Origin of the sequence: Thermus albus (genome assembly GCF_022760855.1) — a bacterium.
In the GTDB taxonomy this organism is placed as follows: Bacteria; Deinococcota; Deinococci; order Deinococcales; family Thermaceae; genus Thermus; species Thermus albus.
Map to the genome: position 1 here is coordinate 105,782 of NZ_JAKTNR010000003.1, position 111,121 is coordinate 216,902.

The 111,121-nt window shown below is 63.8% G+C and carries 104 protein-coding genes, 4 tRNA genes and 6 pseudogenes (1 of these 114 only partly in view); 61 read left to right on the forward strand and 53 right to left on the reverse strand.

Going from position 1 to position 111,121, the window contains the following annotated elements:
• Positions 1-93: 93 nt before the first annotated feature.
• From aroC to L0D18_RS04385, 9 genes are all read right to left on the reverse strand, one after another.
• Positions 94-1,245 (reverse strand): chorismate synthase, encoded by a 1,152-nt coding sequence (gene aroC, locus L0D18_RS04345; RefSeq protein ID WP_243027605.1) that lies wholly within the window; start codon positions 1,243-1,245, stop codon positions 94-96.
• 141 nt (positions 1,246-1,386) lie between these two features.
• Complete coding sequence (locus L0D18_RS04350) at positions 1,387-3,636, reverse strand: secretin N-terminal domain-containing protein (RefSeq protein ID WP_243027606.1); 2,250 nt, start codon at positions 3,634-3,636, stop codon at positions 1,387-1,389.
• 23 nt (positions 3,637-3,659) lie between these two features.
• Positions 3,660-4,613, reverse strand: a complete 954-nt coding sequence (locus tag L0D18_RS04355) for a competence protein (protein ID WP_243027607.1) — start codon at positions 4,611-4,613, stop codon at positions 3,660-3,662.
• Positions 4,610-5,233: a type IV pilus inner membrane component PilO gene (locus tag L0D18_RS04360; RefSeq protein WP_243027814.1), complete on the reverse strand. Its 624-nt coding sequence runs from the start codon at positions 5,231-5,233 to the stop codon at positions 4,610-4,612. The genes L0D18_RS04355 and L0D18_RS04360 overlap by 4 nt, the downstream gene beginning before the upstream one ends.
• Positions 5,223-5,846, reverse strand: a complete 624-nt coding sequence (locus L0D18_RS04365) for a flagellar protein FliT (protein WP_243027608.1) — start codon at positions 5,844-5,846, stop codon at positions 5,223-5,225. The genes L0D18_RS04360 and L0D18_RS04365 overlap by 11 nt, the downstream gene beginning before the upstream one ends.
• A complete protein-coding gene (pilM, locus tag L0D18_RS04370) occupies positions 5,839-6,972 on the reverse strand; it encodes a type IV pilus assembly protein PilM (protein ID WP_243027609.1) in 1,134 nt (377 codons plus the stop codon). The genes L0D18_RS04365 and pilM overlap by 8 nt, the downstream gene beginning before the upstream one ends.
• Before the next feature lie 178 nt (positions 6,973-7,150).
• Positions 7,151-8,155 carry a homoisocitrate dehydrogenase gene (locus L0D18_RS04375; protein WP_243027610.1) on the reverse strand — a complete coding sequence of 335 codons (1,005 nt, stop codon included), beginning with the start codon at positions 8,153-8,155 and terminating at the stop codon, positions 7,151-7,153.
• An 81-nt stretch (positions 8,156-8,236) separates the two neighbouring features.
• Complete coding sequence (locus L0D18_RS04380; protein ID WP_243027611.1) at positions 8,237-8,731, reverse strand: DUF5317 domain-containing protein; 495 nt, start codon at positions 8,729-8,731, stop codon at positions 8,237-8,239.
• 50 nt (positions 8,732-8,781) lie between these two features.
• Positions 8,782-10,197: an HD-GYP domain-containing protein gene (locus L0D18_RS04385; protein ID WP_243027613.1), complete on the reverse strand. Its 1,416-nt coding sequence runs from the start codon at positions 10,195-10,197 to the stop codon at positions 8,782-8,784.
• Between the two features lie 711 nt (positions 10,198-10,908).
• Here L0D18_RS04385 and L0D18_RS04390 point away from each other — a divergent pair.
• Entirely contained in the window at positions 10,909-11,289 is a 381-nt protein-coding gene (locus tag L0D18_RS04390; protein ID WP_243027615.1) for a VOC family protein, read from the forward strand.
• Between the two features lie 124 nt (positions 11,290-11,413).
• On the opposite strand, the gene L0D18_RS04395 is transcribed toward L0D18_RS04390, so the two are convergent.
• Positions 11,414-11,489: transfer RNA gene (locus tag L0D18_RS04395), tRNA-Phe, on the reverse strand.
• Between the two features lies 1 nt (position 11,490).
• A tRNA-Asp gene (locus L0D18_RS04400) sits at positions 11,491-11,567 on the reverse strand.
• A 65-nt stretch (positions 11,568-11,632) separates the two neighbouring features.
• Here L0D18_RS04400 and L0D18_RS04405 point away from each other — a divergent pair.
• Positions 11,633-11,998: an SRA domain-containing endonuclease gene (locus L0D18_RS04405; protein ID WP_243027616.1), complete on the forward strand. Its 366-nt coding sequence runs from the start codon at positions 11,633-11,635 to the stop codon at positions 11,996-11,998.
• Here the strand turns inward: L0D18_RS04405 and L0D18_RS04410 are convergent.
• Together L0D18_RS04410 and L0D18_RS04415 are read right to left on the reverse strand one after the other, a co-directional pair.
• A complete protein-coding gene (locus L0D18_RS04410; RefSeq protein WP_243027617.1) occupies positions 11,961-12,719 on the reverse strand; it encodes a type III pantothenate kinase in 759 nt (252 codons plus the stop codon). The genes L0D18_RS04405 and L0D18_RS04410 overlap by 38 nt on opposite strands.
• Positions 12,720-12,723: 4 nt before the next feature.
• Positions 12,724-13,152, reverse strand: coding sequence for an OsmC family protein (locus L0D18_RS04415; RefSeq protein ID WP_243027618.1), 429 nt, complete (start codon positions 13,150-13,152; stop codon positions 12,724-12,726).
• 48 nt (positions 13,153-13,200) lie between these two features.
• Here L0D18_RS04415 and L0D18_RS04420 point away from each other — a divergent pair, with 48 nt between their 5' ends.
• Entirely contained in the window at positions 13,201-14,298 is a 1,098-nt protein-coding gene (locus L0D18_RS04420) for an N-acetylmuramoyl-L-alanine amidase (RefSeq protein WP_243027619.1), read from the forward strand.
• Positions 14,299-14,317: 19 nt separating this feature from the next.
• Here L0D18_RS04420 and L0D18_RS04425 read toward each other — a convergent pair whose 3' ends face one another.
• On the reverse strand, positions 14,318-15,367 hold the full coding sequence (locus L0D18_RS04425; RefSeq protein WP_243027620.1) for a hypothetical protein: 1,050 nt from the start codon (positions 15,365-15,367) through the stop codon (positions 14,318-14,320).
• A 15-nt stretch (positions 15,368-15,382) separates the two neighbouring features.
• Complete coding sequence (locus L0D18_RS04430) at positions 15,383-16,156, reverse strand: serine/threonine-protein kinase (protein WP_243027621.1); 774 nt, start codon at positions 16,154-16,156, stop codon at positions 15,383-15,385.
• A gap of 48 nt (positions 16,157-16,204) precedes the next feature.
• On the opposite strand from L0D18_RS04430, the gene L0D18_RS04435 reads away from it, so the two are divergent.
• A complete protein-coding gene (locus tag L0D18_RS04435) occupies positions 16,205-16,960 on the forward strand; it encodes a patatin-like phospholipase family protein (protein WP_243027622.1) in 756 nt (251 codons plus the stop codon).
• Positions 16,957-17,763: a signal peptidase I gene (gene lepB / locus L0D18_RS04440; protein WP_243027623.1), complete on the forward strand. Its 807-nt coding sequence runs from the start codon at positions 16,957-16,959 to the stop codon at positions 17,761-17,763. Before L0D18_RS04435 ends, lepB begins: the two co-directional genes overlap by 4 nt.
• Here lepB and L0D18_RS04445 read toward each other — a convergent pair.
• The 3 genes from L0D18_RS04445 to L0D18_RS04455 are packed head-to-tail and all read right to left on the reverse strand — an operon-like array spanning position 17,748 to position 20,401.
• Positions 17,748-18,317 carry a LutC/YkgG family protein gene (locus tag L0D18_RS04445; RefSeq protein WP_243027624.1) on the reverse strand — a complete coding sequence of 190 codons (570 nt, stop codon included), beginning with the start codon at positions 18,315-18,317 and terminating at the stop codon, positions 17,748-17,750. The two genes, lepB and L0D18_RS04445, sit on opposite strands and share 16 nt — an antisense overlap.
• Positions 18,307-19,701: a LutB/LldF family L-lactate oxidation iron-sulfur protein gene (locus L0D18_RS04450; RefSeq protein ID WP_243027625.1), complete on the reverse strand. Its 1,395-nt coding sequence runs from the start codon at positions 19,699-19,701 to the stop codon at positions 18,307-18,309. Before L0D18_RS04450 ends, L0D18_RS04445 begins: the two co-directional genes overlap by 11 nt.
• Complete coding sequence (locus L0D18_RS04455; RefSeq protein ID WP_243027626.1) at positions 19,691-20,401, reverse strand: (Fe-S)-binding protein; 711 nt, start codon at positions 20,399-20,401, stop codon at positions 19,691-19,693. Before L0D18_RS04455 ends, L0D18_RS04450 begins: the two co-directional genes overlap by 11 nt.
• A 140-nt stretch (positions 20,402-20,541) precedes the next feature.
• On the opposite strand from L0D18_RS04455, the pseudogene L0D18_RS04460 reads away from it, so the two are divergent.
• From L0D18_RS04460 to L0D18_RS04475, 4 genes and pseudogenes are all read left to right on the forward strand, one after another.
• Positions 20,542-21,611: pseudogene (locus tag L0D18_RS04460) on the forward strand (integrase core domain-containing protein); the annotation flags it as partial.
• Complete coding sequence (locus L0D18_RS04465) at positions 21,588-22,409, forward strand: C1 family peptidase (RefSeq protein ID WP_148228655.1); 822 nt, start codon at positions 21,588-21,590, stop codon at positions 22,407-22,409. The pseudogene L0D18_RS04460 and the gene L0D18_RS04465, both read left to right, overlap by 24 nt.
• A gap of 90 nt (positions 22,410-22,499) precedes the next feature.
• Positions 22,500-23,762 carry an MFS transporter gene (locus tag L0D18_RS04470; protein ID WP_028493939.1) on the forward strand — a complete coding sequence of 421 codons (1,263 nt, stop codon included), beginning with the start codon at positions 22,500-22,502 and terminating at the stop codon, positions 23,760-23,762.
• Between the two features lie 75 nt (positions 23,763-23,837).
• Positions 23,838-25,430, forward strand: coding sequence for an outer membrane protein assembly factor BamB family protein (locus tag L0D18_RS04475; RefSeq protein ID WP_038032562.1), 1,593 nt, complete (start codon positions 23,838-23,840; stop codon positions 25,428-25,430).
• Positions 25,431-25,730: 300 nt separating this feature from the next.
• Here L0D18_RS04475 and L0D18_RS04480 read toward each other — a convergent pair whose 3' ends face one another.
• On the reverse strand, positions 25,731-25,943 hold the full coding sequence (locus tag L0D18_RS04480) for a helix-turn-helix domain-containing protein (protein ID WP_015717267.1): 213 nt from the start codon (positions 25,941-25,943) through the stop codon (positions 25,731-25,733).
• Between L0D18_RS04480 and L0D18_RS04485 the strand changes: the two genes are divergently transcribed.
• From L0D18_RS04485 to L0D18_RS04510, 6 genes and pseudogenes are all read left to right on the forward strand, one after another.
• Positions 25,926-26,147 (forward strand): hypothetical protein, encoded by a 222-nt coding sequence (locus L0D18_RS04485; RefSeq protein ID WP_015717266.1) that lies wholly within the window; start codon positions 25,926-25,928, stop codon positions 26,145-26,147. The genes L0D18_RS04480 and L0D18_RS04485 overlap by 18 nt on opposite strands.
• A pseudogene (locus L0D18_RS04490) lies at positions 26,135-26,705 on the forward strand (transposase); the annotation flags it as partial. The gene L0D18_RS04485 and the pseudogene L0D18_RS04490, both read left to right, overlap by 13 nt.
• Positions 26,706-26,851: 146 nt before the next feature.
• Positions 26,852-27,148 (forward strand): annotated as a pseudogene (locus L0D18_RS11880) (helix-turn-helix domain-containing protein); the annotation flags it as partial.
• 103 nt (positions 27,149-27,251) lie between these two features.
• Positions 27,252-28,187: a hypothetical protein gene (locus L0D18_RS04500; RefSeq protein WP_015717263.1), complete on the forward strand. Its 936-nt coding sequence runs from the start codon at positions 27,252-27,254 to the stop codon at positions 28,185-28,187.
• Positions 28,183-28,966, forward strand: a pseudogene (locus L0D18_RS04505) (integrase core domain-containing protein); the annotation flags it as partial. The gene L0D18_RS04500 and the pseudogene L0D18_RS04505, both read left to right, overlap by 5 nt.
• A complete protein-coding gene (locus L0D18_RS04510; RefSeq protein WP_243027628.1) occupies positions 28,963-33,441 on the forward strand; it encodes a glutamate synthase-related protein in 4,479 nt (1,492 codons plus the stop codon). The pseudogene L0D18_RS04505 and the gene L0D18_RS04510, both read left to right, overlap by 4 nt.
• A 78-nt stretch (positions 33,442-33,519) precedes the next feature.
• On the opposite strand, the gene L0D18_RS04515 is transcribed toward L0D18_RS04510, so the two are convergent.
• Genes L0D18_RS04515 through L0D18_RS04530 form a run of 3 tightly spaced genes read right to left on the reverse strand, consistent with a single transcriptional unit; the run spans position 33,520 to position 36,598 of the window.
• Positions 33,520-34,137 (reverse strand): response regulator, encoded by a 618-nt coding sequence (locus L0D18_RS04515; RefSeq protein WP_243027629.1) that lies wholly within the window; start codon positions 34,135-34,137, stop codon positions 33,520-33,522.
• Positions 34,134-35,768, reverse strand: a complete 1,635-nt coding sequence (locus tag L0D18_RS11885; protein WP_279232179.1) for a sensor histidine kinase — start codon at positions 35,766-35,768, stop codon at positions 34,134-34,136. The genes L0D18_RS04515 and L0D18_RS11885 overlap by 4 nt, the downstream gene beginning before the upstream one ends.
• Positions 35,769-35,770: 2 nt before the next feature.
• Positions 35,771-36,598, reverse strand: coding sequence for a PhnD/SsuA/transferrin family substrate-binding protein (locus L0D18_RS04530; protein WP_243027630.1), 828 nt, complete (start codon positions 36,596-36,598; stop codon positions 35,771-35,773).
• A 143-nt stretch (positions 36,599-36,741) separates the two neighbouring features.
• Between L0D18_RS04530 and L0D18_RS04535 the strand changes: the two genes are divergently transcribed.
• The 4 genes from L0D18_RS04535 (at position 36,742) to L0D18_RS04550 (ending at position 42,910) form a co-directional block, all read left to right on the forward strand.
• Complete coding sequence (locus L0D18_RS04535; protein ID WP_243027631.1) at positions 36,742-37,617, forward strand: 4Fe-4S dicluster domain-containing protein; 876 nt, start codon at positions 36,742-36,744, stop codon at positions 37,615-37,617.
• A 21-nt stretch (positions 37,618-37,638) separates the two neighbouring features.
• Positions 37,639-38,874: an NrfD/PsrC family molybdoenzyme membrane anchor subunit gene (nrfD, locus tag L0D18_RS04540; protein ID WP_243027632.1), complete on the forward strand. Its 1,236-nt coding sequence runs from the start codon at positions 37,639-37,641 to the stop codon at positions 38,872-38,874.
• Positions 38,874-42,260, forward strand: a complete 3,387-nt coding sequence (locus L0D18_RS04545; protein WP_243027633.1) for a molybdopterin-dependent oxidoreductase — start codon at positions 38,874-38,876, stop codon at positions 42,258-42,260. Before nrfD ends, L0D18_RS04545 begins: the two co-directional genes overlap by 1 nt.
• Positions 42,261-42,346: 86 nt before the next feature.
• Positions 42,347-42,910, forward strand: coding sequence for a protoglobin domain-containing protein (locus L0D18_RS04550; RefSeq protein WP_243027634.1), 564 nt, complete (start codon positions 42,347-42,349; stop codon positions 42,908-42,910).
• Here the strand turns inward: L0D18_RS04550 and L0D18_RS04555 are convergent.
• Positions 42,885-45,509 carry a replicative DNA helicase gene (locus tag L0D18_RS04555; protein ID WP_479725461.1) on the reverse strand — a complete coding sequence of 875 codons (2,625 nt, stop codon included), beginning with the start codon at positions 45,507-45,509 and terminating at the stop codon, positions 42,885-42,887. The genes L0D18_RS04550 and L0D18_RS04555 overlap by 26 nt on opposite strands.
• Before the next feature lie 134 nt (positions 45,510-45,643).
• On the opposite strand from L0D18_RS04555, the gene L0D18_RS04560 reads away from it, so the two are divergent.
• Complete coding sequence (locus L0D18_RS04560; RefSeq protein ID WP_243027635.1) at positions 45,644-47,254, forward strand: transglycosylase SLT domain-containing protein; 1,611 nt, start codon at positions 45,644-45,646, stop codon at positions 47,252-47,254.
• On the opposite strand, the gene L0D18_RS04565 is transcribed toward L0D18_RS04560, so the two are convergent.
• The 18 genes from L0D18_RS04565 to dnaK all read right to left on the reverse strand — a co-directional run bounded on the left by L0D18_RS04565 (position 47,244) and on the right by dnaK (position 62,894).
• Positions 47,244-48,407 (reverse strand): cation:proton antiporter, encoded by a 1,164-nt coding sequence (locus L0D18_RS04565; protein ID WP_243027636.1) that lies wholly within the window; start codon positions 48,405-48,407, stop codon positions 47,244-47,246. The two genes, L0D18_RS04560 and L0D18_RS04565, sit on opposite strands and share 11 nt — an antisense overlap.
• Entirely contained in the window at positions 48,407-48,859 is a 453-nt protein-coding gene (locus L0D18_RS04570) for a CBS domain-containing protein (protein WP_243027637.1), read from the reverse strand. The genes L0D18_RS04565 and L0D18_RS04570 overlap by 1 nt, the downstream gene beginning before the upstream one ends.
• A 22-nt stretch (positions 48,860-48,881) precedes the next feature.
• Positions 48,882-49,502, reverse strand: a complete 621-nt coding sequence (locus L0D18_RS04575) for a rhomboid family intramembrane serine protease (RefSeq protein WP_243027638.1) — start codon at positions 49,500-49,502, stop codon at positions 48,882-48,884.
• Between the two features lies 1 nt (position 49,503).
• Positions 49,504-50,337, reverse strand: coding sequence for an SDH family Clp fold serine proteinase (locus L0D18_RS04580; RefSeq protein WP_243027639.1), 834 nt, complete (start codon positions 50,335-50,337; stop codon positions 49,504-49,506).
• Between the two features lie 14 nt (positions 50,338-50,351).
• Entirely contained in the window at positions 50,352-51,485 is a 1,134-nt protein-coding gene (locus L0D18_RS04585; protein ID WP_243027641.1) for a cation:proton antiporter, read from the reverse strand.
• Positions 51,485-51,961, reverse strand: a complete 477-nt coding sequence (locus tag L0D18_RS04590; protein ID WP_243027643.1) for a cation:proton antiporter regulatory subunit — start codon at positions 51,959-51,961, stop codon at positions 51,485-51,487. Before L0D18_RS04590 ends, L0D18_RS04585 begins: the two co-directional genes overlap by 1 nt.
• Positions 51,958-52,377 carry a phosphate-starvation-inducible PsiE family protein gene (locus L0D18_RS04595; protein WP_243027644.1) on the reverse strand — a complete coding sequence of 140 codons (420 nt, stop codon included), beginning with the start codon at positions 52,375-52,377 and terminating at the stop codon, positions 51,958-51,960. The genes L0D18_RS04590 and L0D18_RS04595 overlap by 4 nt, the downstream gene beginning before the upstream one ends.
• Before the next feature lie 76 nt (positions 52,378-52,453).
• Complete coding sequence (locus L0D18_RS04600; RefSeq protein WP_243027646.1) at positions 52,454-52,900, reverse strand: DUF1931 family protein; 447 nt, start codon at positions 52,898-52,900, stop codon at positions 52,454-52,456.
• A 103-nt stretch (positions 52,901-53,003) separates the two neighbouring features.
• Positions 53,004-53,417 (reverse strand): Hsp20/alpha crystallin family protein, encoded by a 414-nt coding sequence (locus L0D18_RS04605; protein WP_243027648.1) that lies wholly within the window; start codon positions 53,415-53,417, stop codon positions 53,004-53,006.
• Positions 53,418-53,473: 56 nt separating this feature from the next.
• Positions 53,474-54,160, reverse strand: coding sequence for a metallophosphoesterase family protein (locus tag L0D18_RS04610; RefSeq protein WP_243027650.1), 687 nt, complete (start codon positions 54,158-54,160; stop codon positions 53,474-53,476).
• Positions 54,161-54,170: 10 nt separating this feature from the next.
• On the reverse strand, positions 54,171-54,587 hold the full coding sequence (locus tag L0D18_RS04615) for an Hsp20/alpha crystallin family protein (protein ID WP_243027651.1): 417 nt from the start codon (positions 54,585-54,587) through the stop codon (positions 54,171-54,173).
• Positions 54,588-54,602: 15 nt separating this feature from the next.
• Positions 54,603-55,787: a VLRF1 family aeRF1-type release factor gene (locus L0D18_RS04620; RefSeq protein WP_243027653.1), complete on the reverse strand. Its 1,185-nt coding sequence runs from the start codon at positions 55,785-55,787 to the stop codon at positions 54,603-54,605.
• Positions 55,784-56,173, reverse strand: a complete 390-nt coding sequence (locus L0D18_RS04625; RefSeq protein WP_243027654.1) for a ferritin-like domain-containing protein — start codon at positions 56,171-56,173, stop codon at positions 55,784-55,786. The genes L0D18_RS04620 and L0D18_RS04625 overlap by 4 nt, the downstream gene beginning before the upstream one ends.
• A gap of 14 nt (positions 56,174-56,187) precedes the next feature.
• Positions 56,188-58,773 carry an ATP-dependent chaperone ClpB gene (clpB, locus tag L0D18_RS04630; RefSeq protein ID WP_243027655.1) on the reverse strand — a complete coding sequence of 862 codons (2,586 nt, stop codon included), beginning with the start codon at positions 58,771-58,773 and terminating at the stop codon, positions 56,188-56,190.
• Positions 58,774-59,354: 581 nt separating this feature from the next.
• Positions 59,355-59,591, reverse strand: a complete 237-nt coding sequence (locus tag L0D18_RS04635) for a chaperone modulator CbpM (RefSeq protein WP_243027656.1) — start codon at positions 59,589-59,591, stop codon at positions 59,355-59,357.
• On the reverse strand, positions 59,578-60,414 hold the full coding sequence (locus L0D18_RS04640) for a DnaJ C-terminal domain-containing protein (protein WP_243027657.1): 837 nt from the start codon (positions 60,412-60,414) through the stop codon (positions 59,578-59,580). The genes L0D18_RS04635 and L0D18_RS04640 overlap by 14 nt, the downstream gene beginning before the upstream one ends.
• Before the next feature lie 3 nt (positions 60,415-60,417).
• On the reverse strand, positions 60,418-60,972 hold the full coding sequence (gene gprE / locus L0D18_RS04645; RefSeq protein WP_243027658.1) for a nucleotide exchange factor GrpE: 555 nt from the start codon (positions 60,970-60,972) through the stop codon (positions 60,418-60,420).
• A gap of 62 nt (positions 60,973-61,034) precedes the next feature.
• Entirely contained in the window at positions 61,035-62,894 is a 1,860-nt protein-coding gene (gene dnaK, locus L0D18_RS04650) for a molecular chaperone DnaK (protein ID WP_243027659.1), read from the reverse strand.
• A gap of 125 nt (positions 62,895-63,019) precedes the next feature.
• On the opposite strand from dnaK, the gene ftsH reads away from it, so the two are divergent.
• Positions 63,020-64,918 carry an ATP-dependent zinc metalloprotease FtsH gene (ftsH, locus tag L0D18_RS04655; RefSeq protein ID WP_243027660.1) on the forward strand — a complete coding sequence of 633 codons (1,899 nt, stop codon included), beginning with the start codon at positions 63,020-63,022 and terminating at the stop codon, positions 64,916-64,918.
• Between the two features lie 152 nt (positions 64,919-65,070).
• Here the strand turns inward: ftsH and L0D18_RS04660 are convergent, their stop codons facing one another.
• The 4 genes from L0D18_RS04660 to L0D18_RS04675 form a co-directional block, all read right to left on the reverse strand.
• Entirely contained in the window at positions 65,071-65,364 is a 294-nt protein-coding gene (locus tag L0D18_RS04660; protein ID WP_114312806.1) for an HU family DNA-binding protein, read from the reverse strand.
• 122 nt (positions 65,365-65,486) lie between these two features.
• Entirely contained in the window at positions 65,487-66,122 is a 636-nt protein-coding gene (locus L0D18_RS04665) for a lysophospholipid acyltransferase family protein (protein WP_243027661.1), read from the reverse strand.
• Between the two features lie 10 nt (positions 66,123-66,132).
• Positions 66,133-66,810 carry an endonuclease V gene (locus L0D18_RS04670; protein ID WP_243027662.1) on the reverse strand — a complete coding sequence of 226 codons (678 nt, stop codon included), beginning with the start codon at positions 66,808-66,810 and terminating at the stop codon, positions 66,133-66,135.
• A gap of 15 nt (positions 66,811-66,825) precedes the next feature.
• The gene (locus tag L0D18_RS04675; protein WP_243027663.1) at positions 66,826-67,698 is read right to left on the reverse strand and encodes an SIS domain-containing protein; all 873 of its coding nucleotides are present in this window, start codon (positions 67,696-67,698) and stop codon (positions 66,826-66,828) included.
• 7 nt (positions 67,699-67,705) lie between these two features.
• Between L0D18_RS04675 and L0D18_RS04680 the strand changes: the two genes are divergently transcribed.
• The gene (locus L0D18_RS04680; protein ID WP_279232180.1) at positions 67,706-68,479 is read left to right on the forward strand and encodes a class I mannose-6-phosphate isomerase; all 774 of its coding nucleotides are present in this window, start codon (positions 67,706-67,708) and stop codon (positions 68,477-68,479) included.
• Here L0D18_RS04680 and L0D18_RS04685 read toward each other — a convergent pair.
• Positions 68,460-71,078, reverse strand: a complete 2,619-nt coding sequence (locus L0D18_RS04685) for a BTAD domain-containing putative transcriptional regulator (RefSeq protein WP_243027666.1) — start codon at positions 71,076-71,078, stop codon at positions 68,460-68,462. The two genes, L0D18_RS04680 and L0D18_RS04685, sit on opposite strands and share 20 nt — an antisense overlap.
• Before the next feature lie 67 nt (positions 71,079-71,145).
• On the opposite strand from L0D18_RS04685, the gene aroA reads away from it, so the two are divergent.
• The 6 genes from aroA to L0D18_RS04715 all read left to right on the forward strand — a co-directional run bounded on the left by aroA (position 71,146) and on the right by L0D18_RS04715 (position 76,028).
• Positions 71,146-72,435, forward strand: coding sequence for a 3-phosphoshikimate 1-carboxyvinyltransferase (gene aroA, locus L0D18_RS04690; RefSeq protein ID WP_243027667.1), 1,290 nt, complete (start codon positions 71,146-71,148; stop codon positions 72,433-72,435).
• Entirely contained in the window at positions 72,420-73,058 is a 639-nt protein-coding gene (cmk, locus tag L0D18_RS04695; RefSeq protein WP_243027668.1) for a (d)CMP kinase, read from the forward strand. The genes aroA and cmk overlap by 16 nt, the downstream gene beginning before the upstream one ends.
• Before the next feature lie 2 nt (positions 73,059-73,060).
• Positions 73,061-73,834, forward strand: a complete 774-nt coding sequence (locus L0D18_RS04700) for a CDP-alcohol phosphatidyltransferase family protein (protein WP_243027669.1) — start codon at positions 73,061-73,063, stop codon at positions 73,832-73,834.
• Positions 73,798-74,208: an NUDIX domain-containing protein gene (locus tag L0D18_RS04705; RefSeq protein WP_243027671.1), complete on the forward strand. Its 411-nt coding sequence runs from the start codon at positions 73,798-73,800 to the stop codon at positions 74,206-74,208. The genes L0D18_RS04700 and L0D18_RS04705 overlap by 37 nt, the downstream gene beginning before the upstream one ends.
• The gene (tmpR, locus tag L0D18_RS04710) at positions 74,205-74,909 is read left to right on the forward strand and encodes a bifunctional dihydropteridine reductase/dihydrofolate reductase TmpR (protein ID WP_243027673.1); all 705 of its coding nucleotides are present in this window, start codon (positions 74,205-74,207) and stop codon (positions 74,907-74,909) included. Before L0D18_RS04705 ends, tmpR begins: the two co-directional genes overlap by 4 nt.
• A gap of 141 nt (positions 74,910-75,050) precedes the next feature.
• Positions 75,051-76,028 (forward strand): DHH family phosphoesterase, encoded by a 978-nt coding sequence (locus L0D18_RS04715; RefSeq protein WP_243027675.1) that lies wholly within the window; start codon positions 75,051-75,053, stop codon positions 76,026-76,028.
• Here L0D18_RS04715 and L0D18_RS04720 read toward each other — a convergent pair.
• The 3 genes from L0D18_RS04720 to L0D18_RS04730 all read right to left on the reverse strand — a co-directional run bounded on the left by L0D18_RS04720 (position 76,025) and on the right by L0D18_RS04730 (position 79,384).
• On the reverse strand, positions 76,025-76,564 hold the full coding sequence (locus L0D18_RS04720; protein WP_243027676.1) for a Uma2 family endonuclease: 540 nt from the start codon (positions 76,562-76,564) through the stop codon (positions 76,025-76,027). The two genes, L0D18_RS04715 and L0D18_RS04720, sit on opposite strands and share 4 nt — an antisense overlap.
• A gap of 21 nt (positions 76,565-76,585) precedes the next feature.
• Positions 76,586-77,806, reverse strand: a complete 1,221-nt coding sequence (locus L0D18_RS04725; protein ID WP_243027678.1) for a 2,3-bisphosphoglycerate-independent phosphoglycerate mutase — start codon at positions 77,804-77,806, stop codon at positions 76,586-76,588.
• A gap of 63 nt (positions 77,807-77,869) precedes the next feature.
• Positions 77,870-79,384, reverse strand: a complete 1,515-nt coding sequence (locus L0D18_RS04730) for a S8 family peptidase (RefSeq protein WP_243027680.1) — start codon at positions 79,382-79,384, stop codon at positions 77,870-77,872.
• Positions 79,385-79,453: 69 nt separating this feature from the next.
• On the opposite strand from L0D18_RS04730, the gene proS reads away from it, so the two are divergent.
• The 7 genes and pseudogenes from proS (at position 79,454) to L0D18_RS04765 (ending at position 86,977) form a co-directional block, all read left to right on the forward strand.
• Positions 79,454-80,887: a proline--tRNA ligase gene (gene proS / locus L0D18_RS04735; protein WP_243027681.1), complete on the forward strand. Its 1,434-nt coding sequence runs from the start codon at positions 79,454-79,456 to the stop codon at positions 80,885-80,887.
• 9 nt (positions 80,888-80,896) lie between these two features.
• The gene (nth, locus tag L0D18_RS04740; protein ID WP_243027682.1) at positions 80,897-81,553 is read left to right on the forward strand and encodes an endonuclease III; all 657 of its coding nucleotides are present in this window, start codon (positions 80,897-80,899) and stop codon (positions 81,551-81,553) included.
• Positions 81,554-81,598: 45 nt separating this feature from the next.
• Positions 81,599-82,276 (forward strand): annotated as a pseudogene (locus L0D18_RS04745) (MFS transporter); the annotation flags it as partial.
• 87 nt (positions 82,277-82,363) lie between these two features.
• On the forward strand, positions 82,364-83,602 hold the full coding sequence (locus L0D18_RS04750; protein ID WP_243027684.1) for an RNA-guided endonuclease InsQ/TnpB family protein: 1,239 nt from the start codon (positions 82,364-82,366) through the stop codon (positions 83,600-83,602).
• 14 nt (positions 83,603-83,616) lie between these two features.
• A pseudogene (locus L0D18_RS04755) lies at positions 83,617-84,093 on the forward strand (MFS transporter); the annotation flags it as partial.
• 29 nt (positions 84,094-84,122) lie between these two features.
• The gene (locus L0D18_RS04760) at positions 84,123-85,337 is read left to right on the forward strand and encodes a molybdopterin molybdotransferase MoeA (RefSeq protein WP_243027686.1); all 1,215 of its coding nucleotides are present in this window, start codon (positions 84,123-84,125) and stop codon (positions 85,335-85,337) included.
• A gap of 77 nt (positions 85,338-85,414) precedes the next feature.
• Entirely contained in the window at positions 85,415-86,977 is a 1,563-nt protein-coding gene (locus tag L0D18_RS04765; RefSeq protein WP_243027688.1) for a DEAD/DEAH box helicase, read from the forward strand.
• A 47-nt stretch (positions 86,978-87,024) separates the two neighbouring features.
• Here L0D18_RS04765 and L0D18_RS04770 read toward each other — a convergent pair.
• A tRNA-Arg gene (locus L0D18_RS04770) sits at positions 87,025-87,101 on the reverse strand.
• 399 nt (positions 87,102-87,500) lie between these two features.
• Here L0D18_RS04770 and tkt point away from each other — a divergent pair.
• The 9 genes from tkt to L0D18_RS04810 are packed head-to-tail and all read left to right on the forward strand — an operon-like array spanning position 87,501 to position 92,975.
• Entirely contained in the window at positions 87,501-89,456 is a 1,956-nt protein-coding gene (gene tkt, locus L0D18_RS04775) for a transketolase (RefSeq protein ID WP_243027690.1), read from the forward strand.
• Positions 89,453-90,208: a 2-phosphosulfolactate phosphatase gene (locus tag L0D18_RS04780; protein WP_243027692.1), complete on the forward strand. Its 756-nt coding sequence runs from the start codon at positions 89,453-89,455 to the stop codon at positions 90,206-90,208. Before tkt ends, L0D18_RS04780 begins: the two co-directional genes overlap by 4 nt.
• Complete coding sequence (locus L0D18_RS04785) at positions 90,150-90,959, forward strand: class II fructose-bisphosphate aldolase (protein ID WP_243027694.1); 810 nt, start codon at positions 90,150-90,152, stop codon at positions 90,957-90,959. Before L0D18_RS04780 ends, L0D18_RS04785 begins: the two co-directional genes overlap by 59 nt.
• Positions 90,944-91,207 (forward strand): HAD hydrolase-like protein, encoded by a 264-nt coding sequence (locus L0D18_RS11960; protein WP_341474585.1) that lies wholly within the window; start codon positions 90,944-90,946, stop codon positions 91,205-91,207. Before L0D18_RS04785 ends, L0D18_RS11960 begins: the two co-directional genes overlap by 16 nt.
• Positions 91,090-91,698 (forward strand): HAD-IA family hydrolase, encoded by a 609-nt coding sequence (locus L0D18_RS11890; RefSeq protein WP_279232182.1) that lies wholly within the window; start codon positions 91,090-91,092, stop codon positions 91,696-91,698. Before L0D18_RS11960 ends, L0D18_RS11890 begins: the two co-directional genes overlap by 118 nt.
• Positions 91,683-91,991, forward strand: coding sequence for a Dabb family protein (locus L0D18_RS04795; protein WP_279232183.1), 309 nt, complete (start codon positions 91,683-91,685; stop codon positions 91,989-91,991). Before L0D18_RS11890 ends, L0D18_RS04795 begins: the two co-directional genes overlap by 16 nt.
• A complete protein-coding gene (locus tag L0D18_RS04800; protein WP_243027696.1) occupies positions 91,979-92,251 on the forward strand; it encodes an annexin VII in 273 nt (90 codons plus the stop codon). Before L0D18_RS04795 ends, L0D18_RS04800 begins: the two co-directional genes overlap by 13 nt.
• Positions 92,252-92,260: 9 nt before the next feature.
• Positions 92,261-92,530, forward strand: a complete 270-nt coding sequence (locus L0D18_RS04805) for a hypothetical protein (RefSeq protein ID WP_243027697.1) — start codon at positions 92,261-92,263, stop codon at positions 92,528-92,530.
• Positions 92,531-92,534: 4 nt separating this feature from the next.
• Positions 92,535-92,975 (forward strand): phosphate-starvation-inducible PsiE family protein, encoded by a 441-nt coding sequence (locus tag L0D18_RS04810; protein WP_243027698.1) that lies wholly within the window; start codon positions 92,535-92,537, stop codon positions 92,973-92,975.
• On the opposite strand, the gene L0D18_RS04815 is transcribed toward L0D18_RS04810, so the two are convergent.
• Positions 92,953-93,858 carry a LysR family transcriptional regulator gene (locus L0D18_RS04815; RefSeq protein WP_243027699.1) on the reverse strand — a complete coding sequence of 302 codons (906 nt, stop codon included), beginning with the start codon at positions 93,856-93,858 and terminating at the stop codon, positions 92,953-92,955. The genes L0D18_RS04810 and L0D18_RS04815 overlap by 23 nt on opposite strands.
• Before the next feature lie 151 nt (positions 93,859-94,009).
• On the opposite strand from L0D18_RS04815, the gene glpX reads away from it, so the two are divergent.
• The 7 genes from glpX (at position 94,010) to fba (ending at position 100,372) form a co-directional block, all read left to right on the forward strand.
• Positions 94,010-94,984 (forward strand): class II fructose-bisphosphatase, encoded by a 975-nt coding sequence (gene glpX, locus L0D18_RS04820; protein WP_243027701.1) that lies wholly within the window; start codon positions 94,010-94,012, stop codon positions 94,982-94,984.
• Between the two features lie 9 nt (positions 94,985-94,993).
• Positions 94,994-96,433: a ribulose-bisphosphate carboxylase large subunit gene (locus L0D18_RS04825; protein WP_243027703.1), complete on the forward strand. Its 1,440-nt coding sequence runs from the start codon at positions 94,994-94,996 to the stop codon at positions 96,431-96,433.
• An 18-nt stretch (positions 96,434-96,451) separates the two neighbouring features.
• The gene (locus L0D18_RS04830) at positions 96,452-96,877 is read left to right on the forward strand and encodes a ribulose bisphosphate carboxylase small subunit (protein WP_243027705.1); all 426 of its coding nucleotides are present in this window, start codon (positions 96,452-96,454) and stop codon (positions 96,875-96,877) included.
• Positions 96,878-96,941: 64 nt separating this feature from the next.
• Positions 96,942-97,835 (forward strand): CbbX protein, encoded by an 894-nt coding sequence (cbbX, locus tag L0D18_RS04835; protein WP_243027707.1) that lies wholly within the window; start codon positions 96,942-96,944, stop codon positions 97,833-97,835.
• A 7-nt stretch (positions 97,836-97,842) separates the two neighbouring features.
• Entirely contained in the window at positions 97,843-98,790 is a 948-nt protein-coding gene (locus L0D18_RS04840) for a phosphoribulokinase (protein ID WP_243027708.1), read from the forward strand.
• 9 nt (positions 98,791-98,799) lie between these two features.
• Positions 98,800-99,468: a ribulose-phosphate 3-epimerase gene (rpe, locus tag L0D18_RS04845; protein WP_243027709.1), complete on the forward strand. Its 669-nt coding sequence runs from the start codon at positions 98,800-98,802 to the stop codon at positions 99,466-99,468.
• On the forward strand, positions 99,449-100,372 hold the full coding sequence (gene fba, locus L0D18_RS04850) for a class II fructose-1,6-bisphosphate aldolase (protein WP_243027710.1): 924 nt from the start codon (positions 99,449-99,451) through the stop codon (positions 100,370-100,372). The genes rpe and fba overlap by 20 nt, the downstream gene beginning before the upstream one ends.
• Positions 100,373-100,458: 86 nt before the next feature.
• Here fba and L0D18_RS04855 read toward each other — a convergent pair.
• Positions 100,459-100,535, reverse strand: a tRNA-Pro gene (locus tag L0D18_RS04855).
• Between the two features lie 56 nt (positions 100,536-100,591).
• On the opposite strand from L0D18_RS04855, the gene L0D18_RS04860 reads away from it, so the two are divergent.
• The 10 genes from L0D18_RS04860 (at position 100,592) to L0D18_RS04900 (ending at position 109,539) form a co-directional block, all read left to right on the forward strand.
• Positions 100,592-100,909, forward strand: a complete 318-nt coding sequence (locus L0D18_RS04860) for a cupin domain-containing protein (RefSeq protein WP_243027711.1) — start codon at positions 100,592-100,594, stop codon at positions 100,907-100,909.
• Between the two features lie 42 nt (positions 100,910-100,951).
• Complete coding sequence (locus L0D18_RS04865) at positions 100,952-103,114, forward strand: ATP-binding protein (RefSeq protein ID WP_243027712.1); 2,163 nt, start codon at positions 100,952-100,954, stop codon at positions 103,112-103,114.
• A gap of 11 nt (positions 103,115-103,125) precedes the next feature.
• A complete protein-coding gene (locus L0D18_RS04870; protein ID WP_243027713.1) occupies positions 103,126-103,491 on the forward strand; it encodes a response regulator transcription factor in 366 nt (121 codons plus the stop codon).
• Between the two features lie 267 nt (positions 103,492-103,758).
• Entirely contained in the window at positions 103,759-104,190 is a 432-nt protein-coding gene (locus tag L0D18_RS04875; RefSeq protein WP_243027714.1) for a HEAT repeat domain-containing protein, read from the forward strand.
• A gap of 27 nt (positions 104,191-104,217) precedes the next feature.
• Entirely contained in the window at positions 104,218-104,343 is a 126-nt protein-coding gene (locus L0D18_RS11895; protein WP_279232184.1) for a hypothetical protein, read from the forward strand.
• On the forward strand, positions 104,340-105,743 hold the full coding sequence (locus tag L0D18_RS04880; RefSeq protein WP_243027715.1) for a glycosyltransferase family 2 protein: 1,404 nt from the start codon (positions 104,340-104,342) through the stop codon (positions 105,741-105,743). Before L0D18_RS11895 ends, L0D18_RS04880 begins: the two co-directional genes overlap by 4 nt.
• A 19-nt stretch (positions 105,744-105,762) precedes the next feature.
• Positions 105,763-106,617 carry an NAD(P)H-dependent flavin oxidoreductase gene (locus L0D18_RS04885; RefSeq protein WP_243027717.1) on the forward strand — a complete coding sequence of 285 codons (855 nt, stop codon included), beginning with the start codon at positions 105,763-105,765 and terminating at the stop codon, positions 106,615-106,617.
• Between the two features lie 41 nt (positions 106,618-106,658).
• Positions 106,659-108,371 (forward strand): FAD-dependent oxidoreductase, encoded by a 1,713-nt coding sequence (locus tag L0D18_RS04890; RefSeq protein ID WP_243027719.1) that lies wholly within the window; start codon positions 106,659-106,661, stop codon positions 108,369-108,371.
• A gap of 9 nt (positions 108,372-108,380) precedes the next feature.
• Positions 108,381-108,875, forward strand: a complete 495-nt coding sequence (locus L0D18_RS04895) for a hypothetical protein (RefSeq protein ID WP_243027721.1) — start codon at positions 108,381-108,383, stop codon at positions 108,873-108,875.
• Between the two features lie 25 nt (positions 108,876-108,900).
• Entirely contained in the window at positions 108,901-109,539 is a 639-nt protein-coding gene (locus L0D18_RS04900; protein WP_243027722.1) for a TetR/AcrR family transcriptional regulator, read from the forward strand.
• On the opposite strand, the gene uvrA is transcribed toward L0D18_RS04900, so the two are convergent.
• On the reverse strand, positions 109,536-111,121 hold the 3' portion of the coding sequence (gene uvrA, locus L0D18_RS04905; RefSeq protein WP_243027723.1) for an excinuclease ABC subunit UvrA. 1,273 nt of this gene lie beyond the right edge of the window; only the last 1,586 of its 2,859 coding nucleotides appear in the window; the start codon falls outside the window, past its right edge — the gene reads right to left on this strand; its stop codon occupies positions 109,536-109,538. The two genes, L0D18_RS04900 and uvrA, sit on opposite strands and share 4 nt — an antisense overlap.

Sequence of the window (111,121 nt, forward strand, 5' to 3'; positions counted from 1 at the left end):
TCTCGCCAGGCCGTCCTCCCGGGTCCACCCGGGACTGAGTGGGTAGGGCCATTTGCCAGCTCCCCCCCAGGTTAGGGCCACGGTGGGACGGTATCAGTAGGCCAGGACCCGGGCCTTGTACCGCTCCACCCTTTCCTGGATTTCCTCCAGGGTATCCCCACCAAACTTTTCCAGGTAGGCCTGGGCCAGCACGATGGCGGAAAGGGCACAGAGGATTACGCTGGCCGCGGGCACCGCGGTGACATCGGAGCGCTCCCTGGCGGCATCCGCGGGCTGGTGGGTCACCACATCCACGGTGGGCAGGGGTTTCATCAGGGTGGCAATGGGCTTGAGGGCGGCCCGGAGGATGAGTTCTTCCCCCGTGGTCATGCCCCCCTCGAGGCCCCCCGCCCGGTTGGTCCGGCGGTAAAACCCCCGCTCCGGGCTCCAGTAGATGGCATCGTGCACCTCGGAGCCGCGTTTCATGGCGTTTTGGAAGGCGGGGCCGATCTCCACCCCCTTTACCGCGGGGATGGAAAGGGCCATCTGGGCCAGGCGGCCATCCAGCTTGCGGTCCCAGTGCACATGGCTCCCTAGGCCCGGCACCAGGCCGCGGAAGCGGGCCTCAATCACCCCGCCTAAGGTGTCCCCTTCCGCCTTGGCCTCATCTATGAGCCTTATCACCTGGGCTTCCGCCTCAAGGTCGGTCATGCGCAAGGGGCTTTCCTCAATGCGGGGAAGGAGCTCCCAGGAGAAGGGAACTTGGCTCCAGACCCCAGCCATCCCCGGTACATAGCCCACCCCTTCCACCCCTAGGAGGCTTAAGAGCTTTAGGGCCACCGCTCCTACCGCCACCCGCATGGCGGTCTCCCGGGCGCTGGCCCTCTCCAGCACGTCCCTTAGGTCCTTGTGGCCGTACTTGATGCCTCCGGACAGGTCGGCGTGGCCCGGGCGAGGGGCGGTGAGGGCCTTTTTACGGGGCTCGTTTCCCGGGGCGGGGTCCATGATCTCCACCCAGTTGCGGTGGTCGGTGTTCCGGATAGCCAAGGCCACGGGGGCTCCCGTGGTCCGCCCGGCCCGGATACCGGCCCGGAACTCCACCCGGTCGGTCTCTATGACCATGCGCCTGCCCCGGCCATACCCCTTCTGCCTTTTCTCCAGCCAGGGGTTGATGTCCTCCTCGGTAAGGGGAATACCGGCGGGTAGGCCCTCAATGATGGCCAGAAGCTCGGGGCCATGGGACTCGCCTGCGGTGAGAAACCTCATGGGCCCATTGTAGGGTAGATTCCCCCAGGTTTACCGCAGGAAGGTAGGGAGGGCCAGAATGGCCGCCAAAAGGGCCACGCACCAACAAAGCCAGGGAAGCCTAGACCCTTTGGGCCCTGCCTCCCTGGCCATCTAAAGAGGCTAGCGGCTTGCGGTTTCCTTGACGATATCGGCGGTGATGACCACTAGAAGCTCTCGGTCCGTGGTTTCCTGGCTCCTTTGCTTGAAGAGCTCCCCGATCAAGGGGATGTCCATGAGGAGGGGGACTCCCTGTTGCACTTGGTTGTTCTCCTGGGAGGTAAGGCCTCCCAGGACCACCGTCTGCCCGTCCCGCACCCGTAAGGTGGTGGTCACCACCTGCTTGGTGAAGCGGTCCACATCCCCGTCCACGGGGTTGCGCTGGACGTTTCCGGAAACCTCCGCCTTGATGTTGAGGAGGATCTGCCCGTCGGCGGTGATCTGGGGGGTGACCTCCACGATGATGCCGATGTCAAAGGGCACCCGCTCCACCCGATTATCCACCACCCGGCGGATGAGGAAGGTTTCCCCAGACTGTAGGCGGGCGGTCTGGTTGTTGAGCACGGTTTGGTTCACGTCCCTTAGGGCCCGGGAAAGGCCTTGGCGCTGGAGGGCCTCGAGGGTGGCGAGGATGTTGAGGGCGGCCAGGCTCCGGGTGCTATCAAAGATGAGGGATAGCCCTGTGTCCAGGATGCTGGCCGCCACGTTGCCCCCAGCTATGGTGTTCCACTTCAGGCCCAGGTTGCGGGTGAAGTTGGACTGCACCTCCTGGATGCGCACCCTTAGGCTCACCTGGGGCACCGCCTGGTCCAGTTTGGGGATAAGGCCTTCCACCAGGGCCAGGTCCTCCTGGGTCCCGGTGACGATCAGGGTGTTGGTGCGCTCGTCCGCCACCACCGTGGCCTGGCGTCCTGGGGTTTGGGGTTGCCCTGGACCCTGGCCTTGGGCCTTTTGGGCCTGCAAGGCCTCCTGGAGCACCTTGGCCAGCTCCGAGGCCTTGGCGTTGGAGAGCTGGTAGGAGCGTTGGAAGACGGGCGGACCCTGCTCCGGGGCCCGGTCGATCTGGGCCAGGAGGGTTTCCACCTCGGCCAGTTGCTTCTCCGTGCCCCGCACGGAAAGAACAGGTTGCCCGGGCACCGTCTGCACCACGATGCCCGGCACCTCCCGGGCCAGGAAGGGGGCCACCTTCTCGGCGTCAGCGAAGCGCAAGGGGTAAAGCCGGCGCACCGTGGCCTCTTGGGTGGGCGGGGCCACCTGGGGGGGCACGTCCGCGGCCTTGAGGATCTCGGCGAAGAGGGCCTGGTCGGTTTCGGTGGCTTCCAGGAGGAGGGCTTTGGGGTTATTGGGGATGGCTTCCAGGCGGGCTCCTTTAAGCTCCTTTTCCAAGAGGGGCCTCAGTCTTTCCTGGGCTTCTTGGAAGGTAAGGTTTTGCAGGGCGTAGACGCGGCGCACCACCGGAGTGGGCTTGGGCACGTCGGCGGTCTTAAGGAGCTCGGCGAGGCGGGCATGGTCCTCTTCCGTGGCGGTGATAAGGGCTCGCTTGGGGTCGGTGGGGACGGGGGCAATCTGGGCGCTAGGTACCTGGGTTTGCAAAAAGGGGAGAAGCTCAGGGAAGGCGGCGTGGGTGAGGGTGTAGGTCCGCTCCACCCGGGGCTTGGGAAGGGTGAGGGGGGGCAGGGGGCGGAAGTCAATCCCCGCCCGCTGGAGGATATCGGAGAAGCGGGCGTGTTGCTCGGGGGTGGCCAGGACCGAGAGGAGAGCCCTGAGCTTCCCCCCTTCCTCCACCACGATCCAGTTCACGCTAAGCCCCGAGGCTTCCCGGGAGAGGAAGGGGAGGAGGTCGTTTTGCACCCAGTCCTTGGCCCCTTGTATGTTGACCAGGGTACGGGCCTGCCCCTGGGCATCGGTTTCCGTGCGCCGGTAGGCGATCTCGGGGATGGCCACCAGGTAGGGCTTCCGCTCCATGGCCCCGGTGCGGCTGGGGGCGTCCACCAAGGCGGTGATCACCTGGGTGGGGGCCACCACCACCACATCCGGGGGCAGGAGGAGGTAATCCAGGTTGAACTGGGTGCCGTAGGTGGCGAAGAGGAGGTCCCAGACCTCCCGGAAGGGCTTGCCCTGGAAGTCCAGCTTGATGTTGGGCAAGGGGGGCTGGGCCTTGGCCGGGTCCCCGCTGGCATCGTAAGCCCGGTAGATAAGGGGCTGGAGGCCTACGCTTCGGGCCAGGGCTTCCAGGACCACATCCAAGGGCAGGGTGAACCCGGTTCGCACCTGGCTTTCGGAAACCTTTAGGTCCACCCTGGCGTCAAAACGGGGTTCCTGGGGCAGGCTTCCCGCCAGGGCATCCGGGCCCAAGGCTAAAAGGGCAGGCATCAATACGGTTATCAGGGCTTTCCTCACTGGCCACCTCCCGCTTGCGTATTTTCTAAAGCGATTTCCAAACTCTCGTCCTTCAGGGCCAACACCAGGCGGTCGCTTTCTATGCGCCGGATCACCGCTTCACTGTTGGGGAGAGGGCTGCCCACGGGTAACACCAGGTACCCCTCCTTGCTTTCCAGGATGGCCACGCTCACCGGGCCTAGAAGCGTGCCTGCCAGCTTGAGTCCCCTTTCCTCCACCAGGGTTCGCAAAGGGGTTTTGGCAGGGGTGGGGACAGGTTCGCCCTTCCCTTCCTCTGATGGTGCTTGGGTGGGCAAGGGGGTTTCCACAAGCCCAGCCGGTGGGGTGAGGATGGGAGGGGCTTCCAACTCAGCCTTGGGTGTTTCCGCCCGGAAGGCTGGCGCCAGCACCTTGGGAGCAGGCAGGGCCCCTTGGCTCCCGGGAAGGGGTCGGGGTGGCGTTTGGGCCACGGTGGGGGCGGGCAAGGGGGTTCCGGGGCTCACCCGTACAGGGGCTCCCGTGGGCACGGGCTGGGGTCTGGGGGCTGGGGTAGGGGTGGGCAGGGGAGCAGGGGGTGGGGCCTCCGCCACCAAGGGCACGAAGGGATTGGGGAGGGGAGCTTCCTTTTGGGGTTGCGGCACCGGCACCGGGGCTCGGGCCTTTGCGGCTTCCGTGGCCTGGGGTCTTTCCGCCTGGGCCTTAGGGGGTGTGGGTCCTGGAGAGGGCGGGGTTGCCGTGGCTTGAGGCTCCGCCTGGAGGGGAGGGATGGGAGGTGCCTCTATGGTCTTGGGGGTGGCCTGGGGTGCAGGGACAGGGATGGGCTCGGCCACCGCGGGCACCTGGGCGGGCAAGTAGAGGCCCACGTACCAGATCGCCACGGCGCTCACCAAGAGGAGGCCCGCCAAAAGGATCTTGGTGGACTGGGGTAGGTTCCGCCAGGCCTCGACCAGGCGTGGGAGAAGGGATTTCACCGACCACCTCCTTGTCCTCCTGGCGGCGATGGAGCTCCTTGCGTCTGGGTAGCGCCTTCAGGCTGGCCGAGGTCCTTGGCCAGCACGTAGAGGGTTAGGGTCAAGCTGGTGGAGAGAAGGGGGTTTACGTCCTGACCCTGGACGCTGAGGTTAACCCCGGAAAGAGAGCTAAAGCGGGAAAGCTCCTCCAGGCGCTTCAGGTAGGCATAGGTCTCGGGGAAAGGCGCCTCGAGGGAGAGGGCCAGGTTCACCGCCCGCACCTCGGGTACCGGGGCCGAGGTGGGGGAGCGGGTGAAGGAACGTACCGTGACCCCGCTTCGCAGGGCCTCGGTCAGGATCTCGTTCAAGACCTGGGCCAGGCGTTCTTCTCGGGGAAGGGCCCTGAGGAAGGCCTGGCGCTCCGCTTGCAATTCTGCGATGGCCGCCCGGAGTTCAGGCAGGGCCCGCTGGGCCTGGCGCCCCCTATTCCGCTCGGGGATGAGCCTCTCAATCTCTTGGCGCACGGTTTCCGTTTCCTGGCGCATGGGGACGATGAGGAGGAAGTACCAGAGAAGGGCCACCACCAGGGTGAGGGCGATGGCGATCAGGGCCCATTCCCGCTGTCCCAGCCTAGCGAGCACTTTCCTCACCCCCCACCAAGCCCACCCGGGCGCTGAAGGTGTAAAGCCCCCGGTTCTGGTCCAAGGAAGCCCCTTGGAACTCTATGCCAAAGCGGGGGGAGGTTTCAAAAGCCCGCACGAAGCTCACTAGGGCGTTTTGGTTTAGCGCCTCCCCCTGTACGGTGAACTCCACCCGCACCCGCTTGCCGTCAAAGGTGCCTGCCTGGGCCATCCGGGTGGCCTCCTCCTCGGGAATGGCCCGGGTGCCCACGGAGCGCAGGGCCACGGGAAGCCGCCCCCCTTCTTGGGGAATCTGGCGGATGAAGGTGGCCAGATAATCCGACCAAGGGACAAAGCTCTTCTTCAGGCCTTCCCGGATGGCCAGGAGGGCCTCGAGGGCCTTCCTTTCCTGCTCCAGGCGGTTTTGCTCGGCGATGAAGGGTTTCAGGGCTTCCACCTCGGCCCTTAGGGCGTCCCGCTCCGCCTTGGTTTGGGTAAGCTCCGTATACGCTCCGTAGTGGAGGATTCCCAGTACCGAAAGCACCACCAGGGCAAAGGTGGCTGCCGCTAGGCGCCACCAGCCTGGTTCCACGCGCCGGCGCAGGTTTTTGGGGAGGAGGTTAAGCCTAATCAAGGGGCATCACCCCCCTTAGGGCCAGGCCCACGGGCACCATGAACTCTGCGCCCAACTCCCTTAGCTTTTCCAGGTCAAAGCGCTTGGGATCCACCTGGATACCCTGCCAGGGGTCGGGGACAGTGAAGTTGACCCCCAGGGTATCCGTGAGGAGGGTGGCGAGACCCCGAAGCCGGCTCCCCCCGCCATAGAGGTACCCCACCTCTGGTTGCATATCCCCCAGTTGCACCCGGAAGAACTCTAGGCTCCTGCGGATCTCCTGGGTGAGCTCCACCAGCCCGGGGCGGATGGCGTCGTAGATCTTGGCGGGGCTGTACCGCTCCCTTTCGGCGTCAAAGTCCAAAAGAAGCTCCTCGTCCTCGGTGGGGATGGTGGCCAAGCCGTAGGTGCGCTTCACCTCCTCGGCGGTGAGGAAGTCCAGGCCGAAGCTCTTGCCGATGGCCTCGGTGAAGTCCTTACCGGAAAGGGTGAGGATCCTTACCGCCAAGGGGCGATCGCCTTTGAGAAGGACCAGGCTGGTGCTATCGGCCCCGATCTCCACGGCCACGGAAACCCCTTCCGGGTCGCTGGTGAGCTGGGCCTCCAGGGGATAGAGCCCGGCAAAGGGCTTTACGTCCAGGACAATGGGGGTCAGGCCGGCTCCCCGCAAGGCCTCCAGCAGGGAAGCCACCGCTTCCTGCCGGGCGGCCCCCACCATCACCTCCACCTGCTCCCCCTCGGCTGCCTCGGCCAGGGGGTCCAAGGGAGCAAAATCCAGCACCACCTCGTCTATGGGGAAGGGGATGTAGCGCTCCGCCTCCCAGCGCACGGCCTCCTCCATCTCCTTTAGGGGCATCTTGGGTACTTGCAGGGTGCGGAGGATGACGCTGGGGTTGGGCACGGCGGTGACCACATAGCGCTTGCGCACCTTGGCTTCTGCTAGGAGTTCTTTGAGTTCCTGGGCCAGGGCCTGGGGCTCGGTCACCACCCCTTCCACCAGGACCCCGGGGGTGAGGGGCCGGCTAGCGACGGCCCGCAGGGTAGGAGGATTTCCGGAAAGCTCCACCAGTTTTAGGCTCGCGGCGCCGATTTCTAGGCCTAGCGCCTCCACGCGGGGTTGGAATAGCCTGCGAAAACCTGAGAGCACCTTACCTCCTTAACCCTCGGCGACATAAGGGATATCAGCCTGCAACCATTATACGTGGTCTTGGCGGAAATGGGAGAGGGTATTCTTGCCGCCATTCCTCCCCCTATCCTAAAGGCATCTGCTTTAAGAGCACCCTACATCCCCTCGAGGGCCTCGAGGGGACAAGGGGTAAAGGCCTTTATAGGGCTTTAAGGGTGTCCACCACCGCCTTGGTAAAGGCCTCTGTGGTAGCAGTCCCTCCCAAGTCGGGGGTGCGGGGGCCCTTTTCCAGGGTTAGGTCCACCGCCTTCTCCACCCTTTTGGCGGCCTCCTTTTCCCCCAGGTACTCCAGCATCATGGCGGCGGAAAGGATGGCGGCGGTGGGATTGGCGATGCCTTGGCCGGCGATGTCGGGGGCGGAGCCATGCACCGGCTCAAAAAGGGCGGTGGTATCCCCGATGTTGGCGGAAGGGGCCAGGCCCAGCCCCCCCACCAGGCCCGCCGTAAGGTCGGAAAGGATATCCCCCAGGAGGTTGGTGGTGACGATCACGTCAAAGCGCTCGGGGCGCATGACCAGCTGCATGGCGCAGTTGTCCACGATAATGTCCTGCACGTTCACCAGGGGATAGTCCTTGGCCACCTCCCGCACCGTATCCAGGAAAAGCCCCTGGGTTACCGGGAGCACGTTGGCCTTGTGGGCGATGTGGAGGGTCTTCCTGGGCCGGCCTTCCGCCAGCTTCAAGGCCACCCGCCCGATGCGCTCACTGGCTTTCCTGGAGATCACCGCATCGGCAATGGCCACATCCAAGTAGCGCCGTTCCTGCTCCACGTAAAGGCCTTCGGTGTTCTCCCTCACGATGATGAGGTCCACCCCATCCCGGCTTCCCGGTATGGGCCGGCTTTTGGCGGGACGCACGTTGGCGTAAAGGTCCAGCCTGCGCCTGAGGTAGCGGATGGCCCCAAAGAAACCCGGCACCTTGCGGGTCGGGCTGGTGGCGGCGCCGAAGAGGGTGGCCTGGCAGGAAAGGATTTTTTCCACGGTTTCCTCGGGGACAGAAACCCCTCTTCGCTCAAAGGTCTCCCAGCCCGCCTCGGCCTCCACAAACTCTATGGGTAAGCCGGTGGCTTCCAGAACCTTCCTGGTCGCGGGCACCACCTCGTGGCCGATGCCGTCCCCTTCTATCAAGCAGATGCGGTACGCCATGTTGCCTCCGGACTTGGGAGCAAGCCCCCTTGGGAATATACACTACACCACTCTTGCCCATGGGGACGATGGCTTTCTGCTCTAGGCCCGTAGGGCAAGGAGGATGAGGACCCCAAGGAGCAGGGCCAAAACCCGTAAGGCTGCCTGGCGCCTGGGAAGCCGTCTCCCACTGGCCCTTAAGGCTCCTTCCACCACCACCCCGGCTATGCCCGCCAGGACGAAGAGGTCTCCTAAACTGGCCGCCTTGCGCAAAGGGGGAAGGGCGATAACATCCCCCAGGAAGGGGAGGCGGGTGGACTCGTCCAGGAGGGTATGGACGGCGTCGCCCCTGGTTTTTAGAAGGTCCTCCCAGCCCTCAATGCCCGCCTTTTTTAAGGCATCTAGGCTGACCGGCATGTGGCCTCCGTTGGCAAAGATAACCAGCGTATTCAAGGCTAGACCCAGGAGGACCAGGTAGAGGCTTTTCAGGTGCCGGTTCTGGTAAAGCCCATAGCCCACCAGTGCGAGGACCAGCGTCTTGGCCAAGGGGCCCGCCCACTCGGGCCGGAATAAACCGCGGTAGGTACCATAGGCCAAGCCCCCCTCCGCCAGGGCGGCCAGAAGGAAGGCCCAAGGGGTTCTAAGCTCTATTCCCCCGAGGTCCTTGGGTCTGGCTCCGAGGGCGAGGGCGAGGCCGATTCCGAATAGAGTTGCGGCAAGGTAGAGCGTGATAGGGGTCCCTCCTTTGCTTGCAGATAAGCTTCGCGGTCGCGCCACAAGGGGTTCGCGTGCCAAAGCTGGGTGAAGAGCTTGACCAGCTTGGGATCAAACTGGATGCCGGAAAGGTCCTGGATTTCCTTTAGGGCCTCCTCCGAGGGCTTGGCCTTGCGGTAGGGGCGGCCTGCGGTCATGGCCTCGTAGGCGTCGGCCAGGCCCACGATGCGGGCCTCCTCGGGGATCTCGTGCCCGGCAAGCCCCTTGGGGTAGCCGCGGCCGTCCCAGCGCTCGTGGTGGTGGAGGATTACGTTATAGACCAAAGGGCCGAAGGCCACCTTTTCTGCGGGCTTAAGGAGCTCCACCCCCTTGGTGGTGTGGCTTTGCACAATCTCGTACTCCCGGGGGGTGAGCTTATCCGGCTTCAGGAGGAGGGCTTCCGGAACGCCGATCTTGCCGATGTCGTGGAGCCGGGCGGCCCGGTAGATCTCTTGGGCCTTGGCCTCGTCCTGGTACAAAGCCCGCGCCATGTCAGAAGCAATGTCGGCCACGCGCTCGGAGTGCAGGCGGGTTTCCTTTTCCTTGGCCTCCAGGGCGTGCATGAGGACTTCTAGGGTGGCATCAAAGGCCTGCTCCAGCCGCACCTTCTCGTCCCAGTAGAAGCGGCTATAGTAAAGGGGTATCAGGAAAAAAAGAACCGTCCAGCCCCCCCAGCCGCCCAGAAGCGGGGTTTCGTAGGCCCGGGCTAGGAGGAGGGCCAGGGGGGAGAGGAGGAAATAGCTGACCGTAAGCCAACCGAAGTTTTTTCTCCATACCTCCCTTAAGGGGGTGCCGCTGGCCAGGTGGATAACCAAGGAGACCAAAGCGGTGTTAATCAAGAAGAAGGTGGTCGCCGCCAGGGCTATGCCCACCCCCGCGCTCAGGTCCAGGGTTCCCAGAAAGAGGCGGTTAGCCTGGAAAAACTGCCAGACCAGGGCCGCGGCCAGGGTGGCGAGGGCGTCTTGGGAGCGGTTGAAGAGCTGCTTGTACCAGGTATTGCCGCTATATTGGAATAGAAATACCCAAAGGGGGGCAAGCCAGGGGGGGGCGAGGACCACCAGGGCCAGGGCGAAGAGGAAAAGGTGGCTCATGCTGGCGTTTAGGGGCAGGCGGATCTCCACCCGCACGCTCCAGAAGACCAAAGCCGCCCAGAAGAGGAGGTCAAACCAGCTTAGGCCGGCTGGGGGAAGGCGGAAGCCGTAGCTTAGGGCCAGGTACCCTTCCAGGACCACGAAGCTGGCGAAGACCGCAAGGATATAGGCCAGCACCCGGGGTGGGGGCAGGTCCAGGCGGCGGAGCTTTTGCAGCATACTGGCCTAAGGATAGCACAAGGCCCCCACCCGGGGGCCAAAGAAAAAACGGCCAGCTTGTGGCCGTTTTTACTGCCAGTGCGCAGAAGCCCCTGCCGCCAGTCCCAAAGCCACCAGGGAGCCGAGAAGCGCCAGAACCTTAGCGATCAGCTTCTTCATCCTCATCCCTCCTTTTCGAAGCTTCCGGGGGGTTGGCCCCGTTTGCTTGTTTTTCACTTTAGAGGGGTTGGTCAATACTGTCAAGAGGGAAAGAATAGGTATGGAAAGGGAAAAAATAGCTATTGCCTCAACATTTTCTGGATGTATTCAGATTTTTACTACCCAGCTTAGCACATCCCTGGCCAGCTGGGTAGTACCCTGTTGGGTGAGGGGGAACCTTCCGGGTTTGGGGGGAATACAAGGCCTCAAAAAAACAAGGCGACTGCGGGGCCTAGGCCCTCACAGTCCACCAATGCACCAGCTTGAACACACCCCGCAAATTTCACCGGCAATACCCTAAAATAAAGGTTCTCTGCGCCGAAAAATGCTCTATCCGAATACCCACCCGGAATCTAAAGGGGTTTCCCGCAGGTTCCCACCTCCTTGGCCTTCAGTATAGCAGGCACAGCTAGGGGGAGGATGGGAGGAAGCGGAAGTTCTTGCCGCAAGGAAGCCTTAGGGGGTATTTGGGAAGGTGTCATGCTGGGGTGCTCCTTTTGCTACCATAAGCAAATGCGCATCCTGGCCATAGATCACGTACAGATCGCCATGCCTCCGGGTGGCGAAGAACGTGCACGGGCCTTTTACCGTGGGGTGCTGGGGCTTAGCGAAGTCCCAAAGCCAGCCAACCTCGCTCACCGGGGTGGGGTGTGGTTTGAGGAGGGTCCGGTGAGGATCCATCTGGGGGTGGAGGAGGAATTTCGTCCCGCCAGGAAGGCCCATGTGGCCTTGGTCACCGACGATCTAGCGGCGGTGGTGGCCCGCTGCCAACAAGCCGGGTACCCCGTCTTCAGCGACCAGCCCCCCTTGGAAGGCTATCGCCGGGTTCACATCCTGGATCCTTTTGGGAACCGCTTGGAGATCATGGAGATTGTGGCGGAGCCCGGTTCGTGACCTCCTCCCACCCCTAAAGGGTTGGGCTTTCCCGGCGGGTGCTCGTAAAGGGACCGTTGCCGCTCCGGGTAGGCCTCCAAAAGATTCCCGCCCTTAGCTAGGGCGGGAGCCTTTGCCACCTGAGTGGTGCCGAGGGGCGGAATCGAACCGCCGACACTGCGATTTTCAGTCGCATGCTCTACCAACTGAGCTACCTCGGCCTGGCGGCCCCGACGGGACTCGAACCCGCGATCTCCCACGTGACAGGCGGGTGTGTTAACCAACTACACCACGGGGCCTTGGGTTGTTGCCGGGTCGGGGGCGTCCGACCGGGCACTTAGGATGATAGCCGGGGGAAAGGGCGGTGTCAAGCTTAAGCTGGAGCGAGGTCTTCGCCTGCCACCGGACCCGGAAGGGAATAGGAAAGCGGAGCCTCCTGGTGGACCGGGGGGAGTCGGGGTACCGGAATGTGTTCTTGCCCGATGGCCGCATCCTCTACCAGGGCGAGGGTAAGCGGGGAAACCAGGAGCCCATGGGGGGAAACCTGCGGCTACTTCTGGCCCAGCAGGAGGGTACCCCCTTCAGGATTTTCCTCCGGGAGCGGCCCGGTCTTTGGCGGGACCTGGGGTGCTACCGGGTGGAGGGGCACCGGTATGCCCTCCTGCCTGAGGAAGGCCGGTGGGTGTACTGGTTCACCCTAGCGCCTTGTGAATGCGAAGAAGGCCTTTAAGGGTTAAGTCCTCATCCACCACGTCAAAGGAGGGGCAGAGGTCCTTAAGGGTTTCCGCAAAGCCGCCGGTGGCGATCACCAAGGCCTCCCCGGCTTCCATCTTGAAGCGGCGCACCATCCCCTCCACCAAAGCGGCGTAGCCATAGACCAAGCCCGAGCGCAGGGCATCCAAGGTGTTCTTGCCCACCACCCGGGCGGGGGGGACCAGGTCAATGCGGGGGAGCTTGGCGGTGCGGGCGGCCAGGGCGTCGGCGGCGGTCTGGGGGCCGATGGTGATGGCCCCGCCAAGGTAGCGATTTGGGGCTTCCACCAGGTCAAAGGTGGTGGCGGTGCCGAAGTCCACCACGATGTAGCGCCCCGTGGGGCTTTCGTAGCCCAAGGCTCCCACAGCGTTCACCAGGCGGTCGGTGCCGGCTTCCTTGGGGTTGTCTATGCACACCTCCAGCCCCGTGGCCTCGGCGTCCACCACCTGGGCCTTGATGCCGAAAAGCTTCTCTATGGCCTCCTTCATCTCCCGCTCCACCGGGGGCACCACGCTGGAGAGGAGGGCGGCCTTGGGGGGAGGGAGGTTTTCCAGGGCGAAGAGGTTTTGCAGCACCACCCGGTACTCGCTTTCCATGCGCATCCGGTCCGTATGGATGCGGAAGTGGGCGATGAGGTCCTCCCCGGAGAAGACCCCCAAGACGGTGGAGGTGTTGCCGATGTCAATGGCTAAGAGCATGGGGCTAAGCTTGGCCTTCCTGTCCCTCTTCCCAGGGTTCCAGCACCACCTTGACGGTGATTTCCGCATTGAGATTGGCGGAAACGGAGCAGTATTTGGTGTGGGAGAGGTGAGCGGCGCGCTCGAGGGCCTCCAAGGTGACGTTGGGTCCGGAAGCGATGTGGGTGATGGTGATGTGGGTGTAGCGCTTGGGATGGGTTTCCGCCCGGATGCCCTCCACCTCCACCCGGTAGCGGGCCAGGGGTTGCTTTTTCTTCCGCATGATGTCCACCACGTCGTAGGCGGTGCAGGCCCCTAGGGCCATGAGGAGGAGCTCCATGGGGCGGGGGCCGGCGGCGGGCTGGTCCCCGTCGATCATCACCTTATCCCCTTGTTCGTTGATGCCCAGGAAGCGGTGGCCTACCAGATGGTGGATCACAACCCTCTTGGTCATGAGCCGGATTTTACCAGGCTTTCATCTATCCCGCTAGAATGGGCGTAGATGCGGGTATTCCTCCTGGTTTTCGCCTTGGTATGGAACCTGGCCTTGGCCTTTCCCCGGGTGGGGGTGCATGAGGGCTTTACCCGGTTGGTCTTTGACCTACCCAAGGGGGATGTACAGTACAGTCTTTCCCAAGAAAACGGTCAGCTTGTGTTGACCCTAAGGGGGGTGAAGGCAGCCTCCTTGGACCAGGTGGTGAACTCGGCCGAGGTGGTCTCCGTCCAGACCATTCCGGAAGGGGAGGGGGTGCGGGTAGTGGTACGCCTAAAGGGGCCGGTGGAGGCCAAGGTGGCGCGCTATGCCGATCCCGAGCGGTTGGTCCTAGACTTAACGCTCAAGAAAGAGGCCGCTTCCCCAGCCAAGCCCGCTTCGGACCCCCCCCGCAACCGACCCCCCAGGCCTCCCAAGCCCGTGGTCTTGTTGGACCCGGGCCACGGGGGGGTGGACCCGGGGATGAACGGGTATGTGGTGGAGAAGGAGGTGGTTTTGGATGTGGCTCTCCGCCTAAAGCGCCTTTTAGAAAAGGAAGGCGTAGAGGTACGCCTCACCCGGGACCGGGACATGCACCTTTCCCCCGACAAGCGGGAGGACCTCTCCCGGCGGGCTTCCATGGCCGATAGTTCCCAGGTGAACCTTTTCGTCTCCATTCACGTGAACGCCAGCCCCACCCGCACCGCCCAGGGGGTGGAGGCCTTTTACTTTGGCCAGGCCCAGGACTCCCGCATCCTGGCCCAGGTGATCCGGGAAAACGGTGGGGGGGAGCTGGGGCGGCGCCTGACCCAGGAGGCCCGCACCGTGGCGGAGAGGATACTTTCCGACATCGTGGCCCAGGCCAACCAGCGCTACAGCCAGCGCCTGGCGGAGACCTTGGGGCGGCACCTTTCCCAGGCCACAGGGAGCCCTTACCGCGGGGCCTTCCCGGGCGATTTCTTCGTGCTTCGCTATGCCAAGGTACCCGCGGTCTTGGTGGAGATCGGGTTCGGGGACCACCCCGTGGAGGGGCGGAGGCTCGCCGACCCGGCTTACCGGGAAAAGGTGGCCCAGGGGCTTCTTACGGGTATCCTTACCTTCTTGGCCAACGGGGCCTATGCCAAGTGAGGGTTCATCTGACCAGGGATTAGGGGCAGGGCTGGGCCTTTAGTTCGGCCACTCCTTTCCAAGAGAGGGGTTTCCAGGAAAGGGGAAGGGGAAGCGCTTGGGACTTGAGGGGCTGCCAGGGGAGTTTGAGCGCCTCGAGGCGGTAGGCCAGGGCCTCCCCCTCGGATCCCTCCAGGTTCAGGAAAAGCCCCTCCCCCTGGAAGAGGGAACGGTAAGAATACCCGTAGGCAAAAGGGGGGTCCAGGGCGCGCAAAGAGGCCATGGGACCCCCGCCGTACCGAAGGCCTGGGTCCCTTCTGGAGGGGCTGCCTTGCGAGCCGAGCCAAAGGCCTTGTAGAACCCCCTCCACCTCCGCTTCCCCTACCAGGAAGGACCCCCGCCAGGCCCGAAGGTAGTCAAAGCCGGGCCGGCGGAAAAGCTGGGCCTCACCCCGCAGCAACCCCACCCAGTCCAGAAGAAGCCCTTCCGAGTCCCCTGCCACCTCTAACCGCCCCACCGCCCCCTTTTCCCCCAGGAAACGGAGGTAGTCGTTTCCCGGCCAGCCGCTTTGGTAGCCATAGGCCCACCCTCCGGGGCGGGCCAGCGGAAGGCCCAGGAGGAAGCCGTCAAATCCTCCTTTCCCTTCCACCCGCCCCACCAGGAAAAGGACGCCATGCCGGTACAGGCCCCCGTAGGCGTACCCCTGGCCGGGGAGGGGAAGGCGCCAGGCCCGTTCCTCGGCTAGGTCCAAGACCAGGGCTTCCCAGCCCTTCGGGCCCAGGTGCCCTCCCCAGGCGAAACGGCCATCCGTGCCCCAAAGGATTCCCTGGCCTCCCGCCTTGGCCCAAAGGGGCTTTCCCTTTTGGTCCAGCCCCACCTGAAGGAGGGCTTTGCCCACATGGCCCACGGCCAAATAGCCATCCGGGGTACGGGCGAGGCCGTAAAGGGCGGAGTTCTCCTCTTTCGCCAAGACATGGGCGCCGCTTTGCGCCACCACCAGGGCCCGGTGGCCCCCTTCCACCAAAAGCCTTCCCGTCGCCACCTCTCCCAGGCCCGCAAAGAGGGCGGAGCCCAGGAGGGTGGAAAGCATTAGGCAAGCGGCCATTTAAAAGGGAAAGTTCTCCAAAGCTTCCGTCGCTGAGGAGAAGCGCTCCTTGGGGGACTTGGCCAGGAGGCGTTCCAAGTAGGCCTGCTCCGGGAAGGTGAGCCCAGGTATGGGGGGCACGGGTTCCTGGAGGTGGCCGAGGAGGACCTCCTCCGGTCCCCCCACGAAGGGGTGCTCTCCGGAGAGGATCCAGTACAAGATGACCCCTGCAGCGTAGACGTCGGCCTCGAGGCCAGGGCTTTGCCCCAGGACCTGTTCGGGGGCCAGGTAGGGAAGGGTACCGACCCTCAGGGGCTTCTTAAAGGCCTCGAGGGCCGGCCCCGAGAGGTCAAAGTCCACCAACCTGGCCTCGTCCGTTCCCGCCACAATGATGTTTTCCGGCTTCACGTCGCGGTGCACCAGGCCCTTGCCGTGCATGTGGGCCAGGGCCATGAGGAGCTGGCGGAAGACGAAAAGGGCCCGATTTCTGCCGGGCCTACGGAGCATCCAGCGCCCCATCACCTCCCCGGGGGCGTAGGCCAAGAGGAGGGCAGGGCCTTCCTCCAGGTCCAGGCTCTCCAGGACCGGGTTGAGGTTAGGGTGGGAAAGCCTTTGGCCCACCCAAAACTCCCGGTTGCGCCTGGCCTCGGCTCCCCGGGGGAAGACCTTGAGGGCGTAGGGGGTGCCATAGCGGTCAAAGGCCAGGTAGACGGTGGCCAAGGCCCCTCGGCCCAAGGGGCGCACCACCCGGTATCGGTTCAAAAGGACCTTCCCCGCCAGGCTCACCGCCTCCACTATATCCAGCCCTCACGTCTTTCACCCAGAAGCCGTTAGGATTTGGGCGTGCGCGGCTTGGCGCTATCCGGTGGGGGGGCCAGGGGGCTTGCCCATATCGGGGCCCTCGAGGTCTTCCTGGAGGCGGGCTTGGAGTTTCAGGTGGTGGCCGGGAGCAGCATGGGGGCCATCGTGGGGGCGCTCTACGCCGCAGGCAAGACCCCGGCGGAGATGCTGGCCATCGCCCACAAGACTCCCTGGCTGGGGCTTTTGGGCTTCTCCCCCAGGGAGGGGATTTTTTCCCGCAAGAAGCTCAAGGATTTCTTGGCGGAGCACCTGCCCGGGCGTTTTGAGGAGCTTAAAAGGCCCCTGGCGGTCACCGCGGTGGACGTGGTCTCGGGGCGGCTTCTCTTCCTCACCCAAGGGGACCTGCCCAGCGCGGTTTTGGCCTCCGCGGCCTACCCGGGGCTTCTGGCCCCGGTGGAGCGGGAGGGGCAGCTTCTTTTTGACGGCGGGGTCCTGGACAACCTTCCCGTGGATGCCGCCCGCTTCCTGGGGGCCAGGGAGGTCTATGCCCTGGACGTGACCCCCGAGCGCCGGGTGGAGGAGGCCCCCAAGGGGCTTCTAGCCCTGGCCCGGCGGGCGGTGGACCTGATGCAGCTTCACCTTACCTCGGTGCGCCTCACCCTCTATGCCCCGGAGGTGTACGTGAGGCCCAGCCTGCCCGGGGTGGGCATTGAGGACTTCCGCCTTTTGGAGGAGATCGTGGAGGCGGGGCGCAAAGCAGCCAAGGAGGTCGTAGCCAGTAAAGTAGGAGGGGTATGAAGGCGTTTTGGGACTATCTGTTTCGGGAGTGGTTCCGCCAGGTGGGGGAAGCCCTTCTGGTGGCGTTTTTGGTCACCACCTTTGTCTTCACCACCGTGGGGGTAGTGGGGCAGAGCATGTTTCCCACCCTGCAAAACGGGGAGCGGGTATTGGTTCCCAAGTGGGAGACCTGGCTGGTGCGCTTTGGCCTGATGGAGTGGAAAAGGGGAGAGATCGCCATTCTGAAACCTCCCGAGGGTACTCCCAACGCCACCGCCCGCTTTCCCATCCTGGGCTTTAGCTTCAGGGCCTTCTTCATCAAGCGCATCGTGGCGGTGCCGGGGGATGAGGTCTATGTGGAGCGGGGGGTGGTGTACATCAACGGCAAACCCCTGGACGAAAGGCACATCACCGACCGCATCGCCCCCTGGCCCGACTCCTTCCCGGGAGTGTGCTACAAGGACGGGCGCATGACCCGCCTCCTCACCCAGCAGGGCGATTTTTCCGTGGAGCTTCTGCCCGCCTACCTACGGCCCCTTAAGGAGATGCTCCTGCCCCCCTCGGAGGAGGTCTTGGCCCGGAGCCGCCTCACCGAGGCCTGCGAGGTGGGGCGCATTCGGCTCAAGAAGGGGTATTACCTGGTCATGGGGGATAACCGCACCTTGGGGGGTTCGGAGGATTCCCGCACCTTCGGCCCGGTGCCCGTGGAGGCCATCGCTGGCAGGGCCAGCTACGTGTGGTGGCCCATCTTCGTGCGGGATGAGGGAGGGCTTCGCCTGAACCTTAGGAGGCTTTCCCCGCCTCCCGCCTACCAACTGCCCTGAAGCACGGCCACCACCAGTCTCCCAGGGCCATGCACCCCCTTCACCATCACCTGGCCAATGTCGGCGCTTTTGGAAGGGCCGGAGTGGAGGCCTAGGGCGCTGGGAAGGGCTTTCAGGTCCAGGAGGGCCTCGAGGAGGCTAGGGTAGATCCGCCCTTCCTCCACCAGGACCAGGTGGACCGGGGGGAGAAGCTGGGCCTTCCGGCCGTCCTCGGAGGAGAGGGCCACGGTGCCCGTTTCCGCCACGGCAAAAAGGGCCCAAGATACGCCTAGGGGGGCCTCTTCGGGGGGAAGCTGGGGCAGGAGCCGGAAGGAGGCGGGAACCCCCCTTCCGTAGGTGGCTCCGGGATGTCCTTGGGAGAGCTCCCAAATGAGCTCCCTTGCCCTTTCTTCCTCCAGGAGGTGCCCTTCAGCCCCGTTTTCCGCCAGGCGCTTTAGGAAGAGGTCCAGGGGGTTTGCCGAGGGAGGGGAGTGGGGATGTTCGGGAAGAAGGGCCTTGGGCCGTTCCTTGAGGGTGTGCCCGATGCGGCTTAGGATGCGGGTTCTAGCGTCCATCCTCCTCCTCCAGTTCCTTCCAAAGCTCATGAAAAGGCCGAGGGCTTGGCTTGAGGGGGCCCCGCCCTTCCGTCCAGGCGCGGAGCAGGGGAAGGAGGTGCTGGGGCAGGGGGAGGCCCCTTAGGGCCTTGGAGAAGAGACGGTAAAGGGCTGGATTTTCCATCACCATCTGGAAGACCCTCATGGCCCCCTTCTCCCACGTGGGGGCGAGGCCCCTTTCCACCGCCCTATGGCGCCAGGTGAGGAGGAGCTTGGGGATGGGGATCTTCACCGGGCAGGCCTCGTAGCAGGCCCCGCAGAGGGTGGAGGCGTAGGGGAGGGGGTAGGCCTCCTCGAGGCCCAAAAGCCCGGGGTCCAAAACCGCCCCGATGGGCCCCGAGTACACGTAGCCGTAGGGGTGCCCCCCGGTTTGGCGAAAGACGGGGCAGGCGTTGAGACAGGCCCCGCAACGGAGACACCGCAACACCTCCCAGGCCTCGGGGTCGTGGAGAAGGGCGGTGCGGCCGTGGTCCACCAGGACCACGTGCACCTCCTCTGGGCCCTCCTCCCCCTCTTTCGCCGGGCCCTGGATGAGGGAAACATAGGTGGAAAGCCGCTGCCCCGTGGCCGCCCGGGCGGTGAGGGGCAGGAAGAGGGCAAGGTCGGCAAGCCGGGGAAGGAGCTTTTCTATGCCCACAAAGGCCACGTGCACCTTGGGAAGGCTGGTGGAAAGGCGGATATTCCCCTCGTTTTCCATGAGGACCAGGGTGCCGGTTTCCGCCACCAGGAAGTTGGCCCCGCTGATGCCCAGCTCGGCGGTGAGGAAGGCATCCCGCAAGACCTTCCTGGCCACGGCGGCCAGGGCCTCAGGAGGAGCGTCCAGGGGGGTGCCGAAGCGCTGGTGGAAGAGCCTTTGGATGTCGGAAAGGGCCAGGTGGATGGCCGGGCCCACGATGTGGCTGGGGGGTTCGCCGAGAAGCTGGATCAGATACTCCCCCAGGTCGGTTTCAAAGACCTCCACCCCCAGGGATTCCAAAAGGGGGTTTACCCCAAGCTCCTCGGTGAGCATGCTCTTGGCCTTCACCGCCCGCTTCACCCCGTGCCGGACCGCCACTTCCCTCAGGATGCGGTGGGCGTCCAGGGGGTCTTCCGCCCAGTGCACCTGGACCCCGTTTTCCCTTAGGCGCTTTTCCGCCAGCTCCAGGTAGTGGTCCAGATGGGTGAGGAGGTGGTCTTTCACCCTCTTGGCCCTTTCCCTAAGGGCCTCGGCGTCTATTTCCCCGTAGGCCTTCTTGCGGCCTTCCTCAAAGTGCAGGGTGGCCCCGGTGACCGCTTCCCGCACCCCGGGTTTTTCCCTTAAGAGCCTGGCTGCCTCCTTGGGGTAGAGCTTGGCCTTAGCCTGCATACGCCTCCCATAAGAGGGTGGCCAGGGGAACCACCCGCAGGTTTTTTCCCTGTTTGCCCATTCGTCCGGAAAGGTGGAGGAGGCAGCCTGCGTCCGTGGAGGTGAGGACGTCGGCCTGGGGTAAGGTGGAAAGCTTGCGGTCGGCCATGGCCAGGGAGACCTCGGGGAGCTTCACCGAGAATAGCCCCCCAAAGCCGCAGCACTCTTCCGCCGCCTCCCAGGGCAGGACCTCGGCCCCGGCGTTCTGCAAAAGGCGAAGGGGTTCCTCCCTAACCCCAAGCTCCCTGAGGGCATGGCAACCGTGGTGGTAGGCCACCTTTTTGCCCTGGAGGCCGTTTCCAAGCTTCTCTACCCCCAACACCCGCACCAGGAACTGGGAGAGCTCGTAGACCTTCTCCGAAAGCCCCAGGGCTTCCCCGTCCCCGGGAAGGAGTTCTGGGTAGTGGTTTTTCACCATGCTGGCGCAGCTTCCCGAGGGCAGGACCACGTACGGATATTCTTGGAAAATATCTATGGTTCTTTGGGCCAGGGCCCGGGCCTCGTTCCAATGGCCGGCGTTGAAGGCGGGCTGGCCGCAACAGGTTTGCCCCTTGGGAAAATCCACCTCCACCCCCAGGGCCCGAAGAAGGCGTACCGCCGCTACCCCGGCTTCCGCATAGAACTGGTCCGCCAGACAGGTGATGAAAAGGGCTACCCGCATCCCTACCCATCCTACCGGTTTTCCTAGGGAGGGTGCGGACGAGGCGTGTGTGGCCTTGGGTTCTGAACCCGGACAAACACATGTGAGACTCTGGGCTGGGATAAAAAGAGGGGGACCGACTCCGGAAGGAGGCCCCCCGAGTGCAGCTTACCACGGTTGGCAAAGCGATCTGGCGAGGAGCGAGGAAGGCCCAGGAGCTGGAGATGGCGGGGGCCGGCGACCCCCTGGTCCAGGAACGGCTGCGCAAGCTCAAGCAGGTGGAGGCGTTCAGGAAGCACGGGGTGAGCTGGCCCGAGATCCAGGCCCTGGTGGGGATCAGCCGGGCCACCTATCACCGCTGGCGGAGCAGGCTCAAGGACGAAGGACTTAAAGGCCTTCTTCCGAAACCCAAACGCCCCAAACGCCTACGGCGGAAGGTGCACTGGACCTCCGAACTCCTCATCGCCACCGAGGACTTGCGGAGACAAAACCCCACCTGGGGCCGCTGGCCCATCTGGTGGAGCTTGAGGAAGGGAGGTTTTGAGGTCAGCGAGCGCACCGTGGGCCGCATCCTCGCCCATCTGGAAGCCAGGGGGCGGGTGGAAAGGGTGGCCGCCTTCCTGGCCCGGGCGAGGCGGGGCAAGGGGAGGCCAAGACCCCAGAGGCCCTACGCCCAGAGGAAGCCCCGGGGATACGAGGCCAGGGCGCCCGGGGACCTGGTGCAGTTGGACACCCTCACCGTGACCCTAGGGCCCGGGGAGGTGGTCAAGCACTTCTCGGCCCTGGACCTGGTCACGCGCTTCTCCCTGGCCCAGGTGCACACCAGGGCCACGGCCAACCTGGCGGCGGGATTCCTCTCCGCCCTCGTGACCAAGGCCCCCTTCCCCATCCGGGCCGTCCAGGTGGACGGGGGGAGCGAGTTCATGGCCGAGTTTGAGGAAGCCTGCCGGAGCCTGGGAATCCGGCTCTTTGTGCTGCCCCCACGGAGCCCGAAGCTCAACGGGCACGTGGAGCGGATGCAGCGCACCTTCCGCGACGAGTTTTATACCCTGCCCTTGCCAAGGGGGCTTGTGCGCCTGCAGGCCGAGCTGGACGCTTATCTGGCGTACTACAACCACCGCAGGCCCCACATGGCCCTGGGGGGGCTGGCGCCCCTGGAGTTCTTGGCTAAAATGCAAGCGGAGTCGGTCCCCCAGTCTCAGATGTATTGACCGATTACAAACTCTTGACACGACCTCAGACCAGGATATATAATGATAGAAAGGAGCGTGAAAAAACCATGAGCGCACCGACCAGGGATATTGGAATTGTTGTTAGTAAGGTTGGCGAGCTGGCGGTGACGGGGCTCCCATGCTTCATGTACCATGACCCCTATCACGAGCGCTTTGTCAACTATATCCGCTTACTGGTGGCCCAGAACCTGCCTGTTCTGGTCCGTCTGCATCCGGGGTGGAACTACCCTATGGAGGAGGACATCCTCCGGAAGGAAGTCGACCGCACTGGGCACGCGGTGCTGGTGGTGGGCTATGACGACGCCGCCGAGGAATTCATCCTTCTCGACCCGTGGGATCAAAGCCACTGGGGGGGAAGCAGGGGCGGAGAGTGGCGTATCGGCTACCGTGAACTTGGCCTCCTTGCCGTGGACTGCACTAGAGACGCTGTGATTACCGGTGTCTTGCCGAATGTGGAAATCCAGTTCGACGGCGTGGATGCACTCCAATGCAACGTCACGTATTCTTGTCCCGAGCCTCTCTTCCGGACCTTTATTGCAGAGGAGGCATTCCTGACGCTGACCGTGCCAAAAGGCTTGCAGCTGGACACGGACGGGGACCAGATAAGCCTTGGCCAGCTGCAGCCGGGGGAAACACGCTCCGTGGTTATTCCCGTGATCTTGGAAGACCCTGTAAACGGCGAGATTACGGCAGAGATTGATCTTGTCATCCGCTCCCTCTGGTTGCGAGACTGGAAGGAGACCATCCGGGTCGTCTCCCGTCATCGTATCACTGCTATTGAGCGGGCCATGGTCTAGCCAGGTAGCGCATAGCCTTACCGTATCCCCTATTCCGTCATCTCACGGAGGCCATGCTTCCTCAAACACTAGCCTCTGCGGGGGCGTTTTATGCATAAAGCCATCGCCACCTTGAAGGCCTTGAAGGCTAGGTTAGGGCTAGTACTTCTCACCCGAGAACTCCCATTCTCGTACTTTTTCATCAGCAGGACCCTGTCCCGCATTGGCGAGAATGTATTCTCCATCGCCGTCCCGTGGCTGGTGTTTCAGCTGACGGGCAGCACCCTACAACTCGGACTGGCCTTTGCCCTCCAGGTTGTCCCTTCACTGCTGCTAGCTCCCTTTGCTGGCGTTTACGTGGACGCCGCTTCCAGAAAAAGAGCGATGCTCGTTTCGGAGGGTTGCCGGGCACTGCTCGGTCTGGCTGTGACTGGGCTGTCCCTCCTGGGTAGCCTCCAGGTGTGGCACCTGTATCTCGCGGTGGTGGCCCATGCGGTCACCGCCAGTTTTCTTACCGTGGCAGCCGGGGCTGCTATTCCGGCCCTCGTGGACCAGGTTGACTTAACGCGCGCCAACGCGCTCATCAGGTTGAGCCGCAACCTGTGCGACATCTTGGGCAAGGTCATGGCCGGCCTACTCTTGGCCTGGCTGGGCCCGGCGTACACGTTCCTGGCGAATGCCGCCTTGACTTTCGCGTCCGCGGCTCTGTTGTTGCCGCTCCGGGGCATAGACGGGGGATCCCCAGTGGTGCGGGGCTGGCGGCCAAGGGTACTACAGGACTTTGTGAGTGGAGTGGGTATCCTGCGCCGCCACAGCGCGGCTGTGCTTGCCATGGCGGATCTGGTGGTGATCAACGTCGGTATTCCGGTCCTGGCAATAGCCCTTCCCGTCATTTCTGAAGAGGTCCTGCGCCAGGGTGCCGCTGGCTATGGGCTCCTCACCGGAGCGATGGCGCTCGGGGCCATCGTTGCCACCCTGATAGCCGCTCTGCTGGTCGGACGCATGGACGAGGGCCGATTGTCTGGGCTTGCCACGGTCCTGTTCGGCCTCCTGGTTGTTTCCCTGGGCTTCGTGAGGGCACTGGAGTGGGGGCTGCTGGCGATGACGCTTATCGGTCTGACGGCCGAATTGGTTTCGGTCTACACCTCCAGCATTCTGCAGCGGACCCTTCCTTCGGATGTCCTGGGCCGGGCCTTTGCTGCCCAGTTTACGGCCCTACGGATCGTCCCCGCGGTCGTGTTCCTGAGTGCCGGTTCTGTTCTCCAAACGTTCGGCGTGCAAACGTTCTTGATCGTGGGGGGTTCTATAACTGTTCTCATCGCGGCGCTCTTGCTCCAGCTCAGGGTGCGGGGTGCGCGAGAGAAAAACCGATGAGGTGGGGTTCCAATAGGGCCATCCGGGTTGGGGAGAGACTGCGAGGAGAAGCTACAAAGAGGAGGTGATACAAAGATGAAGCTGCGGTGGATCCAGTACATCCAAGGAGTCCCACGGTATCCTGTTCTGGCTGGCGACAAAGTCATGATCGTGGCATATAACCGGACGGTACACCAGTACGAGGTGATGGCCTGCCGCTCCCACGACGGGGAGCTCAGGTGGAAGTTAGCTCTCCCTGCCGGCGGCTACGGACGTCCAGCAACGGACGGATCGAGGCTTTACATGCTCTGGGGCCAGTCCGGGTTGGCTGCCCTAAACGTCGAGAACGGAGACCTGCAGTGGGCATGGAAAACACCGTGGCGGATCAGGAGCGGCCCGGTTCTTTTTAAAGACATGGTCTACCTATGTGCTGGAGACTCTATCATCGCCGTCAACAAAGAAGATGGGCGGGAAACACGAAGGTTCCAGGTGGGGCGAACATTTCTGTTCGGCAACCCCTGCGTCTCCCTTATTGACTCCCATCCTTTGTTGTTTGTCTTGGGTGCGGAACCGTCAAACAATTACCTGTACTGCGTCTCCCTAGACGACACGGGAGCACCCGTCAGTCTTGAGTGGAAACGGCCAATTGGTAAGACCGGAGTTGTGTCGTCGGAAACGGCCGGACCTGCCGTGGGCGCCGACCGTATCGTGATCGGATCGCTCGACGGCACAGTTACCTGCTTCGCATGCGCCACGGGGCAGGTATTGTGGACAGATCACGTGGGGGAGGTCACGATTCGCAGCGCTGCCTTTACGGATGGGGAACGTGTCTACGTCACCACACTCGGGGGCTCCATTCTCGCTTACAGCCTGCACACGGGGGCCCGGTTGTGGGAGCGGCAATTGTACGCGGAGGGGATCTGGGCCCCTCCAGCCCTGGCGGCTGGACTTCTGATCGTCCTGGGTGGTGGTGTCCTCGAGGCCATCGACCCGTCCAACGGGTCGTCCGTGGCACAAGTTGCGGTGGGTCATGGCCCCTACTCCGCCCCCGTTCCCTCCGGAACTCATGTATTCGTGGGCGGTGGGGATCCCCCGTTCACGGGCTATCTCTTCGCGGTGGACCTGGCGGTGGCCGATCCCACCAGCATGGCGGACCAAAACCTCGCCGATCTTGAAATCCAAGCTAACGATTGGGAAATTCAGATTTCCTTCCGGGTTCCACCTTTGGTTACAGACCTCTGGCTCGATGGACGGCCCCTGGGGGCGGATGCGGTGATTCGTCCTGTTCGTCGGGCAGATCGGGCTTACTTTCGCATTGCGCTCGCCCCCGGCAAGCGCATCGGAAAGTACGCCCTCCCTGTGGCACTGTGGCGCCAGGATAAGCTCATCTGGAACACGATTCTCGTCGATCTCGGAATGAACCGTGGGCCTACATTGGGGTTACCTCAGCAAGCGCGGGTCTCACATCTCATCTTTGAGCCCCAGGCCGAGCCAACTGCCAGCGGTGCTGCCGCGTTGTCGATGCTGCTTGGGCATTTTGGGCTGAAGGTGTCCCAGCAGCACGTCAAGGAGATGGCGGACTATCTGGTGGAAACGTGGCAGGTGGACCCACACCACAAGTGGTCTGGCGTGGCAATGCGAATTTCCCACGCAGGCGCCCGCGATGTGCGAGCTAAGAAGCCGTCGTAAAGGTCAACGGGAAAACTCGCCTCGATTTTACATGGCCCCTAGGATCCGCTTTTACCTCCCCCGCCCTCAGCCAGGCCCTTAGCCCCTGCAGTAAGCCCATCACCCGGGTGTCCACCAGAAGGCTCAGGCCCAGGGCGTGCAGGTAGATAGGGAGGCGGTAGATGGGGTAGAGAGAGACTTCCTTCCCCAGCGCCTCCGCCACCCAGCGTTGCAGCTTGAGCCCCGTCCACAAGCCGCCTTCAGGCGGGAGGCCTTGGCGGTAGATGAGGGCCTGCAGAACCCTCTCCCGTTCTTCTGGGGTCAGCTTTGGCGGTTGTCGTGCCTCCTATCCGGGAGGGCCTCGAGGCCCTCCCGGTTGTAGCGGGCCACGGTGGCGCAAACCCAGCGGGAGGTATGGAGGGCGATGGCGGCCACCTCCTGGGCGGTGAGGCCCTGCTTGGCGTGGTACGCCGCCAGAGCCTTCTTGATCCGTTGCTGGAGCTGGGGGAGGGTCAGGTGATCAACGACGGTCATGGGGGTAAAAAGGGTATCACCTACCACGCCACCCAGGCCTGGGCCCAGGATCTCTTTCCCGAGCCCCCGCCTTCCCACCAGTCCCTGGTCTGGTTTGCCCACCGCTACCTGGACGAGGCCATGCTGGAGGCCCTACTGCAAAAGCTCCGGGCGAGACCTGAGGAAAGGCTTTCCCGGGAGGATGAGGCGGGCCCTTTCGCCTAAGGGACACCACGGGGCTTCCCTACCGAAGCAAGGACCGCCTCCCCCGGTGGCGCAGGGGACAGGAGGCGCGGCGGGTGCGAGGGCATGGGAGGCTCTGGGCCCTTGCCCGATGGTGGAGGGGGCTAAGGCTTCTGGTTCTGGAGGGGGTTTGGGTGGGGCCAGGGTATGCCTCGGACCCCCGGCTTGGGCCGAGGGTTGCGGCGGTTTGGTCGGGAGGGTGGGGTGCTTTTGGGGGACGCGGGATTTGACGGGGAGGAGGTTTGGCGGGTGGTGAAGGGGCTTGGGGTGCGGCCCCTGATCCGGTTGCGGGAGAAGGGGGAGGTCCGGGATGCAGTGCGGCGTTGGGCGGCTTTCCACTGGGAGGATGCGCTGTATCGGTTTCGTGGAGTGGTGGAGGGGGTGTTTGGGGGGATGAAGAGCCGGTGGGCCGGGGGCTACTTGATGGAGCGCAAGCCCTCTTCGGCGATGAAGCGGATCTTCCTGGAGGCCATCGCCTATGACCTCCGGATCCTCCTTACCCTCACCCCTGTTCCCAAGGGGTTCAAGCCAATTTACTAGGCAAGCCCAGGGGGCCTGAGCCCGGACAGAAACATGTGAGACTCAACATGTGAGACTCTAGAGACCCGGGATGGGATAAAAAGGAGGGGGACCGACTCCGAAAGGAGGTCCCCCAAGCGCAGCTTGCCACAGTTAGCAAAGAGGTCATAAGAGGGGCCAAGCTCGCCTTCCAGCTCGCCGAGGCTCAAGCCGGCGACCCCAAAGTCAAGGAACGCCTGCGCAAGCTCAAGCAGGTGGAGACCCTACGCCGCCACGGGGTGGACTGGGAAGAGGTCCAGGACCTGGTGGGCCTCAGCCGGGCCACCTACCACCGTTGGAAGAGGAGGCTCAAGGAAGAGGGGCTCAAGGGTTTGGTCCCCAGGTCCAGGCGCCCCAAACGCTTGCGGCGGAAGCGACACTGGACTCCTGAGCTTCTCCTGAAGGTGGAGGCTTTGAGGAAGGAGGGCTTTGGGGTGACTCAAAACTTGCACTTATCCATCCCTCTCAACCCTATGCAACCGGGGCACTTGAAAAGGGCTGCGGGTTTCCCGTCTGATGACGGGTGCCATGCCCACAGCCCAGTACCTACTCTCGGCCATCCTAGCCCTTCTGCCAAGCCCCCACCTCCAGGAGTCCCTCGAAGCCCTCCTCCTCCTGCTCTTGCAGGGCCACGGCAAAGCCAGACCCCAGCACAGCCAGACCAAGTCCCCCGCAAGGTGTTTCCCTCACGGGAAAGCAGCCGCCCTCTCCCGCTTCTTCAACCGGTATGCCTGGCCCACCCGCACCCTCATCCGCCTCGCCCGAAGGGAGGCGGAAAGGGCCCTGGACCGCGCCAGGCCCAGACGGGGTCCCAAGCCCAGGCTCCTGGTGGTCCTGGACCTGGTCACCCTGGAGAAGCGGGGCCTCCTCAGGGCCCTGCCTCTCTCCTTCTTCCACGGCAAGTGGGGCCTCCACCTGGGGGTGGTCTACCTGGTCCACGGCGAGCTCCGCATCCCCTGGAGCTACCGCGTATGGCGGGGCAAGGGGGAAAAGAGCCTCTCCCTCCTGGCCCTCAGGCTCTTAGCCTCCCTGCCCCCTTGGATGCGGAAGGCCTTCCGGGTGCGGGTGGTGGCCGATACCGCATTCGGCACCATCCGGTTTTTGCGGGGGGTCAGGGAGCTGGGATTGGAGGCGGTGGTAGGGATGCGGCGGTTTAGCATCGAGCACTTCTTCAAGGCCATGAAAAGCGAGTTCTCCCTGGGTCAGTTTGGGCAGCGGACAGCTTTGGGGGTGCACCGTTTTCTGGTGCTTTCCCCCCTGGCCTACCTGCTGGCCCACTGGGTAAAGCTGGCCTCTGAGGAGAAAGGGTGTACCTGGTGGGAGGCGGCGAGACGGCTCTTTCCTGAGCCGGTGGCCCTGATCCTTTCGCGCGAGCTCTCGCTCCTGGGGCTCTGGCCTCCACCTCCAGGGAAAGGGGTAGAAGATGCGTGTTTATGCGGGATATGCGGGAGGTGCAAGTTTTGAGGTGAGCGAGCGCACGGTGGGGCGCATCCTGGCCTACCTGGAGAGGCTAGGGAGGGTGGCGAGCGTGGCTGCCTTTTCGGCGCGGGCCCGGCGGGGGAAGGCAAGGAGGAAACCCCGGCGTCCCTACGCCCAAAGGAAGCCCAAGGGCTACGAGGCCCAAGCGCCGGGCGACCTCATCCAGGTGGACACCTTCACCGTCACCCTAGGACCCGGGGAGATGATCCGGCACTTCTCGGCCGTGGACCTTGCCACCCGCTTTGCGCTGGCGGAGGTGCACACCCGGGCTACGGCCGACCTTGCGGCCGGCTTCCTGGCCTACCTGATTGCGCAAGCGCCCTTTCCCATCCGGCCATCCAGGTGGACGGGGGGGCTGAGTTCATGGCCGGGTTTGAAAAGGCCTGCGAGGGGTTGGGCATCCGGCTCTTCGTGCTGCCTCCCAGGAGCCCCAAGCTCAACGGTCACGTGGAGCGCATACAACGGACCTTCAGGGACGAGTTCTACACCCGGTCGTTGCCGTCTGGGATTCCTGAGCTCCAGAGGGAGCTTAACGCTTACCTGGACTACTACAATCGGCGGAGGCCGCACCGGGCTCTAGGGGGTTTGGCCCCTTTGGAATACCTGGCTAAGATGCGGAGGGAGTCGGTCCCCCAGGAGTCTCAGATGTGTTGGCCGACTACAGGTTCTTGACCCTATCCCCCCGGGGGTGTATAATCCCAAGAACGACGTGCATACCTTTGCCTACACCAAACCCCAAGTGTAAAGAAGGAGCCCCAAGATGACCTGGAAGGAAGCCTACCCGGATATCCCCCTAGGCCAGGATGCCTGCGGCATCATCGCCATGGCGGAAAAAAGCGGCAAGCCCTCCCACCGCATCGTGCGGAGGACCCTGGAAAGCCTATACCGCATGGCCCACCGGGCGGGGGCCATCCGGGGAGAAGGGGATGGGACAGGTATCCAAACCGACATTCCCCGGGAGCTATGGGCCCGCTTCCTAGAAGGGGCGGGACTGGAGCCGGAGCTGGCCTTCAATCCCCGCTTCTTCGTGGGGCATTTCTTCCTGCCTAAAGATGCGGCCGAGCGCCTAGAAGAGTTTTACGAGCTGGTGCGGCGGGAGGGGCAGCGGCTTGGGGTGCGGCCGGTCCTCTTCCGCCGGGGGGAGGTGGTGAGCGAGGTTCTGGGGCCGGTGGGGCGGCGCACGGAGCCCATCTTCCTCCAGGTGGCAGGGCTTAGCCCCGATGGGGACGGCCCCTTGTGGGAGCTGGGCCTGCGGCTCGAGGCCAGTTTCCCCGTCCACGTGGTCTCCCTTTCCACCTATAGCGTGGTCTACAAGGTGCGGGGGGCGGCGGAGCTTTTGAAGCGCTACTACCCCGAGCTTTCCCGCCCCGAGTTCAAGAGCACCGTGGCCTTGGGCCATAACCGCTATTCCACCAACACCCTCTCCACCTTTGAGCAGGTCCAGCCCTTTGGCCTTCTGGGCCACAACGGGGAGATCAACACCATTGAGCGCCTGAGGCGGGAGCTGGACCACCTGGGCATCCCCCGCACCGGGGGCTCGGACTCCCAGGACCTCAACCGCATGCTGGAGGGGCTCATCTACCGCTACGGCCTCTCCTTGCCCGAGGCCATGGACCTGGTCTTTCCTCCCGTGCTGGGGGAGGTGAAGGGCCTGGCCCCGGAGCTTCAGGACCTTTACCTGGCCCTAAGGCAACGCTTCGGCCCCTTGGCCCAAGGGCCTGCCGCCATCGTGAGCCGCCACCGGGACGAGGCGGTCTTTGCCACGGATGCCATGGGTCTAAGGCCCCTTTGGCAGTTTGAAACCCCCTACGAGATCGTTTTCTCCTCGGAAAGGGGGGTTTTCAACGCCGAGGAGTTCGTGACCGAGCCCAAGCCCCTGGCCCCTGGGGAGAAGGTGTATCTGCGCCTCACCCCGGAAGGCCCTAAGGTCCTTCCCTTTGACCGGCACCAGCGCCTGGTGCTGGAGCGCATCGCCGCCCGCACCCCGGTGGCGGGGTACCGGATCCATCTGGCTGGCCCCATCCGCCAGTCTCCCCCTCCTGTGGCCGGGGGAAGCGAACCCCAGGTGGAGGAGAAGCCCGCCCCGCCCCCCTTGGGCCTGGAGCGGGCCTTTGGCTGGGACCGGTGGGATGCCGCTTACCTCGAGGCCCTGGCCAAAACCGGCAACGAGCCCATCGGCTCTCTGGGTTACGATGGCCCCTTGGCCGCCCTAAATCCGGAAAAGCCCAACCTCTCCGAGTTCTTCAAGGAAACCGTGGCCGTGGTGACCAACCCGGCCATTGACCGGGAGCGGGAGATCGAGCACTTCTCCACCCGCACCCTCCTGGGCCGGCGCCCCTTGCCCGACGGCCGGGGTGGGGGCAGGGTAGAGGAGCTTCTTTTGCCCATCGTCTTGGAGGAGGACCAGGGCCTGGCGGAAAGCTTCGGCACCCTGACCTTGGAGGAGGTAAAGGCCCGTTTCCAGACCGCCACCTTGGTGCCCCAGTTCACCGTGGAGGAGGGGCTTTTGGCGGGGCTAAGGCGCCTGGAGGAGGAGGCCATCCGGGCGGTGGAGGAGGGGGCTGAGGTCCTCATCCTCTCCGACCGGGAGGCCTTCCAAGGGGGGGTATGGATCGACATCGCCCTGGCCCTGGCGGCGGTGAACCGGGCCCTTTTGCGGCGGGATGCCGAGGGGGTGGCCTTAAGGCGGCGCACCTCCCTCCTGGTGCACTCCGGGGGGGTGAGGAACCTGCACGACGTGGCCTTCCTCCTGGGCCTGGGGGCGGAGGCGGTGGCCCCTTGGCTCATGGAGGAAAAGGCCCGCTCCCTGGAGGGGAGGAAGGGGGTGGCAGGGGTCCTCGAGGCCCTGCGCAAGGGCCTGGAAAAGGTCATCTCCACCATGGGCATCCATGAGCTAAGGGGCTACGGGAAGATCTTCAGCGCCATCGGGCTTAAACCGGAACTGGCTGACTACTTCGGCACCCGGAACTTCCTGGGTTCGGAAACCGGGGGGTATGGCTTTTTGGAGCTGGAGCGCACCCTCTTGGAGCGGGAGGGGTTCTTGCGGGCGGAAAAGGTCCTTCCCGCCAAGGACTTCCGCTTCAACCCCCGGATCTACAAGGCGGCCCAGGAGGTGGCCAGCGGCCAGGCTCCCTACAGCCACTTCCAGGAAAAGGTCCGCTCTCTGGAAAGGGAAAGCCCGGTGGCGGCCAGGCAGCTTCTGGAGGTGCGCTTCCCCGAAAGGAGCGAGGTTTCCCCGGAGGAGGTGGACCTCTCCGTGGGGGGGCACTCCTTGCCCTTCCTCATCAGCGCCATGAGCTTTGGCTCCCAAGGGGAGGCTTCTTTCCGCGCCTACGTGGAGGCGGCCAAGCGCCTCAACATGCTCTGCATCAACGGGGAAGGGGGGGAGATCCCCGACATGCTGGGCAAGTACACCCACTGGCGGGGGCAGCAGGTGGCCTCGGGCCGGTTTGGCGTCCACGCCTACATGCTGAACTCCGCCAGCGTCATTGAGATCAAGATCGGTCAGGGGGCCAAGCCGGGAGAGGGGGGGCACCTGCCGGGGAAGAAGGTCTCCCCCAAGGTGGCCGCGGCCCGCAACGCCGTGCCCGGGGTGGACCTTATCAGCCCCTCCAACAACCACGACCTCTATTCCATCGAGGACCTGGCCCAGCTGATTGAGGAGCTCAAGACGGTGAACCCCAAGGCCCTGGTCTCGGTGAAGGTGCCCGTCATCCCCGGTATTGGCACCATCGCCGTGGGGATCGCCAAGGCGGGGGCGGATGTCATCACCCTCTCGGGGTTTGAGGGGGGAACGGGGGCCGCCAGGCTCCACGCCCTCAAGTATGCGGGGCTTCCCGTGGAGATCGGGGTGCGCCGGGCCCACCGGGCCTTGGTGCGGGCTGGGCTTCGCGACCGGGTGGAGATCTGGGCGGATGGCGGCCTGAAGACCGCCTATGACGTGCTCCGTATGGTCCTTCTTGGGGCGGACCGGGTGGGCATGGCCACCATGGCCATGGTGGCCATCGGGTGCACCATCTGCCGGGGGTGCCAGCTGGACACCTGCCACGTGGGCATCACCACCCAGATTGAGACGGTGGAGGAGGCCCTGGCCCATGGCCTGAAGCGCTTTGTGCCCCAGGACCTGGACCGGGCGGTGGAGGGGCTCACCCGTTTCTTTGAGGCCAAGGGGGAGGCCCTAAGGGAGCTGGTGGCCGCCTTGGGGGCCCGTTCCTTGAGGGAGCTTAGGGGGAGGGTGGACCTCCTTTACCAGCGGGACCACCTGGGGGAGCTGGACCTCTCTTATTTCTTCCTGCCGGTGGAGGAGCCCGAATGGCTCAAGGACACCTCGGCCCATGTGCTGCGAAAGCCCTTGAACCAGCTCACCCGCACCATCACCGAGGTGGTGATGGAGGCTTACGGCCAGGGGGCCCGCAGGCTGGTGTTCCAGGAGGGACCGGTGAACTCCACCGACCGCGCCTTGGGGGCCCACCTGGCGGGGGAGATGGCCAGAAGGCGCCTTTATGGCAAGGGTTTTGATGCCGAGGTGGAGCTCCGCTTTGATGCGGGGAGCGTTGCCGGGAATGGCCTGGCGGCCTTTAACCTCGAGGGCCTCAAGGTGGTGGTGGAGGGCGGGGCCCAAGACGGGGTGGCCAAGAGCGCCTTTGGGGGCACCGTGGCCATCCTCAAGGGGCGGAACCCCTACGGGGCCTATGTGGACGGCTCCGTGGGCAAGAGCTTCGCCTACGGGGCCATCGGGGGCCTCCTCATCGTGGAGGGGGTGGCGGACAGCCGCTTCTGCATCCGGCTTTCCGGGGCGGATGTGGTCCTGGGTGGGGAGCCGGAAAGGCCCTTGCGGGATGACCTGGGCAACCTGGCCGCCCGGGCCCAGGCCAAGGGGTTTGCCTTTGAGTACATGACCCGGGGGCGGGCCTTGGTCCTGGGGGACCCGGGGCCTTGGATCTGCTCGGGCATGACCGGGGGGCGGGTCTACCTGCGCCACTGGCCGGAGATGGGCCTCACGGAGGAGGCCATGAAGCGCCGTCTGGCCAAGGGGGCCAAGGTGGCGGTGAAGCCTTTGGACCTAAGGGGCGTGGAGGACGTGAAGGAGCTCCTTTCCGCTTACATTCGGATCCTCAAGGAGGCCAAGCGGGAGGAGAAGGCCAGGCGCTTGGAGAGGCTCCTCGAGGACCCCGCCCAGCACTTCCGCATGGTGGAGCCTGTGGCGCAACAGGTGGAGCAAGGGGTGAGCACGGAGTAGTCCCGTTTCTCCCTAAGGGTAGGCCGGTAGAAGGGCTTTACCGGACCCCACCTTGGCGAAAGCCGGGGTGGGGTGGAATCACACCAGCTTTTCCTCCACCGCCCAGCGCACCAGCTCCGCCCGGCTTTTCAGGCCCAGCTTCTCCGCCGCCCGCTCCCGATAGGTGGCCACGGTCTTTTCCGAGATACCCATGGCCTCGGCGATTTCCCTGTAGGAGAGGCCTTGGGCTAGATAGCGGACCACCATGAGTTCCCTTTCCGTGAGGACCTCTGGGCCGGGTTTACGGCCGGTCTGGGCCTGGATCATGCGGTAGAGGAGGTCTTGCGGCAGGTAATGCTCCCCCCGGGCCACCGCCAGCACGGCATCCTCCAGCTCCCGCTCGATGGCGTCCTTGGGCAGGTACCCCGAGCCCCCGGCTTGGAGGAAGCGCTCCGCATACTCCGGCTCTGCATACATGGACAGGGCCAGGAGCCGGGCTTCCGGGTAGAGGGCCTTGAGCTTTTCCGCCACCTGGATGCCGTCCATGTCGGGCAAGGCGATGTCTAGGACCACCACCTGGGGCTTGGCCTGGGGGATCTTGGCTAGGGCTTCCTGGCCGGTTTCCGCCTCCCCTACGATCTCCACCTTGTTCTGCAGGAGGTAGCGCACCCCTGCCCGGACCACAGGGTGGTCGTCCACCAAAAACACCCGGATCATGCCTTTACCTCCTTGAGGGGAATACGGGCATAAAGGGTGGTTCCGAAGCCGGGAAGGCTTTCCATCTGGAACCGACCTCCCAGGAGTTCTATCCTCTCCCGCATGCCAAGGATTCCGAGACCGGGCTGGGCCTGAGGAGGGAAACCCTGGCCGTCATCCTCCACCACCAGGCTGATCTCGTCCCCTTCCTGTTGCAAGACCACGGACACCTGCCTTGCCTGGGCGTGACGGGCCACGTTGGTAAGGGCCTCCTGCACCACCCGGTACAGGGCGGTTTCGTGGGTTTCCGGAAGGCGGCCCTTTAGGCGGCAAAGGAGATTCGCCCGGATTCCGGTTCTTTCCTGGAACTCCTCGGCCATACGCTTTAAGGCGGCCTCGAGGCCCAAGGTATCCAAGGCGGAAGGGCGCAGGGAACGGGAGAGGTGGCGCACGTCCTGGATGGCGGTTCGCACCAGCTCCTGGAGAGCCGGCACCGCCTCCAGCCGTCCTTCCTTTACCGCCTTGAGGCCCAGGTCTATGCCGGTGAGGATCTGGCCGATCTGGTCGTGGAGGTCGCGGGCGATGCGGGCCCTTTCCGCCTCCTGGGCTTGGATGAGGGCCTTGAGGAGCTGGGACCGCTCCTGGGCCCTTTCCTTTAGGGCCTGGGTGTACCGGGCCCGGTGAAGGCCGGCTTCTATGGGGGCCTTGATGGCTTCCAGGAAGGCCGGGGGAGCCTCGGTGTCAAGGAGGATTTGGGCCCCGGTGAGCTCCAGCATGTAGGGTTCCGGTCCATTTTGGGACAAAGGGCACGTTTGACCCTCTGGATAGGGACAGAGAACCTTGCCCACCAAGGTGTCTCCCAGCCGCGCTTCTCCACAGCGAAAGAAGCCGCTTTGAGCCAGGGCTTCCAGAGCGTTTTGCAACACCCCTTCCGGGGTTTCCGCCCGGTTCACCGCTTCCGCCACCTGGTTAAGGGTGGACAGTTCCTGTTCTCGTTGCCGCACCCCTTCCCGGTAGGCCACCAGGGCCTTGTGCAGGACCCTAAGCTCCCCGCCAGGGTTGGGAAGGGGGGCCTCCTTTCCTTCTTGCCAGGCCTGCACGCCATGGACCAAGGCCTCGAGGGGCTTGAGGAACTGGTCCGCGGCCCGGCTTACCAGGAAAAAGGCCAGGGCCGCTACCCCCAGGGCCATCCAGGCTCCCAGGAGCAAAAGGTGGGTTAGCTTCTGCCAAAGGGGGGTTTCGGGGAAGGCCAGGGCCAGAAGGCCCACGCCGCCATCCCCGATGGGGCTGCGGTAGAGCCTGTAGGTTTCCCCCTGGAAGCGGAAGCGACCCTCTAGGGTCTTGAGGTTTAGGGGAAACCCCCCGGGGAAGGAGTGCACCAACACCTCCCCCTTGGGGTCCAGGATGAAGCCCAGCACCCCTTCCCCCTTCAGGGCTTCCAGCTGGCGAAAGGCGGCGTAAAGGTCGTTCAAAAGGAGATCCTCCTCCAGCTGTTGGGCCAGGTAATGGGTCTGGGCACGGCCTTGGGCCTCGAGGCTAGCTTCCAGGCCGGTTTTCACCAGGTACAAGGCGGTTCCTCCTAGCCCCGCTCCCAAGAAGAGCATGCCCAGGGCAAAGGTGGCCAAAAGTCGCGTGCGGAGGCTTCCCTTCATGCCTAAAACCCCTCCAGGAAGCTCCGATAAACCCCACTGTTGGCGGGGACGAAGCCCGCTATGCCCGCCTCTGGAAGTTGCCCGGCTTCTTGTAGGCGTTGCAGAAGAACCCGTTGAACCTCTGGGGCTAACCCCTTTCGCACCACCACGGGCGGGGGTGGGTCCTCAGGGCCCTCCCAGATGACCCGGATCCTTGCCTTTAGCTCCGGGTTCTTTCGCTCCAGGGCATCCAGCACCATCCCGTCCACCGCTGCCGCCTCTACCAGGCCCCGGATCACCGCCTCCACCGCCCGATCATGGGCATAGGTGAAGAGGACCTTGCCGAGGTAGGCCTCTGGGCGGTAGCCTAACTTTTTAAGGGCCTGGATGGGGCGGATGTAGCCCGTATTGGAAAGGGGATCCACAAAGGCCATGGTGGCCCCCGCCAGGTCCATGAGGCTAGCCCGTTGGGAGTCCGCCCTGACGATGATCACGCTCCGGTACCGGGTCCAGGGCGCGGGAACCGAGCTGGCAATCACCTCCCCGTAGCCCTCCGCCACCGCCTTGGCTGCAGCAAAGGTGCAGAGGAAAGCCATGTCAGCCTGGCCCTTTTGCAAAAGCTCCAGCACTTCCTTGTACCCCCGCCTTCCCAGGACCCTGGCCTCAGGCCAAAGGGTCTGGGCCAGGGTCCAGTAGGGGTAGCTCCTTTTGGGGGAGAGGATTCCCGCCATGGCGATGTTAAGCGGGGCTTCCTCCTCGAGGCGCACCTGGGGAAGGGGAACCAAGGGTCCGGCTTCCGGGGGGCGGGCACACCCTAACAGGAGCAGCACCAGGGGCCATACCCGGGCCATGCCTTTAGTATGCCTGGGTTTTCCCAGGACAAAGGTCCTAGAGCTTGTAGGTTTTTTCCCGAGGACACCCGTCCAGCTGGGCTGTCGGAGAAACGCTGATGAAGGCCCTTTCCTCCTTTTCTAAGCTGCCTTTGGAGGTGGGTATGAGCGAGTTGGAAAGCCGCAGGGCCTTTTTGGAAAAGGTAGCCTCCACGGTCTTTGCCGGCATGGTGCTGGGAGGCCAGCCGGTGAAGGCCGGGGCCGAGCCGGTAAAGGTGGAACTTCCCCCAAGACCCCCGGATGGGCCCATCCTACCCGAGTTGGAGTACGAGGACGTCTTGGTACGCATGCAGCGGGACCTGGAGCGGGCCCTGAACAAGGGCACTACCCCCAAGTGGGTGATGGTGATCGATACCCGCAAGTGCGTGGGCTGCCACGCTTGCACGGTCTCCTGTGCGGTGGAGAACAAGCTACCCCCTGGCGTGGTCTACCGTCCGGTGATTGAGGAACAGATCGGGAAATATCCCGAGGTGAGCTGGCGGTTCCTGCCCCGGCCCTGCATGCAGTGCGATAACCCTCCCTGCGTGCCGGTATGCCCGGTGGGGGCCACCTGGAAGCGGGCTGATGGCATCGTGGAGATTGACTACGACGCCTGCATCGGTTGCCGCTACTGCTTGGTGTCCTGTCCCTATCAGGCCCGCACCTTTGACTTCGGGGAAAACTGGACGCAGGATACCCCCGGCCAAGGGCATATGCCCTACGAGGAACTCCCCACCTTTGAGTGGGGGGAGGTGCGCGTGCGCAAGGAGGGGGTAATCCCCCAAAGCCCCGTGGGCAATGCCCGGAAGTGCAGCTTCTGCCTGCACCGCATAGAGCATGGGCTTTTGCCCCAGTGCGTTACCACCTGCATTGGCCGGGCCACCTTCTTTGGGGACGGTTCCGATCCGGAAAGCCTGGTTTTCCAGCTCATTCATCAGCCTAATGTCATGCGGCTTAAGGAGGAGTTGGGCACCGAGCCCAGGGTTTACTACCTGGTGTAAAGGGCGTAAAGGAGGATAAGGATGCGCGCTTGGGGTTGGATCCTATACGGGGTTCTGGCGGCCATAGGCCTTGCGGGGTTTATCCTGCGTTTCGTCACGGGTCACCATTTGGCGGGCTACGGCAGCTATGTGCCCTGGGGTTTATGGGTGGCTGCCTACATCTACTTTATTGGCCTTTCGGCGGGGGCCTTTTTGCTTTCCGCCTTGGTCTATGTCTTTGGGGTGCGCAAGCTGGAGCCCATCGCCCCCCTGGCCCTGGTGGTGGCCTTGGCCAGCCTGCTCATGGCCCTCATCACCATCTGGTTTGACCTGGGGCACATGGAGCGCTTTTACTACGTCTACCTGAGGCCCAACTTCCGCTCCATGATGGCCTGGATGGTGTGGCTGTATACCGCCTATGGCCTGCTCCTTCTTTTGGAGCTCTACTTTGCCTTAAGGCGCTATCTGCCCCACTATACGGATCGGGGAGGCGTTACCGGGTTTCTGGCCCGCCTTCTCACGGGAGGTCGGGAAACGCCCTTTACCGAAGAGGAAGTTCATAGGGATGAACGGGTTCTGAGAGTGTTGGGAACTATTGGCGTACCCTTGGCGATTGCCTTCCACGGGGGGGTGGGTGCTCTCTTTGGTACGGTGGTGGCCCAGGACCTCTGGCATAGCCCCATCTACCCCATCCTCTTCCTCACGGGGGCCCTCCTCTCGGGTGGGGCCCTAATGACTGCGGCGTACGTCTTCTTCTGGCCCCGGAAGGACGAACGTTGGCGGGAGATAAGCCTTCTTCTGGGCCGGGTGGTGTTAGGGCTCATCCTCTTTGACCTCCTCCTGGAGTGGGCGGAGTACTCCATCCCCATGTGGTATGGGGTGGGCCCTGAGTTCCGGGCCCTTTGGAACACCCTCTTTGGGCCTTTCTGGTACGTGTACTGGGTGTTCCATATCCTCCTGGGGGTGGTGGTTCCCGTCCTTCTGCTACTGGCTCTTGGACTCCGGGGCCGGATTGGCGCCATCGGCCTTGCCAGCCTCCTGGTGGCGGTTACCTTCTTGGCCATCCGCCTCAACCTGGTTATCCCCAGCCTGGTCCATCCGAAGTTGGAGGGCTTGGTGCATGCCTACCACGACCATCGCCTTACCTTTACCTACCTCCCCACGTGGTTTGAGTGGAGCGTGGTGGTCTTTTCCGTGGTCTTAGGCTTTACGGTGACCTACATCTTGGTGCGCGTTTTGCCCGTGATTGAGGGCAAGCTTCTTAAGGAGGTGGCGTGATGCTTTCCCGGCGCGAACTCTTGAAGCTGGGCGTGCTTTCCGGAAGCGGGGTTCTTCTGGGCGAGAAGGCCACGGAGCTTCTTTCCCAGGCCGAGGCAGCGGCCCAGAGGGCTCCCGGTTTCTACCCCTTGAACGATCCCGAGAACCAGATCTACTCCGTCTGTTTGCAGTGCAACACCGGTTGCCCCATTAAGGTCAAGCTCTACGAGGGGGTGGCGGCCAAGATTGACGGAAGCCCTTATGCTCCCTGGACCCTCTACCCCCACCTTCCCCTGGAGACGTCTTTGGAAAGGGCGGCCAAGGTGGATGGGGGGATTTGCCCCAAAGGGCAGACGGGCTTGCAGACCGTGTACGATCCCTACCGCATCCGCAAGGTCTTGAAGCGGGCTGGCCCCAGGGGTAGCGGCAAGTGGAAGGAGATCCCCTTTGCGCAGGCGGTGAAGGAGATCGCCGAGGGGGGGAAGCTCTTCGCCGAGATTGGGGACGAGCGGGACTACCCGGGCCTGAAGGACATCTGGGCCCTTAAGGACCCGGAGGTGATGAAGGCCATGAAGGCCCGGGTGGAGGAGATTTGGCAGGAGAAGGATCGGGATAAGAAAAAAGCTTTGGTGGAGCGCTTTAAGGAGGAGTTTAAGGACCACCTGCACACGCTCATTGACCCCGACCACCCCGACCTCGGGCCCAAGAACAACCAGGCGGTCTTTGCCTATGGCCGCCTTAAGGCCGGGCGCAGCGAGTTCTTCAAGTGGTTCTTCCAAAACAGCCTAGGCTCAGCGAACTTCCACGGGCATACCACGGTTTGCCAGGGCTCCCTCTACTTCACGGGTAAGGCCATGAGTTACCAGCTGGCCTACGACGAGAAGAAGGGGGCCTACACCTGGACAGGGGGGGAGAAGTTCTACTGGCAGGCGGATCTCACGGGAGCGGAGTTTGTGATCTTCGTGGGAGCCAATATCTTTGAGGGGAACTATGGTCCACCCCTGAGGGTAAAGGAGGTGACTCAGGGAGCGGCCACGGGGAAGCTAAGGTATGTGGTGCTGGACCCTCGAGCCCAGAAGGGGGTGGCCCACGCCGTCAAGTGGATTCCCACCAAAGCGGGCTACGACGCCGCCGTGGCCTTTGGCATGATGCGTTGGATGTTTGAGAAGGGGCGGTTTGATGCCCGCTTCCTCTCTGCGGCCAACAAGGGAGCGGCCAAGGCCCTCGGCGAGCCCAGCTGGACCAACGCCACCTGGCTGGTGGAGATAGACGAGAAAGGTTTCCCCACCAAGCTCCTGCGCATGAGCCACCTGGGGATGGCCCCGGAGGTCCGCATCTTGGACGGCAAGGAGGTGGTTTTTGACCACCCCATGGTCCTGGTGCAGGGCAAACCCACCCCGGTAGACCCGCAGAGCGAGGACCAGCCCGTCTTCGGGGACCTCTTCGTGGACACCACCCTTAAGGGCATCCGGGTGAAAAGCGCCCTCCAGCTTATCCGGGAGGAGGCCTTCAGCCGAAGCCTAGAGGAGTGGGCAAAGTTGGCGGGCGTCACGCCGGAGGACATCGTCTGGCTAGCCTACGAGTTCACCAGCCATGGCAAGAAGGCGGTGGTGGACATCCACCGTGGGGTCAGCCAACACACCAACGGCTTCTACAACACTTTTGCCTGGAATGTCTTGAACGCCTTGATCGGCAACTACGACCACCATGGGGGGCTTGTGCGCGCCAGTACCTACGACATCGTGGGTAAGAAGGCGGAGGGGCCCTTCTACATGGAGAAGCTCCACCCCAAGAAGCTGGAGCCCTTTGGCATCAGCCTGATCCGCCACGAGGTGGAATACGAGAAAACCACCCTTTTTGAGGGATATCCTGCTAAGCGGCCCTGGTTCCCCCATAGCTCCGACGTCTACCAGGAGATCCTGCCCTCCGCTGCCCAGGGGTACCCCTACCCGGTGAAGATTCTCTTCCACTACATGGGTTCCCCCGCTTACGCCCTACCCGCTGGCCATACCCAGATCCAGGCCATGCTGGATCCGGAAAAGATCCCCCTGATCGTGGCCTTTGACATCGTGGTGGGGGATACTTACCTGTATGCCGATTACATCATCCCTGATCTCACCTACCTGGAGCGCTGGGAGTTCCACGGTAGCCACCCCAACGTGGTGTGGAAGGTGCAGACCATCCGCCAGCCCGCGATACCCCCCATTCCCGAGGAGGTGGAGGTTTTTGGGGAGAAGATGCCCATCTCCGCAGAGGCCTTCTTCCTGGCCCTGGCGGAGTACTTGGGTATGCCGGGGTTTGGGGAAAAGGGGTTCAAAAACGGCATGCCCTTCCGCAGGCCTGAGGACTTCTACCTAAAACTGGTGGCCAACCTAGCCTTCGGGGAGAAGGCCGATGGCTCGGAGGCGGTGCCCGAGGCCGATGACCGGGAGCTGGAGATCTTCCAGAAGGCCCGCCGCCACCTGCCCCCTTCGGTGTTTGACCTGGAGAAGTGGAAGGCGGCCATCGGGGATGAGGGCCTCTTCCGGCGGGCCGTGTACGTCCTGAACCGTGGCGGGCGTTTCCAACGGTTTGAGAAGGCCTTCAGACCTGACGGTACCGTGGCCAACCCCTATGGCAGGCAGATCAACCTGTACCTGGAAAAACACGCCAAGACCAAAAACAGCATGACCGGAAAGCCTTACTGGCCTCTACCCCGTCTGTTCCCTCCCTACACGGATGCCTTGGGCCAGCCCATCCAGGATGGCGAGGATTTTGACCTCAACCTGATCACCCATCGCTGGGTCACCATGACCAAGAGCCGTACCATTTCCAACTACTGGCTGCTCAACATCACCCCCGAGAACTACATCGCCATCCATCCCGAGGACGCCAGGCGGTTGGGCTTTAAGGATAGGGAGCTGGTCAAGGTGGTTTCCGCCAGCAACCCCGAAGGGGTTTGGGACTTGGGGCCCTTGGGCAAGAAGCCCATGGTGGGCAAGCTGAAGGTCATGGAGGGCATCCGCCCCGGGCACATCGCCTTCGCCTTGGGGTTCGGCCACTGGGCCTACGGGGCCAGCGACCTGGAGATCAACGGCCAGGTGATCAAGGCCGATCCCCGTAGGGCCACGGGCATCCACGCCAACGCCGCCATGCGGGTGGACCCGGTGCTGAAGGATGTGGGGCTTTCGGACCTGACCGGGGGAAGCGCCGTCTTCTACGATTCCAAGGTGCGTCTGGTGCGCCCCACCCTCGAGGAGGCCGGGACCTATGGGGAGGGGGTGCGGAAGGCGGCCCTGGGTGGGCCGGAGGGGGTGAGCGCTGAGGAGATTAGGGAAAAGGCTCTGAAGGCGGCCCGCGGGGAGCTGGACCCCGAGGCCCTGCGGCGGGAGGTGGCCCTTAGGCTAGGGCTGGACCCCAGGGCCTAAGGAACGGAGGAAAAGCCCCAGGGGACCCCCCTCCCCTGGGGCTTTTACCCTAGACACGGCGAGGCCGGGCCAAGTACATTTGTCCCGTGGACCCCGGGGCCCTTCTGGACCTCCTCAAGCGCCGCACCGGTTTTACCGAGGCGCATGCGGCCATGCTCCAAGAGTTGGGAGCCTTGATGATTCCTTTGGCCCCCGAGGTGGCCTTGGCCTTCTACGACTACTTGGGGCAGGATAGCGAGCTTAGGGAGATCCTCCACGCGGTACCGGGAAGGGTGGAGCGGCTTTACGGCACCTTCGCCCGCTGGTATGGGGAGCTTTTTGCCGGTGTCTACGACCAGACCTATGCGGAGGGGAGGAGGCGCATCGGCTTGGTGCATGCCAGGCTGGGGATAGGCCCCCGGGCCATGGTCCCCGCCATGGGCATCGTGCAGGAGATTTCCTTAGAACACCTGCGCTCCGCCCTACGGGGCCCGGAGGTTTACGGGGCCGTGGAGGCCTTTGAGAAGATCCTTGCCATAGAGGTTGCCCTTATTGAGGAGAGCTACCTCGAGGCCCTCTCCTTGGGTTTGGCCTTGGGCCACCGGGACCTCAAGGAGGCCCTAGCCCAAGGGGCGGCCACCCTCCTCAAGGCTCCCGGGCCAGGTCGTTGAAGCGCACGTGGGCGGCGTGGAACTGGAGCTCCACGGTGCCGGTGGGGCCGTTGCGTTGCTTGCCCACGATGATCTCGGCGATGCCCGCCTTTTCCGAATGGGGGTTATAGTACTCGTCCCGGTAGATGAACATGACCAGGTCCGCGTCCTGCTCAATAGAGTTGTGGACGATGATGTTGTTGGCAACGAAGTTGTGTGGACCGGGGACAGTGAGGTCAAATACCTCCTCCACCCCATCCGGCTGGATGGAGGCCACCTTGTCCCAGTAAACATCGCTGGTAGCCAGCTGGCTTAAGGTCTCCCATTTCAGAGCATGGGCCATTCGCAGGGCCCGGTCCCGGCTTAGGTTTTGTCTAAAGAGCGTGCTGCCTGCGTAGGCCACGCCCACGGCGCGGTAGAGTTCCCTCTGGGAAAGCCCTGATACCTGTAACACGGGCCGAATGGCAGGCAACCATACCTCTACAGGGATCACATCCCGGTTAGGATTGCTGTTGTGACTTTGAAGGTAAACCTCCACTTCCTTTACAGCTTTAGCCTGACGGGCACCCACGGCGCCCACCTGATTGAGGAAAGTACTTAGGTCGTGGTGTCCAGTGAGGATGACGTGGAACTGGTCGCGGCCCCTTCCCTTTTGCGAAACGCGCCGAATGCGGGAGTTAATGCCCAGGTGAAGCAAAAGGGTCTGAACGTCCAAAGCCAGCGCTTCGCTACTGGTGGCATAGTAAACCCTTGGGTAAGGTTTTTCCCCTTTCAAGATGTGAATGCACCCATCCGTAGACCAAAGATGACGGAGGAAGCGGGCGATGGCAGAGGGAGGGTGATGGAATACCGGTTCCGGCACCCGCTTTTCGTGAGCCCTTAGTCCCCAGATCCCGAGCTCCTCCAACCACTCCGCTATGGGATTGCGGATACCCTTCCCAAGGCGCCGGCTTGCGCTCAGGTAGACTTGGAACCACCCCCGTTCAGCCTTGATCCGGGGATTGACCGCATCTCCAAACACGGTCCTAGCCAGTTGAACTACCCCGTGGGCAAGGTCTGGGTCTCGCGTTGTGTATTGGTGGGTGTGACGGGGTAGGGTACAACCATCCCCGATGAGGTGCCCGAGAAGGGCGAGCTCCTCGTCCCTAAGGGTGTGTTGGGTAACTATATCCAACCCGCGAGGCAAGGCTACCCAGTCCCCAGGCCGAAGCTCATCCAGGCGCTTCCATCCCGTTGGGGTTAGGAACTTGTGGTTGGCGGTGGCGCGGATGCGGCGTCCCAGTTGTGTGGTCAGGGCGTAGACGGGTTTTACCCCTGTGGCAAAGGCCCGGCTCACCGTGGCCGCTTCTAGCTTCAAGGTAGCTTCGTTGAGGGCCAGAACTTGAAATCCGGACTTGCCTACCAGGTCGCGGATGGGTTTCCTTGAGCCATCGGCCAGCTGGACTAAGGTGTCTCCCGCCAAGCAGCCCGACTCCCTTAAGTCCGAAAGCATAGGACGCTTGTTGGGCCTGGCCTCCACCGCCCGGGAAAGCTGGCTTAGGGCAATCACGGGCACGTTGAGTTCACGAGCTAGGGCCTTAAGCCCACGGGAGATGGCGGCGATCTCCTGCTGGCGGTTTTCCCCTTGTCTGCCGGCCCCGGGGCCAGACATGAGTTGGAGATAATCTATGATCAATAGGCCCACGTCGTGCTGGCTCCTAAGCCTTCTTGCCCGGGCCCTAAGCTCCATCAGGGTGAGGTCCGGGGTGTCGTCAATGTAGATGGGGGCCTCGGAAAGCCTTCCCGCCACGTCCACCAGGCGGGAGAAGTCGCGGTCTGTGAGCTGGCCCAGGCGCACCCGGTTCATATCAATCCGGGCCTCCGAGCACATGAGGCGTAAGGTGAGCTGGGAGGCGGGCATCTCTAAGGAGTAGATCCCCACCCCCACCCCCTCTTTTAGGGCGGCGTTTTGGGCGATGGTGAGGGCGAAGGCGGTCTTTCCCATGGCGGGGCGGGCGGCGATGATGTTTAAGGAGCCCGGGGCCAGGGTGCCGATGAGCTGGTCCAGCTCCTTGAAGCCGGTGCGCACCCCGGCCACCTCTCCCTTGTTTTGAAAGAGGGACTCTATGTGCTCAAAGGTTTCGTGGACTAACTCCCGTATGGCCCGGGCCTCGGTATCCGTCTGGGTGAGGGCCACCTCGAGGATCCTTTTCCCTGCGGTGTCCAGTATCTCATCCAGGCTTCCCGCCTCCTCATAGGCCAGGCGCATGGCCTCCCCCGCTGCTTGGATGAGCTTTCTTAGGGTCCACTTCTCCGCCACGATGCGGGCGTAGTGCTCCGCATAGGCGGCGGTGGGGGTGGCCTCGGAAAGCTGCACCAGGTAGCTCAACCCCCCAACCCCTTCCAGCTCCCCCCGACGGGAAAGCTCCTCCGCCAGGGTCACCAGGTCCACGGGGCTCCCTTTGGACCTCAGGGTTTGCATGGCCGCATAGATCTTGCGGTGGGCCTCGGCATAAAAGGCCTCGGGGGAGGGGAGGAGGCCTTCCAGTTCGTCCAGGACGTCCGAATCCAGGAGAATGGCCCCCAGGACGCTCTGTTCCGCCTCGAGGCTGTGGGGGGGAATACGTCCTTCCATAGCCATAGGCCCTACCAGGCTACGCCGAGGCCTGGGGTTTGGCTAGGGGGCTCTACCGCCAAGGAAAGCATTGGCCTTCTTAGGGGTTAGATGAGGCCTAGGCCCCAGGCTTTTCCTGGGGTTTCTGCTAGGGTTGGGGTGTGCGCGGGTTTCTACTTCTCTGCCTAACCCTGGCTTCCTGCCATGCCCAAGGCCTTCCCGAGCCCTTTGCCACCTTGGAAGGAGGAAAGGTAGAGGAGGTGCGCCAGGTGGCCTTGGGGGGCCAGGGGTATGCCCGGATGCTGGCAGGCTGGCTCCTTGTGGACCGGGAGGAGGTGCCCTTGGCGGAGCGGGCGGAGTATGCTTGGCGCTACGCCCTCTTCCTGGAAGGGGTAAGGGCCTTTGAACCGGGCGGGGAGGCCAAGGAGGCTTGGCGCAAGGCGGCGCGCCTCTTGCAACAGGCCCAAGACCCCCGGGCCTTCTCCGCCTGGGAGAAGCTTCTGCCGGAAAGAGAGGCTGTGGAAGCCCTCCTCTCCCTGGGTGAAGGGGAAAGGCTTTGGTTGGCCCTATTCCGGGGTAGGGCCTATGAGGCGCTGCTCAGGGTTCTTCCCGAAGGCGTGCGCCCGGACCTCCACGCCCAGGCGCTTTTCCGCTTGGGGCGCTTCCAGGAGGCTTTGCCCCACTACCAGGCCTGGGCCCTGGAAGACCCGAGGGGATACCTGGGCCTGGGCTACGCCCTTTGGCGGCTTGGGCGAAGGGAGGAGGCCTTGGAAGTCCTGGCCCGTTACCCCCACCCGGAAAGCCGCTACGCCCAGGGGCGGATCCTGGAGGAGATGGGGAGGGTCCTCGAGGCGGTACAGGCCTACCGGCAAAGCACCCCAGAAGGCCTTTGGCGGGCTGCGGGGCTGCTAGAGCGGCAAGGCCTTAAGGGGGAGGCCCTTCCCCTTTACCTCACCTTGGCCGGTGGGAGCAGCCCTTACGCCGATGACGCCGCCCTAAGGGCCTACCTCCTGGCGGGGAAGTTGGGTTTTGTGGGGGTGCAAAAGGAGGCCTGGACCCTCCTTTCCGGGGGGCTTGGCCTCCTGGTGGGTAAGGTGCCCGAGCCCCCGCCTCCCGCTCCTGTCCTATCCTCCTCTCCCGAAACCCCTTTGGCGGAGGCACTCCTGGCAGGCGGCAAAGGGGAGTGGGCCCGGGGGGTGGTGCGCTACGCCCTTTGGCAAAGGCCTAAGGACTGGCCAGCCCTGGTGCCCCTCCTTTACCGCCTGGGAGCTTACCGGGAGGGCATCCGGGCCGCCTGGCCCACCGCCTTGGCCTATCCCCGTCCCTACCGGGAGTGGGTGGAAGGGTATGCCCGAAAGGAAAGCCTTGACCCCAATCTGCTGTACGCCCTTCTCCACGTGGAAAGCCGCTTTGACCCCCTGGCGGTAAGCCCCACGGGGGCCTTGGGCCTGGGCCAGTTCCTAAGGAGCACCTGGGCGGATGTGGCCCGCATGTTGGGTGAAGCTCCCGCCGATCCTTTTGATCCCGAGGCCAGCATCCGTTACGCCGCCTGCCACCTGCGCTGGCTCCTGGAGCGCTGCGCCGCCTACAGGGGTCTGGAGCAAGTGGCCTGCGCGGTCACCGCCTATAACGGCGGCATCGGCTATACCCTAAGGGGCCTCGCCCGGGAAGGGAACCTCTATGCCTTTCTCCGCTTCCAAGATAGGGATGAGCCCCGGGAGTACCTGGCCCAGGTGCTTTCCGCCTATGCCGCCTACCGGGCTATTCCTTAGCCTGGCGCAGGCCCCTTTCGGTCCAGGCGATGAGGGGCTTAAGGGCAAAGGGGGCGAAGAGGGTGGTGAAGACCACCATGAAAAGCACAATGGCATACTCCTCCTCGTTGACCGCTCCCGCGGCAAGCCCCAGGGCGGCCACGATCAACCCCACCTCCCCCCGGGGGGCCATGCCCACCCCCACGGTGAGGGCCGAGCGCACCCCTTGGGTCAGGGCCCCCAGGAAACCGCCCAACACTTTGCCCAGGATGGCGATGACTGTCACCACGCTCCCCGCCACCAGGGTGGCGGGGGAGATGAGGGCGGAAAGCTCCAACCGTACCCCCACCATGGCGAAAAAGATGGGGGCTAGGAAGCTTTCAATAGCGAAAATAGGCTCTTCCAGCCGGTACTTTTCCCGCACCTCGGAAAGGAGCATCCCTCCCAGGAAGGCGCCTACGATGGAGGCCAGGCCGATGGAAGCGGCCAAGGCCGCCATGCCGATTCCCAAGGCCAGGGCGAAGCCCATGGGGCTGCCTACAGGAAGCCTCTCCAAGGGTAGGCGGGCAAAGAGGGGTGAAAGGGCCACGGCCAGGCCCACGAAGGCCACGGAGAGCAGGATGAGCTGCAGGATGGCACCGGTTTCCACTTGCCCGGTTTTGGCCACCCCGTTCACCACCGCCAACACGATCAGGCCCAACACGTCGTCAATGACGGCGGCTCCCAGGATTACCCGGGCGTAGGGGCGGGAGAGCACTCCAAGCTCCTGCAGCACCCTGGCGGTGATCCCCACGCTGGTGGCCACCAAGGCGGTGCCCAAGAACAAGGAAGGCAGGGTGGCAAAGCCGATCTGCAGGCCAAAGAGGTAACCCCCCAGAAAGGGGAAGGCCACCCCCAAGACGGCCACCAAGAAGGCCTCCTTGCCCACGGCGAGGATATCCTTAAGCCGGGTTTCCAAACCCACCATGAAGAGGAGGAAGATGGCCCCGAGCTCAGCGATGAACTCCAGTATCTCGCCCTCGTGCACCAGGCCCAAGAGGGCCGGGCCCACCAGGACGCCGGCCAGTACCTCCCCGATGACCACGGGCTGGTTAAGGCGCTTAAATAGAAAGGCCAGCAACTGGGCTGCCACTATGAGATAGAAGACCTCTAGGATGTGCCCGGCTCCGTGCATCACTGCCTCCTAAGGATGAGCTTGAGGAAGTCGCTACGAGTTAGGATGCCTACCACGCGGTTTTCCTGGTCCGTCACCGGTAGATGGCGGATGTCGCTTTTCAAGAGGGCCTCCAGGGCCTTTCCCACGGGGTCTTCGGGGTGGATGCGGGGCAGTTCGGTGCGCATGACCGCCTTAACCGGGGTTTGCTGGTAACGTTGGTAGATGCTTTCTAGAAAGTCGCCAGCTACCCACTCGCCGAAAAGCTGCAGGGCTTCCACATCGGAAAAGGGTATGTTCTCGGGGTGGGGCAGGAGTTCCTCCACTTGGAGTAGCCCCAGTAGGCATCCCTCCTGGTCCACCACAGGCAGGCTACCATAGCGCTTCTCCAGGATACGCCGAGCAGCCTCCTCCAGAGTGGCATCTGGGCCGATGGTGTCGGGGTGTGGGGTCATGAGATCGGCTACTTTCATGGGCCCAAGTTTACCAGCGCCGCTACTTTGGGGCAAAGCGCCGGGCCATGAGGGCGCCGAAGAGAAACCCCCCCAGGTGGGCCCACCAGGCCACCCCGGGAAGGCCCAAAAGCCCCTGGAGGAGCTGGAGGAAGGCCCAGTACCCGATGTAGAACCCTGCCGGGAAGGTGACGAAGAGGGGAAGGATGAAGAGGATCACGGAGACCACATAGGCCCGAGGGAAGAGGATGTAGTAGGCGCCCAAGACCGCGGAGACCGCCCCGCTGGCCCCGATCATGGGGATGGTGGAGGTGAGGGAGAAAAGCCCCTGGGCCAAGGCGGCGGCCACTCCCCCCAGGAGATAGAAGAGAAGAAAGCGGCCGTGTCCCATGCGGTCTTCCACGTTGTCCCCAAATACCCAAAGGAACCACATATTGGAGAGGATATGAAGAAAGCTCCCGTGGAGGAACATGCTGGTAACAAGGCGGTAGCCCTCCCCCAGGGGGTCTTGGAAGAAGAGGGCGGGGATGAAACCGTAGGCTTGGGCGGACCATTCCAGGCCCACGGAAAGCTGCCAAAGAAAGGCCAAGGCGTTGAGGAAAACCAGGCCCTTGACCACGTGGGCGGGCCGGCGGGCGCGGTTGATGTCGTAGAGGGGAACCACCCTAGGGCCTCCTGGGCTCTTGGTGGCGGTAGGGGATGGGGACGTACTGGACGCTGGGCTTTCCCCCTTGGGCCTGGGGGTAGAGGTCCATGAGCTCGTAGACCTCGAGGGGCATCTCCGTGCTCACGGGAAGGCCCATCTCCCGGGCCTGGGCCACGTCAATGGGGTAGTCGTGGGTCCAGGTGCCCTGGGAGAGCAAGGTGGCTACCTCCTCGGCTTTCTCCTCGGGCATGCGCTTCAGGAGAAGGTTTTTCACGGTGGCCTTCACCTGTCTTAGGGCCTTTTCCGCCACATCCGCTAGGATCAGGGTCTGATCGTCTATCTCCTGGATGGGCTTTTTCTCCAAGACCTTAAGGATGCTGGCCGCTGGGTACTGGCCCAGCTGGGGATCCACGGGGCCCAAGACGGCGTTTTCGTCCATGACGATCTCATCGGCGGCCAAGGCGATGAGGGTCCCCCCCGACATGGCATAGTGGGGCACGAAAACCGTTACCTTGGCGGGGTGGCGCAGGAGGGCCTCGGCGATCTGCTCCGCCGCCAGGACCAATCCCCCCGGGGTGTGGAGGATGAGGTCTATGGGCACGCCCTTGTCCGTGAGGCGGATGGCCCTTAGCACTTGCTCCGAATCGTCAATGTTGATAAAGCGTGTTACGGGAATTCCCAGAAAGTTCACCGCCTCCTGCCGGTGGATCAGGGTGATGACCCGGCTTTTCCGTCTCCTTTCCAGCTCGGCTATCTTTCTGGCTCGGGCCCCCAGGAGCATCTGCTGGTGGAGGTAAGGGGTGAGGACGGATAGAATGAAAAAAAGCCAAAAAAGCTGGAAAAAGATCTCCATGGGCCCAGTATAGGCTAAGCCGACCGGGGGAAGCGGCCCGGTCGGCGGGGTTCCCCCATGAGGGCTCTTGCAAGCTCGGGGGCAAAGCGGATTAGGAGGGCTCCTAAGGGGATGGATACCAGCACCAAAAGCACCGCCACCTGCGCCACCAGGGGGTAACCTTGCGCCTGGGCCAGGGCACCCAGGACCAGGTTGAACTCGCCGCGGGGGACCAGGTAGAAGGCGCTATAAAGCCGGCGCTTGCGGGAAAGCCCGGCCCGGCTTCCCCCCAGGTAGTTGAGGGGGAGCTTAAGGAGAAGCCCCAGAAGGGCTAAGGCCGCCACCGCCGGGGTCAGGCCCTGGAACAGGTCCCGGGCACTTGCCCCCACCACCAGGAAGAAAAGGGCCACCCCCAGATCCCGCACCGGACCGAAAAGCCGTTCAAACCGTTCGCGAAGACCCAGGGAGGCCGCGAGGCTTCCCGCTAAAAAGGCGCCAAGCCCCACAGAGGCCCCTGCCACTTGGAAGAGGAGGGCGGTTCCGGTGGTAAAGGCAGCGCCCAGGAGAAGGACCAGTTCATCGGATAGGCCCTCCATGAACCTGACCAATAGGGGGCCAAGGAAGCGGGCCAGGCCCAGGTATAGACCCGCCAGCAGGAGGCTTAAGAGGAAACCTTGCAGGCCTTGGCCTCCTAGGAGGGCCAAGAGGACCAGGACCACCAGGTCCTCGAGGACGGATACCCCGAGGACCACCTCGCTTTCGGGGTTGGCGGCCCGGCGCAGGTCGATGATGAGCTTGACGATCACAGCGCTGGAGCTCACGTAGATGGTCCCCGCCAAAAGGGCGGCGCCGCGGAGGTCCAGCCCGAAAAAGAGTCCCAGAAGAAAGCCTAAAGGCAGGGCTAACGCATCGTAGATACCCGCTTGAACGGCTTTGCCCGATAGCCCCCTAAGCCGGTCCGGGCCGAACTCCAACCCCACGGAGAAGAGGAGGAGGAGAAGCCCTAAGGAGGGGAGGGGCTCTAGGTCTTGCACCGGCAGGGCCTTGCCCATGAGAAGCCCGGTGAGAAGGTAGATGGGCAAGGGGGGAAAGCCAAAGCGGTGGACCAAGGCCGCTCCGAAGGCTAAAAGCCCTGCGGCCAAGGCAAAGGCCTCCACGGAGGGGTGCATTAGAGGGTCCTTTTCAGGGATTCTACCGCCTCGCGGCTTCCCGCCACCACCAAGGTGTCCCCCACCTCTAGGATCACTTCGGGCGGAGGGTTGGGGATCAAGGGAGCACCAGGCCGGTCCACGGCCAAAAGATGGGCTCCCGGGGGTAGGGCGAGCTCACCCACCTTCCTGCCTGCCAGCTTGGAGCCCGGCAGAACCTTGACCCACTCGATGACCTTCTGCCCCAGCTTGCTTTGGGTATCCCCCACGGCCTCGGGGTGGAAGAGTACCCCGGCCAAAATGGCCCCCAACTCCCGGGCTTCCTCGTCGGTCAAATCCAGGGCCATGGCGGGCTCGTCCCCACCCTCACCAGCTTCAAAATACTGTAGCTCCCGTTTTCCCGAATGATGGACCACGATGACCAGGCGGTCGCCGCTTTGCACCGTGATGGTGAACTTCCGTCCCACCCCGGGAAGCACCGCTTCTTCCACCCTCATGCCCGCCTCCTAGGGGAAAACTGCACCGCCAGGGTGCGCCCGGCCACCAGGGCCAAGATGCCCAGGGTCCAGAAGAAGAGGTCCAATCCCGAGAGCTTTTCGGCAAAGAGGAGAAGCAAAAGCTCCCGCAAGGCCAGGGCCACGCCGATTTCCAGCAGGACCTCGAGGCGTACCCTTTCCAGCTCAAAGTACTCCACAAACACCCGAACCAGTTCCAGGACTATGACCAGGCTCAGGACGTTGGTCACCAGCTCCTTAAGGCCTAGGCGTACCGTGGGCTCGCTGAGGGTGAGGCCTAGTTCCAGGAAGGTGCGCCCTACCCCCACGAAAAGACCGATGAGCAGGGCTACCACCACCAGGTTGAAGACCAGGCGGGTGGCCCGGCGGTAGAGGGAAAGGAAGAGGTCCTGGCCCATCTTCTATGTCGTCTCCTAAGCTCCGCTAAGGCGCCATACTTTTTCCCGGCCCCCACGGTTGCATGCCCGGATGGCGCTAGAGAAGAAGGTTAAAAATTCCCTCAGCCCGTTCGTGATGTTCCGTCTGAGGGTTCTTCATCTTGGGATCCAGCTCTTTCAAGACCCGGGCGTAGGCCACCACCAGGGCTCCGGCTATCTCGGGAAGCAGGTTCCGTACATCCTCGGAGATTCCCAGATCCAAAGGGGGAAGGGTAGCCAAGGTGTCCAGCACGGGTTTGAGCTCCAAGGTGGTGTCCATGGCTCGGAACTCCTGGAGGGTTTCCTGGAGCCCCTTGGTGATGGGTACATCCGGCTCAAAGATGATGTCCCGGCCGTTGTACTTGGCGTGGCGCTCGGCCACCACCAGCAGGTCGTAGATCTTGTTCCGGAGAAAGTCCGAAAGGCGTTTAAGGTCGTTCTTGTCCACGTCCAAGCCCGCAGCCAGGCGGAAAAGCTTCTCAAACTCGGCCACTTTCATCAGCATGGTCGTTCACCTCCAATGATGGCCAACTGGGGTCTGAACCCCGACCACGAAACCTCAGGCCTAGGCCTGGGGGTTAGCCCAGGACTCGCCAGGGTAACCCCCCTTAACCTTCCACCACAGGAATCCGCACCGGCGGTTCGGCCTCCCGCTTCTCCCGGGGGATTTTCACCTCCAGCACCCCCTTTTGCAGGCGGGCCTCGAGGCCCTCCTTCTTGGCATCCTTGGGAAGAAGGTAAGCCCGGTAGATGCGACCATAGACGATTTCCGAGAGGTGCTTGGTGCGCTTCTCCTCCTTTTTCTCCCCTTCTATGACCAGCTGGTCCCCCTCGAGGCGCACCTCCAGGTTCTCCGGGCCCAGGCCCGGGACCTCCACCCGCAAAAGGTAATGGCCCTCGTGCTCGGAAAGCTCCGAGAGGGGCTCCAGGGTTTCCCCTTCTTCCTTGAAGACCTTTTCCAGGGCTTCTTCAAAGGCTTTCCGCACCCGGTTACGGCCAAAGGGCCAAAGTTTCTCCAACATACTCCCCTCCTTTAGCAGGCAAGGCGGGGCCCCGCCCCCGGGCGGGGCCCTCCTGCCTAGCGGACGTTCCCCGTCTCCAGCTTCCTGGCCCTCAGGTCCAGGAGGCTGTACTCACCCTCGGAGAGATCCCCCGGTACCACCACCCAACTGGCCCCCAGCATTTCGTGCTTCTGCCCCTTGCCGGCGGTGATCACCAGGAGGGGGTTATGGGTCTTGATGAGGTGGGCCACCTCGTGGGACCCACCTTCCCCTAGGCCCTTGTGGTAGGGGTTGGTGTAGAAGAGGAGGATCTTGGGGTAGTCTTTAAGGTCCCAAAGGGCCTTCAGGTGGTACTCGGCCACCCAGGCGGGGTAGCGGAGGGTTTCCTTTTCCTCGGGTTCCCCGTCGTCGGTGATCTCCCCGCCCATCCCCGCCACCAGGTAAGGACCCTTAAAGAAGGTGAAGGTCTCGTGGACATTGCGCATCTCAGGCCGCACCAGCTCAATGTTGGCCGCCTCCCTCAGGTACTCCCAGATGGGGGCATCCTGCGGCCCGGGGATGTAGACGGTGGGGAGATGGGCCTCGGCGAGGATGCGGAAGAAGGCGGCGTAGTCGCGGCTTTTGGCCGTCTTGGGCATGAGGTTCCCCACGAGGGCCAGGGCGTCGGCCCCGGTGTCGGGGGCCAGCTTCACCAGCTTTTCCAGGGCCTCGAGGTCGCCCATGGGGTTAGAAGTGGCCAGGATGTACCGCGTGGTCCGCCGCATAGCTCACCTCCTATTCCACCTGCACCTGGATCTTCTTGGGCTTGCTTTCCTCGGCCTTAGGAACCAACAGGTGGAGCACCCCGTGGCGGAACTTGGCCTGCACCCGGGAGAGGTCAAAGGTGCTGGGCACGTTGAAGCTCCGAGCAAAGGTGCCGTAGGGGCCTTCTAGGCGGTGGTAGGCCACGTTATCCCGCTTCTCAAAGGGGCGCTCCGCCTTCACGGAAAGAACCCCTTCTTCGGCCACCACCTCCACCTTTTCCGGCTCCACCCCGGGCAGGTAGACCAGAAGGTGCAAGCCGGTTTCGTCTTCCAGGATGTCCACCGGGGGGGCATAGACCCTGGGCCCCTGCTGGGGGGTCGTGCCGAAGGCCCTTGCCAAGCGCTCCTGCAACTCCTCCAACTCCCTGAATGGATCGAACCGTACCATCCTCCTCACCTCCTTTCACCACCTCAGGAGCGCGGCCATGCCGCCACGCTCCAGAAGCTGCTTTTCTGCCTCGCCCCGGACGAACTCCAGCTTGGCGGCGTAGCCCGTGGCCAGCTCCGACAGGACCACGGCCAGGGGTTTGGCCTCGGGGTTTTGGCAGTGGGCCAGGGCCCGGGCCTCTTCGGGGAAGAAGATCCCGTCGCAGGCGTACACGGTTTGGTCCAGGTGCCAGGGAAGCACCCAAAGCTCAACCCGACCTTCCTGAACCCTTTCCAGGACTTCCAGGCCGAAGGCCACCTTGGGATAGGCTTCCTCCAGCTTCTTGAGTAGCTCTACCTCGCCCTTGCGCTCCATCTCCTCCAGGACAGGTTCCAGCCGCTTGAGCACCTGGCCGGGGCTGACCCCGGGATGGGGCAGGGAGGGAAGAAGGGCCACCACCTTTTCCTTAAGGCGTTTGGGCAGGTAGCCCAGGAAAAGCTGGGTGTGCTCCTCGGGGCCCATGAGGATAAGGCGGGTGAACCCGCGTTCCTCCGTAAGTTTCTCCAGCTCGTGGCTTAGGGTCTTATAAAAACGTTCTTCCCAAGCGGCCAGGCGCTTGGCGAAGAGGTCCTGGCCTGCCCCGCCCCGGGAGATGCCCGCCAGGTTGAAGCGGCGCCCCGGGGCATCCAGGGAGAGCCGCCGCCAGGCCTCGGTGTCCAAGGCCAAGAAGGCGTCGCTCACCTCCTGGACTTCACCCAGGAAGATTTCAAAAACCCGCCAGCGCTCCTGGTCCAAATAGACCACCCCGTAGCGCTCGTACTCGTCCAGGGCGTAGATAAGGGGGAGGAGGAAGGGCTCGCCGTAGTGGGCCAGAGCCCCGTCCGTAAAAAAGCGGCTTTCCTTTTCCCCTAGGAAGGTGGTTTTGAGGCTGGAGACCAGGGGCAGTTCCACCTGCAGCAACAGGGTTTCAAAGACCTTCTCGCTGGCGAAGAAGACGGCGGTTTTTGCCTCTAGAACTTGGTTTTTCAGCACCTCCAGGATCCTTTCCTGCAGGTCCTGGGGCACCTTGAGGGCCTTCATGGCGTCCTTGGCCCTCAGGGCGTAGGCCCGGTTGGCGTTTTCGGGCTTGGCGGGGTTGAGGTCCAGGTAGAGGGAAAGGACGGTTCCCTCCTCTAGGGCTAGGCCTTCCTTGATGCGCCGGATCTCTTCCTTGCCGATCATAGGCCACCTCCTAAAAGGGCCACCGCCTTGCGGATGGCTTCTTGGTTAAGCTTCTCCTCCTGGCCTAGGCGGGTGAAGAGGGCCTCGAGGTCCGGATCGGGGAAGGTGCTTTCCAGGTAGTAGGCCCGGTCAAACCCTTCCTCGGAGAGGAGGCGAAGTAGCGCCTCCCAGCCTTCCTCCTCCACCTTGGGGGTAGGGGGGAGGGAGGCCTGAAGGCGGCGCAAGATTTCGGCGACGGCCTCGGCATGGGCCCGCTCCCGCTTGGCCACTTCCTCCAAAAGGGCCCGGATGTGGGGGTAAGGGACCCTCTCCGCAGCCCTTTCCGCCCGAAGGGCATCCAGGAGTTCGTCCTGGTAGGCCTGTTTTAGGACTTCCACCCTATCCATAATCCCCTCCTTCCTTAGGCCTGCACCGGGGCCTCCGTGCGGAAGACCAGGCCCGTGGGGCCTGCGTCCACCACCACGGAATCCCCCTCCTTGATCTCTCCGGCCAGGATCTTCACCGCCAAGGGCGTTTCCAGCTCCCGCCCCATCACCCGCCTCAAGGGCCTGGCCCCGAAGACGGGGTCGTAGCCCCGCTCGGCCAGGTAGTCCTTGGCGGCCTCGGTGAGGGTTAAGGTGATGCGCTTTTCCGCAAGGCGAGCCCTTAGGCCTTGCAGCTGGATTTCCACGATCTCCCGGATCTGTTCCCGGGTGAGGGGCCTAAAGACCACGATCTCGTCCAAGCGGTTCAGGAACTCGGGGCGGAAGTGCCTTTGCAGGATGGCAAAGACCTCCTCCCGGATCCTCTCGTAGGGTTTGCCTTGCTGGATACCCTCGAGGATCAAGGGGCTTCCCAGGTTGGAGGTGAGGATGATGACGGTGTTGCGGAAGTCCACGGTGCGGCCGTGGGAGTCGGTGAGGCGGCCATCGTCCAGGATCTGGAGAAGGATGTTGAAAACGTCGGGGTGGGCCTTTTCTATCTCGTCAAAGAGGATGACCGTGTAGGGGCGGCGCCTTACCGCCTCGGTGAGCTGGCCCCCTTCCTCGTAGCCCACATAGCCCGGAGGGGCCCCAATGAGGCGGCTTACGGTGTGCTTCTCCATGTACTCGGTCATGTCAATGCGCACCATGGCCTCCTCGGTGTCAAAGAGGGTGGCGGCCAGGGTCTTGGCCAGCTCCGTCTTGCCCACCCCCGTGGGACCCAGGAAGAGGAAGCTCCCGATGGGCCGGTTGGGGTCCTTGAGGCCGGCCCGGGCCCGCCTTATGGCATCGGCCACGGCCCTTATGGCCTCGTCCTGCCCCACCACCCGCTTGTGGAGCTCGTCTTCCAGCCTTAAGAGCTTCTCCCTTTCCCCTTCCAGAAGCTTGGAAACGGGGATGCCGGTCCAACGGGAGACGATCTCGGCGATATCCTCCTCGGTGACCTCCAGGCGCACGAAGCGGGCCTCCTTGAGCCCTTCGGAAAGGGCCTCCACCTCGGCCTCGAGGCGGGGAAGCTCCCCGTAGCGGAGCTCCGCCGCCCGGTTCAGGTCGTACTGGCGCTCGGCCAGCTCAATCTGGCGGCGTACCTCGTCCAGGCGTTGCTGGGCCTCGTGGAGCTTCTTCAGGATCTCCCTTTCCCGTTCCCACTCCGCTTTCAGCTTCTGGATTTCCTGGCTGAGATTGGCGATCTCTTCTTCTACCTTCCTTAGCCTTTCCTGGGAGTCTGGGTCCTTTTCCTTCTTCAGGGCTTCCCGCTCGATTTCCAGCTGGAGCCTTCTCCGCTCCAGGGCGTCTATCTCCTCGGGTGCGCTTTCCAGGGCCATGCGCAGGCGGGCTGCCGCCTCGTCCACCAGGTCAATGGCCTTGTCGGGAAGGCGCCTTTCCGTGATGTAACGGTGGGAGAGGACGGCCGCCGCCACCAAGGCGGGGTCGGAGATGCGCACCCCATGGTGCACCTCGTACTTCTCCTTGATGCCCCGGAGGATGGAGATGGTGTCCTCCACGCTGGGCTCGTCCACGTAAACGGGCTGGAAGCGCCTTTCCAGGGCGGGGTCCTTCTCAATCTCCCGGTACTCGTCCAAGGTGGTGGCCCCGATGAGCCTAAGCTCCCCCCGGGCCAGGGCAGGCTTCAGCATGTTGCCAGCGTCTACGGCGCCCTCCACCTTGCCCGCCCCCACCACGGTGTGGAGCTCGTCAATGAAGAGGATGATCTCCCCCTGGGACTGCACCACCTCCTGGATCACCGCCTTCAGGCGTTCCTCAAACTCGCCCCGGTACTTGGCCCCGGCCAGAAGGGAGCCCATCTGCAAGGAGATGATGCGCTTGCCCTTTAGGCCCTCCGGTACATCCCCCTTGACGATGCGCTGGGCCAGGCCCTCCACGATGGCGGTCTTGCCCACCCCGGGCTCGCCGATGAGCACCGGGTTGTTCTTAGTGCGCCTTAGGAGGATCTGAATGGTGCGCCGGATCTCCTCGTCCCGGCCGATCACCGGGTCCAGCTTGCCCTCGGCCGCCAGTTTGGTGAGGTCAATGCCGTATTGTTCCAGGGCGTTGTAGGTGCTTTCCGCGTGTTCCGTCTGCACGGTTTTACCTCCTCTTAGCTCTTGCAAGGCCTTTTTGAGGGCGTTTTCCTCGGGAAGGGCGTTCTGGAAGGGGGGCTCGGGCCTCGAGGCCTCCGCCAGGGCCAGCACCAAGGTGTCCAGGGCCACGAACCGGTCCTTGAGCTCCCCCATGAGGGCCTCGGCCCGGTCCAGGGCCCGGGCGAGCCTTTGGGAAAGGTACTGGCCCACCTCCGCCCCCTCCACCTTGGGCAAGCGGCCCATCTCCCGCTCAGCCCCCTCTTTGAGGGCCTGGGGGTTACCCCCTGCCCTCTCCAGAAGCCGCCAGGCCAGGCCCGTGGGGTCCTTTAGGAGTACGGCCCAGAGGTGGGGCAGGTCAATGGCCTGGTGCCGCATTTCCCGGGCCAGGACCTGGGCCTGGGCCAGGGCTTCACGGGCGGCTTGGGTCCAGCGCTCCAGGTTCATACCCCTTGCCTCCTACTGGCTTAATCATATCGCTTGATATGAATGGTGTCAATAGACTTGAACAGGCCATGCGCCAACTCTTGCCGCTTACGCCGGAGAAGGTTCGCCAAAAGGAGGGGAGGAAACGCCCTTTGCCCTTGATTATACAGGGAAGGATTGGGCGGGATGTCCCAGCTTGGGTGGGTCCTTTCCCGGGGCGTTTGGGACGGTGGAGGCCGCTGGGATGGGCTTAGAGGAAAGGGGGGTGTGGGGGGCTATACTCCCCTGGTTTTCAAACCGGGGATACATGGACCCCCACGTGCCCCGCAGGGGCACATGGCCTGGTGCGTGGCACATGTGTAGTACACTTTTCTTGGGGACAGCGTTCCCCGTGGACCTTGAAACTTGGAGTAGGGGGTTCCATCGGGTAGTCCGATGGGTAAAACTCCAAACGAACACCCGTGGCAGAGCCCGAAGCACTGCGCTCGCCTGCCGATACGGAGTCAAGGTTTTTCTGGGCTCGGACGGAGCCTTCGGGAGTGGGCGCTGTGCAAAGAGTCCCATGATGCCCGAGAAGCCCTGTTCTTCAGAACAGGGAGTCGTCACGAGCGCTCTAAAATCTCCACCACCAAGGCCGCCCCCACCAGGTTGGCCCCCAGGTCGCGGCGGATGCGTTCGGCTTTGAGCATGCGCAGAAGATCCTCCTCCCGAAAGTACCAGCCGCTTTCCAGCTCCAAAGGCTCCACGAAACCGATCTCCACGTAGGCCCGCACCACCCCCAAGGAAAGGCCGTAGTCCGCCAGGGCTTCCATGGATATATAGGGGCTACGCGCCAGCATACCGCACCTCCTTTAGCTTCCGCCAAAGGGCCTCCTCCTCGGGGGAGAGGTGCTCGGGGATCACCACCCGCACCTCCAGGTAAAGGTCCCCGCGGCCGTGGGGGCCGGGGAAGCCTTTGCCCTTAAGCCGCAGTTTCTTCCCCGCCTGGGTCCTCGGGGGAATGGTGACCTCCACCGGCCCTTCCAGGGTGGGGGCCCGCACCTTGCCCCCCACCACGGCGATGGGGGCAGGGACGTCTAGGGTGGCGTAGAGGTCCTGGCCCTCGAGGCGGAAAACGGGATGGGGCAGAAGCCGCACCCTGAGGAGGAGGTCCCCCGGGGGCTCCCCCGGGCCCCCTAGGCCAGCCAGGCGGATGGTGCTCCCTTCCTGCACCCCTGGGGGGATCCTCACGGAAACCCGCCTGCCCCCCACCTCCACCACCTTCTCGCCGCCACGGAAGGCCTCCTCGAGGCTAAGGGGAAGCTCGGCCCTGAGGTCGCGGCCTCTTCTTGGCCTCCTCCGCCCCATGCCTCCAAAGAGCCCGCCACCAAAGAGCTCCTGGAAAAAGTCAGAGAAGTCCTCCACGTCAAACCCGGAGAAGTCGTACCCACCCGGGGGTGGCGGTGGGGGAGGGGTGGCGGTGCCGTAGGTGTCGTAGACCTTGCGCTTTTCCGGGTCGGAAAGGACGGCGTAGGCCTCGTTGATCTCCTTGAAGCGCTCCTCGGCCTCGGGGCTTTTGTTCACGTCAGGATGGTACTGGCGGGCCAGGCGCTTGTAGGCCCGTTTGATCTCCTCCTGCGTGGCGTTTCTCGGTACCCCCAGGATGGCGTAGTAGTCCTTCATGACCTACTCCAGGCCCTCTTCTTCCGGGCTTTTTTCCTCACCCACGGCCACCCGGGCCGGCCGCACCAAGGTTTCTCCCAAGCGGAAGCCCCGCTGGAAGACCTTGGCCACCTTTCCGGGTTCTCCGGGAAGGAGGCCGATGGCCTCGTGGTAACGGGGGTCGAAGGTTTGCCCCTCCCCGGGCACCTCCTCAATGCCAAGCCCCGCCAGGATGCGGAAGAAACCTTCCCGCACCGCCTTCACCCCCTGGAGGATGCTCTCCGGGTTGGCCTCGGCGAACTCTAGGGCCCGTTCCAGGTCGTCCAGGACGGGAAGGAGGGCGCGGACCGCCCGGAGGGTCCCCTCCCGTTCCCGGAGCCTAAGCTCCTCCTCCATGCGCTTGCGGTAGTTGTCAAAGTCGGCCAGGAGGCGCACGTACCGGTCCTTTAGGGCTCGGAGTTCCTCCTCTACGGCCAGGAGGCGTTGTTCCAGGGCCAAGGCCTCCTGGCCTACCGCCTGGAGGTCTTTCTCCACCTGGGCGGCCTCCTCTTGTTGGATTTTCTCGCGTTCCTTGTCCATGCTTCCTCCGAAAGGGGGGAAGGAGAGGCCCCTGCCCTGGCAGGGGCCAGGGCAGGAGGGCTTTAGTCAGCAGGCTTGTAGTCGGCGTCAATCACGTCGTCAGGGCCGCGGCTGGATCCCCCGGTGGCCCCGGCGGTGGCGGCCTTCTCGTAGGCCTCTACCGCCTTCAAAAGTTCCTCCGTGGCGGCTTTCAGCTCGGGATCGGAGGCGTCCTTTTCCGAGAGCTCCTTGGCCCGGGCGATGGCCGCCTCGAGGCGGGCCTTGGCCTCCGGGGTGCTCGACTTCTCCTGGAGGATTCTTTCCGCCTGGATGCGGGTGGAATCCAGGGTGTTCTTGAGCTCGGCGTGCTCCCGCCGGCGCCGGTCCTCCTCCGCGTGCCGCTTGGCCTCCTCAATCATCCGCTCTATCTCCTCCTCGGACAGGGTGGTGGTGTTCTGGATGGTGATGGAGGCCTCCTTCCCCGTGGACTTCTCCTTGGCGGTCACGTGGAGGATGCCGTTGGCGTCTATGTCAAAGCAGACCTCAATCTGGGGCACCCCCGCGGGCATGGGGGGGATGCCCTCCAAGCGGAAGCGGCCCAGGCTCTTGTTGTCCGCGGCCATGGGCCGCTCGCCCTGGAGGACGTGGATCTCCACCGCGGTCTGGTTGTGCTCGGCGGTGGTGAAGATCTCGCACTTGCGGGTGGGGATGGTGGTGTTCCGGGGAATCAGGACCGTCATGACCCCGCCCTTGGTCTCCACCCCCAAGGAGAGGGGGGTGACGTCCAGGAGGACCACGTCCCGCACCTCCCCCATAAGGACCCCCGCTTGGATGGCGGCCCCCATGGCCACCACCTCGTCGGGGTTGACGGAGCGGTTGGGTTCCTTGCCCAATAGCTCCTTCACCACCCTCTGCACCGCCGGCACCCGGGTGGCCCCGCCCACCAGGATCACCTCGTCGATCTGGGCAGGGGTCAGGCCCGCATCCTTAAGGGCCTGCTCCACGGGGCCCCTAAGGCGCTTCAGAAGGGGCTCAATGAGCTCCTCAAACTTGGCCCGGGTAAGCTTCTTCTCCAGGTGCAGGGGGGTTTTGCTGGCGGGGTCTAGGGCGATGAAGGGGAGGCTGATGGTGGTCTCCAGGGTGCTGGAAAGCTCAATCTTAGCCTTCTCCGCCGCCTCTATCAGGCGCTGGAGGGCCTGGCGGTCCGCCTTGAGGTCCACCCCGTACTCGCGCTTGAACTCCTCGGTCAGCCAGTTCACGATGGCGTGGTCCATGTCGCTGCCGCCCAGGTGGGTGTCCCCGGAGGTGGACTTCACCTCAAAGACCCCCTCGCCGATCTCCAGCACCGTCACGTCAAAGGTCCCGCCCCCCAGGTCAAAGACCAGGACGGTTTCGTTGCCCTTCTTGTCCAGGCCGTAGGCCAAGGCGGCGGCGGTGGGCTCGTTGATGATGCGGAGCACCTCGAGGCCCGCAATGCGCCCGGCGTTGGCCGTGGCCTCCCGCTGGGCGTTGTTGAAGTAGGCGGGCACGGTGATCACCGCCTTGGTGATGCGCTCTCCCAGCTTCTTGGAGGCGTCCTCCACCAGTTTGCGGAGGACCATGGCGCTGATCTCCTCGGGGGTGTAGAGCTTGCCCTTAATCTCCACCCGCACCCCGCCATCGGGCCCGGGGACCACCTTGTAGGGCACCCGCTTGGCCTCCTCCTGGACCTCTTCAAAGCGGCGTCCAATAAAGCGCTTGATCTCAAAGATGGTGCCCTCGGGGTTTAGCACCGCCTGGCGCTTGGCCATGCGGCCCACCAGGGTCTCCCCGTCCCGGAAGGCCACCACGCTGGGGGTGGTCCTTTCGCCCTCGGCGTTTTCCAACACCACCGGCTTGCCGCCCTCCATGACGGCGATCACGCTGTTGGTGGTACCCAGGTCAATGCCCACTGCCTTGGCCATAGCTACACCTCGCACCTTAAGCATAGAGCATTCCACTTTGACGTGTCAAGAGAGTTGAGTGTAGCTATATCATGGTGCGCTGGACTACCCGGATTCCCCGTTTGCCGTGTACCCTAAGAGAAGACATGTCCCGGCTTCCTTTGAACTTTTTGGTTTTCATCCTGGGCCTGCTCCTTTTGGCCTGGGCCTTTAGCCTGGCGGGCACGGCGGGGAACCCGGCAAGCGGGGTCAACTACACCACCTTCCTCGAGGACCTGCAGGCGGGCAGGGTGAAGGAGGTGGTGGTGCGGGCTGGGGAGACCCGCATCCAAGGCACCTTAACCGACGGTTCCACCTTCACCACCTACGCCGCTAGCCCTCCCGATAACCAGACCCTCGAGGCCTGGACCAAAAGGGGCGTGAGCGTGCGGGTGGAGCCTCCACAGGGGCAAAGTCCTCTGGGTTTCCTCTGGCCGCTTCTTTTGGTGGGGCTTCTCATCGGGGCGCTTTTCTACTTCTCCCGTGCGGGGCGTTCCGGGCCCTCGGACTCCGCCTTCAGCTTCACCAAGAGCCGGGCCAAGGTGCTCACCGAGGCCCCCAAGGTCACCTTCAAGGACGTAGCCGGAGCCGAGGAGGCCAAGGAGGAGCTGAAGGAGATCGTGGAGTTCCTGAAGAACCCCGCCCGCTTTCACGAGATGGGGGCCAGGATTCCCAAAGGAGTCCTCCTGGTGGGCCCCCCGGGGGTGGGGAAGACCCACATCGCCCGGGCGGTGGCGGGAGAGGCCAAGGTACCCTTCATCACCGCCAGTGGCTCCGACTTCGTGGAGATGTTCGTGGGGGTGGGGGCGGCGAGGGTCCGGGACCTCTTTGAAACCGCCAAGCGCCATGCCCCCTGCATCATCTTCATTGACGAGATCGATGCCGTGGGCCGCAGGCGGGGTGCGGGGGTGGGAGGCGGCAACGACGAGCGGGAACAGACCTTAAACCAGCTTCTGGTGGAGATGGACGGCTTTGAAAAGGACTCCACCATCATCGTCATGGCCGCCACCAACCGCCCCGACGTTCTGGACCCGGCCCTCCTGCGCCCGGGCCGCTTTGACCGCCAGGTGGCCATAGATGCCCCGGACGTAAGAGGCCGGGAGCAGATCCTGCGCATCCACGCCCGGGGCAAGCCCTTGGCGGAGGATGTGGACCTGGCCCTTTTGGCCAAGCGCACCCCAGGCTTTGTAGGGGCGGACTTGGAAAACCTCCTGAACGAGGCGGCCCTCCTGGCGGCCCGGGAAGGCCGGAAGAAGATCACCATGAAGGACCTCGAGGAGGCCGCCGACCGGGTGATGATGGGCCCGGCCAAGAAGAGCCTGGTCCTTACCCCTCGGGACCGGAGGATCACCGCCTACCACGAGGCAGGGCATGCCCTGGCCGCTCACTTCTTGGAGCACGCGGATGGGGTGCACAAGGTGACCATCGTGCCCCGGGGCCGGGCTTTGGGCTTCATGATGCCCAGGCGGGAGGACATGCTCCACTGGAGCCGAAACCGCCTCCTGGACCAGATCGCCGTGGCCTTGGCTGGGCGGGCGGCGGAGGAGCTCATCTTTGAGGACGTGACCACGGGGGCGGAAAACGACTTCCGCCAGGCCACGGAGCTGGCCCGGCGCATGATCACCGAGTGGGGCATGCATCCCGAGTTTGGTCCCGTGGCCTATGCCCATCGTGAGGACACCTATCTGGGCGGTTACGACGTGCGCCAGTACTCGGAGGAGACCGCCAGGCGCATAGACGAGGCGGTGCGCCGCCTCATTGAGGAGCAATACGGGCGGGTGAAAAACCTCCTGCAGGAGAAACGGGAAATCCTGGAGCGGGTGGCGGAAACCCTCCTGGAGCGGGAGACCCTTACCGCTGAGGAGTTCCAAAGGGTGGTGGAGGGTCTGCCCCTGGAGCCAGACGGGGAGGACCAAGGGGAGACGCCCCAAGAGCGCCCGGAAAAGGAAACCCCCCGGGTGGTGCCCAAGGTCAAGCCGGGGGGAGCCTTGGGCGGCGCTGGATAGCATTCCCTCCTGGCTTGGGCCAGGGTGGGGGTCTAGGAAGGGCCCTGGTGTGGGTGTTATCTCGGTGGGGCTTAGCGAACGAAACGGTAGGAAAGGGGTTGAGGCTGGAAATAAAGCTGGGGGGCCTTGGCCCCCCAGGGGAAGGGAATACGTTACTTCTTGACCTTTTCCTTGAGAGCCTTACCCGGCTTGAAGGCGGGATACTGGGTAGCGGGGATCTTGATCTTCTCCTTGGTGCCGGGCTTCACACCGGTGCGGGCCTTGCGCTTGCGCACCTCAAAGGTGCCGAAGCCGGTGAGCTGCACCTTGTTCCCCCCAGAGAGGGCTTCTTCCACCTTGGAGAGGAACGCATCCACCGCCGCCTTGATGTCCTTCTTCTTAAGGCCCGTAGCGGCTGCCACCTGATCCACTAGATCCGCTTTGGTGACCGTTTTCTTTGCTGCCATTCTTCACCTCCTTCCTCTTTTCCCTTCCGCAAGGACTATAGCACGCTTGAACGGGGCTACGCAATACTCTGACCCATTCGTATACCTGTGTAAAGCAATGTGTGATAACGGAAGTATTGGCTCTAGCGGTACTGGGGTGGCAAAAGTTCCCGTACCCGGGCCTCTATCTCCCGGGTCAAGATTTCCAGCTCCTGGTGGGTAAAGCGGGAAAGCTTCGGAACCGGTATAGGTTTGCCATAGATCACCCGGATGGGCTTGCGCAACCGGAAGAGCTTTCGCCCCACGGGCCAGGCCTGGTCGGTGCCCACCACCGCCACGGGTACCACGGGGCTTCCGGTGCGCAGGGCGATGGCCGCCACCCCGGTCTTAAAGGGCTGGAGCTTACCCGTGCGGCTTCGGGTTCCTTCCGGGAAGATGCCAAAAGCCAAACCCTTTTCCAGGGCGCGGATGGCACCTTTGATGGCGGAGAGATCGCTTTGCCCCCGCTCCACGGGGATGGTGTAAAGCCGGGGTAGAAGCCAGGAGAGCAGGGGTAGGCGGAAGACGTCGGCCCGGGCCAGGAAGCTCACGGGGCGTCGTACCCCGGCCCCCACGGCGATGGGATCCAGGATGGAAAGGTGGTTGGCGGCCAGAATGACCGGGCCTTCCTTGGGTACGTTTTCCACGCCCTCTGCCCGATAACCGAAGAGGAGGTGCAGGAGAAACCGGGCCAGATACCAGGCGGCCCGGTAGACAGGGTTTGGCTGGTGGGCTTCCACGGGTTCCAGTTTACGGGTCCAGGCTTCGCAAGGCCTTGCCCGCCTCGAGGTGGGCTAGGCGCAAGGGTTCTGGCAGGCGGAAGCGGGTGGGTAGGCGCTTCACGAAGTCCAGGGCCTCCTCCAGGCCCACCCGGTGGCCCGGGGAGACGAAAAGGGGCTTTATTCCTCTTCGGCTACGGTAGGCGTAGCCCAGGGGGCGGCCCTCTGGAGAAAGAAGCCTTACCGCGCTTCCCGCTTCCAAGGGTAAAGGCGCCTCCAGGCGGCCGTAAAGGAGGCTTTTGGCCACGCCGATGCTGGGTAGGTCCAGGTGCACCCCCAGGTGGCTGGCGATGCCCAGGCCCCGGGGGTGGGCGATGCCCTGGCCGTCCACCAGTAGGGCTTCGGGAGGCTCGGGGAGGTTTTTTAAAGCCTCCAGGTAGGCGGGGGCCTCGCGGAAGGAGAGGAAACCCGGGATGTAGGGGAAGAGGGCTTCCTCGGGTACTACCCCTAGGCCTACGCAGAGTAGGCCCTTTTCCAGGTGGTAAAGCACGGCCACGGCCACCAGGGGCTTGCCCCGCCGGTGGGAGGCGTCTAGGGCGGCGATTAGCCTGGCACCCTCGAGGCTACCCTCCAACACCACCCTTTCCGCCAGGCTTCTTTGCAGGGCCACGGCCGTTTGCAGGTCTTTCGGCTCGGGAAAGGGCTCCATGGGCTTTTAAGGGGATCAGGTGGCCTCCCGCAGGCGCTCCAGGACCTCGGGGTCGGAGGGGTCCACCCCGTAGAGCAGGGCCAGGTAGTAGGCGGTCCAGGCCAGGCGGTACCAGAGGGCCAGGGCTTGGGCCAGGCGGCTGCCTGAGGGAGCGGGCACCTCGGCGATGGCGTCCACCCGGGTTTCCAGGATCTCCTTGGCCAGACGTACCGCCTCCCCCTCCCCCAGGAGGAGGGCGGCCAGGGGGTCTCCCTGCTCGTGGCGGGCCTCGAGGCCTGTGAGGAAAAACTCCAGGGCGCTATGGGGTGGGGTGAGGGCTAGGCTTTTCCCAATCCGGGCAAAAAGGCTCTGCCCTGCTTCCTCCAAGGGGCGGAAAAAGGGAGCGTAGAGGAGGGGGATCCTCTCCACCAGGGTGTAGGCCAGGAACTTGGCGGGGTTCTCCTCGAGGGGGATCTCCGGGGTAAGGCGTCTCCTTTCCTCCAACAGGACCTTATCCGCCTCGGAAAGGGCTTCCTCCTGCCTCGTGGCCAGAAGGAGGAAGCGCAGGTAGCGGTAAGGGTTCAAGGGGCTCGGGGAGAGGTAGACCTCCACACCAGGGCGGAGGCCCAGCTTGACCACCTGTACCCGCTCCGTTTCCGCCAGAAGGGAAAGGGCCGCGGCCTCTCCCAGGTCGTACCCCCCCTCCAGCACGAATAGGGTCCCTTCCTCTGTCCAGTCGGGGAGGCCGGAGAGCCGGGCGGCGAAGTGGCCTTCCCCATAGCCCAAGGCGGCGTAGGGCCCGGGATAGTTTTCGGTGGGCACGGGCCCCGAACCCACCAGGTCGCGAAGCTCCAGGGCTAAGCCCCGGCGGTCCACCAAGTAGGTCTCCTCACGGTCTAGGTCGCGCATACCCCTTATGCTAACCCTCGTGCAGCCCTTTAGCCCCAAGCCGGTGCCACGTCCCTGGGGAGGAGGCGCTTTGGGCTTTGGCCCGGGGGTGGGCGAGGTATGGCTGGCGGAAGCACCCCTTCTGGTGAAGATTTTGGACCCGGTGGAGTGGCTTTCCGTCCAGGTCCACCCACCCCATGGTTATGCCTTAAGGGTGGAAGGCGGGCCCGGCAAGTACGAAGCTTGGTATGTCCTTACCCCGGGGGAGATAGTCTACGGCTTTTCCAGGCCGGTAACCCCGGAGGAGGTGCGGAGGAGGGTGGCGGAAGGAACCCTAGAGGAGGTTTTAAACCGCATCCGGGTTGCCCCTGGCCAAGTGGTCTACATACCGGCAGGGGTGGTGCACGCCCTGGGCCCAGGGGTGCGGGTGTACGAGGTCCAGACCCCCTCGGACCTCACCTACCGACTTTATGATTACGACCGTCCCCGGGAGCTCCACCTGGAAAAGGCCCTAGAGGTGGCCGTTTTGGAGCCCACCCCCTTACCCCCAGTCCGGCCTGAGCCCGTGGCGAGAGGGGAGTGCCTGCTCAAGACCCCTTATTTTCGTCTCTATCGCTACCCCCTTCCCGGGGGGCTAGGCCTCCATCCGCAGGCGCCCCTTCTCCTAACCCTCCTGGAAGGGAAGGCCCAGGTGCAGGGAATCCACCTGGAACCCCCAGCTACCTTCCTCCTGGAGCCGGGGGAACAGGTCTGGGTGGAAGGGGAGGGGTGGTTTCTTGGGGCTAGCCCTGAAGGCTTTTGATGAGGGCCTCCACCTTGGAGGAGGGCTTCTCCCCCAGTTCTTCCCACAGGCGTTTGCGGTAACGCTCCAGAAGCCTTAAGGCCCGGGCCCTTTGGCCTCGGGCCAGGTACGAGGCCGACAAAGGGAGGAGGGCTTCCTCGTCCAGGGGGTCAAGCTCCAAAAGACGTTCTAAGAAATGGGGCTCCGCCCGTTTGAGAAACAGGGCCCGCACCCGGTGGAAAACCTCCTCCCGCTTCCGGTCCAAAAGGGGGTGATCCAAACCCGGGAAAAGGGGTTCTCGGTAAAGCTCCAAAACCCTTTCCGCCTGGCCCCGTTGCAAGGCTTCCTCTAGGGCAGAAAGATCGGCTTCCACCCGCATCAGCCCCTCCTCCCCCAGGTAGGTGGGCACCCCCCAGGGCTCCAGGACCTTGCGAAGGCGGGCCAGCCACACGTAAAGGTTGTTCAAGGCCGCCTCCTCGGTCACGTCCGGCCAAAGGGCAAAGGCCACCTCCTCCCGGGGCAGGCCCAGGAGCATAAGGGCGAAGACTTCCCTGGCCTTTCCCTTTAGGGTTACAGGCCCCAAAGGATGTTCCACTTGGAAGCGCCCCAGGACCTGGACCCTTAAGGGTGGGATCTCAGGGAGCCTCAGGGCGATGGCCTCCTTCCATCCGGAACGCAGGACCTCGAGGAGGGGATAGGCCCGGGCCAGCTCGGGGCGCTTCCTGGGGAGGGCCTCCAGGGGAAGGAGGTCTGGAAGAAGGCCTTCTCCAACATCGGTTAGGGTGAGGAGGGCCTTTAGGTCCTCCTCCCCGCCCAGGAGGCGGTAGCGGGCAGCGTGCCAGAGGAGCCTTTCCTCTAGGTTTCCGGGATAAGGGGGCAGAAGCCCCGGGTCTTTTCGTAAAAGGGCCCGGGTGAGGCTGGGGAAGAAACCCGAAAGACCCTCCAACAGGCCCGGATCCCCCCTGAGCTCCGCCAAGAGGGCCCTTCCCCTTTCCACCAGGTAGGCGTTTTCCCAGAGTTCCGCCTGGGCCACCAGCCGGGCGAGGGTTTCGGCATCCTTGTCCATGTGAGCCAGGAGCATCTTGGCCTCCAGGGAGGCCAGGGGGTGGCCAGGAGTTTGGCTGGCCCTTTCCAAGTAGCCACGCGCCCTCTCCCTCTGCCCCAGGAGGAGGTGGAGCCTGCCCAGGTCCCGGAGGTGGCCGGCGAGGTTTTGCGGGATATGGCGCTCCATCAGCCCCAGGGCTTCCTCGAGGGCCTCTATCCTTTCCCGAAAGGCCCCCTTTAGCTCAAAGCGCAGGAGGGCCAGGTTGCTGAGGGGGGCGATCCGGTAGGGGCTTTCCGGGGGTAGGTGGCGGAGGGCCTCTTCCAAAAGCCTTGCTGCCTCCTCGGGCCGGCCTTCCTCAAAGGGTACCCGGGCGGCGTCGTTCAAGAAACGGCCGGCCAGCTCGGGGCTGACCTTAGGGAGGAGGGCCAGACCCCGTTCCAAATAGGCCCGGGCCCGGGGAAGGTCTCGGCCCAAAAGGGTTTCCGAGAGGTAAAAGGCCAGGTGGCCCATGGCGGTGAGGGCTAAAGCGGGGTCCTCGGGGGACTCCGCCAGTTCCGTCAATAGGGCAAGCCCCTCCTTCCTGCCGCACTGGGCCAGGGCCTCCCCCAGGCGCAGGTGGGCCCTCGGGCCCCCTTGGCGGAGAAGGTCCTGCCATTGCAAAAGCCTTTCCGCGGGGATCGGCAGGGTGATGGGGCTCTCTAGAAGGGACAAAAGTTCCCCCTTGAGGCCCGCTTCCCAGTAGGCTTCCGCCAACAAGGCGGGGGGAAGCCTTCCCGCGGCTTGGCGCACGGCCCGTTGCACCTCCTTTAGGAGGCTCTTTCGGGCCATCTCCTTAAGGAGGGGATGGAGGGTGTAGCCCTCCGGCAGGCGCCTTAGGAGGCCTTTTTGGAAGAGGCTTTCCGTTTCTTGGCGGGCCAGGGAAGGGGGTAGGTGGGGAAGAGCTGCCAGCAGAAGACCTTCTTGGAACTCCCCGGGGGACAGGCTTTCCCTTAAGCCCTGCAGGAGGGCCTTGGGCTCAGGGGGGTTTCCCGTGAGGGCGGAGAGGAAAAGGGGAAGGGGCCAGCCCCCCGTGGCCCGGTGGGCCTCCTCAAAGCCTTCCGTGCCGGCGAAGAGGGCCTCGGCCTCCTCGAGGGTAAAGGCCAGGTGGGAAGCCTTTAGGTGAACGAGCCTTCCCTCGGCCAGGAGCTTGGGAAGTTCAGGGTAGGGGAGGGGCTTGCGGCTGGCCAGGACCACCAGGGCGGGAAGGGTGCGAAGGAGGGGAGAAAGGCCCTCCTTACCGGTAAGGTCCTCCAGGACCACCAGGGTGGGCTCGGACTTGAGGGCCTCCACCACCGCGCCCCAGGGCACCTCTTCGGGAAGCCCCAAGGCCTTGGCCAGAAGGTTCTTTGGCGGGCCCAAAAGGGCGCTGGCCCAAAGGGTCCTTAGGCCCAGGCGGGCAGAAAGCTGGCCGGCTAGAACGCTTTTCCCAAAGCCCGCAGGGGCCTCCAGCCATACGGCAAAGCCCGGTTCTTGGGGCAGGAGGTCCAAAAGCCTCTGGCGTTCCAAATAGGCCGGGCTTTGCCAGGCCAGGGCCATGCTTGTCCTCCATTTTAGCCAGGTTCCGGCCTTGACCAAAGCCCACGGGCCTTTCAGACTGGGGGGCATGGACCGGCCCTACCTGGACCTAGGCCCCTTGGGCCCCTTGCGGGGACGCTTGCGCGTTCCTGGGGACAAGTCCGTGACCCATAGGGGCCTCATGCTCCTGGCCCTAAGCGAAGGGGAAGGAAGGCTTTTTTACCCTCTGAAGGCGGGGGATACCCTTTCCACCGCCCGGGCCATGCAGGCCTTGGGGGCGGAGGTCCTCGAGGAGGGCCCCCACTTCCGGGTGCGGGGGCAGGGGCTTCGCTTGAAGGAGCCTGAGGATGTGGTGGACTGCGGCAACGCCGGCACCCTCATGCGGCTTCTCTTGGGCATCCTTTCCGGGCAGGAGGGCCTTTTTGCCGTCCTGACCGGGGATGCCTCCTTGCGCCGCCGCCCCATGGGCCGGGTGGCGGAGCCCCTCAGGGCCATGGGGGCGGCCATAGAGGGCAGGGAAGGCGGGAGGAAGGCGCCTTTGGCGGTGCGGGGCGGGACCCTGCGGGGGATTACCTACACTCTCCCCGTGCCCAGCGCCCAGGTGAAGAGCGCCCTTCTCCTGGCAGGGCTTTTTGCCGAGGGCGTCACGGAGGTGGTGGAGCCTGTTCCCACCCGGGACCACACGGAAAGGCTTTTCCACCACTTTGGCCTGCCCCTGGTAAAGGAGGGACAGCGCATCCGCACCCAAAGGGCCGAGCCCTTCCCCGCCAAGGACCTTACCGTGCCCGGGGACTTCTCCTCCGCGGCCTTCTTCCTGGTGGCGGCCCTCATCGTTCCGGATTCGGAGGTTACGGTGGAGGGGGTGGGGCTAAACCCCACCCGCACGGGGCTTTTAGAGGTGCTCCGAGAGATGGGGGGGGATTTAGAGTGGCAGGTGGTGGAGGGCGAGGCGGGGGAGCCTGTGGGCTGGATCCGGGCCCGGTATAGCCCCTTGAAGGGGGTTTCCGTGGACCCAAGCCTCATCCCCCTCATGGTGGACGAGGTGCCCATCCTAGCGGCGGCGGCGGCCTGGGCGGAAGGGGAGACCTATATTCCCAACCTTTCCGAGCTAAGGGTGAAGGAATCGGACCGGGTTGCCGCCATCGCCCAAAACCTTAGGGCCCTAGGGGTGGCGGTGGAGGAAGGGCCGGACTGGCTTAGGATCCAAGGGGGTGGGGTGCGGCCGGGAGAAGTGGAGCCCTTCCACGACCACCGGATCGCCATGGCCTTCGCCGTGGCGGGCCTTAGGGTGGGGGTGAGGATCCATGAACCCCAGTGGGCGGAGATCTCCTATCCCGGTTTTTTCCGGGACCTGAAGCGGCTATGCGGGGCATCGTGACCATAGATGGGCCTTCTGCCTCGGGGAAAAGCTCGGTGGCCAAAAGGGTGGCGGAGGCCTTGGGGGTGCCCTATTTGAGCAGCGGCCTCCTCTACCGGGCGGCCGCCTATCTGGCCTCGAGGGCCGGGGTGGAGCCAGGGGATGAGGAAGGGGTTTTGCGCCTTCTCAAAGGCTTGTCCATCCGCCTCCTGCCCAAGCCGGAGGGGAACCGGGTGGTGGTGGAAGGGCCTTCGGGGCTGGAGGACCTTACCCCCCACCTCCATACTCCGGAGGTGGACCAGGTGGTTTCCTCCGTGGCCCGGCATCCTGGGGTGCGCTCTTGGGTCAACGAAAGGCTTAAGGAAGTTCCACCGCCCTTCGTGGCCGAGGGGCGGGATATGGGCACGGCGGTCTTCCCCGAGGCGCCCCACAAGTTCTACCTCACGGCCCGGCCTGAGGTGCGGGCTAGGCGGCGCACCGCCGAGCGTCCCCAGGACTACGAGGAGGTGCTTAGGGACCTTTTGCGGCGGGACGAGCTGGACAGGGTCCAAAGCGCGCCTGCTCCGGAGGCCATCGTGATGGATACCAGCGAGATGGGCCTCGAGGAGGTGGTGGCCCGCGTGCTCTCCCACATCCGTGACTGAGCATGGTTCCCGGAGCCAAGGAAAGGCCGGTCCACGAGTTCTTGAACATCGTCCTCTTCCGCCCCCTGGCCCACCTGGTGGTGCGCCTTCTCCTCTTCACTCCGGTTAGGCCCCACCACCTGGTCCTCCTCCACACCTTTTTGGTCCTTTTGGCCTCCTGGTATATCCTTAGGGGCCTGGATTTGGCGGCGGCCCTTCTCCTTCAACTAAAGACCATTCTGGATAATGCCGACGGGCAGCTGGCCCGCCTGAGGGGGGAGGTTTCGGAGCTGGGCCGGTATCTGGACACGGAGCTGGACCTCTTGGGAAACCTCTTCCTGTTTGTGGCCTTGGGGGCGCGTACCGGGGCTTGGGAGCTTGCCGCTCTGGCCTTTTTGGTCTTCACCTGGGTCCAGTCCTACGACTTTAACCTGGAAAGGCTTTATAGGGAAGCCCGGGGTCTCCCCCTGCCCGCTGAGAAACCGGATCCCCCTGGCCCCCTCCTCGGTTTTTTGCGGGGGGTTTACCGCGGGTTTTTCCTGCCCCAGGACCGGGCTGTAAGGGCTTTGGAGACCTTCTTGCTTCGCCGTTTTCGCCTTTCCCCCCTGCGGTTTTGGGACGAAGGGGCCTTGGCGGGGGTGGTGAACCTGGGCCTCACCACCCAGCTTTTCTTCCTGGGGGTCTTCTTGCTCTTTCACCAGCCTAGGGCCTATCTTACCTTCGTGGTCCTTCAGGCCCTGTATCTTATGCTTTGGTATTTATGGAGGATTCTCCGCGCCATCCCATCCCCACGGTAGGAGCCTTGGTGGAACAGGAAGGTAGGGTGCTTCTGGTGCGCACCCAAAAGTGGCGGGGGCTATGGGGGGTGCCCGGGGGGAAGGTGGAGTGGGGGGAGTCCTTGGAGGCGGCCCTTAGGCGGGAGTTTTGGGAAGAGGTGGGCCTGGGCCTTAAGGAGGTGCGCTTTGCCTTGGTGCAGGAGGCCATCTTTAGCCCGGAGTTCCACAAGCCCACCCACATGCTCCTTTTCAACTACTTTGCCCAAGGGGAAGGGGAGGTGCGGCCCGGGGAGGAGATCCTGGAGTGGGCCTGGGTAAGGCCGGAAGAGGGCTTTTCTTTTGCTCTGAACAGCTTCACCCGGGTTTTGCTGGAAACATATCTGGAGGGAAGATGAGGGTCGCCTTGGTCACGGGGAGCGCCAAGGGCATTGGCCGGGCCATCCTCCTGGCCCTGGCCAAGGAGGGCTTCCAGGTGGCGGTCCACTACCGCACCTCGGAGGGTCTGGCCGAGGCCACCCGCCTCGAGGCCGAGGCCTTGGGGGTAAAGGCCATCAAGGTGCGGGCCGACCTCACCCAAGAGGAGGAGGTGGCCCTTTTGGTGGAGGAGGTGCGCTACCACCTGGGGGGGGTTGGCGTCCTGGTGAACAACGTGGGGGACTACCTCTTTAAGCCCATTGAGGAGGTTTCTCTGGAAGAGTGGCGCTGGATTTTGGACTCCAACCTCACCAGCACCTTCCTCCTCACCCAAAGGGTCCTTCCCCTCATGGTGGAGCAGGGGTATGGGCGCATCGTTAACCTGGGCTACGCCGGGGCCCAGAACCTCTTAGCCCGGCCCCACATCACCCCCTACGCCATCGCCAAAACCGGGGTGATCCTCTACACCAAGGCCATCGCCAAGCGCTTCGCCCAGGCGGGGATCACCGCCAACGTGGTGGCCCCGGGGGTGGCGGAGAACTCCATTTCCAAGCCCCTTCAGGAGATCCCCATGGCCCGGCTGGCCCTCCTGGAGGAGATCGCCCAGGCGGTGCTCTTCTTCGTGCGGGAGCCCTACGTGACGGGGCAAGTCCTCGAGGTGGCCGGGGGGTGGAACCTCTAGGGCCACTTGGTCTACGCGTGTGCCCGCTCCACCCCGGCCAAATGGGAGTGGGCGATCCTTCTCCTTGTGGGCCTGATGGGGAAGAGGCGGTCAGGCCTATCCCTGAGGTGAAGAACCCCTTCGCATGGTAGGTTAGAAGCCATGGACGGCAACGCTCCCGACCCCAAGTACTGGGAAAAGATGCGCCTGGTGGCCGAGGTCCTGAAGGCCGTGGAGGGGCCCATCTACATCGCTACCCACGTGGACCCCGACGGGGACGCCATCGGTAGCTCCTTGGGGCTTTACCGGGCCCTCAAGGCCTTGGGGAAGGAGGCCTACTGGGTGGCCGAACCTCCCAGGTTCCTCCGCTTTCTGCCCAAGGAGGAGGAGTACTCGGACCCTCTGGAGAAGCTTCCCGTGGGGGCCACCCTGGTGGCCCTGGACAGCGCCGAGCCGGGCCGGGTGGTGGGGGTGCCGGTGGAGGGATTGGTCATCAACATTGACCACCACGGCACCAATCCCCGTTTTGGCCACATCGCGGTGGTGGACCCCTCCAAGGCGGCCACCGCCCAGATGGTGAAGGACCTCATTGACCTTTTGGGGGTGGAGTGGACAGCGGAGATCGCCACCCCTGTGCTCACGGGCATCCTCACCGATACCGGCAACTTCCGCTTCGCCAACACCACCCCGGAGGTGCTCAAGGTGGCCTCGGAGCTTCTGGGGTATGGGGTGAAGCTTCCCGAGCTCACCGATAGGCTCCAGTTCCGCCCGCCCTCCTACTTCCGCCTCATGGGGCAGGTGCTTTCCACCGTGGCCTTCCACTACGGGGGGCTCTTGGTCACCGCTCACCTTCCTGAGGAGGCCAAGCGGGACGAGGAGGACTCCGACGACTTCGTGGGCCTTATCCGCTACGTGGAGGGAAGTGTGGTTTCCGTCTTCCTGCGCAAGCGAGGGGAAGGGGTGAAGGTCTCCATCCGCTCCCGGGGTGGGGTTTCCGCCCAGAACATCGCCGTAAGGCTTGGGGGCGGGGGGCACGTGCCTGCGGCCGGGGCTACCCTCGAGGGGGTAGACCTGGACCGGGCCTACGAGATGGTCCTCGAGGCGGTGGCGGAAGAGCTTCGGCGGGCGGGATACCTCTAGGGCCTTGGGGGGTGCCAGAGGAAGGGGGGCACCCCTAGGCCCTCTGGGGCCACCTCTTCGCCCGGTTCCACTAAGCGCCTTAGCCGGTAGAGGCCTCCACGGGGCTCCCGGAAGACCTCCAAAAGACCGGTTTCCCCGTCCACCAGCCAGCTTTCCGGGATACCCGCTTGGGCGTAGAGGGCCAGCTTTTTTCCATCCAGGTCCTTGGTGGGATAGGCCACTTCCACCACCAGGAGGATGTCCTTTGGCTCCGGGAAAGCCTGGATGTAAAAGTCCTCACGGGGTTTTAGAAGGGCTATGTCCGGCTGGGGGATGGAGAAGGGATTTAGGAGGATGGGGTTTTGCACCGAAACAATGGTCCGGTCCCCGTAAAGCCTTTCCAAGGCCTTGGCCAGGTAGGAGACCAGCCCCGCATGTCCGCTGCCGATGGGGGCCATCTCGTAAACCTCCCCGTCCAGGAGTTCAAGCCGCACCCCTTCCGGCGCCTCCTTAAGGAGGGCCTCAAACTCTTCCTTGCGGATGCGGTGGCGGACCATGTTTCTTCAGTTTACCAGGGCCTAGGCCCCGTACTTGAGGAGCCTCCCCGCATGGGCCAGGAGAAGGGGCATAAGCTCCATCCCCCTTAGGTGTCCCAGGCTGCCCCTTTGGGCCTCGCTTTCGGTGAAGCGGCGGGCGGCATCCTGGCGTAGGTAAGGGGCCTTGAGGAGGAGGGGCACCGGGTGCCAGGAGTGGGCCTTGAGGAGGGCAGGGGTGGAGTGGTCCCCGGTGAGGGCCAGGACGTCCGGCCTTAGGGCTAGGATTTCCGGCAACAGGGCGTCAAAGCGTTGGATCTCCGCCACCTTACCAAGGAAGTCCCCATCCTCCCCCTTGGCGTCGGGTTTTTTGAAGTGAAGGTAAAAGAAGTCGTACTGGTCCCAGTGTTCCCTGAGGGCCTGAAGTTTCCCCTCATGGGCATCGCCTTCCCCTTCCACGGGCAGGACCTCCATGCCCACCAGGCTGGCCAGGCCCTTGTACATGGGGTAGCTGGCGATGGCCGCCGCCCTCAGGCCGTAGACCTCCGCCATGCTGGGGAAGGAGGGCCGCCTCGAGGCCCCACGGAAAAGGGCCCCGTTGATCTTGGGCTCGTCCTTGAGCACCTCCCGGATGCGCTCCGAAAGGAGGTTCACCAACCGGGCGGTTTTCCTCGAGGCCTCGTCCAAGGCCTCCGCCTTAAGGGGGGGAAGCCCCGCCTTTTGGGGGTCGGTGTCCGTGACCCCATCCCCTAGGCCTTCCCCCCTCAGGACCACCAGAAACCGGTGCTCACTCTCCGTATAGAAGCGAACCTCCACATCCTCTACCCGAGGGATGGCCTCTTGGAGCTTGGCCACTACCCGCCGGTTTTCCTGGGTGCTGGGACGGCCTGCCCGGCGGTCCAGCACCTGGCCCTCGGGGCTTAGGGTGGCGAAGTTGCCCCTTAGGGCCACATCCCCATCCCGGAAGTCCACGCCAAGCCCCAGGGCGCTGAGGGCTCCCCGGCCCACCAGGTAGCGGAAAGGGTCATAGCCGAAAAGGGCCAAATGCCCGGGGCCGGAGCCGGGGGTAAGCCCAGGGTAGACGGGGGTGAGGAGGCCCAGGGCGCTTTCCTCCGCCAGGCGGTCCAGGTTGGGGGTCTTGGCGGCCTCCAGTTCCGTGGGCCCTCCGGGCTCCAGGGGAAGCCCTCCCACCCCGTCCAGGACCACCAGAAGGATTTTGGCCTTGCCCTCTTGCCGAAGCTCTTGGAAGACGGAAAAGAGGTCCATGGGGCCATTTTAACGGCCAAGGAAAAACCCCCGGTTTCCCGGGGGTTTCCCCGCTTGTTTGCCTTAGCGCGTGGCCTGATCGGCATTCACCAGGCCGTGGCCGAAGAGTTGCCGGCTTCCTATGTCCTCTGCGGTGGCCTTCAGGTGGGCCCGCACCTGGCCCGGGGTCCAGTCCTTGTGCAGGGCCTTCACCAGGCCGGCCACCGCGGCCACGTGGGGGCTGGCCATGGAGGTACCGGCATACCAGGCATAGGCGGGGAGGTTTTCGTGGATGATGATGGTGGAAAGGATTAGGTGGTAGCGCCAGCCAGGGGGGCGATCGCTACGGGGCCGATCGCACCAGCTCTGGCCGTTTTCGTCCAGGCCGCAATCACCCCCGGGGGCCGAGAGGTCCACGGCTGCCCCGTAGTTGGAGTAGAAGGCCAGGACGTCCTGGCCGGGCTCGGCGTTCAGGGTCTCGTTGGTGGGGTAGGGGTACCGCCAAAGGGGGGTGGCGGTACCGGTGGCGGAGACGGAAACCACCGTGGGGAGGTCAGAGGGGATGTGGACGATGTAGCCGTTGGCGTTTTGGGCGCTGTTCCCCGCTGAGGCCACGATCACCGTGCCCATGCGGTTGGCGTACTTCATCACCCGGTCCCAGGCCACCATGGCGGCCACGTCGTCCTTATTGCGGGTGTCTAGGGTGCCACCCAGGCTCATGTTGATGACGTCGTAGCCCTTTTGGGCAGCATCTATGATAGCCTCAAAGATGGGGCCGTCAAAGGCGCCAACGTCGTCGTATTCCTGACCGCCTTCAGTAAAGTGGATCCGGTCAAACACCTTGTAGGCGGCGATCCTCAGCCCCGGGGCCACCCCCACCACCCGGCCCCCACCGAAGGCGGCGGCGATGGTACCGGAGACATGGGTCCCGTGGGCTTCGTAGAGGACGCTGGGGGCAGGGGTGCACAGGTTGTTGGGGTCAAGGTTATCAAAGTCAATCCACAGGGTGTACTTGGGGTAGCTGGGGGTGTTGTTGGGACCTGCGGTTTCATAACAGTAGTTGGTGGCCACGAAAACCGTGATCTGGCCCACCAGGTCCGGGTGGTTGTCCATGACCCCGGTGTCCAAGACGGCCACCGTGGCCCGGCCCTGGGCCTCGAGGGGCACCCTCCGCCACACCTCAGGAGCGCCGATCCGCCTGATGTCCCACTGGTACTTGTAGAGGTTGTCGGCTGTGGTGGGTGCGCCATAGGTTTCTTCTTGGAAAAGGATGCGTTCCGTCTTGGGCAAGGTGTAGTACCGCTCGGGCCCCACCGCCAAGACCTGGGGATTCCGGGCCAGGCGGTTGGCTGTGGCTCGGTCCGCCACCACCGTCAGGGCCCCGATGGGCTCCAAGGCCTTGACCACCCGTGCGCCAACGCTTTGGGCCAGGGCCTGGGCGTTGGGGGGCAGGGTTTCGCTCTTGAAAACCACCAGGTACCGCTCCTTAGGTGCCACTCCTTGAACGGAAAGGCCGGAACCCATGGGCCCCTGCTGGGTGCAGGAGAACAGCCCTAGGGCCAAGAGAGCCAAGAATGCAAAGCCAACCATCTTGCGCATGGTCCACCTCCGGTGTTGCCCCCGCATTCTATTCCCCTAGCCAAGATCAGGCAAGTAAGATGAACGGGTATGGCGAAGGAGAAGGGTCTTACGCCGCAAAGCCAGGATTTCAGCGAATGGTACCTCGAGGTCATCCAAAAGGCGGAGCTTGCCGATTATGGCCCGGTACGGGGCACCATCGTGGTGCGTCCCTATGGGTATGCCCTTTGGGAAAACATCCAGGGGGTCCTAGACCGCATGTTTAAGGAAACCGGTCACCAAAACGCCTACTTCCCCCTCTTCATCCCCATGAGCTTCCTGCAAAAGGAGGCCGAGCACGTGGAGGGTTTCTCCCCGGAGCTGGCCGTGGTCACCCATGCGGGGGGCGAGGAGCTGGAGGAGCCTTTAGCCGTGCGCCCCACTTCGGAGACCGTGATCGGCTACATGTGGTCCAAGTGGATCAAAAGCTACCGCGACCTTCCCCAGCTTCTCAACCAGTGGGGCAACGTGGTGCGCTGGGAGCTTCGCACCAGGCCCTTCTTGCGCACCAGCGAGTTCTTGTGGCAGGAGGGACACACCGCCCACGCCACCCGGGAGGAGGCGGAGGAAGAGGTGCGCCGGATGCTTGCCATCTACGCCAAGCTGGCCCGGGAGTACGCCGCCATCCCGGTGGTGGAGGGGATGAAGACGGAGAAGGAAAAGTTTGCTGGGGCGGTCTACACCACCACCATTGAGGCCCTCATGCGGGACGGCCGGGCCCTGCAGTCGGGTACCAGCCACTACCTGGGGGAGAACTTCGCCCGGGCCTTTGACATCAAGTTCCAGGACAAGGACCTCCAGGTGAAGTACGTGCACACCACCAGCTGGGGGCTTTCCTGGCGCTTCATCGGGGCCATCATCATGACCCATGGGGACGATCAAGGCCTCATCCTGCCCCCCCGCCTGGCCCCCATCCAGGTGGTGATCGTGCCCATCTACCGGGAGGAAAGCCGGGAGAGGGTCCTGGAGGCGGCCTTTGCGCTGAAGCGGCGCCTTTTGGCGGCGGGGCTTCGCGTGCACTTGGACGACCGGGATCAGTACACCCCGGGTTACAAGTTCCACGAGTGGGAACTCAAAGGGGTGCCCTTCCGCGTGGAGCTTGGGCCCAAGGACCTCGAGGCGGGCGAGGCGGTATTGGCCAGCCGCTTGGGCGGCAAAGAGCGCCTTTCCCTAGAGGTTCTTCCCGCCGTGCTACCCGAGAAGCTGGACGCTTTCCACCAGGCCCTCTACCAAAGGGCCCTGGAGTTCCGGGAGGCCCACACCCGCAAGGTGGACACCTACGAGGCGTTCAAGGAAGCGGTGCAGGAGGGCTTTGTCCTGGCCTTCCACTGCGGGGACCGGGCTTGCGAAAGGGCCATCCAGGAGGAAACCACCGCCACCACCCGTTGCGTGCCCTTTGAGGCGGAGGCGGAGGAGGGGGTGTGTGTGCGTTGTGGCCGGTCTAGCGCCTACGGCAAGCGGGTGTTTTTCGCCAAGGCGTACTGAGGGGAAGGGGTGGGGTGCCCTAGGGAAGGGCTAAAGGAGAAGAAAAGGCGGGCCTTGGCCATCTTGGAGGCCCTAAAGGAGGCTTACCCTGGAGCCAAGACGGAGCTTAAGCACAATAGCCCTTTTCAGCTCCTGGTGGCCACGGTGCTTTCCGCCCAAGCCACGGACAAAAGCGTCAACGAGGCCACCCCAGCCCTCTTTGCCCGCTTTCCCAACGCCCAGGCCTTGGCCCAGGCTTTGCCGGAAGAGGTGGAGCCCTATATAAAGCGCATCGGCCTTTACCGCACCAAGGCCAGGAACCTGGTGGCTTTGGCCCGGAAGCTTTTAGAAGAGCATGGAGGGGAGGTGCCGAAGGATAAAAGGGCCCTGATGCGGCTACCCGGGGTGGGCTGGAAGACGGCCACCGTGGTTCTGGGGGCGGCTTTTGGCGTGCCAGGCATTGCCGTGGACACCCACGTGGCCCGCTTGGCGAGAAGGCTATGCCTCTCCCAGGCCAAAAGCCCCGAGGGGATTGGCAAGGACCTCGAGGCCCTGTTTCCCAAAAAGGACTGGGTATTCGTCCATCACGCCCTGGTGCTCCACGGGCGGTACGTGTGCCTGGCCCGGAAGCCTCGCTGTGGGGACTGCCCCTTGGCGGCCCATTGCCCTAGCCGGCAGGAAGGGTAGTTGGGGGCTGTAGCCCAGGTTTGCCCTTCCGGGGAGAGGTCTGTAATGAAGAATGTACTGAGTACAGCAGAGTACCGGCTTGTTCTCGCCAGTTTCCTGTGGTCCTTCGGGGCCAATCTGGTCTATTTTTTTCTCAACTTCCACCTCGAGGCGCTGGGCTATAGCCGCCAGGCCATCGGGTTTGCCCAAGCCCTTTTGCTCCTGGTGGGGGTGGTCTTTGCCCTGCCTCTGGCCTACCTCATCCCCCGTCTGGGCTACCGCAAAAGCCTGCTCTTGGCCTTGGCCTTAGCCATGGGAAGCGGGCTATTTTTGGGGCTTGGCCTTGGGGTATTCCCCTCCTTGGCGGGGTATGGCTTGGCCGGGGCCTTGGTGCAGGGGGCGGGGGCTCCGCTTATGGCCCGGTTGGTGCCGGCGAAGAGGTGGGTTTCCCTTTTCAGCCTACAAGCGGCTTTGACCACGGCCTCGGGGTTTTTCTCCACCCTTCTTGCCGGATTCCTTTCCGAATGGGTGGGGGCCCGATGGGTGCTTCTTTTCGGGCTGCCCTTTTTCCTCCTGGCCCTGCCCTTTCTCCTTGGGCTTCCCGAGGGCCAGGGGACACCCCCAAGGCTCTCGGGGCGGTTTGGCCTTTGGCTTCGCCTTTTTGTGCCCCAGGCGGTTATCGGCTTTGGGGCCGGGCTGGTGATCCCCTTCTTGAACCTATATATGCGGGAAAAGTTCGGCCTTAGAGAAAGGGAGGATGTGGGGGGCTATAATCCCCCGGTTTTGAAACCGGGGATACATGGGTCAGCGAAGCTACATTAGCCCCCCACAGTGTGCTACGCTAAAAGCAAATGGTCCAGCGGTGTGACACCCACCCTGGACCTGGCACCACCTGATGGGGAGGTGATGCACATACAGAATAGCACCCACAAGAAGGCTTTCAAGTACCGTCTCTACCCCACCAAACCCCAAAAGCGAGACCTGGAAAAGGTACTTTCCTTGTGCCGTCAGCTTTACAATGCCGCACTTCGGGAACGCAGAGAGGCCTACAAGAAGGCCCAAAAGACCATCGGTTTCTATGAGCAAAAGAGGTACCTTCCAGAGATACGAGCCGCCCTTCCAGAGTACAAACTTGTCCATTCCCAAGTTCTGCAGGATGTGATAAAGAGGGTAGACAGGGCCTTTCAAGGTTTCTTCCCGCGGGTCAAGAAGGGACAAAGGGCTGGTTATCCACGTTTCAAAGGAAAAGGACGCTACGACTCCTTCACCTTTCCCCAAGCTGAAGTTACCGGGGTCAAACTTCAGAAGGACGGCAAACGGGTTTTCCTCCATGGTGTCGGTTCGGTGAAGGTAAAACTTCACCGCCCTTTGGAAGGAAAGATAAAGACAGCTACGGTAAAGAGGGAAGGGGATGACTGGTACATCATCTTCGTCTGTGAGGTTGAACCCAAACCCCTACCCGAAAGCCATGAAGCCATTGGGATAGACTTGGGCACCAACCCTCACTTTCTCGTTACCTCCGACGGGGAGATGGTAGAAGCTCCCCGCTACTACCAGAAGACCCAAGAGAAACTGGCCAAAGTACAAAGCGAGCTTTCCCGAAAGAAAAGGGGTAGTAACCGCTACAGAAAGGCCAAAAGACAGCTTGCCAAACTGCACCGAAAAATCGCCAATCAGAGAAAAGACTTCCACCACAAGCTTGCCAGGAGGCTTGTAAACCGCTATGGCACCATTGTCCATGAGGACTTAAACATAAACGGTTTATCCCGTTCCTACCTTGCCAAAGGGGTACTTGACGCAGGATGGGGACAGTTTCTCCAAATCCTTGCCTACAAAGCGGCGGAGGCTGGTAGGCGGGTCATCGGGGTAGACCCCAAGTACACAAGCCAAGATTGCCCTGTCTGCGGTCACCGGGAGAAGAAGCCCCTGTGGGTCAGGGAGTTTAAATGTCCTTCTTGTGGTACTCTTCTCCATCGTGACGTGGCAGCGGCAGTGAACATCTTGGCTAAGGCCTGGACGGGGCCTTCGGCTACGGGTCTATACCCGGAACCGAGAAGCCTCGCTCTTTAGAGCGGGGAGTCGTCACCTACGGCACCACGGGCTTCATCTTTGCCCTTTCCGCCCTGGCTACGGGAGGGGCCATGCTCCTTCAGCCCCCTTTGGTGAGCCGCATGGGGAAGCTGGGGGCCATCGTGTTTGTCCAGGCCCTATCCCTACCCTTTTTGGCCATTTTGGCCTGGGTCTCTTGGCTTCCTCTGGTGACCTTGGCCCTCCTCATCCGCGGGGCCCTTATGAACGCTGCCGGGCCGGTCTACGCCGCCTTGGTGATGGATTACCTGGAGGAGGGGGAACGCCCAGGCTTCTTCCTGGTGGAAGCGGCCCTTTGGAGCCTGCTCTTTTCCCTGGGCAGTGCCCTTTCCGGTGCCATGCAGGAGGCCCTGGGCCTTGGGGCCTTCAACTACCTCTTCGCCACCACCCTGGGCCTGTACGCCCTGGGGATTGCCCTTTGGCCCTGGGCCCTGGGGGGGCTTCGGAGGGCCTATGAGGAACGTACTTCCTGAAGCGGGGCGGTCTGTCTTAGACTGGGCCTATGCGCACGGGCATTAGCGTGGAGGAAGCCTTGACCCTGGTTTTGAGGGAGGCCCAAGGGGAGCTTTCCGTGGAGGAGGTTCCCCTAAGGGAGGCGTATGGCCGGGTTTTGGCGCAGGACTTGGCCTCCTTGGTGAACCACCCTGACCAGGACGATACCGCCGTGGACGGCTATGCCTGCCGGCGAGAGGATACCCTGGGGGCCAGCTGGGAAAGCCCTGTGCGCCTTCGGGTTATCGGGGAATCCCCGGCGGGAAGGCCGTTTGCCGGAAGGGTTGGCCAAGGGGAGGCGGTGGCTGTTTACACCGGAGCCCCCATTCCCCAGGGAGCGGATGCCGTCATCCGGGTGGAGGATACCCATAGGGAGGGGGAATATGTGCTCCTCTTGGCTCCCGCGAGCCCTAAGGACATCCGCCCTCAGGGGGATGACCTAAAAAGGGGAGAGGTGTACCTGCGGCGGGGGGACCTCCTCACCCCGGGGAGGCTGGGCCTGGCGGCGGCCATGGGATATCCGCGCCTAAAGGTATTCCGGCGTCCTCGAGTGGGCATCCTTTCCACGGGGGATGAGGTGGTGGAGCCGGGAGAACCCCTGCCCTTTGGTGGGGTGTACAACTCCAACGCCTATAGCCTTCTCGGCCTGGTACAGGAGGCGGGGGGCGAGCCGGTGCTCCTGGGCAAGGTGGAGGACCAGCCCGATAAGGTTTTGGAAAGTCTGGAGGCGGCAGGGCCTTTGGACCTCCTCCTCACCTCCGGGGGGGTGTCCATGGGGGAGTACGACGTGGTGCGCAAGGTTTTGGAGCAGGTGGGGGAGGTGGTGTTCTGGAAGGTGCAACAACAACCAGGAAAGCCCCTCCTTCTGGCCCGCCTGCGGGGCATCCCCGTCTTGGGGCTTCCGGGAAACCCGGTTTCCAGCATGGTTTCCTTCTTCCTCTACGGCCGGCCCTTCCTCTTCCAGCTCCAGCGCCGCACCGACCCTCCCTACCGCTCCTTGAAGGCCAAGGCCCTCACCCCCTTTAAGGGAGCCCAGGATAGGAAGGCCTTCCGCCGCGGGGTGCTTTCCTTTGAGGGGGAGCTGGTGGTGCGCAGCACGGGGAACCAGTCCAGCGGGGTCTTGCGCTCCATGGCCTTGGGCAACGCCTTGGTTGCCCTTTCCCCGGGCCAGGATGCCCAGGAGGGGGAGATGGTGGAGGTCATTCCCTTGACTTTTGTGCTCTAGTTCACTAAACTTAAAGGGTTTTACGGGCTTTACCCCCTCCTTTTCGGGCGCGGGTGGGGCCCGGGAAGTGAGAGAGAATGGAGTTCAAAGATTTTCCCCTGAAGGACGAGATCAAGGAAGCCCTTTTGCGCCGGGGCATCACCGCCCCCACCCCCATCCAGGCGGCGGCGTTGCCTTTGGCCCTCGAGGGCAAGGACCTCATCGGCCAGGCCCGCACGGGTACGGGCAAGACCCTGGCCTTCGCCCTGCCCATCGCCCAGGCCCTCGAGGCCTCCAAGGAGCGGGGCCGCCCCCCTAGGGCTTTGGTGCTCACCCCCACCCGGGAGCTGGCCCTGCAGGTGGCCTCGGAGCTGGCGGCGGTGGCCCCCCACCTCAAGGTGGTCACCGTGTACGGGGGCACGGGCTACGGGAAGCAAAAGGAGGAGCTGGCCCGGGGGGCCGATGTGGTGGTGGCCACCCCTGGGCGGGCCCTGGACTACTTGAGGCAAGGGGTTTTGGACCTTTCCCAGGTGCGGATCGCCGTCTTGGACGAGGCCGACGAGATGCTTTCCATGGGGTTTGAGGAGGAGGTGGAGGCCATCTTGGCCGCTACCCCCAAGGATCGCCAAACCCTCCTTTTCTCCGCCACCTTGCCCTCTTGGGCCAGGAAGCTGGCGGAGCGGTACATGAAAAGCCCTGTGGTCATCAACGTGGTGCGGGAGGAGGGGGTCACCTACCAGGAGGAGGCCATCCCTGCCCCCAACGACCGGCTTGGCCTCCTTTCCGACATCCTTTTTGTAAAGGCTCCGAAGCGGGCCATCGTTTTCACCCGCACTAAGGCCGAGACCGAGGAGGTGGCCACGGGTCTTATCCGCCTGGGCCATGCCGCCCGGGCCATCCACGGGGACCTTTCCCAAAGCGACCGGGAGAGGGTCATGAAGGCCTTCCGGGAAGGGGAGGTGAAGGTGCTGGTGGCCACGGATGTGGCGGCCAGGGGCTTGGACATCCCCGAGGTGGACCTGGTGGTGCACTACCGCCTGCCCGACAAGCCGGAAACCTACCAGCACCGCTCGGGGCGCACGGGGCGGGCGGGGCGGGGGGGTGAGGTGGTGATCCTCTATGGGCCTCGGGAAAAGCGGGAGCTTTCCGAGCTGGAAAGGGCGGTGGGCCGCACCTTCAAGCGGGTGAACCCTCCCACGCCCGAGGAGGTCCTCGAGGCCAAATGGCACCACCTCCTGGCCCGTCTGGCCCGGGTGCCGGAACGGGACTACAAGCTGTACCAGGACTTCGCCAGCCGTCTTTTTGCCGAGGGGCGGGTGGAGGTGGTGGCGGCCCTCATGGCGCTTCTTCTGGGTGGGGCGCCCAAGGAGAAGAGCCTCCTTACCGGGGAGGAGGGTTGGCTCACCTTCAAGGCCACGGGGCCCAGGCTCACCCTGCCCCGGCTGGTGGCCCTCCTTAAGGAGGTGGGCCTCGAGGTGGGTAAGATTGCCCAGGGGGAAGAGGGTTTCTACGTGGACCTCCGCCCCCAGGACCTACCGAGGCTTTCCGAGGTCCAGGGCGTGAAGCTGGAAAGGGCCAAGCGGGTGGAGGCTATCCCTGAGGCTTATGCTGGCGCTAGTCGGGGGAGCGCTTCCCGGAGCCGCCGTCCGGGTAGAGCCTGAGGGCCGGATACGAAAAGGCCCCGCCCCTTAGGGGGGCGGGGCTTTCTTGGTGCGCCCGGAGGGATTCGAACCCCCGGCCTAGGGCTTAGGAAGCCCCCGCTCTATCCTGCTGAGCTACGGGCGCCCACACCTAGAGGATTCTAGCAGCCTTCTTGGGCCAAGGCAAGCGGCGTGCCTGCTGGGCCTTTGAGGCTTGAAGGATGGCAAAGGGAACGTCCTTGCCCCCTAGTGGGGGGAGTAGGCACCGCCGAAGGCTTTGGGGCTTTGCGTGGGCTTATAGGCTAGCCTGCGGGGACCTTGAAAGGCCTTATGTGGACTGTACCCCCTTTATGCGCACTTAGAGGGGGGTCAGAGGGGATTCTTGCCGTCTGGGTCAAGGCGTAGTCCCCACGCACGTGGGGATGGCCCGGCGGCTTTATAGTTATCCCCCAGTGCAACGGACCGAAGGATAACAGTAAGCTTATAGAAGCGGGTCCTGGCTCCGCTTGTGCCCTCCTTCACGGAGGCGTACCCTGGAGGCAACATGACCGAGACCAAGGACCTCACCAGCCTTTCGGTGAACGCCATCCGGTTTTTGGCCATAGACGCCGTGGAGAAGGCCAAAAGCGGCCACCCCGGCATGCCCATGGCCATGGCTCCTCTGGCCTATCTCCTGTACCGGGAGGTCATGCGCCACAATCCCCTGAACCCCACCTGGCCTAACCGGGACCGCTTTGTGCTGTCCGCGGGCCATGGTTCCATGCTCCTGTATGCCGTTTTGCACCTCACGGGCTATGACCTTTCCCTGGATGAGATCAAGCGCTTCCGCCAGTGGGGCTCCAAAACCCCGGGCCACCCCGAGTACGGCCACACCCCTGGGGTGGAGGTGACCACGGGGCCCTTGGGCCAGGGCATATCCACCGCTGTGGGCATGGCCTTGGCGGAGAGGAAACTGGCCGCGGAGTTCAACCGCCCAGGGCACCAGGTGGTGGACCACCACACCTATGTCTTGGCGTCAGATGGGGACTTGATGGAGGGGATCTCCGGCGAGGCCAGCTCCCTGGCAGGGACCTGGAAGCTATCCAAGCTCATCGTTTTCTGGGACGACAACCACATTTCCATTGACGGCTCCACGGACCTGGCCTTCACCGAGGACGTCCTGGCCCGCTACCGGGCCTACGGGTGGCATACCCTGCGGGTGGAGGACGCCAACGACCTCGAGGCCCTCCGTCACGCCATCCGCCTGGCCCAGCTGGACGAAAGGCCCTCCCTCATCGCCGTTCGCAGCCACATTGGCTATGGCTCTCCCAAGCAGGACTCCCACAAGGCCCACGGGGAGCCCTTGGGCCTCGAGGCGGTGGAAGCCACCCGCAAGAACCTGGGCTGGCCCTATCCGCCCTTTGAGGTGCCCGAGGAGGTCTACCGGCACATGGACATGCGGGAACAGGGAAGGGCCTGGCAGGAGGCTTGGGAGGGGCTCATGGAAGCCTACGCAAAGGCCTATCCTGACCTCCACCAGGAGCTCGTGCGCCGCCTAAAGGGGGAACTTCCTTCCTTGCCCGAGGAACCCCCCGCCTTTGACAAGCCCGTGGCCACCCGGGCCGCAAGCGGCAAGGCCCTGGACGCCATCGCTCCCCGGATGCCGGAACTCCTTGGGGGTAGCGCCGACCTTACCCCTTCCAATAACACCCAAGCCCAGGGCATGGCGGATTTCTCCCCGCAAAATCCTACCGGGCGCTACATCCACTACGGGGTGCGGGAGCACGGCATGGGGGCCATCCTAAACGGCCTCAACCTTCATGGGGGCTATAGGGCGTATGGGGGCACTTTCCTAGTTTTCTCCGACTACATGCGCCCGGCCATTCGCCTGGCGGCCCTCATGGGCACCCCCACGGTCTTCGTTTTCACCCACGACACCATCGCCCTGGGTGAGGACGGCCCCACCCACCAGCCGGTGGAACACCTCATGAGCCTTAGGGCCATCCCCAACCTCTGGGTGATTCGGCCGGCCGACGCTTACGAAACCTTTTATGCCTGGCAGGTGGCCCTAAAGCGCAAGGAAGGACCCACGGCCCTCATCCTTACCCGGCAGGCGGTGCCCCTCCTTTCCCCGGAGAAGGCCCAAGGGGTTCTAAAGGGTGGGTATGTGGTAGACGATGCGGAGAACCCCGAGGGGGTCATCGTGGCCACGGGAAGCGAGGTGCACTTGGCCCTCAAGGCCAAGGCCCTTTTGGCGGAAAGGGGCCGCCGGGTGCGGGTGGTGAGCCTGCCTTCCTTTGAGCTCTTTGCCGCGCAGCCGGAAGCCTACCGGCAAAGCGTCCTGCCCCCGGGCCTGCCCACGGTGGCCGTGGAAGCTGGGGCCACCTTGGGCTGGGAACGCTACGCCCACAAGGTGGTGGGCCTGGACCGCTTTGGGGCCAGCGCCCCTTACCCTGAGGTCTACGAGAAGCTGGGCTTTACCCCCGAGCGGGTGGCGGAAGCTTTGGAGTCGCTCTTGTGAAGTTTCGGATAGACCCTTTGCCCCAACCTGGCTCGTATCCGGGCACGGCCATTGTGGTGGACGTGATCCGGGCCACCACCACCGCCGCCCTTTACCTAAGGGCGGGGGCTAAGGCCTTGGTCCTGGCTCCGGGGGTGGAGGTGGCCCGCAGTCTTCGCCAGGATGGGGAGATCCTGGCCGGGGAGGTGGGTGGGCTTCCCCCAGAGGGGTTTGACTTGGGCAACTCCCCCCGGGAGGTGGAGGGGGTGGCGGGGAAGACGGTGGTCATGGCCACCACCAACGGCACCCGGGCAGCCCATGCGGCCTTAGGGGCCAGGCATATCCTTCTGGGTTCCTTGCAAAACGCCCAGGCGGTGGCGGAGGTGGCGGCAGGCTCAGGTGGGGAAGTGGCTATCGTCTGTGCGGGCAAGGAGGGCAACATAGCCCTGGATGACCTTTACACGGCTGGGGTCATTGGAAGACGCCTGCAGGCCCTAGGGTTTGCCCCGGAAGGGGAGATGGCCCACCTGGCCCTTTTTTGGCGGAGAACCCTCCTTTGCCGGTGCTCACTGCCAGCGAGGCGGCCAAGGCCCTGGTGGCGGTGGGGCTTGGGGAGGATGTGGCGGAGTGCGCTCGGGTGGATGCCCATGGGGTGGTCCCCCGCTTCTTGGGGATGCGGGGGGAAGGTATGGTGTTTGGGCTATAGGAGGAGGGATGCTGGCCACTTTGCGGGAGGTTTTGCCGGAGAAGGGCCGGGCGGTGGGGGCCTTTGACGTGGTGGGCCTGGAGTGGGCCGAGGCCATCCTGGAGGGAGCGGAAACCTTAGGCCTTCCCGTAATCCTAAGCGTGGCTCCGCATCTCGGGGGGCCGCCCTTGGAGGCCTTAGCCCCAGGGCTTGTCCATCTGGCCGATGGGGCCAAGGTGCCCGTGGCCCTGCACCTGGACCACGGGGAGAGCCTTCAGGAGGTGGTGCGGGCCCTAAAGCTGGGCTTCACCAGCGTGATGCTGGATGGAAGCCACCTTCCCCTGGAGGAGAACATTCGCCTGACCCGCCTGGCGGTGGAGGTGGCCCGGGCCTATGGGGCCACGGTGGAGGGGGAGGTGGGGGCGGTGCCGGGAAGCTACGGGGGGGAAGTTTCCCACGAGCCCGTGGCCTACACCGACCCCCTGGAGGCCAGGCGCTACTTGGCGGAAACCCGCGTGGACGCTTTGGCGGTGAGCATCGGCACCCGCCACGGCCTCCACAAAGGGCCGGTGCGCCTCAACTTGCCCCTTTTGGAGGAGTTAGGCCAGCTACCCGTTCCCCTGGTCCTGCACGGGGCCTCGGGCCTAAGGCCGGAGGAGTACCGGGCCTTGGTGGACCGGGGGATCCGCAAGATCAACCTGTATGCCGACCTGGCCATCGAGGCGGCCTCCCTTCTCAAGAAGGTGGAGGCGGAGGACTATTTGGGCCTGGTAGCGGGCATGAAGGAGGGCCTCAGGGATTTGGCCATGGCGAGGATGCGCCTATGGTGGGGAAGCTGAAAGCCCTTCTTTGGGACTTGGATGGCACCTTGGCCGAAACCGAGGAGCTTCACCGCGAGGCCTTTAACCGGGCCTTTGCCCACTTCGGCCTTCCCCTTTACTGGGACCAGGAGACCTACGCCCGCCTCCTTTGGACCAGGGGGGCAAGGAGCGCCTTAAGCGGGCCTTGGAGGAAACCCCTGGAGCGCCCAACCTCACCTGGGAGGAGATCGCCGAGGTCCACCGGTACAAGACGGACCTTTACCTAAAGCTTTTGCGGGAGGAAGGGGTCACGCTTCGGCCTGGAGTGCGCCGGCTCCTTGGCGAAGCCCGGGAGGCGGGGGTAGCCTTGGGCCTTTGCACCACCACCAGCCCGGAAAACGCGGAGGCCTTCTTGGAGGGTACGGGGCTTTTGGGCTGGTTTGACCTGGTCCTGGCGGGGGATGTGGTCCCCAGGAAAAAGCCCGACCCGAGCATTTACCTCCTGGCCCAGGAGCGGCTGGGTTTGGCCCCTGAGGAGGCCCTAGTGGTGGAGGATTCCCGAAACGGCCTCCTAAGCGCCAAGGGGGCAGGTTTTCCGGTCCTCATCACCCCTAGCCTCTATACCCTGGACCAGGACTACCGGGAGGCCGAGGCCCTCCTTCCTCACCTGGGGGAGCCTGGGGATCCGGCCCCGGTGCTCCAAGGGCCGAGGGCCAGGGAGCGGGTGGTGGTGGATCTGGGTTATCTGGAGGAGGTACGGAGATGGTGGAGCACTTGATCGTGTTTAACACTGAGGCCAGCCCAGAGGAGGTGCGCCGCATGGTGCAGCAGGCGCGGGAGGTCCTGCTGCAGATTCCTGGGGTCTGCGGCCTACGCTATGGGGAGGCCCTTTCCCCGGAGGCCCGCTACCGCTACTGGCTTTCGGTCCTCTTTGAGGGGCCGGAGGTGGTGGAGTTCTACCGGGACCATCCCCTGCACGTGGAGTTCGCCAACCGGGTCTTCCGCCCCATGGCCAAGGACCGGATCACCACCGACTACCTGGTGATGACGGAGGTACCATGCGGCACCTAACCCACCAGGAGGCGGAGCGCAAGGCCCTTAAGATTTTGGTGGACGGGCTGGGGGAGGGTTTGGTGGTAGAGGGGGAGGGGGGGTACTACGCCCTCTACTACTTCTACAGCTGGTACGGGCGCAAGGCCCCCGACCCCGAGGAAACCCCCGACTGGGTGGAAGGACCTAGGCCCTCCCCCGAGGGGTTCCGCGACCCCTACGACCAAGCCCGCTGGTTGGAGGATAATGGGTATACGCTCTTCATCAACGAGTCCAAGTAGGAGGTGGGTATGGACTACTCCGAGATGCCCTACCAGGAGGCCAGGAAGCAGGCGGTTAAGGTGCTGGAGGACGGCTACGGGGATGCGGTGATCCTCAAGGACGCCCACGGGTACTGGGCCCTCTACTACCTCTATGGCTTCCAGGCTCCACCCCCCGAAGCCCTGCCCCACTGGATGGAAGGACCCTTGCCCACGGAGGAGGGTATCCGCTCCCCTTACGAGATGCAGAAGTTCTTGGAGGAACAGGGGGAGTTTACCTACCTCAACGACGTAGACTAGACCCATGAAGCGGGATGCCTACCGGGTCCTCCAGGTTACGGAAACCGTCATCTATCTCTTCGCCGGCTTCCTGATCGCGGCTGGGGCGGCGGTGCTCCTCCTTTCCACCCTGGTGGAGGGGGTTCGCCACCTCATGGAGGGGGACTATGGGGAGGTGGCCCTAGCCCTTTTGGACCGGGTACTCCTGGCCTTGATGTTGGCGGAGATCCTCTACACCCTGCTCCGCTTTGCCAAGGAGGGGACCCTCGAGGCCACCCCCTTTCTGGTCATCGGCCTCATCGCCGCCATCCGCCGCATCCTGGTCCTCACCGCAGAGGCGGTGGAGAAGTTTGACCTGGCGGACCCGGCCTTCATGGCGGTGCTGGCGGAGCTAGGGCTTCTTTCCCTCATGGTGGTGGCCCTTGCCCTAGCCATGCGCCTGGTTAGGAGCGAAGCAGGGCGATGAGGGCTTGGGCTGCGGGGTTGGCCACGCTCTTGGGGTGCACCAGCCAGAAGTAGCGGCGGATCTCCCCCACGGGCTCGGATAGCCTTAAGGCGCGCAGGTTCCCCACCTTTAGGTTGGGTTGAACCACCACCCGGCTCACAATACCCACCCCGGCTCCGGCCAGCACCAGGCGCTTGGTCACCTCGTTGTTGTCGGTGTAGAAGATGGGGTTAAGTTCCAGGCCCACCTGTTCAAAGGCCCGCTCCAGGGCCCGCCAGGTCATGGAGCCGGGCTTCCGCACGATAAGGGTTTCCTCCATGAGCCACTCCGGGGGTATGGTATCCCGCCCGGCCCAAGGGTGGTCGGGAGGCACGATGAGGACCAGCTCGTCCTCGTAGAAGAGATGGCGCTCATACCCTTCCCAGTGCTCCACGCCTTCTAAAATGGCGAACTCCACCTCCCCCATGCGCAGGCGTTCCGCCAGGCGTTCGGAGGAGCCGCTTTCCACGTGGATCCGTACTCCCGGATGGGCCTCGTGGAAGTCCTTTAGGAACAGGGGGAGGACGTAGGTGGCCATGGTGGTGGCGGCTCCCAAGGTGACCTCCCCCAGCTCCAGCCGGCCCATGGCCTGGGAGACCCGCTGAAACTCCTCCAGGGCCTGGACCACCCGCCGGGCCTCGGGCAAGAGGGCCTCCCCTACCCGGGAAAGGACCAGGTGCCGGCCCTGGCGCTCAAAAAGGGGGTGGCCTACCTGCTCCTCCAGGCTTCGCAGGTACTGGCTTACCGCAGGCTGCGTGATGCCCAAGGCCAAAGCCGCCCGGCCCACGCCTCCTTCCTCCACCACCGTCACGAAGACCCGTAATGCAGCGGGGTTGGGCAGTTTAGCGTTCTTAGTTATCAACATTTTCTTATGGTATCACCAAAGATACATAATGACAATAAGGGAACATTGGTCACTCAGTTTAGCAGTTCCTTATATGGTTGTATGCTTATGGCGTGCGTCAAAACATATGATTGCAGTAATCAAACGCCCCCCCTAAGGTAAGGGCATGGCTATGCCCACACGCAACCTAGGCCTGGACCTGATGCGGGCTACGGAGGCTGCGGCCTTGGCCTCGGCCCGCTTCGTGGGCCGGGGGGATAAGGAAGGAGGGGACCAGGCGGCGGTGGAGGCCATGCGCCTTCTCCTGAACAGCCTGGATTTCCGCGGCCGGGTGGTGATCGGGGAAGGGGAGAAGGATAAGGCCCCCATGCTCTATAACGGGGAGGTCCTGGGCCAAGGGGAGGGTCCCCTTTGGGACCTGGCGGTGGACCCCGTGGAGGGAACGAGGCTTCTGGCCCTGGGCCGCCCGGGGGCCATCAGCGTGATCGCCGCTGCCCCGGAAGGCACCCTCTTCAATCCGGGCCCGGCCTTCTATGCCGCCAAGCTGGTGGTGGGCCCTGAGGCCAAAGAGGCCATTGACCTGAAGGCCTCGGTGGCCGACAACCTCAAGGAGATCGCCCGTGCCCTAAAGAAGGAGGTGCGGGAGCTCACAGTCTTTGTCCTGGACAAGCCCCGCCACGGGCGGCTCATTGAGGAAATCCGCATGGCGGGGGCCCGGATCAGCCTGCAGACCGATGGGGATGTGGGTGGGGCCCTGGCCGCGGTCTTGCCCGACACCGGCATAGATGTCCTCATGGGGACCGGGGGTACGCCGGAAGGGGTTATCGCCGCCGTGGCGGTGCGGGCCCTCGGAGGAGGGATGCAGATGCGCCTGGACCCCCAGAGCGAGGAGGAACGTTGGAACGTGGTGCATGCCGGGTATGACCTGGATCGGGTCTATACCCTCGAGGAGCTCTGCGCCGCCGAAGACACCCACTTTGCTGCCACCGGCATCACCGATGGCCCCTTCCTCCGAGGGGTACGGTATGGGGAGAGCCGGGCTTGGACCGAAAGCCTGGTGATCCGCGGGGCCACCCGTACCTTGAGGAAGGTGGAAGCGTGGCACCAGTTAGGGAAGCTTCGGGGCATCAGCCCCGTGGCCTATTAGGAGGGGAGCATGACGGATAAAAAGGCCATTTACAAGAAGGGCGGGGTGGTGGAGTACAAACAGATGGGCTACTGGCAGCCCGACTATGAGCCCAAAGATACCGATACCATCGCCCTTTTCCGCGTCACCCCGCAACCGGGCATCGAGCCCGAGGAGGCGGCGGCGGCGGTGGCTGGAGAGTCCTCCACCGCCACCTGGACGGTGGTCTGGACCGACCGCCTAACCAGTTTGGACCGGTACCAGGCCAAAGCCTTCCGGGTGGAGCCGGTGCCGGGGAACCCGGAGCAGTTCTTTGCCTGGATAGCTTACGACCTGGCCCTCTTTGAGGAGGGGTCCATCGCCAACATGACCTCCTCCATCATCGGGAACGTCTTCGGATTCAAGGCCCTTAAGGCTCTCCGCCTCGAGGACCTCCGCATCCCCGTGGCCTACCTTAAGACCTTCATGGGGCCTCCGCACGGCATTCCCGTGGAGCGGGACATGCTGAACAAGTATGGCCGTCCCCTTCTTGGGGCCACGGTGAAGCCCAAGTTGGGCCTTTCCGGCAAGAACTACGGCCGGGTGGTTTACGAGGCCTTGGCGGGAGGCTTGGACTTCACCAAGGATGACGAGAACACCAACTCCCAGCCCTTCCAGCGCTGGCGGGACCGTTTCCTCTACGCCCAGGAGGCGGTGATGAAGGCGGAGCAGGTCACGGGGGAACGCAAGGGCCACTACATGAACGTGACCGCCGCCACCATGGAGCAGGTCTACGAGCGCTTGGAGTTTGCCAAAGAGATCGGCGCCATCGTTGTCATGGTGGACCTTACCATGGGCTACACCGCTTTGCAGTCCGTTTCCAACTGGTGCCACAAAAACGGCATGCTCCTGCACATGCACCGGGCCAGCCACTCCACCTTTACCCGCCAGAAGAACCACGGGGTGAACTTCCGGGTGGTGGCCAAGTGGCTCCGCATGTTGGGGGTGGACCACCTGCACGCCGGCACCGCGGTGGGCAAGCTGGAGGGGGACCCCAACCTGGTACGGGGCTACTACGACATCCTCAGGGAGCAGTACGTGAAGGCGGACCCTGTGAAGGGCATCTACTTTGACCAGGACTGGGGCTACTTGGCGCCGGTCATGCCCGTGGCTTCCGGTGGCATCCACGCTGGCCAGATGCACCTTCTCCTCTCCCTCTTTGGGGACGATGTGGTGCTCCAGTTTGGTGGCGGCACCTTCGGCCACCCCATGGGTATTCAGGCGGGAGCTACGGCCAACCGGGTGGCCCTCGAGGCCATGGTCAAGGCCCGCAACGAGGGCCGGGACATCCTGGCGGAGGGCCCCGAGATCCTCAAGAAGGCGGCCCAGCACTCCCCGGCGTTGGCGGCGGCCCTGGAGACCTGGGGTAGCGTTACCTTTGACTTCGCCTCCACCGACACCCCGGATGTGGTGCCTACTCCCAGCAACTAAGGAAAGGAGCTGAGAAAGATGCGGATCACCCAAGGGACCTTTTCTTATCTGCCCGATCTCACGGACGAGGAAATCCGGGCCCAGATTGAGTACATCATCAAAAACGGTTGGGCGGTTTCCATTGAGTACACCGATGACCCCAGCCCCTACAACGTCTACTGGAACATGTGGGGCCTGCCCATGTTTGACCTGGAGGACCCGGCGGCGGCCATGTACGAGTTCCAGAAGTGCCGCGAGGCCTTCCCCAACCACTACATCAAGATCAACGGCTACGACCCCTCTCCCATGTGGCAGGCGCAAAGGGTGTCCTTCATCGCCCACCGCCCCAAGAAGGAGCCCGGTTTCCGCCTGCACCGGCAGCTTTACTCGGATGGCCGCCGGCTTCGCTACACCTTGGAGGCCTACGCCACCATGAGGCCGGAAGGCGAGCGTTACTCGGACTAACCCGGTAGCTTCCAAGGGGTCCTGGACAGCGCCAGGACCCCTTGGAAAGACCCAAAGGAGGCCCATGCTGGATGCGCAAAGCCCAAACCTCGCGGTGGTGAAAAACCCCGAGATCGAGGCGGTTCTGGAAACCCTGGATCGGGAGCTGATCGGTCTTAAGCCGGTAAAACAGCGCATCCGGGAGATTGCTGCCTACCTCTCCGTGGACAAGCTCCGCCGGGAGCTGGGGCTTACCGCCGACCGCCCCACCTTGCACATGGCCTTCGTGGGCCCCCCGGGTACAGGCAAGACCACCGTGGCCATGCGGATGGCCACCATCCTCCACAAGTTGGGCTACATCCGCCGCGACCACCTGGTGGTGGCCAGCCGCGACGACCTGGTGGGCCAGTACATCGGCCACACCGCCCCCAAGACCAAGGAGGTCCTGAAGCGGGCCATGGGGGGAGTGCTCTTCATTGATGAGGCCTACAGCCTTTACCGGGCGGAGAACGAGCGGGACTACGGCCAGGAAACCATAGAGATCCTCCTCCAGGTGATGGAGAACCAGCGGGAGGACCTGGTGGTGATCCTGGCTGGCTACAAGGACCGCATGGAGGAGTTCTTCGCTTTGAACCCGGGGATGCGCTCCCGCATCGCCCACCACATTGAGTTTCCCCCCTATAGCGCCGAGGAGCTCTTCCAGATCGGCAAGCTCATGCTGGAAAAGCAGGGCTACCGTTTCACCCAGGAGGCGGAAAGGGCTTTCCTGGAGTACCTGGAAAGGCGCATGCAGCTTCCCAACTTCGCCTACGCCCGTAGCGTGCGCAACGCCCTGGACCGCTTCAAGCTTAGGCAGGCCTACCGGCTTTACCAGAAGGCGGGGCCGGTGACCCCAGAGGAACTCATGACCATCACCGCCGACGATATCTACGCCAGCTCGGTCTTTAAGGAGGAGAAGGAGGAAGAAGATGCCCCATAGGCCTTTTATGCTAGGCATTGCCGGAGACTCGGGGGCGGGGAAGACCACCATCTCCGCAGGGATTGCCCGGCTTTTGGGAGAGGAGCGCACCACCAACATCTGCGTGGACGACTACCACAAGTACGACCGCAAGCAGCGCAAGGAGCTGGGCATCACCCCCTTGAACCCCGAGTGCAACTACATGGACATCATGGAGCAGCACGTTAGGCTTCTTTCCGAGGGGGAGCCCATCCTGAAGCCCGTGTACAACCACTCCACGGGCACCTTTGATCCCCCGGTCTATATTCCCGCCCCCCGGGCGGTGGAGGAGGAGGGGCGGCTCGTGCCGCGGGTGGTGATCCTCGAGGGGCTCCTCACCCTCTTTTCCCCGGCTCTCCGGAGCCGTTACCACCTCACCGTCTACCTGGACCCCGAGGAGGAGTTGAGGCGGGAGTGGAAGGTAAAGCGGGATGTGGCCAAGCGGGGCTACACCCCGGAGGAGGTCATCGCCGACATTGAGAGGCGCATGCCCGACTCCCGGGCCTTCATCTGGCCCCAGAAGGAGCACGCGGACCTCGTGGTGCGCTTCTACCGCCCCCCTGGCTACAACCCCGAAAACCCCAGCACCCTGAACGTGCGCATCGCCCTAAAGCACACCCTGCCCCGGCTGGACCTTTCCGAGGTGCTCCATACCGCCTACGAGGACGAGGCGCCCATCCGCTTGGAGACCCGCAAGGAGGCGGATATCCTGGATATCACCGGCAACATTCCCCCTGAGCGGGCCCTGGCCTTTGAACGCATCATCTGGGACCACCTGGGCCACCACGTGGAGCACTTTGACCCCAGCTTGGTGGGTACCTTCCTGGACAAGGCGGGGCAAAGCTATCCCTTGGCTTTAACCCAGTTGGTCATTGCCTACTACCTGGTTAAGATGCGGGAGCTGGCCATTGAGCGGGGGCACCTGCGGGTGGCCTAGGGGGAAAGGATGCTGAAGTTTGCGCCCTCCATTCTCACCGCGGACCTAGCGAGGCTCAAGGAACAAATCCAGGAAGCCGAGGCGGCGGGGGTGGACTGGATCCACCTGGACGTGATGGATGGGGTGTTCGTCCCCAACCTTACCTTCGGGCCCCTTCTGGTGGAGGCGGTGCGGCGGGTCACCTCCTTGCCCCTGGATGTGCACCTCATGATCGTGCAGCCCGAGAGGTACCTGGAGGACTTTGCCCGCGCCGGGGCTGACGTCATCACCGTGCACGTTGAGGCTACCCCCCATGCCCATCGGGCGGTGCAGAAGGTGAAGGAGCTGGGGAAAAAGGCGGGGCTCGCCATCAACCCCGCCACCCCCCTGGAGGCCTTTGAGCCCCTTTTGCCTGAGCTGGACCTGGCCCTGCTCATGAGCGTGAACCCGGGGTTTGGAGGGCAGAAGTACATCCCCACCGCCACCGAGAGGCTTCGCCGCCTCAAGGCCATGCGGGACCGGCTGAACCCGGCCTGCTTGTTGGAGGTGGATGGGGGGGTGAACCGGGAAACCGTGGCCGAGGTGTACCGGGCGGGCGCGGACGTGGCCGTGGCGGGAAGCGCCCTTTTCAACAAGCGGCCCGTGGCTGATAACCTAAAGGAGCTAAAGGAGGTGCTGTATGCCCTTGGCGATCGGTAAAGAGGTTCTGGATAAGGCGCGGCGGGAAGGCTATGCGGTTCCTAGTTTCAACACCAATAACCTGGAGATCACCCAGGCTATCCTGGAGGTAGCCGATGAACTACGGGCTCCCGTCTTCATTCAGGTTTCCGACGGGGCCCGGAAGTACGCCGGAATGGAGAACCTGGCCAACCTGGTGAAGGATATGGCCAGCCGCACCAAGGTGCCCGTGGTCCTGCACCTGGACCACGGGGCCGACTTCAAGATGGTGATGCAGGCCCTGAGGGCGGGCTTCACCAGCGTGATGATTGATGCCAGCCACCACCCCTTTGAGGAGAACGTGGCCGAGACCAAAAAGGTGGTGGAAGCCGCCCATGCGGTGGGGGTGAGCGTGGAGGCGGAGCTGGGGCGGCTTCAGGGCATTGAGGATAACATCCAGGTTTCCGCGGCCGAGGCGTTCCTCACGGATCCTGAGGAAGCGGAGCGCTTTGTGGCGGAAACAGGCATTGATTACCTGGCCATCGCCATCGGCACCAGCCACGGGGCCTACAAGGGAAAGGGCCGGCCCTACATTGACCACAAGCGCCTCGAGGAGATCAGCAAGCGGGTTTCCATCCCCTTGGTGCTCCACGGGGCCAGCGGGGTGCCCACCTGGCTTAAGGAGAAGCTTTTGGCCACGGGGGCGGAACTCAAGGAGGCTACGGGCATCCACGACGAGGATATCAAGAAGGCCATTCCCAACGGCATTTCCAAGATCAACATTGACACCGACCTGCGCCTGGCCATGACCCTGGGGATCCGGGAAGTGGTGGTGGGCAATCCCAAGGAGTTTGACCCCCGCAAGATCATCGGCAAAGGCCGGGACTACCTGAAGCAGGTGATCCGGGAAAAGTTTGAGCTGATGGGCACGGTGGGCCGGGCATAACCCACCCCACCCTGGCACGGCCAGGGTGGAAACCCCGGGCCGCGCCAGCCAAAGACAACCCCCCGCCCGTTTGGGCGGGGGGCTTTTGGTCGGGGAGGCCGGATTTGAACCGACGACCACACGCACCCCAAGCGTGTGCGCTACCAGGCTGCGCTACTCCCCGGCGCGCAAAGGTTAGTGTAGTGCCCCGCTTGGGCTTTCGTCAAGTAGACTCTAGCCATGGAGATTAAGGACCTAAAGAGCCTTGTGCGCTATAACCCGGAGAAAATGGCCAAAATCCCGGTTTTTGAGTCCGAAAAGCTCTTCTTTGACCTTTACGCCCTCCTTCCTGGCCAGGCGCAAAAAGCCCACGCCCATGAGGGTTCCGATAAGATCTACTACGTGTTGGAAGGGGAGGTGGTGGTACGCATCGGGGAGGAGGAGGCCCTTTTGGCCCCAGGGATGGCGGCCATCGCTCGCTCAGGGGAGGCCCATGGCGTGCGCAACGAGTCGGCAAACCCCGCCCTCCTCCTGGTGGTGATGGCCCCTAGGCCTTAGGTTTTCACAGGCCTTTCAAGGGCCTCGAGTAGCGTGGAGTAGATGGTAAAGGCGCCGCCCGCTCACTTAGGGTTTCTGGCGGAGGTCCTCCGCCGCTACCCGGTGCGGGTTTTCTTCCGGGGTGAGGTCCTTCCCGAGGGGCCCTTGCGGGGCGAGAAGCTTTTTGAAGAAGGGGACCTCGCCCTTTACTGGGAGGGACCGCCCCCTTCCCGGGAGGTCCAGGAGGCCCTGCGGCTTCTCCTTCAGGTCTTTCGGGAGGTTTTGGAGCTAAGGGAGCGGGAGCTCGCCCTCTTAAGAAGCCAGGAGGAAAGCGCGAGGCTTCTGGGTCTCCTCCTCCACGAGATCAAGAACCCCTTGATGAGCGTTCTGGGAGCCTTGGAGCTTGCCTTAGAGACCGAAGGTCTTCCCCAGGAAGGCAAGGAACTTCTGGCCATTGCCGAAAAGAGTGCCCGTCGTATTCAAGAGCTTCTGCAGAAAGCTCAGGAATACCTACGCCTGGGCCAGGGGGTTCGGCTCAAAAGCGAGCGGGTAGACCTAAAGGCCCTTCTCCGCCAGGTGGCCGACGAGATACGGCCCTTGGCCGGCAGGAAGGGAATCCAGCTCCGCTTGGTCCTGCCGAAACGGGAGGCCTGGGTGTATGGGGACCGGGAATGGCTCTACCAGACAGTGCTGAACGTCCTTAACAATGGGGTGAAGTACACCCCGAAGGGGGGTAGGGTGGCCGTGCGCCTCCTGGTGGGAAGGGACCGGTATGGGATTGCGGTCTCCGATACGGGTCCGGGTATCCCCCAAGAGGAGCAGGGCAGAGTCTTTGAACCTTTTTACCGTGCCTCCACCCGGGGCGAAGCGGAGGGTACGGGGCTCGGTCTTGCCCTGGTGAAGCGGGTCCTCGAGGCCCATGGGGGCGAGGTCCGTCTAAGGAGCCGCGTAGGCCGGGGGAGCACCTTCTTTCTCCTCCTGCCCAGGCCCCGGCCGGGCCAAAGGGCCCCGGTGGGAAGGCTTCTTCTCTTGATGGTGGCCCTGATCGCCTTGGCCCGCGTGCCCATCTTCCCCGCCCCCTTGGGTTCCCAGGCCTTCGGCCGGGTACCGGCCGGGGAGGTGGTACGGCTTCCTGGGCTGGAGCTGGCCTTTAGCCCTGAGGCTCACGGGGAGGCCCGGCGTTGGCGGAGCCTTTGGGGTGGGGGAGAGAGGGTGCAGGTGCGCCTGGAAAGGGGAGGGGTGGAGGCGGTGCGGGAGGCCCCTGTGCCCTTGGCCCTTTCCACCCCCGAGGGCCAGGTGCGGCCCACGGGGACCCACCTGCGCCTTTCCCGGGAAAGCGGGGCCCGCCTTTCCCTTTACCGGGGAAAGGTGGCCTTGGGGCAGGAAAGGCTTCCTGCCGGGGAAGGAGCGGTTCTGGGAACGGGGGTTAGGCGAAAGCTTCTTCCTGCTCCCCTGGTGCGCCCGGCGCCGGGTTCGGAGGGAGAGGTGGTGTTCCGCATGCTGGGCCCCGAGGGGACCCGGGCCTTCCGGGTGGAGGTTCGGAGCGGGGATGCCGTGGTCCTTTCCGCCAGGGTGGAGGGTAACGTGTTCCGCTACCTGCCCCAGGCGGACCGCATGAGCCAGGTGCGGGCCATGGCCTTGGATGAGCTGGGCCTCGAGGGCTACCCCTCGGACCCCGTGCCCTTCCGGGAACGGAAAAGCTTTTACGAGGGTCGGAAGAGGCTTCCCCAGGACCCGGCTGGGGCGGAGGCCTTTTTGCGCCAGGCGCTATCCGCTTTCCCGGACGATGCCGAGGCCTTGGGCGAGCTGGCCTTTGCCCTTTACCTCCAAGGCCGCCATGGCGAGGCTAAGCCCCTTTACGAGAAGGCCCTAGCCCTTTTGGATAGCCCTGATACCCGGGTGCGCTACGCCCGGCTCCTCTACCACCTGAAGCGTTATGGGGAAGCGGAGGAGAGCTACCGGAAGGTGCTTAGGGAAGACCCCGGCAACCTGGATGCCCGCTGGGGACTTTCCGAGGTGGCCCTGGCCTTGGGCCGGGCCAAGGAGGCGGAACTCCTTTCCCGGCAGGTGTTAACGGTGGAGCCCAACTATCCCCTGGCCCGCTTCACCTTGGCCAAGGCCCTTTTGGAACAGGGGAAGGCAGCCGAGGCCAGGGGGCTTTTGCTGGAGGAGCTTAGGCGGAATCCAGACCCTGAGGTGGAGGCTTTGCTAAAGCGGATTCCCTGAGGTGGAGGGGGATGGGGAAGCGCATCCTTGTGGTGGAGGACGATCCTGCCGTGGCTAGGGTTTTGACCATGGCCATTATGCGGCAAGGATACCAACCCCATCTGGCCAAAGACTATCCCACGGCCAAGACAGCTTTGGCCGAGGATTGGGACGCCATCGTTTTGGACATCAACCTGCCGGGGGGTTCTGGTTTGGACCTTCTTCGCTACTTGCGAAAAGAGCTTCACAAGGCCACCCCCGTCCTGGTTCTTTCGGGTCTGAAGCAAGAGCGGAGCCTAAAGGAAGCCCAGGCCCTGGGGGCCCAGGAGTACCTCACCAAACCCTTCAGTCCCAGTGACCTCCTGAAGCGCCTGGAGAAGTATGTGGCGGCGCGGTGAGAGGCTTTATGCCCTTCTGGTCTTCCTTGTGGTGGTCCTGGAAAGCCTGGCTTTGGGAGGCTTGGTGGCGGTTTTCTCGGGAAGGCTTTTCAACCTCTTCGGTTACCCCGTGGCCTACCAAGCGCTTTTTTGCGCCCTCCTCCTCACCGGCGTAGCCCTGAGTCTTCTTTCCGCATATATCTTGCTCTACCACGCCTATACCGCAAGCCGTGAGTCTTATGAGGGCAAACTGTACGAGACCTGGCTCACCCGGACCCCGTCCTGCGTTTGGCGGCGGCCCGGGCTGGGGCCCGGGTGGCCCAGGGGCAAGGGCTCTTGGACTTGGCTAACGCCCTTTTGGAAGGCGCCTTACCCCGGGGGGCCCTTTTGGAGGTGCTCCTCCTTCTGGAAGACCGGGCGGAGCCGGTGGTGGAGTATTTGCTTTCCCAAGGTGGTGGGGAGGAGGTTTGGGCGGCCCTGGAGGCTGTGGGCCGGCTTAAGCTGGTGCCCTTGGTGGAAAGGGTCCTTCCCTTCTTAGACCAGGCGGATCCAGAGCTTAAGGCGGCGGCCATGCGTGCCCTTTACCGCCTGCGCTACCCACCCCAGGGCTACGAGGGGCTTTTGCTGGCGGCCTTGAAGGATGAACGGGAGTTCTTGCGGGCCCATGCCGCCCGGCTCATGGCCCTTTTGGGGAACGATCTGGCCCAGCGAGCCTTGTGAAAGGCGCTTTCTGACCCTTCTTTTTACGTGCGCCGGGCGGCGGCGGAAGGGCTTTTGCAGATGAACAAGGGCTTTCTGGCCCAGGCTGCGGAACGCCACCCCGATCCCTTTGGCCGGGCCATGGCCCAGCAGGTATTACGGGAGGCGGCGTGAACCTCCTTTTGGATTTCTTGTTCTTTTACCAGGTGGTGATCCTGTGGTATTTCGCCCTTTTGAACTTCTTTTATACCCTTTTCGCCTTCTTTGGCCTGGGGATGGTGGCCCGGTATGCCCGGGAGCTTTCTGAGCTTTCCCTGAAGGACCTCTTGGAGCGCGAGGCCTACCTGCCCGTATCCATCCTGGTCCCCACCTACAACGAGGAGAAGACCATCGCCCACTCGGTGCGTTCCTTTTTGGCCTTGCATTACCCGGAGTTTGAGGTGATCGTGGTGGCGGACGGGCCCAAGGATCGGACCCTGGAGGTGCTCAAGGAGGCCTTCCGCCTGATGGAGGTGGAATGGGTGTACCGTCGGGCCCTTCCCACCAAGCCCGTTCGGGCCGTGTACCGCTCATTGGTATACCCTAACCTTATCGTGGTGGACAAGGAAAACGGGGGCAAAGCCGATGCCCTTAACGCTGGGCTGAACCTGGCCCGGTATCCCCTGTTCTGCGCCGTGGATGCGGATAGCCTCCTGGATGCCCAGGCCCTTTTACGGGCGAGCCGCCTTTTCTTGGAGGATGACCGGGTATTGGCGGTGGGGGGGACGATAAGGCCCTTGAATGGGGCTGTGGTGCGTGAGGGTATTGTGGAGACCCTGCGCCTTCCCCAAGGGTTTTTGGAGCGCATGCAGGTGATAGAGTACGCCCGGGCTTTTTTCATGGGGCAGGCGGGGTGGAGCGCCATGGGGGCTTTGCTCATCGTCTCCGGGGCCTTTGGCCTTTTCCGGCGGGAGGAGGCCTTGCGGGTGGGGGGGTATCGCACGGACACCGTGGGGGAGGATATGGAGCTGGTGGTCCGCCTTCACCGCCGGGCCCGGGAGGAGGGAAGGGAGTACCGCATCCTTTACACTCCAGACCCCATCTGCTATACGGAGGTGCCTGCGGACTGGGCCACCTTAAGGAGGCAGCGGAACCGTTGGCACCGGGGCCTGTGGGAGGTCCTTTGGAACCATCGGGTCATGCTCTTCAATCCCAGGTACGGACGCCTGGGCCTGGTGGCCATGCCCTACTTCTTCCTCTTTGAGGCCCTGGCTCCCGTGGTGGAAGTTTTGGGCTACGCCCTCATGCCGGTCTTTTACTTCTTTGGCCTCTTTAATCGCGAGTTTGCCCTTCTCTTCCTCCTTTGGGCCGTGGGGTATGGGGTGCTCCTCTCCCAGCTGACGGTGGGCATGGAAACCCTGCTTCTTAGGCGTTATCCCCGGCTTTGGGACTGGGTGGTCCTCCTCTTCTTGGCCCTCCTCGAGGGCCTGGGTTACCGACAGATCCTGGCCCTGGAACGCTTTTTGGCCACCTTCCAGGTATGGCGCAAACGGGGGGTGTGGGGGGAGATGCGGCGGAAGGGGGTGGGGTTTTGAACCCAGTAAAATCCCTCCTATGGAAACCGCCATCACCCGCATGCTGGGCATCCGTTATCCCATCGTGGCCGCCCCCATGTTCCTGGTGTCCGGGGCTAGGCTTCTCCAGGCCGTGGCCGAAGCCGGGGGCATTGGGGTGATTCCCAGCCTCAACTTCCGCACCCATGGGGCCTTTCGGGAGTTCCTGGAGGGTTTTCCCCAAGGCCTTCCCTTTGGGGTCAACCTGATCCTCAAGGACAACCCCCGCCTCGAGGAGGACCTGGAGGCGGTGGCCGAGCGCCGGGTGCCCCTGGTGGTCACCTCCTTGGGGGATCCCACCCGGGTGGTGGAACGGGTTAAGGCCTATGGCGGGGTGGTCTGGTGCGATGTGGTGGGCCTGAGGCACGGGAGAAAGGCCGTAGAGGCGGGGGCTGATGCCCTGGTGGCCGTGGCCAGCGGGGCCGGGGGGCATGCGGGGACCGTGAGCCCCTTTGTCTTGGGACCTTGGCTTCGGGAGGAACTCGGGGTGCCGGTGCTCATCGCTGGGGGAATCGCCACGGGGAGGCAGCTTTTAGCGGCCTTGGCCCTAGGGGATGGGGCCTACATCGGCACCCGCTTTATCGCCACCGTGGAGTCCGAGGCCCCTTTAGAGTACAAGGAAGCCCTGCTTAGGGCCACCCCCGAGGATATCCAGTACACCCCCGAGGTCACCGGGGTGCCCGCCAACTTCCTCCGGGAATCCTTGGAGCGCTTCCGCCAGGGTGGGGGTAAGGCCTGGAAGGAGGTCTACTCCGCCGGGCACGGGGTGGCGTTCATCCGGGACCTTCCTTCCGCCAAGGAGGTGGTGGCCCGGCTGGTGGTGGAGTATCAGGAGGCCAAGGCCAACCTTCCATAAGATGCTATCCGGGGCCTTGGGTGGGGAAGGCCCATTGGCCTATGCGCTTCCTTCTCCTAGCCTTCGTTTTAGGGTGGAATCTGGCCTGGGCCCAGTACGACCTGGTGGTCTACGGCGCCACCCCCCAGGGGGTGACGGCGGCGGTGGCTGCAGCCCAAGAGGGCCTTAGGGTGCTTTTGCTGGAACCCGGCCGGGGAGTAGGGGGGGTTCTCACCCAAGGGTGGCTGGCCACCCTGGACCTGGCCAAGGACCAAGAGGGTCTTCTCCAAGGAGGTCTCTTTCGCGACTTTTACCGCCGCATCGGGCAGGAGGCTTCCTTCCATGTGAAGCGGGCGGAGGAGGCCTTCTGGGCCATGCTCCGGGAGGCAGGGGTGGAGGTAAGGCTCCAGGCTTCCTTGGACCGGGTGGAGGTGGAGGCGGGCCGCCTGACCCGGGTGGCGACCCCGGAGGGTCCTGTTCTAGCCCCTTACTTTGTGGATGCCAGCGATACCGCGGACCTGGCCTTTCGCGCTGGGGCCAGTTTCACCCAGGGCCGGGAGGATACGGGTCTGGACTCCAGGAGCATGGCGGCCACTTTGGTCTTCCGCTTGGAGGGGGTTCCCTGGGGCGCCGTCTTCCTAACCCTTAACTACGAGGGCCAGGTGCTGCGTACAGGGGCGGGGGCCTGGGGGCGAAGCGGCTGGGGCTTTGCGAGTCTGGTGCGGGGTTACCTCCCCTCCGATCCCAACCGCTATGCCCTTCGGGGCTTGAACCTGGCCCGCCAGGATGACGGGAGCCTTCTGGTGAATGCCCTCCTTCTATTTGGGGTGGAGGGTACGGATCCTTTGGCCCTCGAGCGCATCCGGGCAGAGGCGGCTTTGGAAGCGGAACGGGTGGTGTCGTATCTGCGGGAAAAGGACCCCCTTCTCTTCGGTACGGCCCGGTTAGCCGGGGTAGCTCCCGCCCTTTACCTGCGGGAAAGCCGGCACCTTAAGGCCCTCTACCGCCTTAAGGCCGAGGAGGTCCTCCTTGGCCAGATCTTTCCCGATGCTGTGGCCTTGGGAGGCTATCCCTTGGACGGCCAGGCCTACTTTCCTGGGGAAACCCCTTACCTTCTGGGTACTCCGGTGCCCTACGGGGTGCCCTTCCGCAGCCTGGTGCCCCAGGAGCTGAGGAACCTGCTGGTGGTTTCCCAGGCGGCGGGATTTGACAGCGTGGCCGCCTTCTCCGCCCGGGTGGTGCCCCTAGAGATGGCTTTGGGAGAGGCGGCAGGGGTGGCGGCGGCCCTCTTGCGCAAGGCCCTCCAGGCAGGGCTTGGCAAGGTGCCTCTGGCCGGTTTTCCCGAGTTGGCCGGGAGCGCCCCGGGCCTCGAGGCCCTGCGCAAGCGGCTGGCCCAAAGGGGGGCCAGGCTCTCCTCCCCGGAGGGGGGGCGGGTGGAGGCGGATAGGCCGGGGTACCGGGAGGCGGTGTCCCTCCTAAGGCGGGGGTTGTTCGCTGGCCCCTATTACCTAAAGGGTTCCCTGGGCCTTTCTGAACCCATTCTTCTGGGGGACTTTTTGGCTAACCTGGAGCACTACTATCGGGCGAAGGGACCCGAGGAACGCCTCAGGGTGGTGTTGAAGGCCCGGGAGCTTTTCCGGGGAGAGTTGCAGAGGCCCTCGAGGAGGTCCGTGCTGAACCAGATCCTTCAGGCCTTGGGAGAGGGCAGGCTTGCGGGTGGCGATCCCGTCACCCGGGGGGAGGCCGCCGTTATTTTGTACCGGCTTCTGCCATAATGGGTTAACGTGCTGGCCATCCTCCTCCTCCCCGAGTTTTCCGAGCTGGAGGCGGCCTTAGCCCTGGAGGCGGCTCGGCGCCTGGAATACCCCGCCTACACCGTGGCCAAGGGGCGGAAGGGAACTCCAGCCCTGGCGGGTTCCGTCTGGACCCCCACCTACGCCTTTCCCGCAGCCCCCCCTCCTAGGGCCCTCTTCATCCCCGGGGCTAGGAGGCCCGGCCGCATGGCCCAAGACCCCACCTACCTGGCCTTTTTGGAGGAGATCTGGGAGGGTTTGGAGGCGGTGTTTTTAGGCTTTAACGCCCACCTTTTCCTGGCCGAGGTGGGGAGGCTTCCTACCCGGGTGGTGGCCCCGGGGGAGGTGGCCCGGTCCCTGGCCAGGCAGGGGTACCAGGTGGGGGAGGGCTCCTTCCACCGGGAGGCGAAGGTGTATTCCACCCTAGGAGGCTTGGCCCTCCTCCAGGCCTTAGCGGACTGGGCCCAAAAGGTGATTGAACTTTAAGTTTGGGCGGGAGTACACTGCTTTCATGACCGTGAGGGAGTACCAGAAAAAGCGCCGCCGTGACCGCATCTTCCAGGCGGCCATGGCCCTTTTCCGCCAACAGGGTTTTCGGGAGACCACCGCCAGCGACATTGCCAAAGCCGCCCACGTGTCCCGGGGTACCTTCTTCAACTACTATCCCTACAAGGAGGCGGTGCTCCTGGAGTACGGAAGCCTCCTGTTGGCTGACCTCCGGGAGCAGGTTAGGCGTGGGCTGGCCCAAGGGGAAGACCCTCTAGCCCTTCTGCGCTTCCTATTCCAGAGGCTTGCGGGTTTTACCCAAGCGGAGAAGGACCTTCTTCTGCCTCTTCTTTACGAGCTATTAAACCCTGACCCCATCCGGGCCAAGGCGGCCTTTATGGCCCTGCCTTTGGGCGATCTAATCGCGGAGGTGTTGAAGCCCCTAAAGGAGAAGGGGGTGGTGCGCCAGGACCTCTCCCTGGAGCGCATGGGTCGCACCCTGGCTGACCTTTACTTCCTGGTCGCCTTGCGCTGGGCGGCCTATACCCCTAATCGGGATTTCGCGGAAGAGCTGGACAAATCCCTGTCCTTGGCCCTGGAGGGGATCCTGGCCCGCAGCCAACCTGCCCAGGTTTCCAGGAAATCCGCCAAGACCAAGGCTTAATCCGCCGCCACCTTTAGCCTCTCGGCGATCTCGGGGATCCTGGCCAGGAAGAGCCCCGTGGGGCTTCCCGAAAGGGCTACCTCCTCCGGGGTGCCCTCGGCCACGATCTCCCCTCCCCGGTCCCCTCCCTCGGGGCCCAGGTCAATGACCCAGTCCGCGGTCTTCACCACGTCCAAGTTGTGCTCAATGACCACCACGGTGTTGCCGGCGTCCACCAGGCGGTGGAGCACGTCCAGGAGCTTGGCCACGTCGTCAAAGTGAAGTCCGGTGGTGGGCTCGTCCAGGATGTAGAGGGTGCGGCCCGTGGCCTTGCGGCCCAGCTCCGTGGCCAGCTTGATCCGTTGGGCCTCCCCCCCGGAAAGGGTGGGGGAGGGCTGGCCCAGGCGCATGTACCCCAGGCCCACGTCCACCATGAGCTGGAGCTTGCGGGCAATGGTGGGAACGTGCTGGAAAAACTCCAGGGCTTCCTCGGCGGTCATGTCCAGCACATCGGCGATGCTCTTGCCCCGGAGCTTCACCTCCAGGGTCTCCTTGTTGTAGCGCTTGCCCTTGCACACCTCGCAGGGCACGTAGAGGTCGGGCAAAAAGAGCATCTCGATCTTCACCGTGCCGTCGCCCCCGCAGGCCTCACACCGCCCCCCTTTCACGTTGAAGGAGAAGCGGCCTGGGCCGTAGCCCCGTTTCCTGGCCTCGGGGGTTTTGGCGAAGAGGTCGCGGATCTCGTCAAAGATTCCGGTGTAGGTGGCGGGGTTGGAGCGGGGGGTGCGGCCGATGGGGGACTGGTCTATTTCAATGACCTTGTCCAGGTGCTCGAGGCCCTCCAGGGCATCAAAGGCCCCCGGGGTGGTCTTGGCCCGCATGAGCCTTTGCGCCAAGGCGGCGTAGAGGACATCGTGGATCAGGGTGCTCTTGCCCGAGCCCGAAGGCCCCGTGACCGCCACGAAGCGGCCCAAGGGGATGCGTAGGGTGACCCCTTTCAGGTTGTGCTCCCGGGCTCCCCTTAGCACCAGCCACTTGCCGTTGCCCTTCCGGCGCTCCTTGGGCACGGGGATTTTCTTCTCTCCCCTTAGGTAGGCCCCGGTGAGGCTTTGGGGGCTTCGGAGAATCTCCTCCAAGGGGCCTTGGGCCACCACCTCCCCTCCATGGATGCCGGCCCCCGGCCCCATGTCCACGATCCAGTCCGCGGCCCGCATGGTCTCCTCGTCGTGCTCCACCACGATCAGGGTGTTGCCGAGGCCCTGTAAGCGCTTCAAGGTGGCGATGAGGCGCTGGTTGTCCCGGGGATGCAGGCCGATGCTGGGCTCGTCCAGGACATAGAGCACTCCGGTGAGGCCGCTACCCACCTGCGTGGCCAGGCGGATCCGCTGGGCCTCCCCTCCGGAGAGGGTGTTGGCGGCGCGGTCCAGGGTGAGGTAGTCCAGCCCTACCCCCACCAAAAACCCTAGCCTTTCCACGATCTCCCGCAGGATGGGGCGGGCGATCTGGGCCTGGAAGGGGGGGAGATGGGCCTCGAGGTCCCGGAAAAACTCCAGGGCCTCGCGAACCGGCAGGGCCGAAACCTCGGCGATGTTTTTGCCCGCCA

Coding starts and splice junctions, on each gene's coding strand:
- aroC (WP_243027605.1), bottom strand. CDS start 1,245: ATGAGGTTTCTCACCGCAGGCGAGTCCCATGGCCCCGAGCTTCTGGCC.
- L0D18_RS04350 (WP_243027606.1), bottom strand. CDS start 3,636: ATGCCTGCCCTTTTAGCCTTGGGCCCGGATGCCCTGGCGGGAAGCCTG.
- L0D18_RS04375 (WP_243027610.1), bottom strand. CDS start 8,155: ATGGCGTACCGCATCTGCTTGATAGAAGGGGACGGCATCGGCCACGAG.
- L0D18_RS04385 (WP_243027613.1), bottom strand. CDS start 10,197: ATGCTGCAAAAGCTCCGCCGCCTGGACCTGCCCCCACCCCGGGTGCTG.
- L0D18_RS04390 (WP_243027615.1), top strand. CDS start 10,909: ATGCGCATCCTGGCCATAGATCACGTACAGATCGCCATGCCTCCGGGT.
- L0D18_RS04410 (WP_243027617.1), bottom strand. CDS start 12,719: ATGCTCTTAGCCATTGACATCGGCAACACCTCCACCGTCTTGGGGGTC.
- L0D18_RS04415 (WP_243027618.1), bottom strand. CDS start 13,152: ATGACCAAGAGGGTTGTGATCCACCATCTGGTAGGCCACCGCTTCCTG.
- L0D18_RS04420 (WP_243027619.1), top strand. CDS start 13,201: ATGCGGGTATTCCTCCTGGTTTTCGCCTTGGTATGGAACCTGGCCTTG.
- L0D18_RS04425 (WP_243027620.1), bottom strand. CDS start 15,367: ATGCTTTCCACCCTCCTGGGCTCCGCCCTCTTTGCGGGCCTGGGAGAG.
- lepB (WP_243027623.1), top strand. CDS start 16,957: ATGAAGGCGTTTTGGGACTATCTGTTTCGGGAGTGGTTCCGCCAGGTG.
- L0D18_RS04445 (WP_243027624.1), bottom strand. CDS start 18,317: ATGGACGCTAGAACCCGCATCCTAAGCCGCATCGGGCACACCCTCAAG.
- L0D18_RS04450 (WP_243027625.1), bottom strand. CDS start 19,701: ATGCAGGCTAAGGCCAAGCTCTACCCCAAGGAGGCAGCCAGGCTCTTA.
- L0D18_RS04455 (WP_243027626.1), bottom strand. CDS start 20,401: ATGCGGGTAGCCCTTTTCATCACCTGTCTGGCGGACCAGTTCTATGCG.
- L0D18_RS04470 (WP_028493939.1), top strand. CDS start 22,500: ATGCATAAAGCCATCGCCACCTTGAAGGCCTTGAAGGCTAGGTTAGGG.
- L0D18_RS04475 (WP_038032562.1), top strand. CDS start 23,838: ATGAAGCTGCGGTGGATCCAGTACATCCAAGGAGTCCCACGGTATCCT.
- L0D18_RS04480 (WP_015717267.1), bottom strand. CDS start 25,943: ATGACCGTCGTTGATCACCTGACCCTCCCCCAGCTCCAGCAACGGATC.
- L0D18_RS04500 (WP_015717263.1), top strand. CDS start 27,252: ATGCCCACAGCCCAGTACCTACTCTCGGCCATCCTAGCCCTTCTGCCA.
- L0D18_RS04510 (WP_243027628.1), top strand. CDS start 28,963: ATGACCTGGAAGGAAGCCTACCCGGATATCCCCCTAGGCCAGGATGCC.
- L0D18_RS04515 (WP_243027629.1), bottom strand. CDS start 34,137: ATGATCCGGGTGTTTTTGGTGGACGACCACCCTGTGGTCCGGGCAGGG.
- L0D18_RS11885 (WP_279232179.1), bottom strand. CDS start 35,768: ATGAAGGGAAGCCTCCGCACGCGACTTTTGGCCACCTTTGCCCTGGGC.
- L0D18_RS04530 (WP_243027630.1), bottom strand. CDS start 36,598: ATGGCCCGGGTATGGCCCCTGGTGCTGCTCCTGTTAGGGTGTGCCCGC.
- L0D18_RS04535 (WP_243027631.1), top strand. CDS start 36,742: ATGAGCGAGTTGGAAAGCCGCAGGGCCTTTTTGGAAAAGGTAGCCTCC.
- nrfD (WP_243027632.1), top strand. CDS start 37,639: ATGCGCGCTTGGGGTTGGATCCTATACGGGGTTCTGGCGGCCATAGGC.
- L0D18_RS04545 (WP_243027633.1), top strand. CDS start 38,874: ATGCTTTCCCGGCGCGAACTCTTGAAGCTGGGCGTGCTTTCCGGAAGC.
- L0D18_RS04555 (WP_479725461.1), bottom strand. CDS start 45,509: ATGGCTATGGAAGGACGTATTCCCCCCCACAGCCTCGAGGCGGAACAG.
- L0D18_RS04565 (WP_243027636.1), bottom strand. CDS start 48,407: ATGCACGGAGCCGGGCACATCCTAGAGGTCTTCTATCTCATAGTGGCA.
- L0D18_RS04570 (WP_243027637.1), bottom strand. CDS start 48,859: ATGAAAGTAGCCGATCTCATGACCCCACACCCCGACACCATCGGCCCA.
- L0D18_RS04580 (WP_243027639.1), bottom strand. CDS start 50,337: ATGGAGATCTTTTTCCAGCTTTTTTGGCTTTTTTTCATTCTATCCGTC.
- L0D18_RS04585 (WP_243027641.1), bottom strand. CDS start 51,485: ATGCACCCCTCCGTGGAGGCCTTTGCCTTGGCCGCAGGGCTTTTAGCC.
- L0D18_RS04590 (WP_243027643.1), bottom strand. CDS start 51,961: ATGAGGGTGGAAGAAGCGGTGCTTCCCGGGGTGGGACGGAAGTTCACC.
- L0D18_RS04595 (WP_243027644.1), bottom strand. CDS start 52,377: ATGGGCCAGGACCTCTTCCTTTCCCTCTACCGCCGGGCCACCCGCCTG.
- L0D18_RS04600 (WP_243027646.1), bottom strand. CDS start 52,900: ATGCTGATGAAAGTGGCCGAGTTTGAGAAGCTTTTCCGCCTGGCTGCG.
- L0D18_RS04605 (WP_243027648.1), bottom strand. CDS start 53,417: ATGTTGGAGAAACTTTGGCCCTTTGGCCGTAACCGGGTGCGGAAAGCC.
- L0D18_RS04610 (WP_243027650.1), bottom strand. CDS start 54,160: ATGCGGCGGACCACGCGGTACATCCTGGCCACTTCTAACCCCATGGGC.
- L0D18_RS04615 (WP_243027651.1), bottom strand. CDS start 54,587: ATGGTACGGTTCGATCCATTCAGGGAGTTGGAGGAGTTGCAGGAGCGC.
- L0D18_RS04620 (WP_243027653.1), bottom strand. CDS start 55,787: ATGATCGGCAAGGAAGAGATCCGGCGCATCAAGGAAGGCCTAGCCCTA.
- L0D18_RS04625 (WP_243027654.1), bottom strand. CDS start 56,173: ATGGATAGGGTGGAAGTCCTAAAACAGGCCTACCAGGACGAACTCCTG.
- clpB (WP_243027655.1), bottom strand. CDS start 58,773: ATGAACCTGGAGCGCTGGACCCAAGCCGCCCGTGAAGCCCTGGCCCAG.
- L0D18_RS04635 (WP_243027656.1), bottom strand. CDS start 59,591: ATGCTGGCGCGTAGCCCCTATATATCCATGGAAGCCCTGGCGGACTAC.
- L0D18_RS04640 (WP_243027657.1), bottom strand. CDS start 60,414: ATGAAGGACTACTACGCCATCCTGGGGGTACCGAGAAACGCCACGCAG.
- gprE (WP_243027658.1), bottom strand. CDS start 60,972: ATGGACAAGGAACGCGAGAAAATCCAACAAGAGGAGGCCGCCCAGGTG.
- dnaK (WP_243027659.1), bottom strand. CDS start 62,894: ATGGCCAAGGCAGTGGGCATTGACCTGGGTACCACCAACAGCGTGATC.
- ftsH (WP_243027660.1), top strand. CDS start 63,020: ATGTCCCGGCTTCCTTTGAACTTTTTGGTTTTCATCCTGGGCCTGCTC.
- L0D18_RS04660 (WP_114312806.1), bottom strand. CDS start 65,364: ATGGCAGCAAAGAAAACGGTCACCAAAGCGGATCTAGTGGATCAGGTG.
- L0D18_RS04670 (WP_243027662.1), bottom strand. CDS start 66,810: ATGGAGCCCTTTCCCGAGCCGAAAGACCTGCAAACGGCCGTGGCCCTG.
- L0D18_RS04675 (WP_243027663.1), bottom strand. CDS start 67,698: ATGCGCGACCTAGACCGTGAGGAGACCTACTTGGTGGACCGCCGGGGC.
- L0D18_RS04680 (WP_279232180.1), top strand. CDS start 67,706: ATGCTAACCCTCGTGCAGCCCTTTAGCCCCAAGCCGGTGCCACGTCCC.
- L0D18_RS04685 (WP_243027666.1), bottom strand. CDS start 71,078: ATGGCCCTGGCCTGGCAAAGCCCGGCCTATTTGGAACGCCAGAGGCTT.
- aroA (WP_243027667.1), top strand. CDS start 71,146: ATGGACCGGCCCTACCTGGACCTAGGCCCCTTGGGCCCCTTGCGGGGA.
- cmk (WP_243027668.1), top strand. CDS start 72,420: ATGCGGGGCATCGTGACCATAGATGGGCCTTCTGCCTCGGGGAAAAGC.
- L0D18_RS04700 (WP_243027669.1), top strand. CDS start 73,061: ATGGTTCCCGGAGCCAAGGAAAGGCCGGTCCACGAGTTCTTGAACATC.
- L0D18_RS04705 (WP_243027671.1), top strand. CDS start 73,798: ATGGAGGATTCTCCGCGCCATCCCATCCCCACGGTAGGAGCCTTGGTG.
- tmpR (WP_243027673.1), top strand. CDS start 74,205: ATGAGGGTCGCCTTGGTCACGGGGAGCGCCAAGGGCATTGGCCGGGCC.
- L0D18_RS04715 (WP_243027675.1), top strand. CDS start 75,051: ATGGACGGCAACGCTCCCGACCCCAAGTACTGGGAAAAGATGCGCCTG.
- L0D18_RS04720 (WP_243027676.1), bottom strand. CDS start 76,564: ATGGTCCGCCACCGCATCCGCAAGGAAGAGTTTGAGGCCCTCCTTAAG.
- L0D18_RS04725 (WP_243027678.1), bottom strand. CDS start 77,806: ATGGACCTCTTTTCCGTCTTCCAAGAGCTTCGGCAAGAGGGCAAGGCC.
- L0D18_RS04730 (WP_243027680.1), bottom strand. CDS start 79,384: ATGCGCAAGATGGTTGGCTTTGCATTCTTGGCTCTCTTGGCCCTAGGG.
- proS (WP_243027681.1), top strand. CDS start 79,454: ATGGCGAAGGAGAAGGGTCTTACGCCGCAAAGCCAGGATTTCAGCGAA.
- L0D18_RS04760 (WP_243027686.1), top strand. CDS start 84,123: ATGCGCACGGGCATTAGCGTGGAGGAAGCCTTGACCCTGGTTTTGAGG.
- L0D18_RS04765 (WP_243027688.1), top strand. CDS start 85,415: ATGGAGTTCAAAGATTTTCCCCTGAAGGACGAGATCAAGGAAGCCCTT.
- tkt (WP_243027690.1), top strand. CDS start 87,501: ATGACCGAGACCAAGGACCTCACCAGCCTTTCGGTGAACGCCATCCGG.
- L0D18_RS04785 (WP_243027694.1), top strand. CDS start 90,150: ATGCTGGCCACTTTGCGGGAGGTTTTGCCGGAGAAGGGCCGGGCGGTG.
- L0D18_RS11960 (WP_341474585.1), top strand. CDS start 90,944: ATGGTGGGGAAGCTGAAAGCCCTTCTTTGGGACTTGGATGGCACCTTG.
- L0D18_RS04795 (WP_279232183.1), top strand. CDS start 91,683: ATGGTGGAGCACTTGATCGTGTTTAACACTGAGGCCAGCCCAGAGGAG.
- L0D18_RS04800 (WP_243027696.1), top strand. CDS start 91,979: ATGCGGCACCTAACCCACCAGGAGGCGGAGCGCAAGGCCCTTAAGATT.
- L0D18_RS04805 (WP_243027697.1), top strand. CDS start 92,261: ATGGACTACTCCGAGATGCCCTACCAGGAGGCCAGGAAGCAGGCGGTT.
- L0D18_RS04810 (WP_243027698.1), top strand. CDS start 92,535: ATGAAGCGGGATGCCTACCGGGTCCTCCAGGTTACGGAAACCGTCATC.
- L0D18_RS04815 (WP_243027699.1), bottom strand. CDS start 93,858: ATGTTGATAACTAAGAACGCTAAACTGCCCAACCCCGCTGCATTACGG.
- glpX (WP_243027701.1), top strand. CDS start 94,010: ATGCCCACACGCAACCTAGGCCTGGACCTGATGCGGGCTACGGAGGCT.
- L0D18_RS04825 (WP_243027703.1), top strand. CDS start 94,994: ATGACGGATAAAAAGGCCATTTACAAGAAGGGCGGGGTGGTGGAGTAC.
- L0D18_RS04830 (WP_243027705.1), top strand. CDS start 96,452: ATGCGGATCACCCAAGGGACCTTTTCTTATCTGCCCGATCTCACGGAC.
- cbbX (WP_243027707.1), top strand. CDS start 96,942: ATGCTGGATGCGCAAAGCCCAAACCTCGCGGTGGTGAAAAACCCCGAG.
- L0D18_RS04840 (WP_243027708.1), top strand. CDS start 97,843: ATGCTAGGCATTGCCGGAGACTCGGGGGCGGGGAAGACCACCATCTCC.
- rpe (WP_243027709.1), top strand. CDS start 98,800: ATGCTGAAGTTTGCGCCCTCCATTCTCACCGCGGACCTAGCGAGGCTC.
- fba (WP_243027710.1), top strand. CDS start 99,449: ATGCCCTTGGCGATCGGTAAAGAGGTTCTGGATAAGGCGCGGCGGGAA.
- L0D18_RS04860 (WP_243027711.1), top strand. CDS start 100,592: ATGGAGATTAAGGACCTAAAGAGCCTTGTGCGCTATAACCCGGAGAAA.
- L0D18_RS04865 (WP_243027712.1), top strand. CDS start 100,952: ATGGTAAAGGCGCCGCCCGCTCACTTAGGGTTTCTGGCGGAGGTCCTC.
- L0D18_RS04870 (WP_243027713.1), top strand. CDS start 103,126: ATGGGGAAGCGCATCCTTGTGGTGGAGGACGATCCTGCCGTGGCTAGG.
- L0D18_RS04885 (WP_243027717.1), top strand. CDS start 105,763: ATGGAAACCGCCATCACCCGCATGCTGGGCATCCGTTATCCCATCGTG.
- L0D18_RS04890 (WP_243027719.1), top strand. CDS start 106,659: ATGCGCTTCCTTCTCCTAGCCTTCGTTTTAGGGTGGAATCTGGCCTGG.
- L0D18_RS04900 (WP_243027722.1), top strand. CDS start 108,901: ATGACCGTGAGGGAGTACCAGAAAAAGCGCCGCCGTGACCGCATCTTC.